The organism is Dyadobacter jejuensis (genome assembly GCF_003149085.1).
Classification (GTDB): Bacteria; Bacteroidota; Bacteroidia; order Cytophagales; family Spirosomataceae; genus Dyadobacter; species Dyadobacter jejuensis.
The window spans coordinates 1-113,019 of sequence record NZ_QGDT01000015.1 but is presented as its reverse complement, the minus strand read 5'-3'; the positions used below and the strand labels follow the sequence as shown (position 1 = coordinate 113,019).

The 113,019-nt window shown below is 45.1% G+C and carries 89 protein-coding genes and 2 riboswitches; of the genes, 29 read left to right on the top strand and 60 right to left on the bottom strand.

Features of this window, described 5'->3' with window-relative positions; genetic code table 11:
• From CLV98_RS20460 to CLV98_RS20450, 4 genes are all read right to left on the bottom strand, one after another.
• Positions 1-199 (bottom strand): hypothetical protein (locus CLV98_RS20460; protein ID WP_146202316.1); only part of this gene is annotated, 199 nt, incomplete at its 3' end.
• 91 nt (positions 200-290) lie between these two features.
• Entirely contained in the window at positions 291-458 is a 168-nt protein-coding gene (locus tag CLV98_RS23505; RefSeq protein WP_158281302.1) for a hypothetical protein, read from the bottom strand.
• 11 nt (positions 459-469) lie between these two features.
• On the bottom strand, positions 470-784 hold the full coding sequence (locus CLV98_RS20455) for a helix-turn-helix domain-containing protein (RefSeq protein WP_109677490.1): 315 nt from the start codon (positions 782-784) through the stop codon (positions 470-472).
• On the bottom strand, positions 781-1,122 hold the full coding sequence (locus CLV98_RS20450) for a hypothetical protein (RefSeq protein ID WP_229203496.1): 342 nt from the start codon (positions 1,120-1,122) through the stop codon (positions 781-783). The genes CLV98_RS20455 and CLV98_RS20450 overlap by 4 nt, the downstream gene beginning before the upstream one ends.
• 46 nt (positions 1,123-1,168) lie before the next feature.
• Here CLV98_RS20450 and CLV98_RS20445 point away from each other — a divergent pair, with 46 nt between their 5' ends.
• From CLV98_RS20445 to CLV98_RS20435, 3 genes are all read left to right on the top strand, one after another.
• Complete coding sequence (locus tag CLV98_RS20445) at positions 1,169-1,528, top strand: helix-turn-helix domain-containing protein (protein ID WP_109677486.1); 360 nt, start codon at positions 1,169-1,171, stop codon at positions 1,526-1,528.
• A gap of 290 nt (positions 1,529-1,818) precedes the next feature.
• On the top strand, positions 1,819-2,661 hold the full coding sequence (locus CLV98_RS20440) for a BRCT domain-containing protein (RefSeq protein WP_109677484.1): 843 nt from the start codon (positions 1,819-1,821) through the stop codon (positions 2,659-2,661).
• Positions 2,662-3,459: 798 nt separating this feature from the next.
• A complete protein-coding gene (locus CLV98_RS20435) occupies positions 3,460-4,824 on the top strand; it encodes an SNIPE associated domain-containing protein (RefSeq protein WP_109677481.1) in 1,365 nt (454 codons plus the stop codon).
• Positions 4,825-5,157: 333 nt separating this feature from the next.
• Here the strand turns inward: CLV98_RS20435 and istB are convergent, their stop codons facing one another.
• On the bottom strand, positions 5,158-5,895 hold the full coding sequence (gene istB, locus CLV98_RS20430) for an IS21-like element helper ATPase IstB (protein ID WP_109677479.1): 738 nt from the start codon (positions 5,893-5,895) through the stop codon (positions 5,158-5,160).
• Positions 5,896-5,916: 21 nt separating this feature from the next.
• Positions 5,917-7,449, bottom strand: coding sequence for an IS21 family transposase (gene istA / locus CLV98_RS20425; RefSeq protein WP_229203498.1), 1,533 nt, complete (start codon positions 7,447-7,449; stop codon positions 5,917-5,919).
• A 382-nt stretch (positions 7,450-7,831) separates the two neighbouring features.
• Between istA and CLV98_RS20420 the strand changes: the two genes are divergently transcribed.
• Together CLV98_RS20420 and CLV98_RS20415 are read left to right on the top strand one after the other, a co-directional pair.
• On the top strand, positions 7,832-8,116 hold the full coding sequence (locus tag CLV98_RS20420; protein WP_211320082.1) for a hypothetical protein: 285 nt from the start codon (positions 7,832-7,834) through the stop codon (positions 8,114-8,116).
• Positions 8,113-8,322, top strand: coding sequence for a type II toxin-antitoxin system HicB family antitoxin (locus tag CLV98_RS20415; protein ID WP_109677475.1), 210 nt, complete (start codon positions 8,113-8,115; stop codon positions 8,320-8,322). The genes CLV98_RS20420 and CLV98_RS20415 overlap by 4 nt, the downstream gene beginning before the upstream one ends.
• Before the next feature lie 217 nt (positions 8,323-8,539).
• Here the strand turns inward: CLV98_RS20415 and CLV98_RS20410 are convergent, their stop codons facing one another.
• From CLV98_RS20410 to CLV98_RS20395, 4 genes are all read right to left on the bottom strand, one after another.
• Positions 8,540-9,307, bottom strand: coding sequence for a putative nucleotide-diphospho-sugar transferase (locus CLV98_RS20410; protein WP_109677473.1), 768 nt, complete (start codon positions 9,305-9,307; stop codon positions 8,540-8,542).
• Positions 9,308-9,799: 492 nt separating this feature from the next.
• Positions 9,800-10,501, bottom strand: a complete 702-nt coding sequence (locus CLV98_RS20405) for a low molecular weight phosphatase family protein (protein ID WP_109677471.1) — start codon at positions 10,499-10,501, stop codon at positions 9,800-9,802.
• A gap of 155 nt (positions 10,502-10,656) precedes the next feature.
• Positions 10,657-11,733 carry a cytochrome d ubiquinol oxidase subunit II gene (gene cydB, locus CLV98_RS20400; RefSeq protein WP_109677469.1) on the bottom strand — a complete coding sequence of 359 codons (1,077 nt, stop codon included), beginning with the start codon at positions 11,731-11,733 and terminating at the stop codon, positions 10,657-10,659.
• Between the two features lie 11 nt (positions 11,734-11,744).
• Positions 11,745-13,076, bottom strand: a complete 1,332-nt coding sequence (locus tag CLV98_RS20395) for a cytochrome ubiquinol oxidase subunit I (protein ID WP_109677467.1) — start codon at positions 13,074-13,076, stop codon at positions 11,745-11,747.
• A 555-nt stretch (positions 13,077-13,631) separates the two neighbouring features.
• On the opposite strand from CLV98_RS20395, the gene CLV98_RS20390 reads away from it, so the two are divergent.
• Entirely contained in the window at positions 13,632-13,835 is a 204-nt protein-coding gene (locus CLV98_RS20390; protein ID WP_109677465.1) for a DUF6132 family protein, read from the top strand.
• Positions 13,836-13,874: 39 nt separating this feature from the next.
• On the opposite strand, the gene CLV98_RS20385 is transcribed toward CLV98_RS20390, so the two are convergent.
• From CLV98_RS20385 to CLV98_RS20375, 3 genes are all read right to left on the bottom strand, one after another.
• Positions 13,875-14,426, bottom strand: coding sequence for a DUF1572 family protein (locus CLV98_RS20385; protein WP_109677463.1), 552 nt, complete (start codon positions 14,424-14,426; stop codon positions 13,875-13,877).
• Between the two features lie 295 nt (positions 14,427-14,721).
• On the bottom strand, positions 14,722-15,141 hold the full coding sequence (locus tag CLV98_RS20380; protein WP_109677461.1) for a VOC family protein: 420 nt from the start codon (positions 15,139-15,141) through the stop codon (positions 14,722-14,724).
• Positions 15,142-15,235: 94 nt separating this feature from the next.
• On the bottom strand, positions 15,236-15,649 hold the full coding sequence (locus tag CLV98_RS20375) for a cupin domain-containing protein (protein ID WP_109677506.1): 414 nt from the start codon (positions 15,647-15,649) through the stop codon (positions 15,236-15,238).
• A gap of 593 nt (positions 15,650-16,242) precedes the next feature.
• Here CLV98_RS20375 and CLV98_RS20370 point away from each other — a divergent pair.
• Complete coding sequence (locus CLV98_RS20370) at positions 16,243-17,724, top strand: potassium/proton antiporter (protein ID WP_109677459.1); 1,482 nt, start codon at positions 16,243-16,245, stop codon at positions 17,722-17,724.
• 158 nt (positions 17,725-17,882) lie between these two features.
• Here the strand turns inward: CLV98_RS20370 and CLV98_RS20365 are convergent, their stop codons facing one another.
• Entirely contained in the window at positions 17,883-19,655 is a 1,773-nt protein-coding gene (locus CLV98_RS20365; protein WP_229203494.1) for a sulfatase family protein, read from the bottom strand.
• 607 nt (positions 19,656-20,262) lie between these two features.
• On the opposite strand from CLV98_RS20365, the gene CLV98_RS20360 reads away from it, so the two are divergent.
• Positions 20,263-20,811 (top strand): outer membrane beta-barrel protein, encoded by a 549-nt coding sequence (locus CLV98_RS20360; RefSeq protein ID WP_109677457.1) that lies wholly within the window; start codon positions 20,263-20,265, stop codon positions 20,809-20,811.
• Between the two features lie 139 nt (positions 20,812-20,950).
• On the opposite strand, the gene CLV98_RS20355 is transcribed toward CLV98_RS20360, so the two are convergent.
• On the bottom strand, positions 20,951-21,709 hold the full coding sequence (locus CLV98_RS20355) for a rhamnogalacturonan acetylesterase (protein ID WP_229203492.1): 759 nt from the start codon (positions 21,707-21,709) through the stop codon (positions 20,951-20,953).
• A gap of 390 nt (positions 21,710-22,099) precedes the next feature.
• Between CLV98_RS20355 and CLV98_RS20350 the strand changes: the two genes are divergently transcribed.
• Positions 22,100-22,546: a RidA family protein gene (locus tag CLV98_RS20350; protein ID WP_109677455.1), complete on the top strand. Its 447-nt coding sequence runs from the start codon at positions 22,100-22,102 to the stop codon at positions 22,544-22,546.
• A gap of 1,258 nt (positions 22,547-23,804) precedes the next feature.
• Here the strand turns inward: CLV98_RS20350 and CLV98_RS20340 are convergent.
• The 5 genes from CLV98_RS20340 to CLV98_RS20320 form a co-directional block, all read right to left on the bottom strand.
• Entirely contained in the window at positions 23,805-25,367 is a 1,563-nt protein-coding gene (locus CLV98_RS20340; RefSeq protein ID WP_109677452.1) for an arylsulfatase, read from the bottom strand.
• Positions 25,368-25,456: 89 nt separating this feature from the next.
• Positions 25,457-27,097: a RagB/SusD family nutrient uptake outer membrane protein gene (locus CLV98_RS20335; protein WP_109677450.1), complete on the bottom strand. Its 1,641-nt coding sequence runs from the start codon at positions 27,095-27,097 to the stop codon at positions 25,457-25,459.
• Positions 27,098-27,111: 14 nt separating this feature from the next.
• Positions 27,112-30,450: a TonB-dependent receptor gene (locus CLV98_RS20330; RefSeq protein ID WP_109677448.1), complete on the bottom strand. Its 3,339-nt coding sequence runs from the start codon at positions 30,448-30,450 to the stop codon at positions 27,112-27,114.
• Between the two features lie 177 nt (positions 30,451-30,627).
• A complete protein-coding gene (locus CLV98_RS20325; protein ID WP_109677446.1) occupies positions 30,628-31,719 on the bottom strand; it encodes a FecR family protein in 1,092 nt (363 codons plus the stop codon).
• A gap of 74 nt (positions 31,720-31,793) precedes the next feature.
• On the bottom strand, positions 31,794-32,387 hold the full coding sequence (locus tag CLV98_RS20320) for an RNA polymerase sigma factor (RefSeq protein ID WP_109677444.1): 594 nt from the start codon (positions 32,385-32,387) through the stop codon (positions 31,794-31,796).
• Positions 32,388-33,944: 1,557 nt separating this feature from the next.
• On the opposite strand from CLV98_RS20320, the gene CLV98_RS20315 reads away from it, so the two are divergent.
• Positions 33,945-34,925: an alpha/beta hydrolase gene (locus tag CLV98_RS20315; RefSeq protein ID WP_109677442.1), complete on the top strand. Its 981-nt coding sequence runs from the start codon at positions 33,945-33,947 to the stop codon at positions 34,923-34,925.
• A 208-nt stretch (positions 34,926-35,133) separates the two neighbouring features.
• Here the strand turns inward: CLV98_RS20315 and CLV98_RS23500 are convergent, their stop codons facing one another.
• From CLV98_RS23500 to CLV98_RS20240, 16 genes are all read right to left on the bottom strand, one after another.
• A complete protein-coding gene (locus CLV98_RS23500; RefSeq protein ID WP_158281301.1) occupies positions 35,134-35,277 on the bottom strand; it encodes a hypothetical protein in 144 nt (47 codons plus the stop codon).
• 88 nt (positions 35,278-35,365) lie between these two features.
• Positions 35,366-35,689 (bottom strand): HigA family addiction module antitoxin, encoded by a 324-nt coding sequence (locus CLV98_RS20310; RefSeq protein WP_109677440.1) that lies wholly within the window; start codon positions 35,687-35,689, stop codon positions 35,366-35,368.
• Between the two features lie 15 nt (positions 35,690-35,704).
• Positions 35,705-35,839: a type II toxin-antitoxin system RelE/ParE family toxin gene (locus CLV98_RS23965; RefSeq protein WP_229203490.1), complete on the bottom strand. Its 135-nt coding sequence runs from the start codon at positions 35,837-35,839 to the stop codon at positions 35,705-35,707.
• Between the two features lie 1,159 nt (positions 35,840-36,998).
• Entirely contained in the window at positions 36,999-37,538 is a 540-nt protein-coding gene (cobC, locus tag CLV98_RS20300) for an alpha-ribazole phosphatase (protein ID WP_109677438.1), read from the bottom strand.
• Entirely contained in the window at positions 37,523-38,317 is a 795-nt protein-coding gene (locus tag CLV98_RS20295) for an adenosylcobinamide-GDP ribazoletransferase (protein ID WP_109677436.1), read from the bottom strand. The genes cobC and CLV98_RS20295 overlap by 16 nt, the downstream gene beginning before the upstream one ends.
• Positions 38,314-39,333 (bottom strand): nicotinate-nucleotide--dimethylbenzimidazole phosphoribosyltransferase, encoded by a 1,020-nt coding sequence (gene cobT / locus CLV98_RS20290; protein ID WP_109677434.1) that lies wholly within the window; start codon positions 39,331-39,333, stop codon positions 38,314-38,316. Before cobT ends, CLV98_RS20295 begins: the two co-directional genes overlap by 4 nt.
• A gap of 15 nt (positions 39,334-39,348) precedes the next feature.
• A complete protein-coding gene (locus CLV98_RS20285; RefSeq protein WP_109677432.1) occupies positions 39,349-39,891 on the bottom strand; it encodes a bifunctional adenosylcobinamide kinase/adenosylcobinamide-phosphate guanylyltransferase in 543 nt (180 codons plus the stop codon).
• Positions 39,892-40,470, bottom strand: coding sequence for a cob(I)yrinic acid a,c-diamide adenosyltransferase (locus CLV98_RS20280; protein ID WP_109677430.1), 579 nt, complete (start codon positions 40,468-40,470; stop codon positions 39,892-39,894). It abuts the gene before it with no gap.
• 51 nt (positions 40,471-40,521) lie between these two features.
• A complete protein-coding gene (locus CLV98_RS20275) occupies positions 40,522-41,748 on the bottom strand; it encodes an ABC transporter substrate-binding protein (RefSeq protein ID WP_109677428.1) in 1,227 nt (408 codons plus the stop codon).
• A 44-nt stretch (positions 41,749-41,792) separates the two neighbouring features.
• The gene (locus CLV98_RS20270; protein ID WP_109677426.1) at positions 41,793-42,425 is read right to left on the bottom strand and encodes an AAA family ATPase; all 633 of its coding nucleotides are present in this window, start codon (positions 42,423-42,425) and stop codon (positions 41,793-41,795) included.
• Positions 42,426-42,436: 11 nt separating this feature from the next.
• A complete protein-coding gene (cbiB, locus tag CLV98_RS20265) occupies positions 42,437-43,372 on the bottom strand; it encodes an adenosylcobinamide-phosphate synthase CbiB (protein ID WP_109677424.1) in 936 nt (311 codons plus the stop codon).
• Positions 43,351-44,373 (bottom strand): pyridoxal phosphate-dependent aminotransferase, encoded by a 1,023-nt coding sequence (locus CLV98_RS20260; RefSeq protein WP_109677422.1) that lies wholly within the window; start codon positions 44,371-44,373, stop codon positions 43,351-43,353. The genes cbiB and CLV98_RS20260 overlap by 22 nt, the downstream gene beginning before the upstream one ends.
• A gap of 2 nt (positions 44,374-44,375) precedes the next feature.
• Positions 44,376-45,893: a cobyric acid synthase gene (locus tag CLV98_RS20255; RefSeq protein ID WP_229203489.1), complete on the bottom strand. Its 1,518-nt coding sequence runs from the start codon at positions 45,891-45,893 to the stop codon at positions 44,376-44,378.
• Positions 45,862-47,832 carry a magnesium chelatase subunit D family protein gene (locus CLV98_RS20250; protein ID WP_109677420.1) on the bottom strand — a complete coding sequence of 657 codons (1,971 nt, stop codon included), beginning with the start codon at positions 47,830-47,832 and terminating at the stop codon, positions 45,862-45,864. The genes CLV98_RS20255 and CLV98_RS20250 overlap by 32 nt, the downstream gene beginning before the upstream one ends.
• Before the next feature lie 50 nt (positions 47,833-47,882).
• Positions 47,883-52,148, bottom strand: a complete 4,266-nt coding sequence (cobN, locus tag CLV98_RS20245; RefSeq protein WP_109677418.1) for a cobaltochelatase subunit CobN — start codon at positions 52,146-52,148, stop codon at positions 47,883-47,885.
• Complete coding sequence (locus CLV98_RS20240; RefSeq protein WP_229203488.1) at positions 52,145-53,605, bottom strand: cobyrinic acid a,c-diamide synthase CobB; 1,461 nt, start codon at positions 53,603-53,605, stop codon at positions 52,145-52,147. Before CLV98_RS20240 ends, cobN begins: the two co-directional genes overlap by 4 nt.
• 160 nt (positions 53,606-53,765) lie before the next feature.
• Positions 53,766-53,953, bottom strand: a riboswitch (cobalamin riboswitch).
• A gap of 125 nt (positions 53,954-54,078) precedes the next feature.
• Positions 54,079-54,260: riboswitch (cobalamin riboswitch) on the top strand.
• A gap of 177 nt (positions 54,261-54,437) precedes the next feature.
• Between CLV98_RS20240 and CLV98_RS20235 the strand changes: the two genes are divergently transcribed.
• Together CLV98_RS20235 and CLV98_RS20230 are read left to right on the top strand one after the other, a co-directional pair.
• A complete protein-coding gene (locus CLV98_RS20235) occupies positions 54,438-55,058 on the top strand; it encodes a hypothetical protein (protein ID WP_109677416.1) in 621 nt (206 codons plus the stop codon).
• A 50-nt stretch (positions 55,059-55,108) separates the two neighbouring features.
• Positions 55,109-57,286: a TonB-dependent receptor plug domain-containing protein gene (locus CLV98_RS20230; protein ID WP_109677414.1), complete on the top strand. Its 2,178-nt coding sequence runs from the start codon at positions 55,109-55,111 to the stop codon at positions 57,284-57,286.
• Positions 57,287-57,343: 57 nt separating this feature from the next.
• On the opposite strand, the gene CLV98_RS20225 is transcribed toward CLV98_RS20230, so the two are convergent.
• Entirely contained in the window at positions 57,344-57,895 is a 552-nt protein-coding gene (locus CLV98_RS20225) for a hypothetical protein (RefSeq protein ID WP_109677412.1), read from the bottom strand.
• Positions 57,896-58,165: 270 nt separating this feature from the next.
• On the opposite strand from CLV98_RS20225, the gene CLV98_RS20220 reads away from it, so the two are divergent.
• From CLV98_RS20220 to CLV98_RS20195, 6 genes are read left to right on the top strand one after another with little or no spacing between them, the layout of a single operon-like run.
• Positions 58,166-58,495: an ArsR/SmtB family transcription factor gene (locus tag CLV98_RS20220; RefSeq protein ID WP_109677410.1), complete on the top strand. Its 330-nt coding sequence runs from the start codon at positions 58,166-58,168 to the stop codon at positions 58,493-58,495.
• A gap of 45 nt (positions 58,496-58,540) precedes the next feature.
• The gene (locus tag CLV98_RS20215; protein ID WP_109677408.1) at positions 58,541-59,068 is read left to right on the top strand and encodes a DUF6428 family protein; all 528 of its coding nucleotides are present in this window, start codon (positions 58,541-58,543) and stop codon (positions 59,066-59,068) included.
• Positions 59,069-59,081: 13 nt separating this feature from the next.
• Entirely contained in the window at positions 59,082-59,579 is a 498-nt protein-coding gene (locus CLV98_RS20210; protein WP_109677406.1) for a GNAT family N-acetyltransferase, read from the top strand.
• A 7-nt stretch (positions 59,580-59,586) separates the two neighbouring features.
• The gene (locus CLV98_RS20205; RefSeq protein ID WP_109677404.1) at positions 59,587-60,000 is read left to right on the top strand and encodes an arsenate reductase ArsC; all 414 of its coding nucleotides are present in this window, start codon (positions 59,587-59,589) and stop codon (positions 59,998-60,000) included.
• Positions 60,001-60,009: 9 nt separating this feature from the next.
• The gene (gene arsB / locus CLV98_RS20200; protein WP_109677402.1) at positions 60,010-61,089 is read left to right on the top strand and encodes an ACR3 family arsenite efflux transporter; all 1,080 of its coding nucleotides are present in this window, start codon (positions 60,010-60,012) and stop codon (positions 61,087-61,089) included.
• Entirely contained in the window at positions 61,086-61,823 is a 738-nt protein-coding gene (locus tag CLV98_RS20195; protein ID WP_109677400.1) for a metallophosphoesterase family protein, read from the top strand. Before arsB ends, CLV98_RS20195 begins: the two co-directional genes overlap by 4 nt.
• A gap of 113 nt (positions 61,824-61,936) precedes the next feature.
• Here CLV98_RS20195 and CLV98_RS20190 read toward each other — a convergent pair whose 3' ends face one another.
• From CLV98_RS20190 to CLV98_RS20175, 4 genes are all read right to left on the bottom strand, one after another.
• Entirely contained in the window at positions 61,937-63,661 is a 1,725-nt protein-coding gene (locus CLV98_RS20190) for a RagB/SusD family nutrient uptake outer membrane protein (protein WP_109677398.1), read from the bottom strand.
• A 12-nt stretch (positions 63,662-63,673) separates the two neighbouring features.
• Entirely contained in the window at positions 63,674-67,084 is a 3,411-nt protein-coding gene (locus CLV98_RS20185; RefSeq protein ID WP_109677396.1) for a TonB-dependent receptor, read from the bottom strand.
• 182 nt (positions 67,085-67,266) lie between these two features.
• Positions 67,267-68,316: a FecR family protein gene (locus CLV98_RS20180; RefSeq protein ID WP_109677394.1), complete on the bottom strand. Its 1,050-nt coding sequence runs from the start codon at positions 68,314-68,316 to the stop codon at positions 67,267-67,269.
• 151 nt (positions 68,317-68,467) lie between these two features.
• Positions 68,468-69,049, bottom strand: coding sequence for an RNA polymerase sigma-70 factor (locus CLV98_RS20175; RefSeq protein WP_109677392.1), 582 nt, complete (start codon positions 69,047-69,049; stop codon positions 68,468-68,470).
• 495 nt (positions 69,050-69,544) lie between these two features.
• Between CLV98_RS20175 and CLV98_RS20170 the strand changes: the two genes are divergently transcribed.
• The 5 genes from CLV98_RS20170 (at position 69,545) to CLV98_RS20150 (ending at position 73,640) form a co-directional block, all read left to right on the top strand.
• The gene (locus tag CLV98_RS20170) at positions 69,545-70,117 is read left to right on the top strand and encodes a TetR/AcrR family transcriptional regulator (RefSeq protein WP_109677389.1); all 573 of its coding nucleotides are present in this window, start codon (positions 69,545-69,547) and stop codon (positions 70,115-70,117) included.
• Between the two features lie 57 nt (positions 70,118-70,174).
• Positions 70,175-70,591, top strand: coding sequence for an organic hydroperoxide resistance protein (locus CLV98_RS20165; RefSeq protein ID WP_109677387.1), 417 nt, complete (start codon positions 70,175-70,177; stop codon positions 70,589-70,591).
• A 6-nt stretch (positions 70,592-70,597) separates the two neighbouring features.
• On the top strand, positions 70,598-71,602 hold the full coding sequence (locus CLV98_RS20160) for an NADP-dependent oxidoreductase (protein ID WP_109677385.1): 1,005 nt from the start codon (positions 70,598-70,600) through the stop codon (positions 71,600-71,602).
• Between the two features lie 122 nt (positions 71,603-71,724).
• Positions 71,725-72,885 (top strand): iron-containing alcohol dehydrogenase, encoded by a 1,161-nt coding sequence (locus CLV98_RS20155; protein WP_109677382.1) that lies wholly within the window; start codon positions 71,725-71,727, stop codon positions 72,883-72,885.
• Between the two features lie 77 nt (positions 72,886-72,962).
• Positions 72,963-73,640 carry a type 1 glutamine amidotransferase domain-containing protein gene (locus CLV98_RS20150; RefSeq protein ID WP_109677380.1) on the top strand — a complete coding sequence of 226 codons (678 nt, stop codon included), beginning with the start codon at positions 72,963-72,965 and terminating at the stop codon, positions 73,638-73,640.
• Between the two features lie 112 nt (positions 73,641-73,752).
• Here CLV98_RS20150 and CLV98_RS20145 read toward each other — a convergent pair whose 3' ends face one another.
• The 3 genes from CLV98_RS20145 to CLV98_RS20135 all read right to left on the bottom strand — a co-directional run bounded on the left by CLV98_RS20145 (position 73,753) and on the right by CLV98_RS20135 (position 79,451).
• Positions 73,753-74,577 (bottom strand): alpha/beta hydrolase, encoded by an 825-nt coding sequence (locus CLV98_RS20145; protein WP_310588742.1) that lies wholly within the window; start codon positions 74,575-74,577, stop codon positions 73,753-73,755.
• A gap of 90 nt (positions 74,578-74,667) precedes the next feature.
• Complete coding sequence (locus CLV98_RS20140) at positions 74,668-76,191, bottom strand: DUF1501 domain-containing protein (RefSeq protein WP_109677376.1); 1,524 nt, start codon at positions 76,189-76,191, stop codon at positions 74,668-74,670.
• On the bottom strand, positions 76,191-79,451 hold the full coding sequence (locus CLV98_RS20135) for a DUF1553 domain-containing protein (RefSeq protein WP_109677374.1): 3,261 nt from the start codon (positions 79,449-79,451) through the stop codon (positions 76,191-76,193). The genes CLV98_RS20140 and CLV98_RS20135 overlap by 1 nt, the downstream gene beginning before the upstream one ends.
• Positions 79,452-79,709: 258 nt before the next feature.
• Between CLV98_RS20135 and CLV98_RS20130 the strand changes: the two genes are divergently transcribed.
• Positions 79,710-80,744: an LLM class flavin-dependent oxidoreductase gene (locus CLV98_RS20130; RefSeq protein ID WP_229203487.1), complete on the top strand. Its 1,035-nt coding sequence runs from the start codon at positions 79,710-79,712 to the stop codon at positions 80,742-80,744.
• A 158-nt stretch (positions 80,745-80,902) separates the two neighbouring features.
• Here the strand turns inward: CLV98_RS20130 and CLV98_RS20125 are convergent, their stop codons facing one another.
• From CLV98_RS20125 to CLV98_RS20085, 9 genes are all read right to left on the bottom strand, one after another.
• Complete coding sequence (locus CLV98_RS20125; RefSeq protein ID WP_211320080.1) at positions 80,903-82,402, bottom strand: alpha-L-fucosidase; 1,500 nt, start codon at positions 82,400-82,402, stop codon at positions 80,903-80,905.
• A 100-nt stretch (positions 82,403-82,502) separates the two neighbouring features.
• Positions 82,503-83,744, bottom strand: a complete 1,242-nt coding sequence (locus tag CLV98_RS20120) for a glycoside hydrolase family 27 protein (protein WP_109677369.1) — start codon at positions 83,742-83,744, stop codon at positions 82,503-82,505.
• Positions 83,745-84,173: 429 nt separating this feature from the next.
• Positions 84,174-84,938, bottom strand: coding sequence for a hypothetical protein (locus tag CLV98_RS20115; RefSeq protein WP_109677368.1), 765 nt, complete (start codon positions 84,936-84,938; stop codon positions 84,174-84,176).
• Between the two features lie 38 nt (positions 84,939-84,976).
• A complete protein-coding gene (locus CLV98_RS20110; protein ID WP_109677494.1) occupies positions 84,977-86,734 on the bottom strand; it encodes a RagB/SusD family nutrient uptake outer membrane protein in 1,758 nt (585 codons plus the stop codon).
• A 19-nt stretch (positions 86,735-86,753) separates the two neighbouring features.
• Positions 86,754-89,873 (bottom strand): SusC/RagA family TonB-linked outer membrane protein, encoded by a 3,120-nt coding sequence (locus CLV98_RS20105; protein WP_109677366.1) that lies wholly within the window; start codon positions 89,871-89,873, stop codon positions 86,754-86,756.
• Between the two features lie 438 nt (positions 89,874-90,311).
• Positions 90,312-92,012, bottom strand: a complete 1,701-nt coding sequence (locus CLV98_RS20100; RefSeq protein WP_146202315.1) for an alpha-amylase family protein — start codon at positions 92,010-92,012, stop codon at positions 90,312-90,314.
• Positions 92,013-92,296: 284 nt separating this feature from the next.
• Positions 92,297-92,677: a YidH family protein gene (locus tag CLV98_RS20095; protein WP_109677362.1), complete on the bottom strand. Its 381-nt coding sequence runs from the start codon at positions 92,675-92,677 to the stop codon at positions 92,297-92,299.
• A gap of 382 nt (positions 92,678-93,059) precedes the next feature.
• Complete coding sequence (locus CLV98_RS20090) at positions 93,060-94,214, bottom strand: imelysin family protein (RefSeq protein WP_109677360.1); 1,155 nt, start codon at positions 94,212-94,214, stop codon at positions 93,060-93,062.
• Positions 94,215-94,330: 116 nt separating this feature from the next.
• Complete coding sequence (locus CLV98_RS20085) at positions 94,331-96,031, bottom strand: GMC oxidoreductase (protein ID WP_109677357.1); 1,701 nt, start codon at positions 96,029-96,031, stop codon at positions 94,331-94,333.
• A gap of 356 nt (positions 96,032-96,387) precedes the next feature.
• Here CLV98_RS20085 and CLV98_RS20080 point away from each other — a divergent pair, with 356 nt between their 5' ends.
• Together CLV98_RS20080 and CLV98_RS20075 are read left to right on the top strand one after the other, a co-directional pair.
• Complete coding sequence (locus tag CLV98_RS20080) at positions 96,388-97,170, top strand: NYN domain-containing protein (RefSeq protein ID WP_229203486.1); 783 nt, start codon at positions 96,388-96,390, stop codon at positions 97,168-97,170.
• A gap of 397 nt (positions 97,171-97,567) precedes the next feature.
• Positions 97,568-97,984 carry a thioesterase family protein gene (locus CLV98_RS20075; protein ID WP_109677353.1) on the top strand — a complete coding sequence of 139 codons (417 nt, stop codon included), beginning with the start codon at positions 97,568-97,570 and terminating at the stop codon, positions 97,982-97,984.
• Between the two features lie 85 nt (positions 97,985-98,069).
• On the opposite strand, the gene CLV98_RS20070 is transcribed toward CLV98_RS20075, so the two are convergent.
• Together CLV98_RS20070 and CLV98_RS20065 are read right to left on the bottom strand one after the other, a co-directional pair.
• Positions 98,070-99,335, bottom strand: coding sequence for a PQQ-dependent sugar dehydrogenase (locus tag CLV98_RS20070; RefSeq protein WP_109677351.1), 1,266 nt, complete (start codon positions 99,333-99,335; stop codon positions 98,070-98,072).
• A gap of 184 nt (positions 99,336-99,519) precedes the next feature.
• A complete protein-coding gene (locus CLV98_RS20065; RefSeq protein ID WP_109677492.1) occupies positions 99,520-102,288 on the bottom strand; it encodes a DUF6797 domain-containing protein in 2,769 nt (922 codons plus the stop codon).
• A gap of 344 nt (positions 102,289-102,632) precedes the next feature.
• Between CLV98_RS20065 and CLV98_RS20060 the strand changes: the two genes are divergently transcribed.
• The 3 genes from CLV98_RS20060 (at position 102,633) to CLV98_RS20050 (ending at position 106,751) form a co-directional block, all read left to right on the top strand.
• Positions 102,633-103,307 (top strand): response regulator transcription factor, encoded by a 675-nt coding sequence (locus CLV98_RS20060; protein ID WP_109677348.1) that lies wholly within the window; start codon positions 102,633-102,635, stop codon positions 103,305-103,307.
• Positions 103,304-104,611, top strand: a complete 1,308-nt coding sequence (locus CLV98_RS20055; protein ID WP_158281300.1) for a sensor histidine kinase — start codon at positions 103,304-103,306, stop codon at positions 104,609-104,611. The genes CLV98_RS20060 and CLV98_RS20055 overlap by 4 nt, the downstream gene beginning before the upstream one ends.
• 112 nt (positions 104,612-104,723) lie before the next feature.
• The gene (locus CLV98_RS20050) at positions 104,724-106,751 is read left to right on the top strand and encodes a sialate O-acetylesterase (protein WP_109677344.1); all 2,028 of its coding nucleotides are present in this window, start codon (positions 104,724-104,726) and stop codon (positions 106,749-106,751) included.
• A gap of 80 nt (positions 106,752-106,831) precedes the next feature.
• On the opposite strand, the gene CLV98_RS24090 is transcribed toward CLV98_RS20050, so the two are convergent.
• The 5 genes from CLV98_RS24090 to CLV98_RS20025 all read right to left on the bottom strand — a co-directional run bounded on the left by CLV98_RS24090 (position 106,832) and on the right by CLV98_RS20025 (position 112,951).
• Entirely contained in the window at positions 106,832-107,638 is an 807-nt protein-coding gene (locus tag CLV98_RS24090) for a hypothetical protein (protein ID WP_310588741.1), read from the bottom strand.
• A gap of 297 nt (positions 107,639-107,935) precedes the next feature.
• Entirely contained in the window at positions 107,936-108,550 is a 615-nt protein-coding gene (locus tag CLV98_RS24085) for a hypothetical protein (protein WP_310588740.1), read from the bottom strand.
• 716 nt (positions 108,551-109,266) lie between these two features.
• A complete protein-coding gene (locus tag CLV98_RS20035; RefSeq protein WP_109677340.1) occupies positions 109,267-110,739 on the bottom strand; it encodes a TlpA family protein disulfide reductase in 1,473 nt (490 codons plus the stop codon).
• A 510-nt stretch (positions 110,740-111,249) separates the two neighbouring features.
• Positions 111,250-111,447, bottom strand: coding sequence for a hypothetical protein (locus CLV98_RS20030; RefSeq protein WP_109677338.1), 198 nt, complete (start codon positions 111,445-111,447; stop codon positions 111,250-111,252).
• 391 nt (positions 111,448-111,838) lie between these two features.
• Positions 111,839-112,951 (bottom strand): TlpA family protein disulfide reductase, encoded by a 1,113-nt coding sequence (locus CLV98_RS20025; protein WP_109677336.1) that lies wholly within the window; start codon positions 112,949-112,951, stop codon positions 111,839-111,841.
• Between the last annotated feature and the right edge of the window lie 68 nt (positions 112,952-113,019).

Below are 113,019 nucleotides of genomic sequence, written 5' to 3'. Positions count from 1 at the left end.
CTTCCATTTGATAATCATAGTCCCATTCGTTAGCCCGGAGCACCTTGCAGAAAAACCGGAACTGGGTGATTCCAGGAAAGGAATTGACCTCGATCACCGGTTGTCCTGCGTCCACCTTGGGGGCAACGTATCGGTATTGGGTATCGACCGTACCCAAGATGAAAGGCTTGCCCGCCACAAATAGCTCTTTATTGCTCATATTTTCGGGCTTTTTGAGGTAACGCCATGGCTGATACGTCGACCAAGAGCAAGAAGAAGGAAAAAGAATAAAAGATATAAAAGGATGAAAATCATGGCTTCTTTGAGTTTGCCTTGAATACAGATACAATAAACAGGATAGAGAATGCCATAATGGCCAAGACCAAGAGCAAGTTGGAATGATTTGCCATAAACTCAGCAATGGCTTCTCCGGTGATGAGCAATGTTATCACCGTAAATAGAGTTTGTATAGGGGACATAAGCTAAAGTGTTAATAGTTGCTTCTGAGTTGCTTTTTAATAATGGGGGCCATCGTGGCATTAACTAAAGATCTTGCTTCAAAGTCAGCGTCTAAATAATCCGCTCTATATCGAATATTAGCTCCTTCGGCGAAATAGCGTAACCAACCATCTTTGCGCCATTGCCTAATCGTTGTCAATGAGACCTTCAGCCTTTCGCATGCTTCAGGCTCAGTTAGATACGTTGATTGATTTTGATAGGCCAAAATGCGTTCGTTTTGAGTACGAACAATCTCCAGCAATTCAACTTGCTCCGGAGGAAGGCTTAGAGCTATAGTCGTATTCATACCGTAGGTGTATTTTGAATGTTAGCAAGTTTCTCTAAAGCAATAGTTACCATTTCAATTCTATCGACGTGCCCCCTCTTGGGGTTTGAGTGAGCCTGAGAGACAGACCTCATAACCGCTTCCCCTTGACGGGTATTAAAGTATTCATAGGAGGCGGCCAATTGATCCTTCCAGCCCGGACCAACTTGACCTTTAGCATGTGCAAAACGTTCTAACAACCGCTCTTTTATTGTACTTACCGTTGAATCAAATGACATGGTTTGCATTTTCTTATTTTGTAATTTGCGTATCCCGTATTGGGCGATACAAATATATATAATATGATGCGATAAAGTCAACCTATAGTTGATTTTATTTTAATTGTATGATACAAAAACAATTTATATGAGCAATTCAACAATTGGTGATAGGGTTAGATCATTAAGGAATCGGAAAACCATGGCCGAATTTGGAACAGAATTAGGTGTAAGTGCTCAGCAGATTTCCAAAATCGAAACTGATCAATCGAAGCCATCTTTTGAGCTAGCGGATAAGATTTGCGAAAAATATGGCGTTACGCTAGACTGGCTAATGCGAGGAATAGAAACACCAAAAACCGAAACTTCTAAGCCAACAAATGACAGTGGGGATTTCATAACGGTCTCAAAGGATGAATTTATTGAGCTCCAAAGGATGGCATTAAAACGTCAACAAGAAGAGAAGAAAGAGCTAGAAAAAAGGCTAGCAGAGACGAAAAATGGCTAGCATTAATCTGCTTTTCCAATAATTAGGGCGCGAATATAGTATTTTCCATTCTCAGGGATCATTCAAAATGTTACTAGTGGACCCTAAAATAGATTGAGGTATGGACTACTAAAAATGTTCAAAATTAAAAATATGAAGAGAGGAAGTTTTGATTTCCAACCAATTGTACATATAAAACTGGATCTAACTTATTACTTCAAAAGTGGGATCTTGAAAAAAAGCACTATACCAAAAAGAAAATAAATAAAGCCAGACCATAAACCTTAGAAGTAATTCCATCCAAGTTCCATATGATCCATCCAAGAAAAATAGAAGATTTCATTGCAGTGTGCATCCATTCAAGATCACTTGGACTTGTACATGTTAAAGAGGGTAAAATCTTTCATAAAGAGTTACTGTACTCTGAAAAAAGTGATCTACAAAAGCTGTTATTACTTTTTGATCAGGTGACATACGTAGTAGCTTTCGGACTGGGTAGTCATCGGAGAAATTTAAGGATTATGTTTGAAGATATTGATTCCAGTTTACCCGATAAAAAATATGTTTGTGCTTATAACTGGGCCAAACAAAATATTGGAACTACAACTTTTCTGTCTGTCCGCGAATATTTTGGTATCTCACTAGACCAAAACGAGCTAGAGTTCGATCGAAGTGGCTGGCATCATAGAGACTATGTCTTTAATGCCGAAATGCTTGCACAAGCAGTTATGCTAATGCAAGAAAGTTGTGGAATGAATTTAGTCAATGCAGTTTCTGGAAAACGGACGCCAGGAACCTATAGACGACAATCTTATTTCAATTACAAGAACATCTCAGTCAAGCCAACCAAAAATGAAACTATTGTAGAATTACCAGAAATTAAATACTATAATGGTGTTCTTGACTTACAAACACTAGAAGGTAAAAATGTTTCCATTTCAGGTTCCTTTTTATTTACAAGCACTCAACACATGAAAACATTAATAGAGGAACTAGGGGGAACGTTCCAACCTAGATTTAATGAAGAAACGCATGTTTTAATCGTAGGAGATCAACCGGAATTGCATGATATTCTTACGCTGAATGAAAGAATTTATAGAGGCTCTGAAGTAATGGTAATTAATTCAAGTCTTTTGAAGAAGATTTTTCGTTAAAAATTCTATTGGAAAATAACCTCAGGCATTTACAAAAAATGTGCACCCCTATTATAACCGAGACCATAAATGCTTGAAGATTAATTATTTTTTGTTTCAGGGACGTTTCAGGGAGACATTTTATAAAACCTTCTATTCTATTATAAATAAGCACAATAGTGAATATATATTCAACACCCTTCGGGTGCACAAAAAAATCCGCTAGTCGTTCCGATTAGCGGATTTTTTCTTTTTAGCTACTGGGATTTAAAGATCTCAGCCAGCCTGATTTTAGGCCCATCCTCTCCCATTTATTTCTGCTTCAGTCATAATTTTAAGGCCAATAGCGCGCTGCTATATTTTAAAATAAGAAGTAGGTCTAGGCCGCCCCTTATCCTGTCTTTAACACGAGGCATTATTTCGTCCTCCTTTCGATGTACGGGAAAGGCCATGGACCTGCCCTAGGAACTGCTAGGCCTGGGTCTTTTTATAGTCCTACTCGTTATAGTCCTTGGTCAGTTCCTAAACCAGTGAAAACATTTTACTGGCCCAGCTACAGGCCTTCTGCATTTTCATGAAATACTGCCGATCCGTGATCGGCCCTTTATGACCTAGTCAGCCTAAAATAAGGTGATTTTGTAGAGGACGTTTTTTGGATATAGACATGGTTTAAACTCTGAAATAGAGTTATCCCATTTTTCTTCAATAATATAATTTCAATATGATAATTAATAGGATGAAATCAATCTAATATCAAGAAAACGTATAAGTTTGTGAGTCTAAAAGTTACATTTTCATATACCCTCCAAACTTTGTAATATGGGATTATTTGATTTAATAAAAAAGAAAGAATTAAAGGAAATTGAGCGTTTAAGTGGCCTTCTTGAAAAGTATCAGCCTATTTCGAATATTGAGGATGAAGTTAGAAAAACTCAAATCGAATTAGATAGAATTGATAATGAAAAGAAAAAACTGTCTGTCGAATATGAAAGTGGTTTGGCAACTTATTACCGATTAAAACAGCAACTAGCTCTATTTGAATCCAATTTAGAATTTATTGAATTCGGTGTATACGAGCCTCATTATAATTTTGAACGTTCCGACCAATATCGAGAAGAACAAAAAACAATTATTGAAAAGCAGAAATTACTTATTAAGAATAAAGACGCAGTAGTTTGTACTACAGCATGGACAATAGGGGGAGATGCTAAATTGGGCAGAAAAACAATGGATTCTATTCAGAAGTTAATCTTAAGAGCCTTTAATGGAGAGTGTTCCGCAATGATATCTAATGTAAAATGGAATAATATTGTCCAAATGGAAAGTCGGTTGGAAAAGGCTTATAATGATCTAAATAAACTGGCAGAAGGTTTTCACATTTCCATAAACCTAGATTATTTAAAATTGAAACTAGAGGAGATGTATCTGGAGCACGAATTCTTATTAAAAAAACAAATCGAAAAGGATGCTGCGAGGGAAATTCAAGCAGAATTGAAGGAGGAAGAGAAAGCAAGACGTGAATTTGAAATTGCGCGTAGAAAGGCGGAAAAAGAAGAAGAAATTTATGAAAATGCCTTGCTTAAGGCACGAAAGGAAATCTCCACAGCCACCGGCCTTGAATATGAAAAACTAATAAGTAAAATACATTCCTTGGAAAGCGATCTGGCAATAGTCCTAGAGAAGAAAGATAGAGCAATTTCTATGGCACAACAAACAAAACGTGGTCATGTTTATATTATTTCCAATATCGGGTCTTTTGGGGAGGATGTTTACAAGATTGGTATGACACGAAGACTAGACCCTTATGATAGAGTAAGAGAATTGGGTGACGCATCGGTACCCTTCAAATTTGACGTTCATGCTTTAATTTACTCAGACAATGCGAGAACCTTAGAATTTGAACTTCATCAAGCTTTTGCTGCGAATAAAGTAAATATGCTAAATAATCGACGAGAGTTTTTTAGAATCAGTTTGGACGAAATCAAGCAAAAAATATATCAATTAGGGTTCGATGCTGAATTTGTACAAATGGCTGAAGCAATGGAATATCGAGAAACATTAATGTTAAGAAGAGATACCAAACTATTTAATTGTAATGAGTTATCACAAACCAATTTTACGTCCTATTTATTCAATGATGACAATAACTCAAATACCATAGATTTAAAACAGGCGGGTGTGTAAAATAAACTCCGTCTGGTATTATTTTTTCATTTATTTCCGATTTTTAACTGCTATTTAAAAATACGATTGGGTTGGTCAAGGGGGACCGAGGCACGAGGTCGTTGATATCCCCTTGAGGAATTCAATCGTTTTTAGCTTTGCAGTTGATTTATTACTCATCCGGCGCTTTTCCTAGCTCAAGGGCGCACGAAGCTCGGCATCTGCTTATTCTGGTCCAAACTGACCCCTCAATTACTCTACCTTCATTATGGATATTACGGAGGGACCATGCCAGTGATTTCGGTCAAACCGTGCCACTTTAAAAGATCGTACAATGATATGAAAAAGTTGTTGTTATTCTTGTTTGAGGATTCCTTTTCTAAGTGATTCCCCCTTAAGATCGATTCTGTGGGATGAGTTGACGATTCGATCAAGTATGGCATCTGCAATGGTACCCTGACCTCCAATGATTTCGTACCAGGCAGATACAGGTATCTGCGAGGATATAATCGTTGACTTTTTGCCATGCCGGTCATCGATTATATCCATCATGGTTTCCCTGTCTTGATTGTCAAACGCCTGTAGTCCGAAGTCGTCAAGAATCAATAGCTGGGTGCTGGTCAGTTTTTCTAGTTCTTTGAGGTAAGTTCCGTCAACCTTGCTGAGCTTAAGCTTTTTAAAGAGTCTTGCAGTTACAGTATATAGTGTTTTTATTCCTGATAGACAGGCCTGGTGGCCCAGCGCCTGAGAGAGGTAACTTTTTCCTGTACCAGAGGCTCCGCAGATAATGACGTTCTCTTTTCTGGCTGCGAAATCAAGTGTGCCCAGACGTGCAAACATATTTTTGTCCAAGTTCCTGTCTGCCATGTAATTGATATCAGCCATAGTGGCACCTTGCCTAAAGGCGGCCTGTTTCAATAATCTTTCCACCTTACTGTTTTCGCGCTGCTCCCACTGGTGTTCTGTCAGAAGAGCCAGGTATTCATCGCATGTCATCGAGGCAAGCCTGTTTTGCTCGACGTAAGTAAGATGTAATTGCGCCATGGCCCCCAGGCGCATATTCCTTAATTTTTCAATTGTCTGATTGTTCATTGTCCTGTTTTTTGGTTGTGATTATTCATATGCGGAAGCACCCCGTATGTTGCTATGGAATGGTATATGATCATTTGCATTTTGCAGATCACCTTCATATAAGGGCACTTTGTCCATATTATTCTTGAGTATGTTTTTGATGCGTATATATGAGCACGCATCTGTATCTAAAGCTCTTTTACAGGCCTGGTCGAGCCTTTGAGAGCCATATGCGCGATAGAGTTGGATAACACCCAGAGCCCGTTTGTAGCCTATCTCCGGGTAATCCTGGGCTATGAGTATCTTTTCCACGCACTGCAGCACATGCTGACCATGTGGTGCCGCTTTCTGTCTGAAGAACTCTGGATTCCAGTCTGAGTAAAACTTATGTGTACTGCTCAAGTGGTCCGTGTTGGTGATATATGCCCCCTTGGCCAGGTTACGCTGGTGCATGGCTATTCTTTGGTGATTATGAAAGACTTCAATCCTGCTTTGCGTGTAATGGATCTGGGTTTCTTTCCCGATAAAACGGTAAGGGACACTATAATAGCTTTTGTCGGGCGAGAAGTATACATATCCCATCTTCTGTACTTTAGCTCTTTTATAATCTTTCAGCTCATAGGGTCTATCGGGCAACGCTTTCAGATACTGACGCTCAACAGTCTGAAAGAGCTCGATTCGACTGGACTCTTTGCGTTTAAAGATCAGGCTATTATAACTTTGCAGGAGCTTGCTGATTTCTCTGTTGAGATCTTCCAGCGAGAAGAAGGTCATCTCTCTGATCGGGTAATAAATCCGTTGGTAAGCCAGATGTACGGCATTCTCAACCAGCGCCTTATCCTGAGGCGAGTATCCCCTTGTAGGGTTGATCGCACAGTTGTAGTGAAAGGCAAAGTCCTTGAAGCTCCGGTTGATATCGGGCTCATATTTACTTGCCCGATTGACTGCTGACTTAAGATTGTCTGAAATGATAGCTTTAGGCACTCCGCCATAATATCGTAGCGCACCAACACAACTGTCAATCAGATCGCCTCGTTTTTGGCTCATGCAGGCTTGGACGTAGGTGTACTGGCTACAGGGAAGGATGGCCACGAACACTTCAACGGGAATAATTTCTCCGGTCTGTTTATCGACTATGTGGAGCTTCTTGCCCGCAAAGTCGATAAACATTTCTTCTCCGGCGAGATGATCGAGTTTCATCGAGCCTTTCTCCTTGGGATATTTACGCCGATAATGTTCAAGGAACTGGGTATAACTGTAAGCATCCTGAGCATGCCCGACATATTGCTGGTAATGATGCAAAAAGGTAAAACCAGGGTGATTCCGCGCCTTATTGATCCTTTCAAAATAAAGCATCAGTTCATTATGGCGTGCTGTATCAACAGTGGTATGACAGGAGAATAGTTCGGATAATGCAGCGGAATCAAAATTTAAAAGCTGCTGAAAAGAATATTGGCAAGCCGTAAACAACTGCATGTAGGTGTTTATTGTATTACGAGAGATACCAAGGATAGAGCCTATCCTGCGATTGCTGGCACCATCAAGGTGTAAGGTTATTATCTGTTTTAAGTCCATCGGATCAAGTAAGTTGGCCATGTCGCTTAGTTATGTTTAAGGCGACAAGGTAATTTCTTGATCTTCTAAAGTGGCACAAAACGAACCGTAATTCTGTGCTGATTTCTAAGCCAACAGACGCCCAATGATTTTGGCACCAATCGAACCGTAATAGTCCGGGTCAAAATCAATCTAAATTGGCATCATTTAAACCGTAATCACTGGCACTATTCGACCGAAATACCTGGCACAAATCGAACCGTAATATCCACATTAACTGCTCGAGTATTTTGTCGCGCAGCTCTTTATTTTTTGGATTTACTCTAGGAAAAGTAATTGAGGTATAAAATATTTAGAATAAGGCCATTACTATATTATTGTAAAATCAAAAATGATTATTTTTATGCACCAACTCTTTACAGGATCACATATGGCCAGAGTTGAAAAGCTCTTACTAAAATTACTATCTGGGAACTCAGATAATAATTTTTCAATTGATGAGCTAAAAATCATATTGCTACAGTTGGGGTTCTACGAAATAAAAGGTGCTGGCAGCCATACACTCTATAAAATGGATGGTATTGATGATTTAATCAATATTCAAAGTGTTAAAGGTGGACAAGCGAAAGCTTATCAGATAAGGCAAATCAGAAATATCATAATCAAACATAAACTTGTAAAGCTATGAGCAAGTACGAGGTAAGAATTTATTGGAGTAACGAGGATGATTGTTTCATTGCAGAAGTTCCTGAATTGAAGTCAATTATGACGCATGGTGATACCCAAAATGAGGCTCTTCAGAACGCTCAAGAGGTAATCCAGCTTTGGCTAGAGGTGGCCAAAGAAGAGGGCCAGGAAATCCCTGAACCAAAAGGTAAATTGATATATGCATAATATCAAAAACTCATTACTAAATTTAATGGACTTGTAAAAAGGTATTTCGCTATACTGCTTATTCTGGTCCAAACTGACCCCTCAATGACGCTCCCTGCATGAACTGCTATAGCTCTTTGTCGCGTAGCTCTTTATTTTTTGGATTTACCGTACCAGGACTTAAAGTAAAAAGAACTTAAAGACATCGTTTATTGAACCGTCTCTTTTCGCAAAACGTTTAGTGCAAAATACGTTTCACTGCGTTTTTACACTTTATTAGGAGTATAGTTTTGAGCATATGTATAGCGATCGGTATGGACGAAGCTTCTTTATGTTTTAATATTTTCCAAGATTTTTCATGGCCAATTACCCAATTGAAATGAATTAGATAGGGCTCTATATTAGAATGATTCGTGTAAAAGTATTTTCCATTTGGAAATAACGAAAGAGGAAGTTTTTTGTAAGCTATTTCATCCTTATATTGATTAACATAAATTTGATCGTCCCATCTTTCATTGATGTTTGATCTTTCTTTTACTTTTTTCGGATTGAAAAAATCCAATGTTTTTTCATTAGATTTTATAAAGATGAAACCACTACATAAGTTATCATTCGAGATATCTTCTTGAGCATCATTTTGAATCAATAAGTCGTCGTATCCAATATGATCTATACAATAATCAAGGAACTCCTTCTTCTTAAAAACAATATCGCCATCAGTAAAACAGACATAATCATTTTCTTTTAAATTTTCATGAATAATCTCGAATTTTTTAAAAGTAACATGACTCCAATTACCGCTTCTAAATCGCTGAAATCCAGCACTTAATTCATCTTCAATGATTGTTGCTTGATACCCCGCATCCCTGATAGCATGAAATGCTTTTTTTCCTATGGAGTATGTTTTAATATCATTTACACCTATTTTTTTTAAGGATAGCAAACAGTTAAGTGTGTATTTTAAATAACCCTCATTGGTTAAAGTTATTAGTGCGACTTTCTTCATTTACATGGGTATAGGTGAAACTATAGAAATTAATTGGATATAATTAACAGATTATCCCTGCCAAGGTTACATACCAACTCTAATGCGCCAATGCCGCCTAAGCGCTCCTTAAAACAAAACTTAAACAGCTTATAGTTAATAGGGTAACTCTATATTTACAATAGCAGAGTTTTTTCGTTGGCTGTTGATTGAAGACATTTGCTAGCGGACATTCTTAGTTCCACGTTAAATTTTCTCTAAAAATACCTCAAAATTTCCAATCCTCCAGCAATTTTGGCTAGATGTTACTGAACGGTATCAAAACAAATTTTTATTAAACAAAAATGCTCCAAATTATAAGACTACTTGACTTTATAAAAGAATTGACTTTGTACCATTTCCTAAAATTCGTTTGCTCCGCCTCGGAGTCTCGGTATAGGGCAAGCCATACGACAAAAAGGGCCCAAATTGGGCCCTTTTCGTGGAAATCGAGATAAGAGAATACTTACGATACTATACTTTCACTTTCGAAAACACATAGAAGGTTTCCGTGGCAATTTGTTTACAGCGCTCGTCATACTTCGCCGTTTCCTGTGCGGTGCCGTCAAAGGCTTTTGGATCTATATACGGGACGGCCACGCGTGTGGCAGCGCCCTTCACCACTGGGCAAGCCTTGTCGGCCTCACTACAGGTCATGATGGCGCAAAAATTGCTTTGCGGATTGCTGGCATCGTTATACTTCTTAGAAAAAGCCTTTATGGGTAGTTTGTCTGTAGCATAGGTTACCGTATACACGGGATTTTCCCCTTCTGTTGTTTTGGCAATTTCAAACCCCGCCCTTTCGCATGCTGCTACTGCCCTTTCATTAAAGGCGCTGATCTCGGTGCCTCCTGAAAATGTTTTGACATTAGGAACATTATAATAGGCAGCGGCAGTAGCGGCCCAAATTTGGCCAAAATGACTACGCCTTGAATTGTGGGTACAGATATAGGTTAATTGTACCGGCTGGTCCGCCTTCACCTGCTGTTGAATATATAGGGCTATCTTGTCCAGCTCTTCCATCCTATCCTGAGGAATTTTCGAAAAATCTTCAGTGATCTGGCTAATGTAAGCATTCAGCCCTGGGTTAAGCGCTTTCTTATCATCGGGTTTAAGCGTCGACATCGACGTTGATGTCGTCAATAGGGCCATTATCAATATAGTAACTAGTTGCATATTAAAATTGAAGCGGTTAAGTGATAGTTCAATCGCAAAGATACGATAGATTTCAAGAGGTGAAAATCAAATCGCAATATTGCATTCAAACAATATGTTATAATGGATAAAAAAAGCCATCTTCAATTCAAAAGAATCCCCCCCCATCACCCTTATCAATGCTCTCCATAACCCACGTCATCCATTTTGCCCCTAAATACCCTAAACTGGATTATAAAATAACTTACCACCAAGATGGCGGCTATCACAAACCAATAAACCCCTACCGACAAGCCGTATTCATCGGCAGCCACACCCTCAATAGTTAAGGAGGGGTTGACGCCGTTGGTGGAGGGTAACAGGGTCGGGAATAATGAGGCTACCGTCGTGGAAAAGCTCCCCAGAATAAACAGGGTAGAAAAAAAGAAGCCCGTTCCGTCCTTCTTGAATTGCTTAATCCGAAACTGCCCCAGCAGCCCCACCAAACCAATAAGCGGGAAAATCCAAAGCCAATAATGTGTCCGTAGGTTGGTCAGTGGAAAAGGCTTAACATAATGCCATAAGCCGGCTGAAATGATTACTAAAATCAAGAGCGCAAAGTTCAATCGGAAAATAATGACCTTCAGCCTCTCATTTAAGGAGCTGGACGTTTTTAAGATGATCCAGTTGGCCCCATGGATGGTGAGGGTAACCACCGCCACAATGCCTAGCAGCAAGGTAAACCAGTCGATCACCCCTTGATGCGCTGCCAGGGGGTCGAAGGTTGGATTCCATAATGCCAAAAAGAAATAATGGGGTTCTTGAGTAGAGATGCCATTCTCCACCATCCCTAGATTTACACCCCTCACCACATTGCCCAAGGCGGCTCCGAAGAATAGGGCCAGTAGCAAACTGGCCACGCCAAAAGCCCTATCCCAAAGCCGTTCCCATAGCCTATTATGCACCTGACCTCTCAATTCTAACCCTACCGCTCTAAAAATCAACAACCATAAGACCAGCATTAGGGGCAGGTAGAATCCGCTAAATGCCGAGGCATATAAAGTGGGAAAAGCAAAAAACAATACCCCTCCAGAGGCGATCAGCCAAACTTCATTGGCATCCCAAAAGGGGCCAATGGCATTGGTGACCGCCTTTCTCTCTTCTTCCGACTTTGTAAATAACAAGTGAACGATCCCTGCTCCAAAGTCGTAACCATCCAGAATTACATAGATCCCCAACATGGTCATTAAGACCATAAACCAAAATATTTCCATAATCGATTTTGTTAGACAGTTTTAGTTTCGGGCCCAGTTCTAATAATTTTTAGGACGAGCATCAGAAAGAGTAAACCAAGCAAGATATAAAGTCCTACGAATCCCAATAAGGTGAACAAGGTATTCCCCGAAGACACGGTAGGAGAAACCCCATCGACCATGCGCATCAAATTATACACCAACCATGGCTGACGGCCCAGTTCGGCAGTGTACCAACCAGCCGTATTGGCTATATATGGAAATGGAATCATAAACATTAGAATCCACAACAGCCATTTGGTCTGATACAACTTTTGCTTGTAGAGTAAGATAGTTGCCAGTCCCATAATACCAATAAAAATGGTACCCAGACCCACCATGATATGATAGGCATAGTATAGGCCAGGAACGTTGGTGGGATGAGTTGATTCATCAAAGGCGTCTAATCCTTTAATTTCTGCGTCCCAGCGCTGGTAGGTAAGGAAACTCAGGACATTGGGTACGGCGATCTTATTGTCGAGTTTTTTGTTTTCCATATCGGGCTGTCCGATTAGCACAATTTCAGATCCCCCTTTCTCCGATTCGAAAATCCCCTCCATGGCAGCAAAAGTTACTGGCTGGTACTTCACCACATTTTTAGCCGCCAAATCGCCCGTTGGAAAAGCCAGGGCCAAGGAGGCTACTGCCCCGAAAATCACACCACTTTTAACGAAGATTTTTCCATATGCGCTATGCCTGTTACTGAGCAAGTAAAAGGCGCCGATGGCGGCAACAAAAAAGGAACTGGTGGCTAAGGAGCCTGCCTGATTATGAAGGAAGGAAGGCCATAGCCATGGATTAGTGAATAAAGCGCCAAAATTATTGAGGACGAAACGGCCATTTTCCAAAATTTCGTAGCCGACGGGATGTTGCATCCAGGAATGAGTGGCAATAATCAGATAACCACTGGCCCAGGACCCAATAAAAACCATTAATCCGGAAAGGAAATGAAGTTTATGGCCTAAAAGCTTCTCACCAAAAATAAACATCCCCAAGAATGAGGACTCCAAAAAGAAAGAGAACATTCCCTCCATCGCCAGCGTCTGCCCAATAATACCTCCTGTAAGTTCGGAGAATTTGGCCCAGTTCGTGCCAAATTGAAACTCCATAGGTATGCCCGTAACCACGCCCATCGCAAAATTCAAGGCGAATATCTTCATCCAAAATTTTGAGGCCTGATTATAATATTCCTGGTTTGTAAACAGGAACCTCCCTTTAAAATAAACGATCATCAAAGAAAGCCCCATGGTAAGCTGGGGAAACAAATAATGAAACGTGATGGTAAAAGCGAATTGAAGCCGGTTGTAAAGAATCATGTCTTCCATATCATTCAATTTTGTGTGAGTCAAATCCTAAAATGTGGTGTTTTCGTAGCCATCGTAACCAAAAATAATGCTTCCTTGTCAATAGTTATGTAACACTTGATACACAATTTTCAAATTGATTTTAGAACCGACTCATCGGAAAAAATTATACGCCCAAAACCCATATAAAAAGTACCCTAAAATATTGGACCGTACCAGAAATAACGCAATAGGCGTATTTTTACGCTCGGCAATAATCCGCTAGCGCGAGGACAGACCATCATATGGAGGACCAGGCGCACTGCCGGCAACATCTTATAACTACCTATCGTGATAATATCTATTAAAGTAGAAAGGCTATGCACACCGAATGTAGGAGAACCGGATAAGGAGGCACAAAAATAAAAAGCATGTAACTTTTATCACCGACAAACGGGTCTTCGGGGCTTACCTTTGTTAGGGTACCAGGAAGGGTTAAAAAAATGGATGGATACGCCTTGTTCTACGGGACCCACGGGTCTATTCAAGGTTGGGTTCCAACCGCATAGATATTCATAAAACTATAAATCCGGAAAAATGAAAACCTTATTAAAGAATCATATAATGACTATCATCGGAATTGGGGCGGGTGCCTTGGCCGGATACTTGTATTGGTATATGGTGGGCTGCGATAGCGGCACTTGTGCTATTACCTCCAAGCCCTTCAATAGTACCTTATACGGGGCCGTTATGGGAGGGCTATTATTGTCCAGCACGAGTAAAAGGAAGGATGAATGCTGATTTAAACATGGTGAAGGGCACCTTGATAAATAGATAATATTACAAATCGTCGGTATAATGCCTTTTATCTTTAAGCTGCGAAAACTTACGCTGGTTGTAGGTCTCCGATTTATTTCGGGCTATCGATAACGTCTGCCAGTCCTCATTTTTTAACATTTTGGCTATAAAAACCATTTGACCAATATGGTAAGGATAATGCGCTAACTGCCTATTAATCGCTTCGGTGACCGTATGCCCATCGTTACGGATATAGATGACGCGCTCCAAATCGGTATCCGTCAAGTGGTCGATCGCATTCATCAAGCATTCCCAGCCTTTATTCCATTGCTCCATTAACTCCGCTCTGCTTTGAATGAGGCTTGCAAATTCTTGGTCGCGGTTTCTCCAAGGCTTTTCGCCATCGGTGGTCAGGAAATCGGCAAACCTGGACAACATGTTTCCTGCAAGGTGATTCACTAAGATGGCAATACTATTGCTTTCCGCATTGTATTGCCAAAATAATTGCTTTTCCTCGAGCTGCTCCATGGCTTTTTCGCCCAACATCTTGTAGTACAGGAACTGTTTCTTGACACTTTCTAGATAACTATTCATTTTATACTTCAGTTTTATGAGATGAAACCAAACGCTATGGCGTGACTGACATTCACGATGGCTAAAGGGACAAAGGAAATCCTACCTACCCTATTCTTTTACCAGTAGCCCTGCTGAAAATTCGTAAATGACAACCAAGTACATGGCCCCCAATTCTTGGAATCTACAGCTATATATCCTAAGACTCGGATCGCAGAAAAAATCAACTGATCTGGCAATCAGGTCGGATTTTGGAACATCAGAACACGAAGGATATTGGCATTCCCTCCCGAATATCTCATAAGTAATTATTGAATTATGGGGCCGTTGGTTCCGATGGAAATTTGGCCATATCCATATAGAAAATCTCCCAGGTATGTCCGTCATGATCCTCAATCGTTCTTTGTTGCATAAAACCATAGTCCTTCATCTCGGTAGGCTCTTTCCCTCCCGCTTGAAGTCCCTTATCCATTAGGACATGTACCTGCTCAAGGTCCTCCATCGCCAAGGAGAATAGTCCGGCGGTATGCGACCGGGTATCGGCAATAGGCTTGGTGGCAAAGCTGGCAAACTTCTCATGCGACAAAAGCATGACATAGATGCTTTCGCTCCAGGCCATACATTTCCCTGAGTCGTCAGAAAATTGAGGATTATTGGTGAATCCTAGGGCGGAATAAAAGTCCATCGATTTTTGAAGGTCTCGTACCGCTAAATTGATGAAAATTTGTTTTGCCATTTCTCAAAAATTAAGAGTTTTACATGAAACAATCTTCAGATGGAGCTGTCGCCCTCATTTCAACGCTAGTAATTTCTCCAGGTAACCTGAGCCTCTAAGTTTGCGGGTTATCGGTAAACCATTTTACGATGGAAGGCATATCCCTTTCAAAGCCTCCCGGTATAAAAAAATTAAGTAAGCCTGCTTTTTGATTGGTTCGGTTTTGAAAATCATGCATGGTCTGGGCAGGAATTCTTAAAAATGCACCTTTCTCTACCTCCACCCAATTATCGCCAACCAGTATGGAAACGGTACCTTCAAGCCCATAAAACACCTCATCGTTATGTTCGTGCTGATGGGCTCCTACGCCGCCAAAGTTGGGCTCCAACCACCACTCAGAAATACTGTATCGGTTGGAGGTTTCATTTTCATCGGCCTTAAAAACGGCGGTCAATTCCCCACAATCGTATTTTCGGCCATCGCCCGGTTGGAGAAAAATAAGATCTGTATCCTCATGACGGTGTTTCATAGATTTTATAATAATGGTTATCGAATCAGATTCTTTAGAGTCTTGCCTATTAAAATCCGCTACGAATGGGGCGGGATAAGCATCCCCACTTCGCCCTTTCCTTAGCTCCCTAAAAGTAATAATAAAAATAGCCAATATTAGACTAACTATTTATAATTCATACCCTTATTTCACAGTCTTCCTTCGTTGCCTGGACACTATTTCGCAGGATATCAACTTTTAATCGATGGGCAGGTCATGGGCCTGTTCAATATTTAGGAGGAATGAGGGGTGAGGGAGAGGGTCGTATTTTCACCGGATAAAAACCCTTAGTCCCGATTTATGCCAATTAAAGACTTTACTCGTCCTACTCTTTAACTACTTGTTCCCTCCCAAATATTATGGTATATTTGGTGACATGTGCCTATCAGGTACAGGTTGGACATCTCTAATATTTTCCCACTAAACTGGCACGAGGGGCAGATTCTAGTATAGGTTATTTTTAAACCGAACGGTTACCATATGGATTATGGGGCGTTTGCAGATAAAATAAATGGACCAACCATACCGATGCCATTGGGAAGTTCTCAGGTGATACAAATAGAAATTAAAGAATGAATTTAACCATAGAAAATATATTATTAGTTGGCTCCTTATTATTGTTGATCAGTGTACTTGCGGGTAAGACGTCCTACAAATTTGGAGTACCAACCCTATTGCTCTTCCTGGCCATAGGCATGCTGGCAGGTTCTGACGGCATTGGCCACATTCACTTCGACAACCCCCAGCTTGCACAATTCATCGGCATTGTCTCGCTCAATTTTATTTTGTTTTCAGGTGGGCTGGACACCAACTGGACTTCCGTAAAACCGATCCTGAAAGAAGGGCTTATTTTATCGACCTTAGGCGTCTTACTAACGGCCCTCACACTGGGCACCTTCGTATGGTACGTAACTGACTTTACCATCTACGAGAGTTTACTATTGGGCTCCATTGTATCTTCTACGGATGCCGCAGCTGTTTTTTCGATATTACGATCTAAGAGTCTAGCGCTAAAGACCAATTTGCGTCCCACATTGGAGCTCGAAAGTGGGAGTAATGATCCCATGGCCTATGTGTTGACGATTGCATTCCTGACCTTGGTGATCAACCAGGACCAAAGCGTGATGTCGATCATCCCTTTGTTTTTCCAGCAAATGATTCTGGCTTGCATATCGGGCTTCGCTTTTGGGAAACTCAGTAAATACATCATCAACAAAATCAAACTAGACTTTGAAGGACTTTACCCTGTACTGGTGATCGCCCTGATGTTTATGACTTTTTCGGCCACCGACTTTGTGGGAGGAAACGGATTCCTTGCCATTTATATCTGCGCCGTTTATTTAGGGAACCAGGAACTGATCCACAAAAAAACCATTTTGAAAATGTACGATGGTTTGGCTTGGCTGATGCAGATTGTACTTTTCCTTACACTTGGGCTATTGGTATTCCCTTCTCAGGTTATTCCATATGTAGGGATAGGGATACTCATCTCCTTATTCTTGATCCTTGTTGCCCGGCCCGTGAGCGTCTTTCTTAGCCTGATGTTCTTTAAAATGAAAACACGCCGAAGACTCTATATTTCTTGGGTCGGCTTGCGTGGTGGGGTCCCTATTGTGTTTGCGACGTACCCTTTATTGGCTGGCATCGATAAGGCCCATATGATATTCAATATCGTATTCTTTATTTCAATTACTTCGGTGCTGATACAAGGGACCACCCTATCGTTGGCGGCCAAATGGCTCCATGTTGCTCTGCCCGAAAAGGCAAAAAAAATAACGGAGATCGACAAGTTTATTCTAGAACTACCCAAATCGTCTTTACAGGAAATCACCCTCTTACCAGACTATTATGCCGTAAATAAGAGAATTATTGACTTAAATTTCCCTCAATCTGCGTTTATAGTCATGATAAAACGAAAAGGAGAATATATCCGTCCCGGGGGGGCTACCACGCTCGAAGCCAAAGATGTGCTAATGGTGCTGGCCGACGAGCAGTCCGACTTCACCAAAGTACATGACTGCCTTAACAAGCCAGACAAAAGGGTAAGCTCTTAAGCGATCCTAAGTAGGCGCTAACTTTACCAACTCTTAGTGAGGCATGCACCTCGGAGACCTTGCTTTCTGTATATGGTATATTTCCTTCAACGATAGTCGCCCCGAGAGTACCGAGGACGAATATCGTAAAGGCTTGATCAGGAAAGACTAATTGCGATTTATGGATTGAGCTTTACAACCTTGCTTGGCACATACCCGATCCGATGGGCTTGCACCCATATGCTCCCTCCTGTCGGAACCTTAATGGGGTTTCGATAAATGTTCCATGCCTTAGGATTCACTCCGTCGACGCCGTGGATCTGATAGCCCAAAGAGGAACCTGGTGTAGAGCAACTCACCCGAACGACTCCGTCCTCCTGGCGCACCTCAGGTTCCGCTGTTTTAGGCTGGGACTTCTCTCCATTCCATAAGTCACTAATGAGCTCCTTCTCCGGTGTATTGGGCACGTCTCCTATTTCGTGCAGCCACTCGTCCATTTTCTTGCTCAGGGTCGACAGCCTCGATTGATAACTGGCCTCACCCGCCAAATTATGGAGCTCATGAGGATCCATGACGCAGTCGTACAACTCCTCTGCCGGCTTCGATTCCCTAAACCACTGGGCCTGAACCGCATTTAATCCCCCTTCCTTTTTTAGCCGCAACAGCTCCTGCATGGTGGGGATATTCTCCCGATAAGCTACCGGGAGATAATACCCTTGGCTGGGCCTATAGTTCCTAATATACTTATAGCGCTTATCTCTTACGGCACGAATGACATCGGTCACGTCAGCGAATCGGTCGGCGGCTCCGAATATATAGGCCCTCTCCTGTTTAGGTTTTGCAGCCCCTAAAAATGCCTGCCCCTGTAAATAATCGGGGAGTTTCTGGCCCGTAAGGGAAAGCAGTGTCGGTGCAAAATCGACAAAGCTAATCAGCTGATGATCGGTCGTCCCCGCCTTCCATCCCTTGGGAAAACGGATAATCATGGGGGTGTTCAATCCAGAGTCGTAAATCAGACGCTTTTGACGGGGCAAAGGCCCGCCATGGTCTCCGTAGAAAAATATGATGGTGTTTTCTAATAATCCATCCTCTTCCAATTGTTTTAAAACGGCCCCAAGTTGCCTATCCATTTCTGATATATTATTGTACATCTTCCACATATCACGGCGAACTACAGGCGTGTTGGGAAGATAGGGCGGTATGGCGAAGGCAATATCCTTGGCAAGATGCTTGGGGGTCTGAGCCTCCGTCATCCGCCCCTTCTCCCAGGTATAGGTCCTATCGCCCGAATGATAATGCCTCGTTTCAGTAAAAGCAAAGCCATAAGGATCAAAAAGCCCCGATTCATGGGTTACGTTAAAGTTAAACACAGAAAAAAACGGCTGACCTTCCGCTCTATTTCGCCAGTGGGCATAGGGACTACTCTCATCCCAAGCCGTCACGGGAGCCCTAAACTGGTAATCTTCCTTATTATTATTGGTGCAATAGTAGCCTCCCAAGCGAAGCAATTCGCTCACCATCCTGACCTCCGGACCAGGCACGGCCTCATAGGCGGGAAGGCCCGTCTCCGTGGTATTGGAATTGGTACGCATATTATTGGCCCCTATACTAGTAGGGTACATCCCAGTGGCTAACGCCGCCCTACTGGGAGCACATACGCCTGAGGTGGAATAGACCTGGGGGTATTTCACTCCTTCCCTAGCCAGTCGATTCAGATTGGGGGTAATGGCCGTAGAGTCGCCAAAGGGAGGAATATAGGGCCCCATGTCCTCGGTGACCAACCAAAGAATATTAGGTCGCTTTGTACTATGATTGACCAGCGCCGTGGAGTCGGACTTGCGCATTCCTGGCCGGCAACTCATAGACCCAAACAAAAGCACACCAAATACAAAGGTTTGTACTAAAATCTTCGAGGGCAAAAACTTCATACTTCTACTTTTTATAATGAACATATAAACTAGACGATTAGCTTCTTTTGGATTTCATACTTAAACGAGGCCTTAATATTGAACCGACCTGGATACTTGACGGCAGCCCACTAATTATTGGTGTCGGAATGCTTTGGCAACAACTCCCTATCGTCGTCAACGGTCCGCAGTTCGACTTTTCCGGAGGAAGCACCCATTAGCCTGTACCTACTCATGTGCTTCGCGTTTTTATTTTCCAATATCCTAACCTGTAAAATCCAAAATTTTAATACAATATAACTAAAACTAGCCATTCCGAAGTGCAGGAGTTTTTTTTACTGGAGCTTACAAAGGGGGGGTAGACACTTTTTTTAATGATCCATTTTATTAATCTCTTGATAACGAACGCCCTGAATAAAGTAAACCAGGAATGAAAGTTAATTTTACAAATTACTCGTTACTATTTTCAAAAATGCCGTATAATCTTAAACTTTGGTTCTTTAATGAAGCAAATAATTTAAACACAAGAATAACGATTATACTATGGTTAAATAGAAAGGAATTAACAAAAACTAATTTTCATCACACACTAAAAGTACGTTTTGCTATTCCGGAGCAATCCCCCTCCCTCTAGCCGAACGTCAACAATCACATGAGAAAAATAGCCGTCATTTTATTAATCATGGGCTCCATCAGCGCTAGCATGGCTCAGAAGAACTCCGTCCTACTGTATGGTGCGCTCGATGCCCATTCCATTGAACTTGCTGGCGGAGAGAAATACAATGCCTTTAGTATTTCTCCGGGTTTGGGCTATCAATTTACCGACCATTGGACTGCCGGAGTCAATTTAGCCTTTTCATCGAACAAATACGACTATAACAACGACAAAGAGACTTCCTTCGGCGCGGGCCCCTTCGTTCGTTATGCGTATCCCCTCTCCGATATATTTGCCGTATATGGACAGTTCAATGCTACCGTGGGGAGTGTCGATCATAATGGCGTTAAGGCCACCCACTATTCGGGAGTCCTCTTTCCGGCCATAGGAGTGAACATGAAAAATGGCTTCGCCCTGAATTTCAACTTTGGCCAATTGGGTTATTCTAACGACAAGACCAAAGGAGAAAATGGCACCAAAAACTTTGTATTATCTTTTGGAAACGGAATAGGCTTCGGGATGTCCAAGAACTTTGGTGGCAAATAATGCGACCCCGATCTTAAAAGTAATATAAACCCTCCCCGACGTCGTCCTTATTGTAAGGGCGACGTCAATCTTTTTTATGGCAAGCACAATGGAAACCCTATTGAATTACCATATAGATCAAGTGCTTTGCAGGGGTAGGTTATTCCCGCCTCACTACATAATCCACCAACCCAGACTTGTGTCTGCGTAAATCGCCCAGGACGATTTGAGCCATGATGCGGGCTCCATATTCATTAAAATGGGTATTATCGACCTTGCCCTGCAGATAGTTGGGGTGCTCACCAGGAAGTAAATGTACAAATAGGTCTTTGGAGCGCTCTGGCCCGAGTACCCGCAACCTTTGTTGGTTGAGCCGGTCCAGGTCTACCAAAGTCACCAGCTCCTCTGCGGCTAGCTTACGGACCAGCTCCGAATATACGGCATGGGTATCCTGCAGCGTTCCTTCTGCATCGAAATCCCGCCTGGCCACCGGAGTTAGCAATATAGGAATTGCTTTCTTAGCCCGCGTTTCGGCGACGAATCGACGTAAATTGGCCCTATATTCCACTTCATTGGTGTAGCTTTTTTTAGTAGATACCTCGTCATTATGCCCAAATTGTATGAGGACATAATCCCCTTCCTGCAGACCTTCCTGTACCGGCTGCCACCTATTTTCTTCCAAAAATGTACGGGTACTGCGTCCATTCATGGCCCGGTTGTCGACGGAGGCATGGCCTTCAAAAAAATAGACGAAAGGCATACCCCATCCCGTTTCAGGATAATACCGTTCCGACTTTACCGACATGGTCGAGTCGCCAATGAGATAAATGGTGATTTTCTTCTCGGGCACCATGGCCAACAATAAGGGTAAGGCCAAAGCCCACAGCAGGCGGTGTAGGTAAGTGTAAGTCAGTTTCAAGGAATGGATATATTAAGGGTGATACTCACTTAAGGACGACAAAAGGGGCTGGTGGGCCCTATAATTACACTAAAAGAGGACCATAATGGCGACCTGAGCGACCCTTAGGATTAAACCGAGGACTGGCAATGAATGTAGAAGGCTTTAAGCCGTAGGCGTTAGGCATTAAGCCTGCGTTATTGCCGATAGCCGATTGCCGATTGCCGACGGCCACAAGCATTATGCCAGCGCTATTTCTGTCGGCCGATGCCTGACCGCCGTTAACCCCAAAGGGATACAAAACCTATTTTTTAGATGGCAACTGGTCAGCTCCTTGCATTTCTTTACCTATGTAAATGTTTAACGAGCGATAAGCTTCTTCCTTTGTGATTCATTCAAATCAATAACAACATGGATCACGTCAAGAACAGTTTTATAAACCCGAAAGAAATATTTAACCCCCAATTTTTTGGATTCTCCCATATAGCCAAAATTCCGGAGGGGAAAACCCTCTACTACTTTTCAGGCCAATGGGCATCGGATGTAAATGGCAAATTGGTTTCAACAGACTTTGAACAACAGGTACGGCAGACGGTTTCTAATATTAAAAAGGCTTTGGCAGCGGCACAACTCACCCTAGATGAGGTGGTGAAGCAAACTGTCTATATTGTAGACTTCACCATGGAGAAAAAACAAATCCTAATAGATGTTGCCGCTCAAGAATGGCAATCCGAAAGCTATCCAGCAAGCTCGATTATCCCTTTACCCGTATTAGCAACAGCACCGAATTGTCTGATAGAAATAGAAATCATTGCAGCTTCCGGCTTGCAGCCGTTGGCAATAAGCGGTAAGCAGTAGGCCGTAAGCGGTAAGCGGTAAGCAGTAGGCAGTAGGCGGTAAGCATTAAGCTTTAAGCCAGCGCCAGTGCCGATAGCCGATAGCCACAAGCTGAAAGCCGATAGCATTAAGCCTACGCTATTGCCGATTGCTTATAGCCAAAAGCCGATAGCCATATGCAGTAAGCCGTAAGCAGTAGGCCGTATGCAATAAGCCCGCGCTATTGCCGATTGCCAAAAGCCGACAGCCGATCGCCGTTTATTCCGCCACTCCGGTGCTGGCGATAGATTTTTTTAATGCGGTATGCGATAAGCCGTAAGCATTAAGCCAGTGCCGATTGCCTAAAGCCGATAGCCGATAGCCATTTATGTCGCACCTACGGCGCTTCGAGGGTCGTTTTGGGTTGCGGGTTTCTATTAATATCCCGCACCTCCGGTGCTGGCGATAGAATTTTTTTTAATGCCGTAAGCGATAGGCCGTAAGCATTAAGCCAGCGCTATTGCCGATTGCTGAAGGCCGATCGCCGATCGCCGATAACATTAAGCCAGCGCCAATGCCGACAGCCGATAGCCACAAGCTGTAAGCCGTAAGCATTAAGCCTGCGCTATTGCCGATTGCCGACAGCCGATAGCTGAAAGCCGATAACATTAAGCCCGCGCTATTGCCGATTCCCGACAGCCAGCAGCCGATAGCCATTTATTCCGCACCTACGGCGCTTCGAGGGTCGTTTTGGGTTGCGGGTTTCTATTAATATCCCGCACCTCCGGTGCTGGCGATAGAATTTTTTTTAATGCCGTATGCGATAGGCCGTAAGCATTAAGCCAGCGCTATTGCCGATTGCCGAAAGCCGATAGCATTAAGCCTGCGCTATTGCCGATTCCCGACAGCCGACAGCCGATAGCCATTTATGTCGCACCTACGGCGCTTCGAGGGTCGTTTTGGGTTGCGGGTTTCTATTAATATCCCGCACCTCCGGTGCTGGCGATAGATTTTTTTTAATGCGGTATGCGATAAGCCATAAGCATTAAGCCAGCGCTATTGCCGACAGCCGATAGCCACAAGCTGTAAGCTTTAAGCATTAAGCATTAAGCCCGCGCTATTGCCGATTCCCGACAGCCAGCAGCCGATTGCCGATTGCTGAAAGCCGACAGCCGCCGCCGCATTTAACTTTTAACATTTTACATTTTAACATTTATCCGCACAACGAACCACCTTTAACACCTAACCCCTAACACCTAAAAACCTAATCCCTAACACCTAATACCTAAAAACCTAACCCCTAATTACCATTCACCCCCACCCGGTCACTCCAGTTTTGATAGATCTGCGACAACTCCTTTACTTTGCCGGTATGGGTCGACGATAGATCCTTCATTTCAGACCTATCCTTCAACAGGTCGTATAATTCCCATTTTTTATTTTCCCGCGACCATACCAATTTCCATTGATCCTTCCGTACCGCCCGGCTATCGAAATGCTCCCAGGCAATATAATCATGGTTCTTGCGGGTAGTTCCTCGTATAATGGGCAACAGGCTCTTTCCTTCTACAGGCTTGATGGACCGGTCATTATATTCCTTCGGATAAGTAGCGCCGGCCAACTCCAAACAGGTGGGCATAATATCCATGATATGTCCCACCTGGTCGGTTTGAAAGGCCTTCTTTACCATCTTAGGGTAATGCACAATAAGCGGGGTAGATATCCCTCCCTCATGGGTAAAGCTTTTGTACTGCCTAAAGGGAACATTGCCTAAGTTGGCCCATTCCTTACCATATGCATCATAGGAACCCTTCGCTCCAGAAGGTGTCTTAAGACTGATTTCATAGGCTGGGTCTCCCAGATCCCTCTGGGCACGGTTGACGAGCTCTTCGGAACAGGCCCCGTTATCCGACAAAAACATGATCAGCGTATTTTCCAGTTGTCCATTGGCTTTCAGTTTTGCCACGATTTGACCAATCCCCTTGTCCATGCGGGTAACCATAGCGGCATATGCCGCCATTTTCTGATCCCAATCTTCCTTATCAGGAGCATTTTCCCAAGCAGAAATGGTTGCATCACGGTCCGACAGCTTTTGGGTAACTGGTAACAGCCCCATTTTCTGTTGTTTCTGGAAGCGCTCTTGTCTCAAATGATCCCATCCTTTCATATACTTCCCTTTATATGGGGCTATTTCCTCGTCGGGAGCATGCAAGGGCCAGTGAGGCGCCGTATAGGCCACATACATAAAAAATGGATTATTACGGGCTTCATCCAGGTATTCCACGGCTTTTGCCGAGATGGCATCGGTCATATAGAAGTTGTCCGGGATGGTATAAGGTTGGTTGTCTTCCAGCATGAGGCGACGTGGCAACAGGCGATAATAGCTGTTGGCTCCACTAATTAGGCCAAAGTATTTATCGAATCCACGCTGCATTGGCCAGTCGGGGCGCTGCTCTCCTACGTGCCACTTACCCGACATATAGGTCTGGTATCCCGCTTGTTTCAAAACCTCTGCAATCGTAACCGTATTCCTACTCAACCAACCTTGATTGGGTGTTTCCGCATCCCGATTGGTGATATCAGAAGTCACCACCATCTTACCCATTCCGGCCTGATGCGGATACACACCGGTTAGCAAGGAGGCCCTACTCGGACAGCAGCGGGCAGCATTATAAAATTGGGTAAATTTGACGCCGTTGCGGGCAAGGGCATCCAAATTCGGGGTTTTTATTTCGGAGCCATAACAACCTATATCGCTGTACCCCAGGTCATCGGCCATAATAACGATTATGTTTGGCTTCTGGGCCAAGGCCACCTGCGACAGTCCCAAAATAAAACAGGTAATGAGTGCTCTGATATTCATAGGGTATAGGTTGAATTTAAAAGGTAGGTTTAGAATTAAAATACTGGTAAAAATACATCAAATAATACTAATTACAGAAGAAATCCCCGCTAATAACCAGGATTTTGGAGAAAATCGCTCGGATTAGTCACCCGATCGATCTGGGCTTGAGGAATAGGCCTTACCAAGTGCATTTCCTTGACATTCACAGCCGCATCGAGATTATATTTCCTGAGTCGATCCAAAAATGCTCCGGATCTTTTCAGGTCGTACCAGCGGTGCATTTCACCTGCCAATTCACGCCCACGCTCGTCCATGATAAAGTCCAGGCTCAAGTCCGCCTCCGTAACCTGCATTTCTGCCGACTTACCGGGTAAAGCCGCTCGAGTACGAACCACATTGATGTACTCGGCCGCCTGAGCCAACTTACCTTGCCGAAAAGCCGCCTCACTGGCAATAAGATATAACTCGGCGAGGCGTAGTACTATAAAGTCCCTTCGACCATCTACAGCATTAACACTGGTACGTAAAGGGTCGAGGTATTTCTTCAAACTAGGGAACTGACGACGATTGGAACCCCCTATTTCAAGTGGATCTGTTACACTGGCCACCCATTTATTATTATAATCTATCAGCCAATACGGCACCTTCTTTTGTTCGGCATCGGGTACCGGGTGTATCACAATCTTAATGGCCGTATCACCAGGAGCCACGGCGGCACCATTAATTACGGCTGGGGTATTAGCAATCCAGGTCGTTTGAAAGGATCCATCAAAACGACTATCCTTTGTAAGATCAAAAAGATTGAGCGTGTAGTTTGTCGGCATAAATCGTTGATAGGCACGCCCATATTCCACATCGCGGGTCAAAGCTGGATTCAGCGTATAGTCGAAGATAAAGAACAAATGTCCTTGATTCCCGGTACTATTTGTAAGTGGATCATCGGTGTACTGAACCGACCAGATTACCTCAGGATTCAGCTCCTTGTCGATTTCCCATAAGTCCCCAAAATTGGCCACCAAGGAATAGACGTTACTACTAATGACGGCCTGAGCGTACTTTTCGGCTTCCGACCAATTTCCAATGGTAAGTTGCACCCTAGCCATCAGGCTTTGGGCAGCAGGCTTGGTCACCTGGCCATACGCTGCTGCTGTAGCGGGTAGACTAGCAATAGCAAATTCTAAATCTGGAAGAATGCCCTGTTCATAAACCGTAGCTACAGGAGTACGCTTGGCCTCCGTTTCAACTCCTTGAGTTTCTTCTAATGTGAAATGGACATCGCCAAATTGTTGTACTAGATGAAAATAATAGAGGGCCCTAAGAAAACTGGCCTCCCCTATGATCCGTTTTCGCTCCGTTTCGCTGATCCCTTCAACCTGAGGTGCCCTACCAATTACCGCATTGGCCTGGTTGATTCCCACATAAAAATTATCCCAAATGTTTTTCACATAGCCGCTAGTGCCTAAGAAATTCTGTGAATAATTATTATAATCGGGATTATTGGTAGCCCCTCCAAAACCATTGGTATACATATCTGTACCCGTTACCGTTAAGAAAAAACCGGCCTCCTTACCATAGAAGTTCCTCAAAGGACTATAGGTGGCTTTTAACCCATCTTCAATACCTTTGGGAGTGGCATAATAACTCTCAGCAGTGGCCAGTCCTAAGGGGTTCTCTTCCAATAGACCATTACATGAAGTAAAGATCCCAGTAATAGTAAATACGCTGATGATATATAATATTTTTTTCATATCGTTATTTCATTTCAGAATTTTAGGTTCAAACCAAAAACATAAGTAGCCGAAGTCATAGGATTGCCACCACCGACGGTCCCATTAGAATTCTCAGGGTCGACGAGTTTATAGGGGGAGAATATCAGCGCATTATCGGCGGTAGCGTAGAAGCGCAGACTGCTAATTTTCATTTTTTCCGTCAGCGATTTGGGTATCGAATATCCCAATGTAATATTTCGGATTTTCAGAAAAGACCCATCATAATACCGTAACGCGTCGGAGTATAAGGGAGCAGCCGCCGAAGTAGGCATCGGAATTTTGTTTACCGGATTCTCGGGAGTCCAGTAGTCAAAATTGATGGCGTTATACCGGCCTTGCCAGTTGTTGCCTCCTAGGTTGTGGAAACCGCTATTGATATACTGCCCCTGCCGAGCATATACCAGGAAAGAGAAATCGACCCCCTTATAGCTTATCCGGTTGGTGAGCCCTCCGCTCCATTTAGGCACTGTGGAGCCTAATACGGTTCTGTCGTCCGCGTTGATCTGCCCGTCCGGACTATTGGTAAGATTCCCTTCTTCATCTCGGCCATTTACATCGGCAATTTTTATATCTCCAGGTTTCTGATTCCCATTAGTGGCCTCCACCGCCTCATTAGTCTGCCAGATCCCCTCTTGTTTATAACTGTAGAATACATTGATCGGCTGCCCAATAAACCATTGATTTCCGATATCATCCTTACCGTTAAAAAGCTGTACAATTTTCTCCTTATTACTAAATATATTCAGATTGGCATCCCATTTAAAACCATTTGAAGTATTCAGAATATTTCCATTTAATGAAAGTTCCCAGCCCTGATTACTCGTAGCGCCAATATTTTGGAGTACCGATTCATATCCTGAAGTGATGGGAATTAATCGATTCAACAACAGGTCGGTGGTATTGGTCTTGTATAGCTCCAGCGAACCGGTAATACGGTCATTGAGCACCCCAAAGTCTAAGCCGATATTAACGGTACTCGAAATCTCCCAACGTAAATCAGGATTGGGAATGACGTTGAGGGCATATCCGAAGGCCGGATCGTTCCCATAAGCATAAATGGAGCGCTCCAATCCACCCAGGGTCTGATAGGGAGAGATAGAGGTATTGCCCACGGCACCGTATCCAGCTCTTATTTTTAAGAAAGATAATACCTTAGTATTGGACATAAATGCCTCATCCGACAGTACCCAGCCGGCAGAAACCGAAGGGAAAAAGGCCCATTTATTCTTTTGAGACAATCTGGAGGAGCCATCCGCCCGGCCCGTAAGGGTGAGTAAATATCGATTTTTAAAACTATAATTGATCCGGGCCATATACGAGACCAGCCCCCATTGAGTAAGCGCACTGTTGATTCCGGTGACCGTCTCCGCACTTCCTAGGTTGTAGAATAGCGAAGACTCAACAGGGATATTCCTGGCCGAGGCACCCGAAGATTCAAAACGGTTGGTCTGGGTACTAAATAGGCCTACCACGTTTAAGGAATGGTCTTGTATATTACGATTGTAGCTAAGTATATTTTCGAGGGTATAAGCAAAATTCTGTTCATTACCCACCGTTGCCATGTTGGCGCTTCCTGCCAAGGTTCCCGTATATTGTCCCATACGAGATGTATTAAAATCGGGTCCAAAGTTCAGCCGATAGGTCAGTCCTTCCATAAATTTGTACTCTGCAAATATATTGGCGAATACCCTATACTTCCTTTTCTCATTGGTGAATTGGCCAGGTTGATATTGGAGTAAAGGGCTGGTTAACAACCCCTCCCTAGGATTGGGATAAGCTATAAAACTCCCCTGTTCATCGTAAGGCTGTACTAAAGGGGAAAACTGCAAAGCATTGGAATAAGGCTCATTGGTCATTATATTCTGTAAATCGGTAGCCACGGTAGCGCTAACCCCTACACGAAGCCGCTTAGTAAGCTCCGACTCTATATTGACCCTAAACGAGTAACGCTGGTAGTCGCTCAATTGCATAATACCTTTTTCATCATAAAAAGCACCCGACAAATAGTAAGTCGTATTTTTATTACCTCCGCTAGCAGAAATCTGGTGTTGCTGCTGTTGCCCATCTCTTAATATTAGATCTAACCAGTCGGTTTCGACGCCATTTTGTAGATTATCAATTTCAAGAGTACTAAAGAAAGAAGGATCCTTGCTTGAGTCGTTAACGTCTATTCCTCTGGCCACTCTCGAATAGCGGACAAACTCCTCACCATTCATCAAATTCAAATTTTTCTTTGCTTTCTTAATCCCGTAATAACCATCGTAGCTAATCACGGCCTTCCCTTCTTTACCTTTTTTGGTAGTGATCAAAATAACCCCGTTGGCACCACGTGATCCATAAATGGCCACCGAACTGGCATCCTTTAATACCTCCATCGACTCTATGTCATTGGGATTAAAATCGTTGATGCTAACATCGGTTGGAATTCCGTCTATTACATAAAGAGGGTTATTGCTGGCATTGATAGATCGGTTACCACGTATTCGTATGGTAGGTGCCGAACCGGGATTCCCATTGGACCTTACGATATCGACGCCCGCCAGTCGACCTTGCGCATTGGAAAGGAAATTGGAAGATGGCGTTTCGGCAATATCCCTACTGTTGATACTTGAAATAGCACCGGTCAAATCTCGTTTTTTCTGAGAACCATAGCCTACCACGATGATCTCCTCAAGTGCTTTGGTGTCGACGGCCAAGCTAATATCTATTTGACTACGCTTGTCAATCCCAACCTCCTGTGATACGTAACCCACATACGAGTAAACCAAAGTAGCACCCGCATCCGGAGCTACTATCGAGTATGCTCCCTCAACATCGGTGGTGGTGCCTTGGGAAGTCCCTTTCACCACGATACTAACTCCTGGCAATCCTAAACCTCCCTCATCCGTAACCCTACCTTTTACAGTATAGTCCAGACTCTCTGAAGTTCTATTCATTAGATTATGGGATGCTCCATTTGTGCTCACTGCTGTTTTGTTACGCAATACAATCCGATTGCTCACTTCCAAATAATGAATATGGTGGGGAGCCAACAGAGATTCCAATACTGCGGTGAGCGGCTGCTGGTCTACCGAAATCGATACGATATGACTGAGATCTACCAATCGGGAGTTATAAGAAAATTTGACCTTTGCACTCTTTTCTATGGTCTCTAGGGCCGCACTTATCGGTTTCGATTTGACATGTACCGTCACTTTTCTTTGCAACATATCTTGACCGTTCACTGCAGTGGCCAGACTGATACCTGAAAAAAGCAAAGATAAGGTCAGATGTAAAATAGAAAGTCTCACGATTTCGTAGGTTAATCGTTTTATAGTCAGTGTTATTTTCATACTTTTGAGTGTATTGTTAATTATTTATTGAACGTAATGACAATTACACGCCCGTCCTTTTCGAGGAACATGTTTTACAGAACATACTACAGGGCTATCTTAGCGTCGATTATGTTACAGCATATCGACGCTAGTTTTTTATTCCTTTCTTTTATCCATAGGCAAGAAGATTCATGATTAATGGCAACCAACCGAATATATGGTTATATGGCTATTGACTATTTTATACGTAGTTCCTTCGCCAAGACTTTCACAGATAATTTTCAGTTTTTCGGCGAGCGGCTGGTCGCTCAAAGAGGTCGTTAGATAGCAGTTATCCAACTTTTTGACGGGATAATCGATTTCCACGGCATAAGCTTGTTCAATGGTTTTGAGTATTTGTAAAACGGGCACATCCGTAAATTCAAAGCTCAGTCGCTCAATATTGCTTAATTCCTCGCTGAGATCCCTTTCCTGGGTCAGGTCATCTATTTTCTCTAATTGCAGATTGTTACGCTGCAACCGAGCTCCTTCATTGGGAAGCAATTCGATCTCCTCCCCTTCCATATGTTGTGTAGTTACTTTCACCTTTCCAGTACGCACCACCACCTCTACGTTTTTGTTATTAGGATAAGCCTTTACCCTAAAACTCGTCCCCACTACTTCCGTAACCAACTCATTGGCAAATACATAGAAGGGGTGTTTTTTATTCTTACTGATTTCAAAAAAGGCATCCCCAGATAAATATACTTTACGGGCATCAGAGCTAAATTTCTCAGGAAATGTCAATTTACTTTTAGGCTGTAAAAGAACCGAGCTACCGTCCGATAGCATCACTAGTAATGGTCGATCCGTGGTATTGGCCTTAGTTATAGATACGGATCGTCCTCCATCTGCCTCTCCTTTTACCGATTCAAATGCCTGTGGTCTATCAAATGACCTGGCTAATCGAGTCAGGTAATAGGTTCCTATGATGGTGACAAGTGCAATACTTGCGGCGGCAAGCTTTAGCCAAAACCCTTGATGTAGTTTAGCTGTCCGTCTTTTATTTTCAATTTTATCCTTCGTAAGTAGAAACTGGGCTGAAATTTCGGACGTTGAAACTTGCTCTTTCGGTATACGCATCGCCAATATCCATAACCTGGCTTCATCCACCAACTTGGCCCGTTGGGCATTCTCGAGCGTCCATGCCTCCCATTCGTCCGAGTCCACATCTTCGTGAATCCATCGTTTGAAAGATGCGTCGCCTAGAAATTCCTCTACGGATATGTATCTGTCTCGCTGTTGCATGATATTATTACTTTACAATTGTAGAGAGGAAAGGTATTTTGTATGATACTCAGTAAATGCAATTTTATTTGCATTTAATTACATCCAACAACCAATAACATGAATAGACTCGGGTTATCTTTCAGGTCTCTGCGCAGCTGTATCAGGGCCCTATGTAGGAGATTATTGGCCGATTGATAGTTAATATTTAGAATTTCAGCAATTTGCTCTGTTTTCAGTTCTTGGTGGTATCTCAAATACAAGGCTTCCTTTTGTCGAGGAGATAAAGCATTAATATGTTTATTGAGACAGTTAACCTTGTACGCCACTTCCTCATTTGCTATCAGATGATCTTCCACGGTGAAGTCTATAGAAAACGTGACCTCTTCTAATGAAGTCGTTTGACGAAAAAATAGATCTACTTTTTTGGAACGTCCTATACGTTTCCTCAAACATGAAAGTAAATAAGCTTTTACAGATACCGTACGGCAGAGAGAAGCCCTGTAATACCAAATATCCACAAACACATCTTGAATGCAGTCGTGGATCTTATCGGTATCCGACAAAAAGGATTTACCATAGCGAAGCAAATTGGGATAAAAGCGCTCAAATAATTTGGTAAAAGAGGCCTCTTCCCCTTCAATTAATCTACACCATAGAACTTCATCGGAAAATATAAAATTATTCACTTGCCTAGAATGGTTAACTCCCACGATCTAATAGAGAAGAGCGACTCGACTATTAGGAGAACTTGGAAAAAGAAACTAAAAAACATATCGATCCCCCATTCACAACGGTGAATCGATAGAATAGAAGCAATTATTAAATAATTGCGCATCGAACATCGGTCATCAAGCCTAAAGATGTTCCTGACCTTGACAATCTATTACAAATCCATAGAGAAGGATTTTTATATTAGATACTCAGTAAATTTAATTTTTTATTTAAAAATTAATAAAATAGATCATTTGTAACTGCTATACGATGGTATTTTGTCGGATTAAGAGCTAATGGTTTACGCTGTAAGCAATAGGCGATAGGCCTAAGGCCTAAGGCCGTAGGCAATAAGCTGTAAGCAATATGCTATAAGCCTGCGCTATTGCCGATTGCCGACTGCCATTTATCCCGCACCTCCGGTGCTGGCGATAGCTTTTTTTAATGCGGTAAGCGAAAGGCTGTAAGCGTTATGCCTTAAGCCAGAGCTATTTCCGATTGCCGACGACCCTTTAACCCCCAAAATCTAATCCCTATTACCTAAAGAAATGCTGTAAGCCAACGCTATTTCCGAAAGCCGAAAGCCCTATAACCGCAGCGGACCACCTTTTACACCCTGTTAATGCCACGCCCTAAATCCTAAATTCTAACCCCTAATACCTTAAAATAAATGCTGTAAGCAATAGATTCTGTGTAGGACACCTATAAATATTTTTTTTTAATACCGTTGTTTGGAAGGCGGCTCCGAGCCAGCCAGTATAGCTTCTTTATGACTTTTGTCCCTACATGCTATTTTTTTGCTCTGCCCTTTTTTTTCGTAAGTAAATGGTTAAAAAGCCCTATTGAAACAGTTCATACTTTATAAGGAAAACTGCTGAGGGTGTAATGTTATACCTCGGTCTAGTCGAAAAGGCCATAGGAGCCGCAAATTGCGGCTTCGCAAAAACTTAATCTATTAGATATTGCTATTACCAGGGCTAATGAATTTTGGCAACACCAGCCTTCTTCAATCAACTGACTGCCTTAAATAAAGACTAACAAATATACCACGATGTACAAAGAGTAGAAGCAAACCGTCTTTATCGCCGATTTCACCATGGAGAAGTAGCAAACCTTGATCGATGTTGCCTCTCAATAATGGCAAGCTAAAAACTTTCCTACAAGCGCTATTATTCCTTTACCCTTATTGGCAAAGGATTGTCTGTAAACATTTATTGATGAATACACTTATCGATGCACTCGTCACGAAATAAAGGAGGGAATATTTAGAATAAATAGTAAAAGGTTGAGTATTTGCAAAACCACCTCCCGATAAAAAAATAATTCCCTAAAAGCCTGGTTCAAATAATTCTTTCGCCACCCACTCCTCCCTTCATTTGAAAACCCAACAGGAATACGTTAACTTTAGTTCTGCGGTAACATGGGTCCATTTTTGAGCAACAACGGTTTTTTTCGCTTAAATAATGGATGTAAAAATTGCATCAGTGGAATAGCCGCCATCGAATGACTGAAAGATCAAAACACAAAAGATAATGTCGCCTAAAATTGTAAAAAGGATTGTACGATCAATCCTGATAAGCCTTGTCGTTTACTTATCCATAGCCTTAGTTCTTATTTCTTGGCCTATCACTATTGAAAAAAACGTCCAAAACTACGATTATAGTTCAGTCAAAGAAAATTCCGAAACTTCTTTGGGAAATGAACAATGGATTAAATCAAGAGACAATTACGAGCTTTTCAATAGAGTGTATAGGAGTGAAAATAAAGATGTTTTAATACTCATTCATGGTTCGGGGTCAGAAAGCCGATATCTGGCCAAATTAGCAAATTCCATCGCCCAGGCGAATATTGCTACGGTCCTTACGCCCGACATGAGAGGTCATGGTAAAAACAGCGGAGAAAGGGGTAATATTGACTTCATCGGACAACTCGAAAACGATATTGAGGATTTGATTCAATTCAGTAAAAAAAATCTTGGAGCCAAAAGGATAATTTTAGCAGGACATTCATCTGGAGGAGGATTCGTTTTAAGATTTATTGGTAATCCGAAAAACACCCAGGTAGATAAGGCCATTTTGCTCGCACCCTATCTAGGATATGATTCACCGACCGTCAAACACAATAGCGGAGGGTGGGTTCAGGTGGCCTTGAAGAGAATCATTGGGCTCTCCATGTTAAACAACATAGGTGTAAAATTCTTAAATCACATAGCCGTTTTGTTTTTTAACCGCCCAGAAAATTTAAATGATAAGCTTCAAGTCCCTTCCTATTCCTACAATATGACAATAAATTTCAACCCTAAGGATTATAAAGCCGAAATTGAAAATATTAAAATTCCATGTCTCGTTTTAGTTGGTGATCAAGATGAGAGTTTTTATACGGAACAATTCTCAATTGCCTTTGACACAGCCAAAAAATATACTCGTTTAGAAATCTTAGAAAATGTCAAGCATTTAGACATTGTTAAGAATCCACATGCATTTGAAATAATCAAAGACTGGAGTAATAATTAGGAAAAAGAGCCCCCCCTCCCCCCTCAACACTAGCACATACCCCACAGGAATGGGCCATAAGCTGAAAGCTGTAGGCCGTAGGCAATATGCTGTAAGCAATATGCTATAAGCCTGCGCTATGCCGACGGCCGATTGCTGAAAGCCGACTGCCGATTGCCGACAGCCGATTGCCTTATATTCCTCACCTCCTGTGCTGGCGATAGATTTCTTAAATGCGGTAAGCGATAGGCAGTAAGCCATAAGCCTGCCCTATGCCGACTGCCGATTGCTGAAAGCCGATAGCCTTATATTCCGCACCTCCTGTGCTGACGATAGATTTCTTAAATGCGGTAAGCGATAGGCAGTAAGCCATAAGCCTGCGCTATGCCGATTGCTGAAAGCCGACCGCCGACCGCCGTTCGCTGCACTGCTTATCACTATTTCGTTTTGCTATACCTTATTTAGGCTGGCTGTAAAGCTTTGGGTGACCCGATGGCCCGTATTTTAGATATATCCACTTTCTTTCTCGCCTTTGCCAAATCAAAATTTTTCTGTACGCCTAGCCAAAAATCAGCATCCGTATTGGGAAATAATGCCCCTAAACGGATAGCCATTTCAGGCGAGACGGCAGACTTTCCGTTTATGATCGCAGAAAGGGTTTTTCTTGTTGTTCCTAAATTGTGCGCCACTTCTTCAACCGTGAATTTGTGGCCCGTTTCCTCGCGTAAACCTTCCAAGGTTTCGCGGATAAGCTCGCCCGGATGGGCTGGATCAAATAAAGCCATTCTAAAACATGTTGTTTAATGATAATCTACATCTGCGGCGTTCTCTCCCACGAAACGGAAGATAATACGCCAATTCCCCGACACTCTTACCGAATAAAACCCCTGTAAATTGCCTTTCAAGGCGTGAAAGTAATACCCTGCCTGGTTCATCTGTTCAGCCGACTTTACCGTATCAAGACGGGTTAAATCAGCCGTATTTTACTAACATGGCTTTGTTGGAGCTTTGAACGGTCGCCTTTTGTGGCATAAAGCTCTAAGCCCTTATGTCGGTAACCTATAATCATAACATAAATGTAACGAGAAACGTGCCACGTGTCAAGTTGAATATTTTTCACTCTTCGTTTTCCAAAAATAGGGATGACGCATAGATAGTCCACACCTTACTTGCATTCACCAGTTCCTGAAATTTTGCGGCTTGGTGTAACTAGTAAGAAGGTGCTCTTCCAGTTTCAAAACTGGATTAGTTATGCAGAGTTTATAAAGAATAATGCATTAATATCATACAAGTAAGTTAGGAGTATACCCCGAGGACTCGGCCGGGGGCGAAGCCCATTTATCCCGTCGTTACGGTCAAAAACCTTCGTATGGGAAAACATATTCAGATTGTTTCATAATTTCAATACATAGTGTGGTGAAATATACGGTTTTAATGGCCAATCGAAAAAAGGGGCCCTGGCCCCGAAATCTTAATAGAAAAGTAGCAGCACCAAGAAATAAGCCGGCGCCATTTCCGAAAGCCGATAGCTTTAGAAAGGCTGTAAGCTATAAGCCGTAAGCATTATGCCGTAAGCATTATGCCGTAAGCCAGCGCTATTGCCGATTGCCGGCAGCCGATTGCCCTATATTCCGCACCTACGGCGCTGGCGATAGATTTCTTAAATGCTTTATGCAGTAAGCCGTAAGCGGTAGGCCGAAAGCAATAAGCCGTAAGCCAAAAGCTGAAAGCTGAAAGCTGAAAGCCGACAGCCGACAGCCATTTACCCCCTAAAACAAATGCTGTAAGCTGTAGGCCGTAAGCTGTAAGCCAAAAGCTGAAAGCTGACAGCCGACAGCCGACAGCCATTTACCCCCTAAAACAAATGCTGTAAGCTAAAGGCCGTAAGCAATAAGCCTGCGCAATTGCCGACTGCCGATTGTTGACAGCCCTTTAACCGCAGCGGACCGCCTTTTACCCGCGCGGCGGCCGCCTTTAACTTTTAACCTTTGACCTTTAACAGCACAGCGACCACCTAAACCCTATAACCTTAAAGCAAATGCCGATAGCCGACAACCGATTGCCGATTGCCATTTAACCATTAACCTTCAACTTTTAACAGCGCAGCGAACCCCTAACAACCTCCCCATACTCCACTTTTATAGAAAACGAATCCTCTAACGCTACTTGTCGGTGCATGGCCAGTAACAGTCGTATCACTCCGGCGTGAGTTACTATTGCGATGCGGCCATCTGCTTCGTGCTGTAGCCCCTCCCAGAAGCGCATGACCCTATTCTGCAGATCCAACATACTCTCGCCTCCCGGCACTCGTTCGTTGACGAAGTCGTCCATCCATAGCTTTAAATCGGCCTGATCGACGCTGTCCCAGGTCTGGCCTTCCCAGTCGCCGAAATGCAGTTCGCGTAGCCGCTCGTCTGGTATACAAGGTGCGTTAAATTCGTTGGACAGGAGCTCGGCCAGTCGAAAGCAGCGTAAAGAAGGGCTGGAATAGATCCTGTCCAAGGCAGGGGGGAGCTGTGGTATAATTTCGGGCCATTCCACTGAAAAACTATCGGCGAGGGGCACCTCCAGATGCCCATAGATAAGCCCGGATGTCAAGAGGGGCTTGGTATGCCTGATCAAATAAACTTCCATACAATACTTATAAAAAGGTAAAACACCACTTCGGTAACTTGCTGTACGGCCCCCAGGCAATCGCCGGTATAGCCTCCTATCCATTTTTTATAATACCGGCCCATCCCGTAGGTGACTAAACCTAGTCCCGAAAGTACGGCCATCCCCCAGAGTGTCCCACTAAAATAACATAAACCAAGGAGGGGTAGCAGGGCCAAAAGCAGCGCTATCGATATGGTGCTAAAGCCTGCCGCCGTAGCCACAGGCTTGGATTTGCTATCGTCGGTTTCCCGAGCATAAGGCAGGGTAAAAATCAGCAAGGCGGCCATCAGGCGGCTCAGCGAGTGGGCGGCGAGGAGGTTGAAAACGATCAGGACAGAATCTCCACCCATTTTTTCTGACAATAGTTGCAAAGAGGCAAACTTCAACGCTAAAAGCAGCAGCAGCCCTATGCTCCCATAGGTACCGATACGGCTATCCTTCATGATCAGCAGAATCTTGTCGCGGGTCCATCCGCCACCGAAGCCATCGCAAGCATCGGCAAAACCGTCCTCATGAAATGCACCAGTCAAGAGCACCGACGCCGACATGGCTAAGAGCAGGGCCACATGGCCGTTGGTAAGTGGCTCTAAAACCAGCCATACACCAGCCGTGACTATGCCCACCAGCCAGCCTACCAGTGGTAAGAACCGCGTAGCCTTGCTGAGGTCCTCGGGGTGGTAGGGCACCCATGCCGGTACCGGAATGCGGGTATAAAACTGCAGGGCGACCAGGAAAAGCGTATATTGCTGGTGGATCATATTTCCTTTTGGTTTACCCCAGCGCTATCGAAACTGGCCATTTCATTGATGATGGCAACGGCACTTCGGAGAATCGGAAAAGCGAGGGCGCAGCCCGTCCCCTCCCCCAGCCGCATGCCCAGTTGTAGGACCGGCTGCGCCTGGAGATATTGTAATAAGATCCGATGACCTTTTTCTTCGGATTCATGACAAAAAATAGCATTGTCGGCTATCTCAGGAGCTATACCCACCGCGCAGAGATAGGCTACCGTGGCTATGAATCCATCGACCAGAATCACCATCCCACGCTCTCCGGCCGCTACCATGGCCCCGGCCATCATGGCCATTTCGTAGCCTCCGAAGGTTTGGAGCACTTCCAGGGGGCTATTCCCCACTGCCGCATGGCGGTCCATGGCTTGTTCGAGAATCGCCAGCTTATGGGCGAGCTGTACATCCGAAAGCCCCGTACCCATCCCAACGCAATCGGCGAGAGGCCTCTGCAGGCGCTTGCTCATCATCACCGAAGCCGCCGAGGTGTTGCCAATGCCCATTTCGCCAAAGCCGATGACATTACAGCCGGTACCCGCCACCTGCTGAACCAAAGTTCGGGCTCTTTCTATACAAAGAGAACATTCCTGGGTGGTCATGGCTGGCTCCTCCAAAAAATTACGTGTCCCCCTCCTGACCTTCATATTAACCAGGCCTTTCGCAGCCCCAAAATCGAAATCTACGCCGGCATCGACCACCTGAAGGGCCATTCCAGCCTGTCGGGTTAGTACATTGATGGCAGCACCTCCCTGCAAGAAATTCAGGACCATTTGGGCCGTTACGGCGGGTGGATAGGCGCTCACCCCGCTGTTGGCTATGCCATGGCTGCCAGCGAAAACCAGAATCTGAGGATTATTGAGGGCTGGGGTGAGCGTCTGCTGTATACCCGATATCTGAACGGCTAGGCGTTCGAGCATTCCCAAAGAGCCCAGAGGTTTGGTCTTTTGATCTATCTTGGCTTGTATTTGCCCTTTTAAAAGTGTATCCATTTCAAGTAGTATATTTTATGGAATCAAGGTATTCATAGAAGGCGATGCTCCAGAGGGTTTCAGCTGTAGGGGCAGGCCCGACACCATGAGTATAGCCCTGTCGGCCCGCTGCGCCACATATTGATTGGCCCAGCCTTGAAGATCCACAAACCTGCGCCCCAAGGTAGTGTCGGCATGTAAGCCCATACCCAACTCGTTAGATATCACTATCAAAGTAGCAGACTGTGCCAATAAGCCATCCACTTCCCGTTTAAACTGCGCCAGGGTTTTATCTGGATCTTCATTGGCCGACATAAAAATATTGGTCAACCAAAGGGTGACACAGTCTACCACCACTACCCGGTTGCTCAAAGGCAGCTGGTCGAGGCCTTGCTCCCGTTCCATCAGGGACCATTCCGGCCCCCGTTCCTCGCGATGTCGCTGCACCCTAAGGGCGAAGTCCTCGTCCCAGATATGGGCCGTCGCCACATATACGGGATTAGGACTCAGCATCAGGGCCAGTTGCTGGGCATAGGCACTCTTTCCGCTGCGAGCACCTCCTGAGATATAAGTTAACATCTACTCGGCCTTTTTGAAACGCTTATACAAAAACAACTGCCATTTCTCTTCAGCCACCCCTGCCCGATCCATTTCGGCCCTGGCCAGCGTAAAGAACAAGTCGGAAAGGCGGTTGATATAGGCTGGAATCGCCTCATGAACGGTGTCGGTTTTCATTAGGGCCACCAACCGCCGTTCCCCACGGCGCATTTGGGTGCGGGCCATATGGCACAGTGCCGATACCTGGTTGCCTCCTGGCAGCAAAAAGTAATCGGAAGGTGCCGTCATCGCAGTTTCCAAGGCATCTATCCAGGTTTCGCAGAATTCGGCTCCGTCGACGGGCATAGGGTTCTTATTTTCCTTTTTGGCATCGGAGGGCCTCGCCAAGTGCGACATCATGTCCATCAGATCCTTTTGGATTTTATGCAAACTCCCCTGCCATTGGTGATCGCTACCCAGCTGGACCCGAAGTAGACCTATGGTTGAATTCGCCTCGTCGAGGGTTCCTATGCACTCGATGCGCACGTCGTCCTTGCCAACCCGACTCCCGCCAAACAGTCCTGTGGTGCCTTTGTCTCCTTTTTTTGTGTAAATTTTCATGGTTAGAAAAAAATGTTATGATTCAGAAAATCCCAGTCAGGGTGCTTTTTCTTATTGAATCGGTTTGTAATAAAATAATTCGTGATCGGGAAGCACTTCCGGATGAAGGATTTTTATCAAATCGGCCAAGATCACTTGAGGGTTAACGGCTCCAGATTCCCAGTAGTCGTTTGCGCCACGGTCATTGACCCTTTTGGTAAAAGCGTAGACCCGATCCCTCTGAAAGGCCTTAAAGTCCGCATATCTCCCATCTTTGGCCAATAAATCGGACCGGTTTTCGATATTGCCAGAACCCACGTTGATCCAGAAATCTGCCTTGAGGCCTACCGGGTATACCTGCTCGAAGCTCAGAGGTAGGCTTCCGGTCGCCTTGATATGGGCCCAATGGTAACTTCCACCCGCGTCACGGATGTATTGGTACATGTAGCTATCTCCATCTGGAACATACCAAGTATCCCTGGAATGGAGGCCACAGAGCACACTGGGGCGGTCAATAGGCCCTTTGGCTAGCGCCGAAAGTCGATGATATTCTTTAGCTACCGCACCAAACCGGGTGTTGACTTCAGCCTCCTTGTTGAGTAAGGCGGCCATCAGCTTCACCCATTCGGCACGGGCCAAAGGACTCGTCTCGAGCCATTCGGAATTGACCATTACCGGTATACCGGCCTCCCGAAGGCCATGATACTGACCGATTTTAGAAACCGGGCTGCCCATGGCCATAATCAGACCTGGGTGCATGGCCACTAGTAATTCTTCATTTAACATCTGGTCTCTTCCAACTGCAACTATTTTCTCCTCTTTTATCCTGTTAAGTATCTTTGGTGAGGAGACATATTTCAGATCCCCCATTCCTATCAAAATGTCCTCAGCCTGCAAAAAGCCCAATAGCCCCAAGTGCATGGACGACATAGTGACCAGTCGCTGTATTGGAATTTCGATGATTTGGCCGTCGGTGTATCCTGGGGGTTTGGCTTGGCCCCTTGGCAGTAGTACATAAGTCGCCGTATCCGAGGAGGTCTCAAATGGGCTGTAGATTTGGATCAATTTATACGTATCATGATAGGTCAGAGAAAAGCCTTGGGCATAGTCGATCGAGGATTTCACTGGGAATAAATCGTCCACTTCGGCAGTATTCGCTGGCTTATCCGTTCTGTCGGCGTCTGATCCGCAGGAGACCAACTGCACGATGATCAATACAAAAAGAGTCGGCCGGAAGAACGTCTGGCAAATAGTGGCTAACCGATTAGCCAACCTGTTGGTAGGTGATGCTGTGATCATTTGAAATTAATAAATTATTTTTTAAATACGGTGCTACTCCGACATTAGGATCGACACATAACTCCTTCATTACTATTTACTTGCCCAGACGTAAAGCATACTGCGGATTCAGGAATAGGTGGAGCCTGCTCATGGCTCACCCGCTCTAAAACAAACGCCCTTCTTTCCTCTACAGTCCCTAGGGGAAGTGTTACCAGCTCATAGCCCAATGCTGCATACACCCGACGAATCTCGCGGTCGAGTCGTTGGGCCTGTCTAAAAGTCTGCCAGCGTTCTGCATCCTGACAATAGATAGCCTCCCAAGCTGGGGCCACAAACACCAGTGGTGCATAGGTATGCTGACGAGCCAGGGACCATATTCGAGCAGAGTCCGACGCACCTGCCTCTGCCATATAGCCCAATACATCGGGAATGCCCCGATCATAAAAGGTAAGCCCTTTGGCAGCGAAATAATCGGCCTTCATTTGTTGGAGGCACAGCTCGGCAAAGGCCGGGAAATCTTGCCAGGGCAGTCGCCCCGTCCCTAGCCTGACCTCCCGCTGAATAAGCTGCCGGGAAGCTTCAGGGATACAGGTATAGCCCGACGCCGCTAGGCTGTCGATTAGGCTAGTCTTGCCCGCCCCCGGCCCCCCCGTGATCACGTATCTTCGCAAGGAAGTTGATCTTTCGTTTCTCATCGTGCTTTAGTTCAAACTGTACATAATAAAATGAGGCTACAGACAAGGACCATCAGCCCACAGACCCTATGATTGATGGTAATGACCCGAGCCACCTCACCTGCTTGGATGGCTCGCTCCTGTCGGCCTATATAGGGCTTGTCTTTCAATTGCCCATGGTATACATTCGGACCACCAAAACGGCAATCGAGGATTCCGGCCAGGGCCGCCTCTGGATAGCCCGCATTAGGACTCGTATGATGACGCGCATACAACCTCACAAACCGCCAGGCTCGAAATTCGGCGGTTACGATTACCATACCTATGGCCGTTAACCGGGCTGGAATAAAGTTGGCTATATCGTCTACCCTTGCGGCAACTTTCCCAAAATATTCATACTTCTCGTTACGGTACCCTATCATGGAATCGAGGGTATTGATCGCCTTATAGGCCATCATAGCAGGTACGCCTCCCAACAAATAAAAAAATAGAGGGGCCACCACTCCATCACTCAGGTTCTCGGACATGGTCTCGAGCACGGCAATGCGAATCTGCTGGGGCGAAAGATTTCGCGTATCCCTTCCTACGATGCGAGACAGCTGTCTGCGACCATCTACCAGCCCTCTTTTTTCTAACACTGTAAAAACTTTACGCCCCTCATCGATTAGCCCCCTATTAGCCAACCCGAAGTAAACCATCAGGGCATTAAAAGAAATATAGAGCCAAGGGGACTCCCTTAGGGCTCGAGCGAGCACAAAGAAGAAAAGATAAGTAACGAACACCAGTCCGAGGGCTAAAACGGCCCCTTTGAGTACCCTAAAGGAACCCTGATTCCAGCGCCTGTCGGCCCAGGCAATGACCTGACCAAACACACGAACGGGATGGGGCCAGCCGTCGGGGTCGCCCAAGAGCAGATCCAGCAAATATCCTAATATCAACGGCAGTATTAACAGTAGCGCCTTTTCCATTCTTTTAATGCAGTGATGAGTAATCCATTTTGATCGGGCATCAAGGTGGCCACTCGAAAATGTTGGGGAGTAAGGCCACGAAAATTATGAGCATCGCGAATCAGGATGCCATATTCATCAAGTAGAAATGTTTTGAGTACTCGGGCATCTGGCCCGTGGGTTTTACAAAGAAAAAAATGAGTACAACTCTCCAGAACATCTAGGCAACCCAGGGCTTTGAGCTGATGGACAAACTGTTCCTTATGCCCCAACAACTCGGCTATTGGCGGCTGCACCGAATCGTAATTCTCGAAAATAAAGGTCCCGGCCTCCAGGGCCAGCGCATTGATAGTCCAGGGTTGTTTGATCTGACATAGGGCCTGTATCAACGACGGCTGCCCCAGCAAATAGCCCAGTCGCAATCCGGGAATCGCGTACGCCTTGGTCATCGAGCGCATTACCAGCAGATTGGGATAACGACTCATCCACGCCACTGCCGACTCGTTGAAGAGGGTAAATTCGGTAAAAGCCTCATCGATAGCGAACAGACATCGTGGATTGTTCCGGATAGACACCTCGAGTTGAGACAGGGTGCGACCGGTAGGGTTATTGGGATTACAGATAAAAACAAGGTCCGAATCCAACTGGAGTGGATCTTGGCCTTCTGGCCAGGGCAAAAAAGTAAGCTGGTGGTCAAAAGCCCGGCAAGCGTCTTCATATTCCGAGAAGGAAGGAGTCAAAATACACGTTTTCTTGCGGGTATAAAGCTGTGCAAGCAGATAGATACTTTCGGTGGTACCATTAGCCACCAGTACCTGGCTTGGAACTAATTGATGGTGTTGGGCAATTTTAACCCCCAAAGACTCTCCGAGCACTTCGGGGTAGGCGTTCACCGTTTTCCATCGCTCGCAAAGATGTTCCTTCAAGCCTTTGGGCTCGCCACCTACCCATACATTGGTACTGAAGTCAGCCCAAATTTCCCGGTCATAGCGGTAGCCATCGTTACCATGTCCATGCAGCATGATTATTTATATTTTAAAGTGTCGTAAATCGATTCCATGTCCAAATTGGCCCTCATAAGATCGGCCAGGCGGTCGAACTGCTGTGATTTGTATTCGGCATACGATAGGACATTCGCCAAAACCCGCTGATCGTAAGGAGCTAACAACTGATCGATCACCGTGTCGTTATCTAAGATTCCATGGATATAGCTTCCCCAGGTACGGTCGTTGAGCCAATAGCCATCGCTGCTGCCATCATCTAAAAGGGCCACAGGCCGTGGGTCGGAAGGCACGGACGTAACGCCCATATGAATTTCATATCCAGAACAGGCTTCGGGCCCACCCCTAAAACGGAAATGGCATTGCCGAGTGGTTTTATTCCGCTCTAGCACCGTATGAACCGGCAATAGGCCCAGGCCCGGCATATGTTCTATTTCCCCTTCTACCTGGTGGGGGTCCGCTAACGTCTCGCCCAACATCTGATAGCCTCCACAAATTCCTACAATCGTTTTCCCCTCCTTATGGGCCTTTACAATGGCTTGAGCGACTCCGCTATTATGCAGTACCAGCAGATCAGACAGGGTATTTTTACTTCCTGGTAGTATGATGATGGCCGCTTCAGCTATCTCGGAGGGATCGTTGGAATAATAGAGATTTACCCTCGGGTCGTTTTCGAGTCGGTCAAAATCAGTGAAATTTGAAAGACGTCTCAATAGGATCACGGCCACGTTGATCTTACCCTCCACAGCCCGACGGTATTTTTTATCGAGGACTACGCTATCTTCTTGTTCTATGAAAATATCATTATAATGAGGAATAATGCCCACCACGGGCAATCCCGTGAGCTTCTCCATCAAGCCTTTCCCTTCTTCAAACAGTCGGGGATCCCCCCTGAATTTGTTGATGATGATCCCTTGCATACAGGCTCTTTCTTCGGGCGTAAGCAAGGCGATGGTTCCATACACACTGCCAAACACGCCACCTTTGTCGATATCGGCGACCAAATAGGTGGCTGCACCCGCATGTTGAGCCATACGCATGTTGGTAATATCCCGATGTTTCAGGTTCAGTTCCGAAATACTGCCAGCTCCCTCCAAAACCACCGGAGCATATTGGGCTTGTAGACGATCGAAAGCCCCTTTTACCGTTTCAAAAAGTGCACTTCTATCATTTTCCTTGAAATAAGCATGGGCCGATTGGTTGCCGATTGGCTTACCGAGGACGATCACTTGGGAAGATCGGTCGGAGGTCGGCTTGAGCAGCACGGGGTTCATGTCTACCTGGCACGGAACCTGCGCGGCCTCGGCCTGTACCACTTGGGCCCTTCCCATCTCTAGTCCATCGGCCGTCACATAACTATTCAAGGACATATTCTGACCTTTAAATGGCGCAGGATGATAGCCATCTTGTTTAAATATCCTACAGAATCCAGCTGCCAGAACACTTTTTCCTACATCCGATCCGGTTCCCACCAACATCAGCGGCTTTAACCGGGGCAAGGCTAACTCTTTAGGATTGTCCATATTTTTGTATGATTTCATGTATACTGAACTCGGCCTCCGATTGGCAGAGGCTATCTAGCCCCACACATGGGGCCTGTAAGGCACTCGCTAATAGGGTAGCGCGACCCATGCGCGAATAACCCTGCTCGGTATCTATGACCAGCGCCGAGATGGCTCGGTGGGCAAATTCTCTGGCCAAGGCGAGGGACTGCTGCCAGGGGTCCCCTCCCCCCGGCAGGGGAACATTGGCTTTTCCATCACTGAGGCATATGAGCAAAGGACGGTCCTGCTGGCTAGGCCTTCCGAGGACTTCCAGGGCCAACTTTAGCGCTGCCGCCAATGGGGTACGCCCTCCAGTGGGCAACTCCCCTAAGGCTGTTTCCGCTCGTTGTAAGTCGGCAGTAGGTTCTAAAACTGTAAAGGCCTCAACCCCTCTGAAAGCGATGACTGCTACCCTGTCGCGTTGCTCGTAAGCCTGCTGGAGTAAAGCCAAAACACTCCCCTTCACAAACTCCATATTACGCTGTGCAGCCATGGAGCCTGAAGCGTCCACCACGAATAGTATCAGCTTTCCTGCCTTTCCGGCTCTGATATTAAATCTTAAATCGGAGCGGTGGACCTTTAGACCTTCGGGATTGCGTACGAGAGCCTCTTGCAAGGTTGGCACCAAGGCAAGGTCGGCATTTCCTCCCCTCGACTCCCATCCAACCTGACTTCCTCGATGACTCCTATCGACCCTATGGCTCCGTCCCGACTCCTTATTACGAAACGGCATGGAATCGACGGAAGGCAATGGGGGCCGGGAAACGTTTTTCATTATCGCGAAAACACTTTCCTGCTCCGACTCAGATTCCTTTACAGGCTTATTCCCCAAGTTCTGTTTTTCTTGTGGAGCCGGTGCTTGTAACTGCTCCTTATTTTTTGGTGAAGCATCCATTTTATTTGACCCCGCCAACGTAGGCCTTTTCTGTTCCCGATCGTTTCCTGAAGCCTGATCTGGGTTTGTCTGAGGAGTAGGTGATGTTCCTGGCGATTTATTGACGCTTCCTCGGCGATGCACCAGCACCAATTCCGCAGCCTCTCGCACCTCTTGGGCCGTCACCGACTGCTTCCCATTCCAAGCCGCCAGTGTTAGGGCGGTTTTGTACAAGACGATATCGGCCCTAAGGCTCGCCACCGACCATTCTATACAAAGCTCGCTGATCAGCGTGAGCAGCCCCTCGGGCATCGAAACAGTAGGAAGCGAGGCCCGAGCCTCCCTAATACGAATGGCCAAACGGTTTTGCTCCGCTTGCCATCGATTGATAAACCCTTCGGGATCCGCTTCAAAAGCCATTCGCCGCCTCACTACCTCGGTGCGCTCCGTCACCTCCATCTGGGCCTGTACCTCGACCATCATACCAAAACGGTCCAGAAATTGTGGACGCAGGTTCCCCTCCTCCGGATTCATGGTTCCTATCAAAACGAATTGGGCAGGGTGCGTTTCCGACAGGCCCTCCTTCTGTACCCTGTTGACACCCGAGGCGGCGACGTCCAATAGCACATCTACCAGGTGATCGGCCAACAGGTTCACCTCGTCGATATACAAAAGACCCCTATGAGCCTCAGCCAGCAGCCCTGGTAAAAGCTGCTTTTTCTTTTCAGATAAAATCGTCTCCAAATCCAGACTCCCCAGTAGCCTATCCTCAGCGACCCCTAAGGGTACATTGACCAGGGGGAGCGGGCATTGTTCGAGGGCATAGCCTTCTGCTACTCCTCCACCCTGTATATATTCGGCCTCCGACAAGTTGAAGGGCGACCCAGCAATACGGCGTATGGGGGGCATCACCGCCGACAGCCCTCTTACTGCGGTACTTTTTGCGGTTCCTTTTTCCCCCTTTATGAGCACCCCTCCTATGCTTGGGTTGATCGCACAGAGTATAAGGGCTTGCTTTAATTGATGCTGACCTACTATGGCCGAAAACGGATATTGATACATTTTTCTTGTCAGTTGAACGGTCGTCTATTCATGATGCCTGCTGAAGGCCCCTATTCCACGCGTTGTTCCAATTGTTCCTCATTGTGCATATATAGCTCCTTTAAGCCATCAAGGGTTTCTGGAGAAGGCTCGGCCCACATCCCCCTTTGGGCGGCTTCGAGTAGCCTTTCGGTAATGGCCTGCATAGCCCAAGGATTTCGATCCTTAAAAAACGCTTGCATGCTAGGGTCCAGGGCGTAGGTATGCGCAACGCTTTCGTACATCCAGTCGTCGACTATCCCCGCTGTGGCATCGTAGCCAAACAGATAGTCTACCGTGGCTGTAAGTTCCAGCCCCCCTTTATAGCCATGCTTTTTGATACTCTCTAACCATTTGGGATTCATGACCCTGGACCGAAAAACCCGGAGCGCTTCTTCTTTTAAGTCACGGACAACAGGATGGGCCGGGTCCTGGGAGTCTCCAAAATAATGCTTGGGTTGTTGTCCCGTTAAGTTGCGAATGGTGGCGATCATCCCCCCATGAAATTGTAAGTAGTCGTCACTATCAAAAATATCATGCTCCCGATTATCCTGGTTATGCAAGGCTATTTCGACCCCCGAAAGCCTGTGTTCAAACTCCTTACGGGCATCCACCCCCTGGGCATTTTGAGAGTAGGCATAGCCTCCCCAATTCACATAGGCCCTTGCGAAATCGGCATCGGTTTCCCAATTCTTCTCGTCAATCAGGGGCAGTATTCCGGCTCCATACGTCCCTGGGGCAGCCCCAAATATTCGGTAAGAGGCCCGTTCTTCCGCTTGTTCTAAGGACACATCAGGGTCGCTTTGTAGCTGAGCTAGGTCTTTTAGATAATATTTACGCACAAAATTTTGCTCCAATGGCTCATCCAGTGCCACCACCAATTGCACAGCCTCATCGATCATGGATATGAGGTGGGGAAAGGCGTCCCTAAAAAAACCGCTGATCCTGGTAGTGACGTCGATCCTGGGCCTCCCTAAAATTTCTAAAGGGATCACTTCTACCCCTACGATCCTCCGGCTTTCTGCTTGCCAAAGGGGGCGCACCCCCATTAGCGCTAATACCTCCGCTACGTCGTCGCCATGGGTCCTCGTCGCACTGGTACCCCATATGCTGATACCCACCTGCTCCGGATACCGGCCCGTCTCTTTCAGGTGTCGCTCCAATACCTCTTTGGCCAGGTGCTCCCCCACCTCCCAGGCGGCTTGTGAAGGAAGTGCCCGAGGGTCGACGGAATAGAAATTCCTACCTGTAGGTAATATATGCGCCATGCCTCGCGTAGGTGATCCGCTTGGCCCAGCCGGGATATAGCCTCCACTGAGCCCATGCAACAAATGGCTGATCTCCTCGTCGGTCCGGCATAGGTTGGGCACGAGTTGGGTACACACAAAAGTCAGTATCTCTTTGATAGCCCTTAGCGCTGGCCGATCGGGGGTAGTATGGAATACCGCGCACAACACAGCGTCGATATGATCGAAGCTAAAATACTCCTGCTCCAGGAGCTGAAACAATTGCTTTCCGATAGCCTCCAGCGCTTCCAGCACATCGGCCCCGGTCACCAAACTCTTTTCTGACATTACCACAAGGGACTTAGAAACATCAGCAAGCCGCTGACCCTTAGCATCCTTCAGTTCCTGCAGCTCATAACCAAACCATTGGGCTAAAGCCTCTTGAAGACTAGAAATTCCCGTATTGGAGAGCCGGGTTAAGGCCGAAAGCATGTCCACTAAAGACTCCCCTGTCGGCATTTCTCCTAAGATATGTAGACCATTGCGGATTTGTGCGGCGCCTAGTTCGCAGAGGTAACCGTCAATATCCTCTATCAAATGCGCCATATCTTTGCCATCCATTTCGGTAAGACTCACCGGCACCCCTTCGGGAGTCATTTCGTCGTCCCAGTCGTGCTTGTGGTCGCCATGATCGCGGCTAAGCATCGCCCCCAGATCTTTATCGAGATTTGTCTGTTGGATAAGTTCCCATATCTGTCGTTGTAACAAAGGCAGTTTGGATGGATCCAGACTCTCTACCCGATAGTATTCGTCGACCAATAGGGTCAACTGGGCAAGTTCGCCATAGCTGTCGGCCGAGGTCATGGGGGGCGTCAGGTGATCGACTACCACAGCATGTGCCCGGCGCTTGGCTTGTGACCCTTCGCCGGGATCGTTAATGATAAAAGGATAAAATAAGGGTAGATCGCCCAAAAGTGCATCCGGAAAACAATTTTCCGAAAGGCCAATTCCTTTGCCCGGCAACCATTCGAGCGTACCATGCTTACCCACATGAACGAGGGCATCGGCCCCCCAGCCATCCCTTAGCCATCGATAAAAGGCATAATAATGATGGGTGGGGGGCAGGTCGGGCTGGTGATAAATGGCGTCGGGATCCATGCCATAGCCTCGTGGAGGTTGTAAGGCTACAAACACATTACCAAATGCAAGCCCAGCCAGGGCGATCTGTCCCTGATGTAGGTAGGTCGTTCCTGGGGCTGCGCCCCATTGCTTCTCCATTTTGTGCTTTAAAACATCAGGGAGTTCGTCAAACCATTCTTGATACTGGCCTGCCTCTACCTTTCCGGCTGCTTGTTGCAGCTGCTGTGGAGTGAGGAAATTAAGGTCATAAGAACACCTGTCGATAAGCTGATGAATGAGGGCGTCCCCATCGGTGGGTAGGTCCTCTATGGTATATCCCTCAGCCTTCATGGCATGCAACATTTTCATTAAAGAAGCTGGGGAGTCCAGCCCCACTGCATTCCCAATTTGTGCCGCCTTGCTGTTGGAATTGGTGAGTATAAAGGCTACTTTTTTATCCCTATTACTGAGTCGTCGCAGTCGAGAAAATCGGTGTGCGAGCCCTGCCACACGCGCTACCCGATCGCTAAGGGGGCGATACCCTTTGGCTTCTTTGCCTCGCTCCTTAAAAGAAATAGGCACGGTAATAATGCGTCCATCTAGCTCAGGAATAGCCACGTTCATGGCTGTATCCAAGGGGTTAAGCCCCCGAGAGGAATTCTCCCAAGGCCCTTGTCCCATGCCGCTGGTGATAGCCTGAAGGATGGGGACATCGAGCCCCCTCATCGCACCTCCCGAATGGCCGTTGGAGGCTCGTATATCGGTGATGGCAAAGGAAATGGTGTTTATCAGCACATCTATACCCACCTCCTCCAGGTAATCGAAGGCAAAGGGACGCTCTGTCACTTCGTTAAACGCCTTTAAGGAAGCAGTAAAGATGGGTAGAACATTCAGATTTTTGACCTCTAACGCCTCGATGAGCCTATCGACAAAATTGGTATTACCACTGATCCAATGTGCCCGGTAAAAGCAGATGCCAACGGTAGGCTTCTCGGGATGATGGTGCTGGCGCCAGTCGTCCAGATCGGCCCGCTCTGGTAGGTCGGGATGGTATATTCCATGCTCGGGGAGCTCCTGAGGAGGTTCGGCTCCATATCCGCTGTAAAGCAGCCGATCGGAGAGATACAACATCAGCGCATGTAAGTTGGTATACCCTCCCGCCTGAAGATAATGGAGCGTGTCTTCCAGTATCCCTGGCGACACGGTGGATACGGCAGCGAAGTCGGGGTTCATCTCCCCGGTTCCGCTCACGACGATCAGATGTTGCCCCCGTAATTTACATTTCTGTACCAGCTCCCCATAGCCAGGAATACTACTTAGCCTACCATGAATACGCACCACGATAATTTTGGCCTCCGCCAATTCCCTGTCCAGCAGCTGTTGCATCTGGGCTTCACTCTTAATGGCTAACAGGCTTATACCCAAAGTCTTTGGAAAGTCGTCTGGTAATAGCTCCATGGCCCTATGCAAAGCCAAAAGGTCGGTATCGGCATGCGTCAAAAATACCAGTCCCTCAGTAGGTATGGGGGCCGTGCCTGCCAGCCCAACACTTTCGCCCCCCTTCCAACTGTAAAACTGAAAGATATATTCGGCCAGCTCAGCCGGAGGCACGAGATATCCATCGGCCTCGATCATGCTCTCTATATAATCGTAAATAGCTACAATCTGCCAGTCGCTATTGACGGAGTGAAACCAAATAGAATGCCCGTCAAAGAGTAAGGTAACCACGTTGGCTAGGGTACAGGGGCCGAGGCAGCCTCCTTTGGTGAGGTGTACCTTATTCCTTAGCTTCCTTTTGAGCCATTCCTCCTTGTACAGGTCCACTGGGACGGGGGCATAGCCCCTGTCCACCCGTCCACAGCAGCAGGCATTATAGCAATATGACAAATGCCCCCGCCGCTGTACCAGATTGATAGACTTCCCGTCGGCCCGGGTAATTCTTTGTCTTTTCATAACGTTTCGGGATCTTTAGTGACGTACTCCATGTCATGGCTTTGCTCAAATAAATATTTGATAAAATGGTCGGATTCACCCCAGTACAAATGTAAATAGGTAGCAAAACAGTTTCGGAATCGGTAGATTGGCGTGGTCACCTCCTTACCCCGGGCTGTGGTGATCACGAAGTGGTCCAACGCCTGAGCCGTCGCCACATCCCCAGGGGCCAACTCCCCAGGCGGATTGCTGTTCAATCTGGAGTAGTGAAATTCATGTCCCCGAACCTGCCAATCCGCACCCGACAAATGCCTATAACCCAAGGCCACCCTGGAGTTCTCCATGCTGGTGCTAAAATCAAAAACCCCGGCCATGGATTTAGACGGTCCTAAAGCCAAATGGATCGATTGCCCGAGGTACATCATACCTCCACACTCGGCGTAGGTAAGGCCGCCTGCCTGGCAATAGGCCCTAATACTCCTACGCATCGAATGGTTTTCTTCCAATTCAGCGGCATATAGTTCTGGGTACCCCCCAGGGAGATATAAGAAATCGCAACGGGGGATTTCGGCATCCTCCAAAGGGCTAAAGCATTGGATGCGACCGTACTCGGCAAGCCGTTCGATATTTTCGGCATAGGTAAAGCTAAAGGCTGCATCCTTTGCAACGGCAATGATGCGGTCGGCTGCTACCACCTGGGCCCTGCGAGCAGGCGGCAACGGGGAAGGCCTCTGGCTACTTTCCAATAGACCATTAAGATCTATCGTTTTTTCTATTTGTTGCGCCAGGACATCCAGACTATTCGTAAAATCATTTTCCTGGGGAAGATGTAAACCCAAATGACGGGATGGAATATTGAAAGATTCATTTTTAGGAAGATACCCCAATGACCTTAGGCCTATATCGGCACAGGCATCCTTCAAAAACTGATAATGTGAATCGGTATTTACGAAATTAAAAATCACCCCGGCTAAGGTAATCCCCTTGTAAAAGTTTTTGAATCCATAGAGTAAGGGAGCCGCAGAATAGGCCATAGATCGGGCATCGACGACCATGACCACCGGCACCTTCAACAGTTCAGCGATTGAGGCCGTACTGCCTTCCATCTTGACAGACCCATCGAAAAGCCCCATCACCCCTTCGATGACCGTCACCTGGGCCTCAGCAGCATACTTGGCGTATACCGCCTGAACATGACTGGCCGACGAGAGAAAAGTATCGAGATTGACACTCTGCCTCCCGCAGGCCTTCTGGTGATGCAAAGGGTCGATATAGTCGGGACCACACTTAAACGGCTGTACCCCTAGCCCCCGACGTTGCAAAGCACGCAATATCCCCAAGGTAAGGGTAGTCTTACCCGAGCTGCTCGAAGGTGCCGAGAGAACAAATTGAGGAGCGTAGCCTGGCTGCTCCCCTCCTATAGGAAAGTGGTGCTCCCAGTCGAATCGCGGACTGTGGACCTGGTGATTATGATTCACTTTTAACTGATTTTTAATGAGTTAAAAGTTCAGAACCTCATTTTCAGTGCAGCAAAAAGGAATATAGAAAGGCAGGATAAAACCAAAGATTTTTGGCTAACCAAAAGGTCTCACCAGAGTATCGACGACCAAACCTGACAATGCTCTATTCCGCGAGAGCACGGTCAACATAGAAAAGGCAGGTCTCCTGACTCGTAACATTTACATCCTCCTTCCCATCCCTTATGGAACAGTGGACTACACTCGATGTAAACTTTGGTGTTACTTACAGTTGCGCGACAGCTCGTGATTCTCACACGATTCCCTATTCATTCACTTGGTAGTAAAACCCTTTCTTGTTGGAAAATTTAGAAAAGAACGTTTTCAGTCGCAAAGGTAAGCGATAATTCTTTAGTAAAACAAGGAGAACTTGGTTCAGGAATCAAAGCCTGCTTTTCTACAATTATTTTTTGTCTATTTAAAAATAAAAAACATAGCTTTGCAGCCTCATTGGTTTGCGCCTCAAACGCAATTAAAAGGGAATCCGGTGTAAATCCGGAGCAGTCCCCGCTGCTGTAAGTTCAAAAAAGGGTTTTGGCCTTAAGCCACTGGAAATTTTCCGGGAAGGCGCCAAAACTGAACGAGCCAGAAGACCTGCCAGTACAGATATCCTCCGTTTGCTTTCGGGAAGAAAGGCATCAGGACAGTGGCAGGGCGCAGTGTGTCCTGGCTAGCTTCCCTGTAACTCCCCCCAAAAGCGTATCGGAAAATTCACTGAAGTCAGCAATGTGCCGGCTCATCATGTTTTCTTGTGCCTTTCTGAAAGGAAAGGCAATACCTTAATGCGGCTTTTATGATTAACGTTTTACTATTGGATTCCCTGTTATTAGGCATTCAGCATTCTTTTGAACCCGACCATATGGCCGCCGTGTCGGTCCTAGCCAGCGACAAAGACCGACGGCCGACTGAAAGGTGGAAACTGATATGGCGGGCTTCCCACTGGGCACTAGGCCATTCTGCTTCCCTCATCATTTTCGCCGTATTGGTACTGCTACTTAAATCGACCCTTTCCCTAGAGATTTCCGAAAAAGTCGAACTCCTGGTGGGTCCTTTAATGATCTGGCTAGGAATAATGGCCATCCGCCGGAACTTTCAGCACCCTTCTACCCACTTCGTAGGTTCCAGGAAAATGAGCAAATCGTTTTGGGTGGGTATGATTCACGGCCTGGCGGGTACGGGAGGAGCCTGTGCTGTAGCCCTTACCTTGGCGGCCAGCGACGCTACCACGGCCCTGTGGATCATCATCATCCAAAGCCTGGGCATTATAGTATCTATGTCGGCCTATGGCTATTTCTTCACCTCTTCGTTACAGCGATTTGCTTCAAAAAAAGTAACCATCATCCGAATGATTAATTACCTGGTAGGGGCATTTTCAATCCTGATCGGCATCATTACCCTGCTACAGGCTCAATAATATTTCAAAACAGATTATTCAACCCCAATTTCTTAGTTAAAAAAGCTAAAATGAAATTTCAATTTTATCCATTAACAGCCATATTATTCATGGCTGTCCTAGCCGGAGGTACGTCTTATGCCACTCCCTTTCCTGCAGATACCCTATCGCCCCATCAGCTTGACCCAGTGGTTGTAACCGCTACTCGCTCGGCCCATTCTAGGGATAGAATCGCACAAAAAATTGAAGTACTTACTCCCAACGACCTACAGATGACGCCTTCTAATGACCTGACCGACCTTGTTAGGAAGCTTGCCGCCGTGGACGTGATCCAGTATCCTACCCTCTCGTCGGGAGTGGGAATACGAGGATTTCGACCCCAGTTTTCGGGGCTGAACCAGCGTACCCTGCTGCTTATCGACGGCTGTCCAGCAGGAGCCACCAATTTGTCGTTGATCAATCTCAATGGAATTCAACAAATTGAAGTTCTGAAAGGGCCAGCTTCGGCATTATATGGCTCTCAAGCCATGGGGGGAGTTATTAATGTGATATCGGCTCACTCTAAAGGAACTCCCCGTGGCAAAGCCTGGGCCGAGTATGGTAGTTTCCAAACTAGCCAATTAGGGCTGCAGGTGGGTGGCAACCTGACGAAAAAATTGGACTTTGACCTTTCTGGCAGCACTTTTGAAAGAGGAGCAGATTATACCATCGGCAAAAACAACTTGCTTCGTAAAGCATTTCATTTCGACAATGCCCTCAAGTACTATTCTGCTCAACCACAAGCTTCGGTATCGGAGACCCTTGCCGATGGCCAACAACGACCTAACACCCAGTTTCATCAGTATGCAGGGATGCTCAGAGTAGGTTATCAAATAGATGAAAAGTGGCGAATAGATCTCCGTGGTGAGAAATTCCAGGCCAAAGATGTAGAATCGCCAGGGGACATCTCCTCGGGAAGTACCGAAGCTAGTAAAAAAGATGTCGATCGTTCGGCCCTAGACTTTACCCTTACCGGCGACCACGGCACACACCAAGCCTCCCTGAAGGTATACGGTTCCGAAGAAAATACCACTAACTACGTCCTGAACGAATATGGCAAACCCATTGCCCCCTATCGGTCCGCTCAGAGCCAAAACCAATGGAAAGGATTGCAACTTAAAGATATCTGGAGCCTGGGTCCACATAGCCTTACCATAGGATACGACTATTTGAAGGCCTCCAATAACAGCCGCCGCTGGTACAATGATAGTACGGCTCGTGCCCCTTATCAGCCCGACTACGCCCTTATCACTTCGGCATTATATGTTCAGGCCTTTTTGGACTTTGGTCGACTTAGCCTGCAACCAGGCCTTCGAAACGAACGCATCACCTATGAAGTAAAAACAACTGACTTACTCCCTTCCTACCAGGCAGGCAAAAAGAACCTTCCCTTCGTCAGTCCTAGTTTAGGCCTTACCTACCGGCTCCTGCCTGGGCTTAAGGTCAAGGCCAATATGGGTAGAGGTTTCGTGACCGCCGACGCCTACTCGGTGGCAGGCTATAACGAAGTGAGGGACTCCCAGGGACGAATCTCCATCACTCAGGGCAATCCGGATTTAAAAAATGAAAGCAGCCTAAGTTGGGATCTAGGCCTGAGTTTCCTGCGACCCAATACCGGCTGGTCGGCTACATTGACTTATTTTAATACTTCGGTAACAAACCGGATTGCGAAGGTGACCACCAAGGTAGACGAGCCCCAGCCCAATGGCGATAAAATTGTGTCGAGGGCCCAATACGTCAATGCCACTGAGGCCCATATTCAAGGTATAGAAACAGAAATTCAATATGACTTCGGCTTCCTGGCAGACCATCGCTATTCCCTAAGGGCATTTCTGAACGGTACCAGTTTCCTAAAAGCCCAAGAAGGTATACGCCAAGCCGATGCCTCTATCCTGAGCCGAGATATCCATAACGTGGCCAAAAATACATTTAACTATGGGTTAGAATATGACAACCTCGCCTGGATGCGCCTCCGACTAACCGCCCGTAATATTGGTCATAGACAGGACATCGACTACACCGATGTGCTCAATCCGCTGATTCGCTACCCTCAGTATATGGTGGCCGACTTGGCCGCCACTTTCTCCATCGAAAACAGGCATCAGCTAACCCTTAAGGTCAGTAATATGACGGATGAGAATTATTACGAAAAACGAGGCTACAACCTACCGGGTCGCGCTATAAGCCTGCGCTATCAAATACTATTTTAAAAACCTGATCCTGGTAACCTTAGGGTATGCCAGGATCCTACTTCTAAAAAGTACAATTTAAAGGGGTCGAAAGGTATAGTCCATCATTTGGGCATCGACCCCCACCAATTCATGGTGTTTGTTCCATGATACCTCTAGGTATAGGTATTCTCCATCGGCATTTCGTACCCAACCTTTTCCAAATTTCCCTTTCACCTCCACCTTAGCACTAACTTTATTTCCTGAAAGATCGGTCCCCGATAAGTCGAAGTGATAGGTATACTGCCCGGCTTCCCCTTCCCGTGACTGGTACGGAAAACCTAAATAGGTAGTCGTGTCCGCATTCGAATCGTAATCGTAGGCCTCGAAATCCTTGTCTTCAAATCTTTTAACAGCCTGCCACGCACTCATTTTAAGTCGGGTCTCTTCATTATTTGCCATTAAAAATCCCATGCTATCGTTAATGGCGACCCATATACTGTCGGGTTCCTCCAGTAAAGTATCGGAAGAAAACCTATCCACTGCCTCTGACAGTCTCGTCGCCTCGGTTTGCCGCTGTCCACAGCTCTGACACCATAGTAGGATGGTCAAATATCCTAACTTCCGAATGATTCCTCTCGATTGGGCCATATAATTATTTATTAACTATTGATAGGTAGATGACGATCTTGCGTATCACTCATGATGAATCCCAGTCGATGCGCAGAAATGAATCGTAGAATCACGAATATACGATGGATTTTCAAATCTTAAGAAACAACCAATCTACCGGTACATCAATCATATACGCACCAGGCCGTTTATGGACACTTTACTCCCGGCAAGACCTAAAAGCGGCAGTGGTTAAAAAATTATCTATCGTATTATTGCAATGAATAATAAATATAGTATCTTTGAGGCATGGGAGTTACAAAGACACAAGTTTTCACAGAACAACAGAACCGCATCGCCGACTTGGCTAAGGCCTTGGCACATCCGGCACGCATCGCGATCATTCAGCACCTATTGAGGGAAAAATCCTGTGTCTGTGGTGATTTGGTAGAAGTACTTCCTCTGGCTCAAGCCACCGTTTCTCAACACCTGAAAGAGCTGAAGCAAATAGGAATCCTCACTGGGGAAATAAACCCTCCTCGGGTATGTTACTGCATTAACGAGACGGTTTGGCAAGAAGCCAAAGCTATTTTTGGCGAAATATTCAATACAGAAGTTTCCCTTAAATGCTGTGAATAAATGCATTCATATTTTTTTTAAATTTAACTTAATCGTAATATAGCAATGAATAATTTAGATCCAATGAACTGGGAAGCCTTTAAAAACACACTATTGGCACACCCCGACAAGGCCCTTCAGTTTCAATATGCCGAAGGTCAATTGGTAGAACCCTCCTATCATATTACCGAAATCAAGCAGGCACCTATCGTGTCGGTCGACTGTGGAGGTGTAATGAACCAATGGACAGAAGTTATAATACAGTTATGGGAACCCAATGTGGCAGAAGCCGGCCGGGCCATGAAGGTAAGCAAAGCCCTCTCTATTGTGGAGTTGGTGGAGAAATCCCTTCCCCTCGAGCCTACCGCCATCGTGAAAATTGAATTTGGCAATTCCAAATTCGATACCCGCCAAATGTATCCATCCGAATTCGTTGCGGAAGGCGACACATTTACCGTACAGCTGACGGCCGACTTCACTCAGTGCAAGGCCATTGGCCGTGGACAAACCTGTGGTACCCCGGCACCAAAAACAGAACTTGAACTCGTAGGTTCCGCCAGCCAAAGCTGTACGCCTGGAGGAGGATGCTGTTAAATTCTGCTGACACATGGCTACGATCCGCATCATGGAGCCAGAAGACTGGCCCCAAGTCCGCCAGATTTACGAACAAGGCATAGCCACAGGACTTGCCACTTTGGAAACCACTCCCCCGGAATGGCCAGCTTGGGACGCTACCCATGTACCTGACCTGCGCTATGTGGCCGTTTCGGAGCAGGGGGCTATTACTGGCTGGTCCGCCCTTACCCCCGTTTCCGGACGCTGCGTATATGCCGGTGTAGCGGAAGTGAGCGTCTATATTGGCACCGATTTCCGGGGTCAAAACTTAGGCGATTCCCTCCTAAAACACCTTATCCAAGAAAGCGAAAATGCCGGCTACTGGACTCTCCAAGCCAGTATTTTCCCCGAAAATATCCCAAGTATACAGTTGCATCTCAAAAATGGTTTCCGCCTCATAGGCTATCGTGAAAACATAGGCCAACTACATGGAGTTTGGCGAACCGTACACCTCTTAGAAAGACGAAGTAGAACGATTGGAATAAACTAAACGAACAATGAAAAAAGTATTAGTGCTTTGTACCGGCAACAGCTGCCGCAGCCAATTGGCCGAAGGTTATATCAGACATTTTGCCGACGAAAAAGCCAGCGTGTACAGTGCTGGTGTTGAAACCCATGGGGTGAATCCTAAGGCCATTGCCGTTATGGCCGAAGATGGAATCGATATTTCGGGGCATACCTCTAATAATATAGATGAGTATACCCAAATCGAATTCGACTTCGTGATCACCGTTTGCGATAACGCCAAAGAACGCTGTCCTTACTTCCCTACCAAGGCCCAGAAATTCCATCATAACTTCCCCGACCCGGCTAAGGCTACGGGTACTGAGCAACAAATCATGGAGTCGTTCAGGTCGGTACGTGAAATGATCAAAAAATATTCGGAAGAATTTGTTAACCAGAACCTTTAATGCCTCATCATGTCTGCTAACTCTTGTGCACCCGTTGCCAATCGTAAAAAGCTTGGCTTTTTGGATCGTTATCTTACCTTATGGATATTCTTGGCCATGGCCGTTGGGGTGGGACTCGGAAACTTTTACCCCGCCTTACCCGAATATATCAACGGTTTCTCGAGCGGAACCACCAATATTCCCTTGGCCATAGGCCTCATCCTGATGATGTACCCTCCCTTGGCCAAAGTCAAATACAACAAGATGGGGGAAGTGTTCAGAAATACCAAGGTCATGACGGCCTCCCTGGTACTCAACTGGGTGGTAGGTCCCGTGCTCATGTTCGTTTTGGCCATTATTTTCCTACCCAATCACCCTGAATATATGATAGGACTAATCCTGATCGGACTAGCCCGCTGTATTGCCATGGTATTGGTTTGGAACGAACTCGCTGAAGGCAGCCGTGAATACGCCGCCGGTCTTGTGGCGCTTAATAGCGTATTTCAAGTGTTGCTCTATAGCTTTTATGCCTACTTTTTTATTACGGTACTTCCTCCCTTGCTAGGCCTCAAAGGTTTGGAAGTAAATATTACGATATCGGAAATTGCCAAGAGTGTGGGCATTTATTTAGGCATTCCCTTTGCCGCCGGAATGCTTAGTAGACTCGGCCTGACGGCCCTAAAGGGAGAAGAATGGTACGAAAAGAAATATATTCCGCGCATATCCCCTATCACCCTCATCGCCCTATTGGCCACCATCATGCTGATGTTCAGCCTTAAAGGAGAATTGATCGTACAGCTTCCTGGGGACGTCCTACTAATAGCCATCCCCTTGGTAATCTACTTTGCCATCATGTTTTTACTCAGCTTTTTTATGGCCAAATCCTTCGGTGCCGATTACAGTCAGAATGCTTCCATCGCCTTTACCGCCGCGGGCAACAATTTTGAACTCGCCATTGCCGTAGCCATCGGAGTATTTGGTATCAACTCTGGCCAGGCCTTTGTTGGGGTAATAGGTCCTCTGGTAGAGGTTCCGGCCTTAATCGCCCTGGTGAATGTGGCCTTTTGGCTAAGAGATAAGTATTACCCATCCAAAACATTAGCATCGTGAGAATCGCCTTACTTTCAGATATCCATGCCAACTTACCGGCTTTAGAAGCGGTGCTCGACGACCTGGAAAAGCAACAACCGGATGCCGTTTATTGTTTGGGTGACCTCATAGGCTATCAGGTATGGCCCAACCAGGTGGTTGAACTGGTTCGGAAAAGAGGAATCCCAACCATCGCTGGCAATCACGATATCAAATTGACCACCCTGCGACCTAAGCTGGATCCCTGTAGTCAAGAACCCAGTAAGGAGTATGCCTACCAATTGGTAGGCCCTAAAGAAAGGGACTATCTGCTCACCTTGCCTAGACAGATTCGTCTTGAGTTTCAGATCAATAATACCCCGCTTACCTTGTTGATGGTACACGGCAGCCCGCGCAGCATTAACGAATATCTGCTGGAAGACCTGCCGGAAGCGTATATGATAGAAATGGCCCAGGAGTTTAAGGCAGACATTCTATGTTTCGGCCATACCCACAAGCCCTACCATCGGGTCGTCCATACGACCGACGGGGAGCTGAATCCAACTTATCATTTTATCAATACAGGTTCTGTTGGTAAGCCCAAGGATGGGGACCCTCGAGCCGGCTATGTGATGCTCACCATCGACGGCCAAGAACGAGCCACCATTAGTACCGAATTTATCAGACTACCCTATGATGTCGAAAAAGCAGCTAAAGCCATTGAGCTAAGTCTGCTTCCCAACGAACTAGCCGGTATGCTTCGGGAAGGGAAATAGGTAACCTCAAGTTGCGTCAAACAAGCAATACTCCATCAATAAGTATGATGGGTTAATAAAATAGTTGCCCGAAAAGGAATTCGGGCAACTATCGTTACTCAGAGAATTATATTTTATCGATTCCAGCCAGGATTTTGCTCCAAGACCACGTCTTTGTTGGTATCAATAATGGTTTGAGGAATAGGCCATAAGTTATAATTAAAAGTTAGTGTAGCCTGGGCCTCGGGCCAATAAGCGTGCTTTTTAATACGATCTACTGCAATAGTGCCTCCCATACGGAGTAAGGTATTCCATCGTGCCTCTTCATAAACCAACTCCCTTGCACGTTCATCCAGAATGACATTAAAGCTATCATCCATATCGGCCGCCGAAACAAGGTATTCGCACTGGGCCCGTTCACGAAGCAGATTTACATCGGCTGCAGCACCCGATTTGTCTCCATTCCTTTGCTTGGCCTCGGCCCTTAAAAGTATCGTTTCAGATAATCTTATAAAATAATCGTCTCTGAACAAATTACTTCTATTTTCCCCATCAGATAGTCCTGTATACTGATCAGTTGCAATTTTGCAGGAAATAGGATAGCACAAACTACTATTGTTTTTGTTGGTAGTAGCATCTGGGCTTCCATTATATATGACCTCCCAAGGGACAGGTTTACCAAAATAAGGCGAAGAGGCTACATTTCCGATAATCTCTCGCTGAAAAACGATATTAGAATTCCGCATATCTTTGCCCCATTTGTCGGCATAAATATCATCGCGTGTATAAAAAGTAGGGATAATTTGCGAGATTCCACGGCCACCCACATCTTCAAGAGTCCCTGTCAAATGATCCTTGGCACCATCTCTAAAAACGGGTCCATAGGTACGAGAATAGGGTAACTTAGATTTACTATCTTCGGCACGATAGGCTGCATAATCAACCTGCAATGTCCAAATACTCTCCTTATTGCCATCTTGATAGTTTACGTTATTCTCTTGAAAAAGATCCCAATACACGTTACCTTTTTCTTCATTTTTTCTTGCCCCATACCTGGTCTTCATTAAGGAGTATACGCCACCATCTATTACCTTGCTAGCATAAGTGATGGATTTGGCAAAGGCAGCCTGAGCCTCTCCCCCTTTGCCATCGGCGGCTAGCTGGGTCCCCATCGCCAAATATAATTCGGCTAAGTTGTGTTGAGCGGCTCCGCGTACGATTCTCCCCCCCGAAACGGAAGTTTCAGGAAGATCGTTTTCTATTGAAAGCAAATCATCTATAGCAAACTGATACGTTTCAACTCGAGTGGACCTCCCAAAATCATACTGAGGTGTTTTAGAAACTTCTGTTACCAAGGGAACCCCGCCAAACAGTTCACCTAGGTTGCGATAAGCATAGGCCCTGAAAAATTTTGCTTGGGCGATGGTATAAGCTTTTTCTTGATCCGAAGCCCAGGATATTTGGGGCAAGTTGGCCGCTTCCATGGCAAAATTTGCCTTAGCGATGATTTGATAATAGGTGCTAAAAATATTATAGAAGGTCCCATTATCGATATTAATCACCCCGTAATTATTGAATGTTGCACTTTTACGAATACTGGCCACATCGTACATATCGGTTCCATTCCCCCTGAGAACGAATATCCACGCTGATTCTGCTGGGTTAGCCCATAAATCACGAACCTGGGAATAAATAGAAACCAACACTTGATCCACTTGTGCTGAAGTAGAAAAAGCATTGTCCACCGTATAAAATGTCGTGGGATTTTCTTTTAAAAAATCATCGCTAGATTCACATCCACACAAATTGACCAAAAGGACCAAGGCCCAAAAAGATTTTATATTTAGTATATTTTTCATTATTAAATTGGTTTAGAAACTAAAATTGGCACCAAAGGAGTAAGTAGAGGCCACCGGAAAAGTATTGGAACGAACGGGAGTACCCGTTTCAGGATCTCCACCAAACCAGTTCGTAAAGGTTCCAAGATTACGGCCACTAACAAACAATTTGGCGGACTTCATACGAACTGCCGACAACCAGCTTGACTCCAATTTATAAGACAGGGTTATATCTTGAATTCTTACGAACGTTCGAGACTGCAAGCCAGTGAAGCGCCCATCTCCGGCAAAATATGCGGACGGATATTCATTACTTCTATTCTCTGGCGTCCAATAGGCTTTGGAGGTCATATTATCATTGAAACGTCCCGTTCCAGCCGTCAAATAGGCCTCGGTATTTTCTTGCATATATCGATTGTTTCCTCCAAAAATTCCAGATACAAGTACGTATAAATCGAAATTTTTATATGAAAAATTATTACGAAGGTTCAACCTAAAATTCTCATTTCTATAGCCAATAATTTTCCTATCGTTGGCCGATATCCCTTCTACTCCATCGAGGTCCTTGTACATGGGCGAACCAGCCGCCGCCCCTGTTAAGGCCATATATTCCGTATCATCTTCCTGTACGATGCCTATTTGCTCGTAACCATAAATAACATTAAGAGGTTCACCTATAAATAAACTACTGGAAATATCGTCGTCCTCCCGACCATCTCCATCGTTATCCTCCCCATATAACTTCACTAATTTGTTATTGTTTTTCCAAAAAGTCAGAGAAGTATTCCAGTTCAGCTTTTTCCCCCGAATATTATCTGAGCTGATCGAAAGCTCTACCCCAGAGTTATTCACCTGACCCATCGATGTTTTAATGGTCTTGAAACCAGTCATTACTGGAATGTTTCTGGTAAAAATTTGGTCTACTGTTTTACCAAAATAAAGGTCCAAGTTAACCGAGAGTCGATTTTGCAACCAAGAGGACTCAAACCCACCATTCCACGAAGTGGTTGTCTCCCAGCCTAAGTCGGCATTACCAAGGGCACTCTGATAGAGACCGTAATTGACAGTACCCGGCTTGTCCGAAAATTCATAACGTACCCCACCGCTGGCGGCATTAGAAACCGTCGAAAGGGTCCCGTATGGACTTATCCCCTGATTACCATTCTGTCCCATCGAGAACTTTAGCTTCATACTATTAAGCACCTCGAATTGTTTTAGAAAATTTTCATTGGTAATCTTCCATGCAACCCCAGCAGCATAAAAATTAGCCCATTTGTTGTTTTGACCAAAAACCGAGGCTCCGTCCCGGCGAAAGGATCCAGTGAAAAAATATTTGTCAGAAAAGGAATAACTTAGTCGAGCCAAATATCCTATATTCGACCTTTCATAAGCATCTAAATCTACCCTTTGTACAGTGGCCTTGTGTAACCCATACATCCCTAAAGTGGTGTTGCCATTGGCAGAAAAGTCAGACCCGGTTGTATTCATATAATTGTATTTCTGATTATCCCGAGTTGCTACCAAAGTGAGGTCGATACCATGATTTCCAAAATCGTTTTTATAATTGACGATATTGTCGAATACATAACTATTAATGCCATTTCTATTTAGATTTCCGTTGGCATTGGTAAGAAACCCTTGTATAACCGACGGGTCATATCGTTGTATGCCCTCCCCCTCTTGAACATAATAGTCTTCATAAGTAAAGTTACCAGTTTCGTTCTTGGTAACGTTATTCAATAAATTAACACGATAAGTTAGGCCCTGAATCCAAGGAATAGAGATCAATGCATTGGTATTTAGTCTATAGCTATTCAAGATATTTATATTATCTCTAGTCCCGTCATCTACTCCCCATAAGGGATTGATTCCTGATTGCGTGTACGGATATTTCTCTAGATTCCCCAGATCGTCTCGGTACATCACCCCATAAGGCGACATGGTTTGGGCCTGTCCTATATTGGCGGTTACTCCTGAATAGTCCCGTTTAGAATAGCTACCATCAACCCCTATTTCCAGCCAGTCCGTGATATTGGTTTTTAGTTTTCCAAGTATTGAAATACGATTGAATTGATCACCTTTAACAATGGCCTGGTTGTCGTCGTAAGAGGTTGAAAGATAATAGTTTACATTTTCTTGAGCACCGGACACCGCCGCTTGATAGGACTGAATAACACCGGTTCTGGTGGTCTCATCGAGCCAATTCGTCTCGTTACCAGCCTCCCGGTTGGCCAGCTCCCCAGCCTTTAACCAATTGGTCGAGCCCTCGGTGTACTTATTTCTTGCATTGACCACCGAAATCCATTCCTCGCCTTTCATCATCACAGGGCGGTTCTGCCAAGTTTGAAAACCAGTAGAAGTATTAAAGGTAATTACGGGTTTACCTATCTTCCCACGTTTGGTGGTAATGGCGATTACCCCATTGGCCGACCGTGACCCATAGGCTGCTGCAGATGTAGCATCTTTCAAAACGTCTATATTGGCAATATCACTGGGGTTAATGTCCGACAGACTCCCCAAAAAAATCACGCCGTCAAGGACTATTAATGGGTCGTTAGAACCATTAATTGAGTTTTGACCTCGAACCAAAACACTGGGCTGACCTCCAGCTGTGTTCGTAGCGCCAATATTTAGACCAGGCAAATTCCCCTTTAAAGCTTCCAATGCATTGAGATTAGGCATTTGAGCCATGGCCGAGCCCTCTAGTTTCATGGAACTAACAGCCCCCGTAAAATCCTGGCGCTTGGTCGTTCCATATCCAATCACTACTACCTCCTCTAAGGCTTTGATGTCTGGCACTAGATTAACATCAATTGACGATTTCACCCCTACTCTTACTTCTTGAGGCAAATAACCCACAAAAGAATAAACGAGTATTGCATCTTCTGTAGGAACCTCAATGGTATACTTACCATTTACATCGGTATTGGTGCCCAGGTTAGAACCCTTTATGGCAATATTGACACCCGGCAAGGGCTCCTTGCCATTATCCCGTACTATTCCAGTAATCACTCTATCGGCTACCTTATTGTAGCTAATGGGAGTAGATATGCTGTTTAACGGTAGCAGTGCCGATTTCTTGGGGGCCAGTTTCAGCACAATTTTGTTCCGAACGATTTCATAGGATATGCGGTCAGGTCCAAACACCGATTCCAAAGCTTCTGCTATGGTCTCGTTATGGATATCAACCGTAATCTTTCGGTCAACTGGAAGTAACTGTACACTATAAACGAACCTTACATTCGCCTCTTTTTCGATTTTCGACAAGACCTGTTTAATCTCCAACTGCTCAGCGTGAATACTTACCTTTTTCATCAAAAGCTCCTGCGCACTTGAATTATTGGCATAGCCTAGAGCGCCCGTAATGGCCATTAGTAAAAACTGTATCGTTGAAACCTTCATAATTGCCCATATGGGTTCTATGATTTTAATTCTTTTTTTCATTTTTTTGTAAAAGTTAAATCTCTTTCAAGGTTGATTTACAGATTCCTTCGTGCTTATTTTCCAGATAAGCATTCGGATTTCGATTCGGTAGGAACAAAGGCCTAAGTATGTTTCCAGCATCTTAGGTCTTTATTTAATAAGAGTACGCTTTATGTCATATTTCTAAGTTTAGGTTTAATTTTTTATTTTCTATTGCAACCAATACCTTTAATCAATATCGTATCATCATTAACTTCATAAGTCGCATTTATTGCCGCACATAATACATCTAATTGAGCAAACAACGTAGTGTCCTCGGATAGGTCGGCCGTTACAATGCAGTTCTCTATGGCCTGAGTAGTCAATTCAATATTTACCCCATAGGCCTTCTCCAATGCTGGCAATATTTGCCTAAATGACATCTCTTTATAAATGAAGCTAACCGGTTCTTCTTTCGCACCGTTGTCTGCAATGACAAGTGGTTTTTCTATAAGTCCTTTCACCAATTGATTATCTCGTTCATAATAGGTAGCCTTCTTGTTTTGGGTTAGAACTACCTTATTTTTGCTCGAATTGGATTTCCTACCATTAACGTTTTCTTGGACTTCAACCACACCAGTCAATACAGATACCTCAATACTCTTGTTACCTGTATTTTCTTTAATCGTAAAACTAGTACCCACCACTCGGGTCGAAATGTTATTGGCATGTACAAAAAACGGTTTGGATTTGTTTGGTGCGATTTCGAAATAACCATCCCCACGTAAAAACACGATTCTTTGGTTAGTATCGAATTGTTGAGGAAAGTACAAGGTCGAACCTGGGGTCAACTCCACTAGGCTACCATCAGACAATAAAATTCGCTTATTTGAAGTGCCGTTATTGGTGTTCGAAATGAGCGTTTCGATCACCTCGTTATTCACTCCAGCAATAATAGGAGCCTTTCCTACCTTATTTTTGAAGGTGGCGACAGCAATTAACAGCAGGATACATGCTGCAGCTAAACGAAAATAAATCCCTTTCCACCAAGGAGTAAGCAGCCCAACCTTACCCGATACTAGTTCGTTATCACGGCCAGACTCTATACCAGTCCATATTTCTTGTCCAATATTGGAAAGTTCCTCTTCATGACTAGTCGGTTCTCTCGAAATTGAATCATACCAAACATCCATTATTTTCACCTCTTCAGATGATAACGTTCCCTTCTGATACCTTTCCAAAAGTTTAACGAACTCTTTCCACTTAATTGACATGATATTCTTTCTACTTGTTAGCTACGATATACAGCTAATAAGTAGATCAAATGCCCTTACACCGCAAATGATTTTAGATAATCTTTAAATATTTATACAAATCGATACTTTTCGATACAAGATTATTTAAAATATTTAATTTCAACTTTCGCTAGTATAAATTACAGAAATAAAAAAAAGAAATTACGATATAATCTTTCAAATAAATACGTAGAAGTCTGAGTCCTTGTGTAATATGATACTCCACCGTGCGCGTGGAGATATTCAAAACGTTGGAGATTTCTTCGGCTGACTTAAACTGCATCCGACTCATTTCAAAAATAATTTTCGTCTTCTCTGGAAGCTGATTTATTCCTGTAGCGATTTCGGTACTTAATTCTTTAAAGGCAATTTTTTGCTCGGAATCACAATCGATATCTGAATCATTTGTCACAACAAAATCGATATATCTTTTCCGGAGTATCTCTTGCTTGATATAATCTAAGACCTTATACTTAACGGAAGTAAATAAGTACCTTTCAATTTCCCTAATTTCTACCTCCTTACGACGTTGCCAAAGATCCAGAAATATTTCTTGCACTATTTCCTTAGCGTTCTCTGAATGGCCCACCTTAGTCTGAGCAAGTCTATACATTTTTTGCCAATAGCGGTCATAGATGTCTTTAAAAACATGCTCCTCCGTCAAGGTCAAATGCTGAATAAAATCTGTATCGTTATCCTCTTGGCTATACATCTACTGAATCGAAGGATTAAAACTATTATTGCATTTAAAATACTAAACCGACTGGTAATAACCATCCACAAAGCCCGAATCTATTACCGGAAACAGGTGGCGTGGAGCTACAAGAACCTCTTGCTACCCATAAAATTCGGCAATTTTCTTTAAAAACGAAATAAATATATAAATAAAGTAAAATTTCCAGCCTGTTAAAAATAAATTTTCTTAAAAATTATAGATTATAAAGACAGCATACCACCCCGCCAATATTTCCTTGTTCCTGCTTCTTAGTAATTGGATTATTCACATATCACAATCCAAGCCCAAAAGACTTCATTTAACTGTAGCCAAACCTTAAAAGCCCATAAAATGAACGAATATTCATTAATTTTCATTATATTTGGTATAATCCCCTAGCAAAGAGATACTTTTCGACAGACCCTCCTGCTCAGTCGGCCGCTTATGGGCAGATAAAACCCATGGATAAAGGAGAAACACAACAACCTCATCATGAAAGAAAAAATCACAGACAAAAAATCAGCATTACTGGAAGCCACCCTCTATTTGGTCAATAACAAGGGCTTTCATGATGCCCCCATGGCCAAAATAGCCAAATTGGCCAAGGTCGCCCCTGCGACGATCTACCTCTATTTCGAAAACAAACAGGACTTGATCAATCAGCTTTACCTGACTGTCAAGGCCAATTTCAGCCAGCACGCCTTCGCCGATTATGACCCACAAAAACCCGTAAAAAAGGGATTTGAAGCGATATGGCATAATATTGCCAGCTACAAGCTGAATCATCTCGACGAAGCCATGTTTTTGTCTCAATGCGATATCACCCCCATGATCGACCAAAAAAGTAAACAACAAGGCTTGCTGCACCTGCAACCCCTACTGGACCTGTGGACGCGCGGACAGCAGGAAGGGGTTATTAAGGATATATCCCCCTATCTGCTCTATGCCTATACCGTACACCCGCTTTCCTTTCTGATTAGCGTCCACCAAAAAGGCGACTTCGAAATCACCTCCACCCAACTCGAAGAAGCATTTAATTTGACCTGGGATGGAATTAAAAAATAATATCTGTGTTATATAAATGAATGAATGTTCATTTATTATTTAATTTTAATTAATTCTATGAAAACCCTATATACGGCGCAAGCCACAGCCACAGGAGGCAGAGAAGGAAAAGTAAGCACCACCGACGGAGTACTGGATCTTCGCACCGAGATCCCTAAGGAGATGGGAGGAAAGGGCGGAGCCTATACCAATCCCGAACAGTTGTTCGCCGCAGGATATGCGGCCTGCTTCGACAGCGCCTTAAACCATGTAGCCCGCTCTCAGAAGGTAAAGTTACAAGATACGGAGGTAACGGCGAGGGTGAGTATAGGCCCAAACGATGCCGGCGGATTTATGTTGGGCGTGACGCTGCAAGTCTCTATCCCGAACATAGATAGGGAGCTGGCCCAAAAATTGCTGGAAACAGCACATCAGGTATGCCCCTACTCCAACGCTACACGGGGCAATATTGAAGTACAAATTACCTTAATTTAACGAACTATGAATAATAATCGAGTAATCGTTTTAGATAGCCGTCCCGAAGGGACCCCTACCAACGCCAATTTCAAATTTGAAAATCAAGCACAGCCAGAACCCAAAGAGGGAGAGGTACTACTGAAGGCCAAATACGTATCTGTGGACCCCTATCTACGGGGGAGGATGACAACAGCCAAGTCCTATATCCCTCCATTTGAGGTAGGACAGCCCTTGGCTTCTGGGATTATTGCCGAGGTAGTAGCCTCTCATAACGATAAGTTTCCAGTAGGCCAGTACGTCAACGGTATGCTCCAATGGGCCGAATACCAAGTATCGGACGGCAAAGGTCTAACCAAAGTGGACGCCACAATAGCTTCACCCTCGGCTTACTTAGGCGTGTTAGGACTCACCGGACTCACCGCCCATTTGGGACTGATGGAGATTGGAAAGCCTAAGGCCGGAGAAACGGTGGTCGTATCGGGAGCGGCAGGAGCCGTAGGTAGCATCGTAGGGCAGGTCGCCAAGATCATAGGCTGTAGGGTGGTCGGTATTGCCGGTTCCGACGAAAAAGTACAATACCTAAAGGAAAAACTCGGCTTCGACGAGGTACTGAACTATAACAGCACCTCCGACATCACCGAGGCCATCGGAAAGGCCTGTCCCGATGGTGTGGATGTATATTTCGATAATGTAGGGGGCTCCATTTCGGATGCGGTATATGCGCATATCAACCGCCTCGCACGAATCGTCCTTTGCGGATCCATTTCGGTGTACAACGAAACCTCCGTACCGATGGGACCTAGGGTAGAAACCAACCTTATCAAGAGAAGTGCCCTGATGCAAGGGTTTATTCTCAGCGATTTTGCAGAAAAATTCCCCAGTTCCGTCCAACAGATCGCCCAATGGCTCCAGGAAGGAAAAATAAAACAAACCGAAACCATAAAAGAAGGATTTGAAAATATCCCACAGGCATTTATCGATTTGTTTTCGGGAGGCAATAAGGGTAAGATGGTCGTTAAGGTAGACTAACCTAAGCCATTCACTGCATTTCATCAACAAACATCACTTCATCAACCACCTACACTTCATCAACAAACGTCACTTAAGTGTACCCGGTATTCTAATTCGAATACCCTCAATAAATAGCAGTTATGAACAACTTCCTATATAAGAATCCCACAAAAATCATCTTTGGTAAGAATCAAATCGCTTCTTTGGCGAAAGAACTTCCCAATAACGCCAAAATACTGATGCTTTATGGAGGCGGGAGCATCAAATCGAACGGAATATACGATCAGGTTAAAAAGGGCTTAGCCGACTATGAAGTGGTAGAATTTGGAGGCATCCCTGCCAATCCGGAATATGCCATCCTGATGGAAGCGTTAGAGATTATAAAAAAAGAGAAAATCACCTTTTTATTGGCCGTTGGGGGCGGATCGGTGATAGATGGCACCAAATTTCTTTCGGCAGCGGCCTCCTATGCCGGAGAGCCGTGGAGCCTGCTTACCGACAGAAAGCCAGTCCTAGCAGGCCTTCCCTTCGGCACGGTGCTTACCCTTCCGGCTACCGGTTCTGAAATGAACTCTGGCTCGGTAATCACCCGTGCGGAAACCAAGGAGAAGCTGGCTATGGGAGGCCCAGGACTTTTTCCAGTATTCTCGATACTAGACCCCGAGGTGGTGCGCTCCATTCCCCAACGTCAACTGGCCAATGGCATTGCCGACGCTTTTACCCATGTACTGGAGCAATATATGACTTACCCCATTGGGGCCCTTCTACAGGATCGGTTTGCCGAAAGTATTCTTCAAACCTTGATTGACGTAGCCCCCGCCATCCTAAAAGACCCTAGCGATTATCAGGCCGCATCCAACTTTATGTGGAGCTGTACCATGGCCCTCAACGGGCTCATTCAGCAAGGAGTCCCTTCGGACTGGGCCGTTCATGCGATGGGTCATGAGCTGACGGCCATGTATGGGATCGATCATGCCAGAACCCTGGCCATCATCGCCCCAAGCCATTACCGCTATAATCTGGAGTCCAAAAAGGAAAAATTAGCCCAATTTGCCGAGCGTATATGGAACATCACGGAAGGCAGTGTTGAAGAGCGGGCAGCAGCGGGAATCGAAAAGATGGTAGCCTTCTTTCAATCCTTAGGCATTGACACCACTTTGGCCGCCTATACAGATTCCTACGGCGGAACGGCTCAAGCCATTGCCAAGCGTTTCACACTTCGCGGATGGACCGGCCTTGGAGAGCGAGGAGCGTTAAGTCCGGCCGATATAGAAAAAATTGTTGAAATGAGCTACGCTTAATTTCAATTAAGAACCAGGCCTTTCAAAGTGAAACCAGGACCTAGAACATTTTCATCAGATATCAATAGGAAACCGTTATGAAAGTATTATTTGTATTAACCTCCCACGATCAACTGGGGGATACAGGAAAGAAAACCGGATTTTGGGTCGAAGAATTCGCTAGCCCTTACTACACCTTACTAGACGAAGGCGTGGACATCACCTTGGCGACCCCTAAAGGTGGTGCTGCCCCCATCGACCCAAGCAGCGACACCCCATCGGCCAGCACAGCGGCTACGGAACGCTTCAAGGCCGATACCGATGCCCAGGAGAAAATCAAGAATACCAAGCTACTGACCAATATCAACGCCAGCGATTATGACGCCGTATTTTACCCTGGAGGCCATGGACCCTTATGGGACTTAGCTCAAGACTCAGATTCTATCCGGCTCATCGAATCTTTTAACGAACAGGGCAAACCCATCGCCTTCGTATGCCACGCTCCTGCGGCCTTGAAAGCGGTGAAAGCTAGTGATGGCTCAGCCCTGGTAAACGGAAAGAAGGTGACCGGCTTCAGCAACAGCGAAGAGAAAGCAGTACAGCTCACTACTGTGGTGCCTTTCCTGGTAGAGGACATGCTCCAGAGCCATGGAGGCATTTACAGCAAGGGAACCGACTGGCAGGCTTATGCCCTTCAAGATGGCAACCTGATTACCGGTCAAAACCCGGCATCGTCGGAGTTGGTAGCGCATAAATTGCTAGCATTATTAAAATAACAAGGTAACTCCCCCATTCTTTTAGGGATTACAAAGCTAAAGGAGGCTAGAGCAATCATCTCAAGCCTCCTTTCTTATATATAGCCCTTATTGGATGATTAACAACCCCGTCCTACGAATTGACGATCCTCATATTTTCCCTAAAAAACAGGAAGCTGTCTCGAATATATTTTTCCCAATAACTCCATTCATGTTTTCCAGGATTTTCCTGATAGCTATGGATAATCCCATATTCATCCAATGCCCGATGCAGCTCCCTATTGGCTGCTATCAATGGGTCGGTGAGCCCGCAGTCGAAATGAAACGGTCCAATATGGTGGCGGTTTCGTAATAGCACCTCCAACACACTCTCCTGGCGCACTACCGCTTGCTGTAGGCTTTGAAATCGGCCAGGCTCATAAAAGGATTCTATTTCCTCGAATCGGGTGATAGAAGATAGGCCGGAAAAGGCCTTATATTGGGTAGGGTACTTGGCCCCTAAGCGCAGCGCTCCATAACCACCCATCGAGAGCCCCGAAATAAACTGTACCGAAGACCCCGAAACTTGGGGGATCAGCTGTATGAGGGCGGCCGGTACATCCTCCACAATCCATGCTTCATAATTGGCGTTATGATGGGGCAAATAACCGCTTCCGTCCTCAAATAAAGCATCGGAAGGCATCGCCAAAACCATAGGCTGCACCTCGCCGGCCTCAATCATGGCCTGCAAGGTGAGATGCACTCCAGCCTTCATAGACCAGGCCCAATGGCTCCCATATACCCCATGCAGGAGGGTTACAATGGGCAAATTTCGCTCGGCTTCCATCCCTTTCGGAACATAAACGGAGACATCTCCCCTACCGGGAAGATTTTTAGATTTTACTGTAATGTGGCGAATCCCCTGACTTTCGAAGCGAGGATCCGATATTTCGGTAGTAAAGAATGCGTGGTTCATCATGTTTTCGTCAATGGATAGGGCCCGGCCTACCCGATCAGACGTCGGTTTATGGGCCCCAATATAAAGATCGCCATCGGAATTTTACTACCATCAAGAAAGAATATCCTTCACTACATGGCCATGAACATCGGTAAGCCGGAACCTCCGCCCTTGAAACTTATAGGTAAGCCGCTCGTGGTCAATACCCATCAGGTGCATCATCGTAGCCTGAAAGTCATGAACATGGACCGGGTTTTGAGTAATATTATAGCTAAAATCGTCGGTCTCTCCAAAGGAAATTCCTGGCTTAACACCGGCACCGGCCATCCACATCGTAAAACAACGCGGGTGATGGTCGCGGCCATAGTTGGTGGGCGTCAGCTGGCCCTGAGAATACACGGTTCGGCCAAATTCCCCTCCCCATATTACCAAAGTATCCTCCAACAAGCCCGTACGCTTTAGGTCCATGATCAGTGCTGCAGTACCTTGGTCGGTGTTCTTGCATTGATTTTTAATTCCCCCTGGCAGTCCACCATGCTGGTCCCATCCTTGATGGTAGAGCTGAACGAACTTCACATCCTTCTGCAGCAGTTTTCTGGCAAGCAGACAATTGGCGGCATAAGTTCCAGGATTGCGGCTATCGGGCCCATAGAGCTCAAAAACTTCTTCGGATTCCTTGCTGACATCCATCACCTCGGGCACAGATGTTTGCATTCGGTAGGCCATTTCATATTGGGCCATGCGGCTCTCAATTTCCGGGTCGGCATAGGCACTTTGCTGTACGTCGTTGAGTTCTTTAAGATATTGTAGCATCTGCTGGCGGTCGGCACCATCATAGCCTTCAGGGTTATTCAAAAACAGGACAGGATCCTTTCCTCCTCGAAATTGCACCCCTTCGTATTTACTGGGCAAAAATCCACTGCCCCATAGCCTGGAGTATAGGGGCTGCCCATTTCCATTTTTAGATATCAGGGATATAAAAGTCGGCAGGTTATGGTTATCACTACCAAGGCCATAGCTTATCCAAGAGCCAATGCAAGGGCGGCCTGGAAGCTGATTTCCCGTTTGAAAAAAGGTGATAGCGGGATCATGGTTGATGGCGTCGGTATAGAGCGACTTGATAATGCATAGTTCGTCGACCACCTTAGCCGTATAAGGCATCAATTCACTTACGGGGGTGTTGGATTTGCCATATCGGCCAAATTTGTAAATGGAAGGTGCTATAGGCAAGCTACTCTGATTGGCACTCATGCCGGTAAGGCGTTGCCCTTGCCGTACCGAGTCGGGTAGGTCTTGTCCAAACATATCGGCTAACTTCGGTTTATAATCGAAGGTTTCAAACTGAGACGGCCCCCCACTCATAAACAGGAAGACCACACGCTTTGCTTTAGGAGCGAAATGTGGCAAGGCACGCAAAATCTCCTCTTGCATGTCGGCATCCGAAGTCATCCCTGCGGCCTTAACTGGCCCTTGCTGGGAGGCTCCGAAGAGTTTGTTGGCACCATATAAAGAGCCTAAGGCCATGGCTCCTAAGCCCAAAGTAGTTTTTGTAAGGAATTGCCTTCTATCCAACTTCTTGTTCAGCTCCCGAAACTCCGGAGTATGCAGTCTAAAATCGTCGTGATGATGTCCCATTATCTTTTCGTTATGGTAGCGTCTGAATTCAATATAGTACTGGCCACTACGGCATTGGATGCCACTATGGCGGGGTCCAAACGGGTATCGACCCGGTATTGCCCGGTGTTAAGCCACCCCTTGGTCTTTTCGGGCTTGGCCTTCATTTTCTCTAGCTCGGCGGCCCTCAGCTTTAGTAATATGGCAAGTTCCTGTTGGTTAGGCCTACGGCCTGTCAATTTCCGATAGGTATCCACGATGGCACCTTTGGCATCGTCAGTTTGTGCCATTTTCTCACCCAATACCTTCGCTGCCTCTACGAAGGTGGGGTCGTTGAGGGTCACTAAGGCCTGCAAGGGCGTATTGGTTTTTTGGCGGCGTACCGTACAAGCATTGCGCGCGGAGGCGTCGAAAGTGGCCAGGGTAGGATTGGGCACCGAACGCTTCACTATCACATACAGGCTCCTCTTATAGATTACCGCACCCGTATCGGGCACATAGGTAGCGCCATTGATACGCCAGAGGCCATCGGGCTGGTAGGGCTTAATACTCTTTCCTCCTATTTCTGGATTGAGCAACCCACTTGCCGCCAAGGCATTGTCGCGCATCATTTCGGCCGTGAGCCGCACTCCAGGGCCACGAGCTAAATAGCGATTCTGAAAGTCTTTTTCCAGCTGCTGCTTAGTAGGCCTAGAGTCCTGCTGATAAGTAGCTGAGAGCACCATTAGTTTAAGGAGTCGCTTGACGTCCCAGCCGGTCCTTTGGAACTCCAAGGCCAACCAGTCCAACAGGGCCGGATGCGAAGGGAGTTCTCCTTGGTTACCAAAATCCTCGGAAGTCTTTACAATCCCTGTACCAAAAAACATCTGCCAATATCGGTTGACGGCCACGCGGGCGGTAAGGGGATTGTCGGGATGAGTCATCCATTTGGCTAACCCTAGCCGATTTTTGGGCAAATTTTCAGGAAATCTAAAAATCCGCTCGGGCGTATTGGGGTACACTTTCTCTCCAATGGCGTCGTACACCCCTCTATCGCGAACATAGGCCTGCTTCGGCTGCTTGGATTCCTGAAAGACCATCAGCTCCTGAACCTCCTCTACTCTGCTGGCCAGGGCCATTCTCTTTTGCTTGAGTAGCTCCTGGGTCTCTATGATCGGCCTGTAGATATTACTAAAATAATAGGCTTTTAATGAGGCTTTCTCCGTATCGGATAGCGACGTGGCTGGCTTTGAGGCAAGTTCTTTCCAGCTCGCCTTCTGAGCCAATATCCTTATCTCATAAGGGGTTAGCCTCCGGTTATAAACCAAAAGCTGGTCTACCTTGCCATTCTTAAAACCATTACCTCTCCACCATCCACCAATTTGAAGACCGGGCTGTTGGGTCACTTTGTCAGCATCAAAAAGTATATCTTTGGTTAGTTGGTCCATCTTGGTTTCCATGTCCAACTCGGCACCATTGAGGTAAAGTTTTAACCCATCGGCCCTGGACGATCCGTCATAGGTCATCGTTAGTTGAATCCACTGATCGCTCGGCAATGGTTTTTTACTGAGTTTGGTAATGGCATTGGAGGGATAAACATGCCCCAGGTTCATCTCCAATAGGCCATCCCGTATAAATAAGTGATACCCTCTAAAGTTGTATAACCTTTCGGCCAAACTTTTATGTAAAATCACTCCATCTTTCAGGTCTTTAGGGATATTGACCCAAACCCCAATAGTAAATGGTTCTGATTTATTAAAAATCCCCACCTTCCCCATATTGATCCAGGTATCGCCATTGAGCAAAGCTCCTTTACCAAACTTTCCTTCGGTAAGGGCGACCTCTTCTTTCTTCCCAGTTTCCCGAGTTAGAAAGGCTGTTTCCTTTTGATTTTTTTTGTTTCTCAGCTCTTGATCGTCAAAATCAAAATGAGCCTGGAGCCCAGCCTGTGGCATAGCCTCTGCGGCGAGCTTTCGGTAGGCCTGGGAGGATATCCATTTTTCAAAATCGGGCTGCCCCTGCGATTCCAGCACACGGATACTCTTCTCCAAATTGCTGATGACCTTTGCGATGGAGTCCATAAATCTCTCCTGCTCCGTAGTAGGCAACAGCATGGTAGGTGAAGGCATGGCGTCGTCCCAGGAGATCTGCCCGGCTTCTTCTATATTATTAAAGAAAGCGCTCAATTGATAATAGTTCTTTTGCGACACCGGGTCGTATTTATGGTCATGGCAGCGGGCACAGCCCACCGACAGTGCCAAGATCCCATCCCCTACGGTATTGGCTCTGTCGAGAACATATTCGGTTTGGAATTCAGACTCCACAATCCCCCCTTCCAAATTTTGAGGATGATTGCGGTTAAATGCCGTGGCTATTCTCATTTCTTTGGTCGGAGGCCCCTCGTTAGGCCCTTTCATAAGGTCTCCGGCTAGCTGCCACTCTAAAAATGTATCGTAAGACATGTTTTTATTGAATGCCTTTATCACCCAGTCCCGGTACGGCGACATATCACGAATCCTGTCTACGGTATACCCATGTGAGTCGGCAAAGCGGGCGACATCCAACCAATTGGTAGCCATTTGCTCTCCATAATGCGTGGAGTTCAGCAGCCTTACCACCAATTTTTCATAGGCATTTTCACTCTTATCGTTTAAAAAAGCATCAATTTCGGATAGGGTTGGTGGAAGACCGGTAAGGTCTAAAGTGACCCTTCGTATTAAGGTTTCCTTATCGGCCTGTTTAGACGGCTGAAGCTCTTTCTCCTCTAACGTGCTGAGAATAAATTGGTCTATCGGGTTTTTCACCAAATCACCATAGCGCTTTGGCTCCGGCACCTGAGGCATTTCAGGATTTACAAAGGCCCAATGGGGCTTATATTCGGCACCTTCCCGTACCCATTTCACCAAAACGGCTTTTTCATAGTCCGACAGGGTTAGGTGGGAACCTGGCGTGGGCATTACCTCATCAGGGTCCTGCGAAAGGATGCGCCTAATAACCTCGCTATTACGAAGGCTACCCGGATCAATAGCTCGTTTCCCTGGGTTTTTGGGCAATTCGCCATAAGCCCCCTCGGCTACGTCAAGGCGTAGTCCGGCCTTTTGCTTCTTTTCGTCGGGTCCATGGCAAGCAAAACACTTGTCCGACAAGATGGGCTTGACGTCCATATTATAATCCAATGCCCGTTCGGGCAAAGTTTCCATGGCAACTTCCACTTCAGCAGGGAGCGACGGCTGACAAGCATTTAACACCACAAAAAGCACGCCGATACCCGGCCATGCTGAAATTCTCCAATTATATTTCATAGCACTTCAAAGGTATTAATCTAATAGGAAGGATAATTATTCAAAGTTGTCAAATTTGTATACATATCCGACCTTTACCTCGTATTATACCCCACCTGTGGCCGCTATTACAGACTAAAGCCTATAACATGGCTTCTGTTGAAGATTGATTAAACTTTGTTTAACATTTTGATGTTAAGATAGACAAAATTCTAATTACTATTACTTTGTACTACTTCTTCGGGGTCCTTAGGACTTACACACTAATGAGCTAATCAGATGATGAATCAAACCACAGTACAACCCATAGGTTTTTCAGTTTTAGACTTGGCCTCCGTATGTGAAGGCGGCACCCCCGCCGACGCATTTAAGGAAAGCGTACGATTGGCCAAAACCGTAGAACAACTCGGTTTTAAGCGCTATTGGCTCGCCGAACACCATAATATGGAAAGTGTGGCCAGCTCGGCAACCTCGGTCCTGATTGGCCATATTGCCGGCCACACTTCCAGTATCCGAGTAGGATCGGGTGGTATTATGCTGCCCAATCATGCGCCCCTTATCGTGGCCGAACAATTCGGCACCTTAGCGTCATTATATCCGGGCCGCATCGACCTTGGACTGGGCAGGGCTCCCGGTACCGACCAGCTCACCGCAAAAGCCATTCGGGGAGAAAATATGCATGCGGTCAACAACTTTGCCTCCGATATACAAACATTACAAACCCTGTTTTCGGAAAAAAACAAAAATAGTAAGGTGCGGGCTATTCCGGGAGAAGGGCTAAACGTCCCGATCTGGATTCTGGGCTCGAGCCCCGACAGCGCCCGACTGGCCGCCAGCATGGGGCTTCCATATGCCTTTGCCAGTCATTTTGCGCCTACACATTTCAGGGATGCTATTCGCTATTACCGACAGCACTTTAAGCCATCACAGTACTTAGACAAACCCTATGTATTGGCTTGTGTCAACGTAATAGCGGCCGATAACGATGCCGAAGCCTACCGGTTGTCGACTTCCCTATTACAATTATTTTTGGGCATGGTGACCGGCAAACGACGCTTACTCCAGCCTCCCGTCGAAGATATGGACCAGCTTTGGGATATTCAACAAGAGTACGCCGTGAACCAAATGCTTACTTATTCGTTTGTAGGAGGACCACAAAAACTTAAAAAGAAGTTCCAAGAATTTCTGTCTACCTATCAGGTCGACGAAGTGATGGCTACCGGCCCCATTTACGATACAGAGGCTAGGCTAGCCTCTTACGCTCATTTTTCGAGGGTCATTCAGGAGTTAAACGTCAGCTATTCGGCCGTATAGTGGTAGGGCATCATTCGCTTTCCTGATGCAACAGTCCTCTATAAATAAAAAAGCGCAACTGCAAAAATGCAACAGTTGCGCTTTTTTATTATCGACCCATCCATACAGGTATTCGGTACCAGGTCTGACCACTGGCAACCAAGGTGCTGCTGGCCCTATTAATCCTTAAATGTGATGCGAAAGGCGTAAGCGGCTGGGCCCGGCTTTTGTCCTTTAGTATCGATTTCGAGGCCAAGAGCGGTTTGTTTCCAATGTATCTTGTTTTTACCACTGATAAATTCCACCTTGGCAATCTTACGAGATTCGTTTGGATTACCTTGTGCCAAAGATTTGATGATAAAACTCCCGTCCTCGGGCCATCCCAGGGCAGTGGCATATAATACACCATTTTTGGTTGTAAATCGGATATCCTCGGCACCTGCATCCTTATTATTCTTTTCCGAATGATTGCCTTGACTTACCTTGGTGGGACCTTCACCAAATATTTTCCATGGGCGGGTGTCATAGACCACCTCTCCGTTCACCTCGAGCCAGGCCCCCATTTCAGTGAGAATCTGCCGGGCTTCTTCCGCAATGGTGCCATCGGCTTTAGGACCTACGTTGAGCAGCAGACAGCCATTTTTACTGACAATATCCACCAGCTCATCCAGCAGATAGTCGGACGTTTTGTAGTCCTCATCTTTAATATACCCCCACGACCTTTTACCAATAGAAGTATCGGTTTGCCAAGGATACTTAAATATGGCATCCATGCGTCCCCGCTCCAAATCCAAGACGATCAGATCCTCCGGAAAGGAAGGATATTTCATGTTTTTGTCCTGAAAGACGACTTCCTTATTCCATTCCAGGCCTTTGTTATAATAATAGGCTAAAATCTTTTTATGCATAGGCACAAACCCCGCTCTATCTAAACCGTAATCGAACCATATAAGGTCGGGCTGGTATTGATCAATGATGTCGGTGGTTCGGTTCCACCACAGCTTCAGAAATTCTGGGGTGGGTTCTCCCTCCTTTTCGTAAGGTAGGCCATAAAGGTCGGCGTACTGAGGATCGGCGGTATCCCATGAGGGGTCGGTTTTTTTGTAATAAAACTGATTGAATGCAAAATGGGAAGAAACGCCAAATTTAACTCCCTGGACCTTACAGGCATTCGCCAAGTCGCGCATGATATCCTTTTTAGGCCCGGTATTAACTACATTCCAACGGGTAAATTTAGAGTCATACATGGCATAGCCATCGTGGTGCTCGGCCACAGGAACCACATAGCGTGCGCCCGCATCCTTAAATAAAGTCACCCACTCGTTGGCGTCGAACTTCTCAGCCTTAAATTGAGGAACGAAATCTTTGTAGCCGAACTTAGAAGGTTCTCCATACACACGGCGTTGATAATTGTATGGATTATTCTCTCCTTCATATTTTCTCCAGTTACTATCATACATCCCCAAAGGATATTTTTCACTACTGGTTTCTGGAACGGCATATACGCCCCAGTGCAAGAATATCCCGAACTTGGCATCACGAAACCAAGCCGGAATTTCATACTGGCTGCGTATGGACTCCCAATCCTCGGTGTAATGCTTCTTTTCCTGTCCCAAGGCCACGCTCCCAGCAGTTACCAAGAGAGAGAGCAGTAGAAATTTGAACTTGTAATACATCATTTTTACTTTTAGTTAATGGAATTTAGCTTTACCTCCTAGCATAGCCCACTTTTTGAGCTCATCTGGATGAATTCTGGAGAAAGCATTGGGCTACTCATTCCTACTCTTGGTTCGTAACAAGCATTACCTTACTCTGATGTATATTGACTTTCATCGTTATTTTATCCTTAAACACCCCCAATTCTTGATGACCGATCACATCTTTTACTTTCACAGCCTTATTAAGGCCTAGGGATTTCAGATCGATAGAGATTTCTTGCTGGCAAGTCGGGTCTAAATTAAGAAACAACAATGCTCGGGTACCGTCCTTCATTTTTTTAACCCAAACCTGGGTATTACCCGCTCTTTTGATAATTCGCCCTTGTTCGGTAGGTTCTTGATTGATGGCAATCAGGTCCTTATTCAGTATCAGCTCTTTTTCTAGCTGATCCATAAATCGTGGATCATTGCCCAAAAACAAGGGAGCGCTCATCATGCACCACAAAGCAAAATGTGACTCTTGTTCGTCGTCGGACAGCCCTTGAACCCCGGTGACCATCATATCGGGGTCGTTCCAATAACCATTTCCAGCATGTTCGGCTGCTTTATTATTTTCCTCCACGATGTCCATCACACTCAAATGCGGTTTTTTAATCTTAAGGGGATTCACAAAGTCGACTCCTCCTTTGTGTATCCTTGAACGTATATCGTAAGTCGTCCGTGCCATGTTGCAGGTAGCCGGATACCAGTCTCTATACTCGTAGGCTGAGATGCTATAGAGTATGTCACGGCCACTGTTTTTGAGCAGGCGCCCCCATTTCTCATAGACCTCCTTGATATTTTGCTCGTTCCATCCATCATTCTTGGAACAAGTGCCACAGCCCTCTACCTCATATTGGCAGCGGTCGATTTTAATAAAATCGAGTCCCCATTCCACAAATTGCTTTAAATGAACTTCTTCGCGTCCGAGGCCTCCTACCGCATCCCCTGCACAGTCGTGTGTTCCTGGCACTACATGGACTCCTAGCTTCATTCCCTTCGAATGAGCATAGTCGGCCAAGGGTTTTATACCATGCGGAAACTTGACCGGATGGGCTAGCAGCTCGCCATTGGGGCCCAATTTGGTGTCTCTCCAGCCCCCATCGATAATCACATAATTGTAGCCCGCATCACGGAGCCCCTCCTTCACCATGGTGTCAATTATCTTTTTAATCAACTTTTCATTGATATCATTCTTACCAAACCAGTTCCAGCTATTCCAGCCCATTGGCGGGGTTGGAGCCAACGCCGCATTCTTTTGGCCAAAAGCAGTAAGACTGACAAACAATACTAAAACAGCACACCAATACTTTGTCTTTAACATGTTCTTAATTATTATCGATTTATTAAAATGATGGTTTAAATATTAATGTATAGCGATCGACATACCACCTGGTACCCCAGCGTAATAAGATTAATGAACTTCCGTTTCGGGCAATAATCCTGCCGCCCCTAAAAAAAGGAATGAATCAAGAACGGAAATAGGCGAATGAAATGGCCGTTACTGTATTTCGACGTCCAATAGTTGTCTGCTGTAGTACATTTGGTCCTTAACAAGCTATAAATCATCTCCCCTAATATCTCTTAAAACTGCCTTACCCATTGGCCGTAGAAATTAGTAAGGCTCCACCCCGATCCCTTTCCATACCTTAATAACCACGGTTGACCAACCCCAATAAAACTAGGGTTGGCCAACGGGAATCCTACACGCCTATTATTCCAATTAGAACTGTCGGTAGTGATCGATGAATCCCTATGGGGCTACGACTTTTATAGGATTAGGTATTACCAATTTGGCATAGCCAGGAGGAAAATTAAAAATCGTTCGGCTCGACACGAAGGTAGCCGTAAACAAACCCGGTGCTTTCCAAACGAATTTGGCGACGGAGTCGGCGCTGGTCTGCCCTCCCGAAATATTCCAGGCCCGGGTGTCCGGACGACCTACCACCGTCCGATCGACCATCTGGAGTGTATCTCCCACATTCACAAAAATAGTATCGGAGGACAAGGGGATATTTATGCCCTGGAGAGAAATACTAATTGCTGGAACAATATCCTCGAATACGTCGACCATAAAGGTTTTTTGGACCACCCAATGATCACCCTCCCTAACTGCATAAACAGTATCCATACCTAAAAAAGCCACTGAGTCCTTAAAGGTATTGACCAATTGGACGGTTTGGATTCCCGCCTTTTTGAATAACACATGTACTGTTTCCTCGGTAGACTCCAGCCCTAAACTTTCGTCTATAAAGCCATCCAGTATGGTGTCGGATTTAGATACTTTTCCTTTTAGGAAGTAGTTCCCATCACTGATCTTCCATGTATGAGTAAGGGCATTTTGAGATAAATCAGAAAAAGTACTCTGGGTGTTCAGGCCTACCCTAAAGGTCTGGTTTCTAAGGTTACTGGTAAACCAGGCCACAGCCGAAAAAGGCTCAGGCTCTACGTATCTGCTCGAACAAGCCCCTAGGCAGGCGAGCAATACCACGGTGATGATGCGTTTTAAATGGATCATATTATCAATATATATCGATTAAAAATTTTGAAAATTGTCTATTTTAGTACCACCGGATTGGTTAATATCTCATTATTTGGGAGTGGCCAATAGGCATGCTCGGAGGCTATATAGTTCTTGGCCGCTTGTACATTATCCTGAAGCGTGGTATAGGAAGGATTGGTACCTTCCTTGAGTATACTAGTCCACTGAAAGGCTTTTTTCCCTGCCACGTTGGTATACCAATAAATATCTCCAAAATATTGCTTTTTGGACACCTCCTCGAAACGTTGCTTGGTAATTCCCCACCTACGTAAGTCGAGGTGACGGATGGCGTGGCCTTCTAGGGACAGTTCCAAAGGGCGTTCGACGTACATCAAATGCTCCATGATAGCGCTAGCAGTATATACCTTGTTGTCGTGCTCTGCTGCCGGGAACTCACTATCACTTGCTTGGCCAAGCAATTTCAATGCCGAGCGATGCCTCACCTTATTAATATATTGTAGGGCACCATTTACGCCCGACTCATCGGTTCCTCCCTTTATAAGACACTCGGCATACATCAGATACACGTCGGCAAGGCGAATCACCCGCACATTGATACCCGAACGCTGATTCGGTACGATATCCTTTTCACTTCTTAAGGTCTCCCAGTTCGTGTATTTTCTAAAATAGCCCGTGGCCCCTCCATTAAAATTGGCGGCCTGGGCGGGTAGTAACTGGTAATAGGGCATGTCGATATCATCGGGCACTACGATTGAATAGGAAGTGCGGAGAGAGTATGTTCTCAGGCGTTTGGTCCCAGAGGGATCGACTACATAATTTCGGGCATCATTTTTGTCCATCTCCTCCTTCTTATAGGCCATAATCAACCAACAGCTAGGATATATGGCGCGGTTGCCCCCAACCGGACTGATAAAAACATTATAATTACTAGCTACCTGCTCTTCGGCCCAAGGTCCCACCTGAGCCTTATAGTCGATCGAGTAGCCAATTTCCAGAATCGATTCTTCGTTAAATTCGGCCTTCGTCGAAAAGTTGTCCCCAATGCTAGGAGTTAGTTTATACCCATAGGAAGGGTTTTCGATGACGTCTTTGAAATAGGATGCAGCCTTGTCATAATTTTTCTCGTACAAATAGCTCATTCCCAATACGGCCGTAGCAGCACCGGAGGTTACCCGACCAAGATCCATGGCATTCGTCCATTTTGCAGGGAGGTTGGCCTTCGCATATTCCAGGTCCTTTCTGTAAAAATCTAGAACTATATCGGAAGGCTGAAGATCTTGGTAAAACTGCGATTCACCTTGAGGAACGAAATCGAAGATGGGCACGCTTCCCTGATTAAAAGAATTGTGCAAATACGAATAAAACAACCCTCTAAAAAAATGGGCTTGGGCCTTGATAGCCCTCCCTCTTTTGATGCTTACCGAGTCGCTATAAGTTGGCAGCAGCTTGTCCAAGGACTCCAATACCTGGTTGGCCCTGAATATTCCGGTATATAGAGTCGTCCATTTATTATTGGGAGCCGGTGAGCCATTATTAAAAGTTTGTAAATAATAGACATCGGTATTGGTCGGCCGACCGTACCCCGGATAGGTCATGTCCGATCGGTTATACTCCTCCTGAAAGGCCAATATTTGGGGGTTTTTAAATGAATTGTACACCGCTGTCAATCCTGAATTGGCATCATCCAGGTTTTTCCAAAAGCTTCCGGTGGACATCTCATTGGGATTTACTTCGGTAAGATACTGATTGCATCCACTCAACTGTACCAATACCAGCGCCAGTCCTATGTATATTTTTAACTTCATTTTCATATTTTCAGAATCTTTAGCATTAAAAATTAAGTTCAAAACCCACTCTATATTGAGAACTCATGGGGTAATTGCCCCTATCGATCCCTCTCGACTGAAGGCCATCCCCTCCAACTTCCGGATCGAACCCGGTATATTTGGTGATGGTCAACGGGTTTTGAGCCGCTAGGTATACCCTCAGACTCTTGGTTTTTATTTTATTAGCCAAAGCCTTTGGAAGCGTATAACCCAAACTCACGTTCCTGAGTCTTATAAAAGAGCCATCTTCTATCCAATAATCCGACCAGCCCCGATAGTTAAGATATTTGGAGCCCCGGTTGGTAGGAATATCAGAATTGGGGTTATCGGGTGTATTTTGATACAATAAGTCTTTAGCTGTACCATTCTGGTAGGCCGCTATCCTGGAGCCATTGATCACTTTGCCCCCGTAGGCGCTATACCATTGCATCGAAACATCAAAATTTTTGTAGCTGGCATTCACGTTATAGCCGATTTCAAATTTGGGAGTACCACTCCCGGCAAACACCCGGTCGTCGTCATTCAAAATTCCATCACCCTTGTCAGGAACCCCGTCACCGTCGGTATCGATGGTCTTTTTATCGAGATAAATCAGATCGCCCATCTGAGCTGTAGGCACCAGGTTTCGATACGCCTCCAGCTGTGCCTCGGTCTTGACGACCCCGTCGGTGGGCATCACCATAAAGGCCCCCGCTACTAGGCCCTCCTGAATCACCGTCACCCGGTCCACTCCATCCACACTTCCACCGGTCAAATAATTGGTTTTGTTGTTACCCGACATCTTCACGATCTTGTTGATGTTCTTGGTAAAAGTAGCGTTGGTCGACCAGCTAAAGGCTCCGCTTTGGCGGTACCCGGCGGCCAATTCTACTCCTTTGTTGTTCATGTCGCCCACATTAAGAATGACCGTGGAATTATTACCTCCACCCGTCGACGGGGGCACCAACAAAGGAAAGAGCATGTCGCGTTTATTGGTATTGTACAGGTCAGCCGTAAAGGTGAACTTATTATTAAAAAAGGCCATATCGATCCCTAAGTTGGTCTGTACGCTGGTTTCCCATTTCACATTGGCATTTGCAAAGCTAGTCTGGGTATAGCCCAACACCAGGTTATCGGATCCATTCCGACCGAAAACATAATCTTTTCCTAAACTAATGGTAGCGGCGTTGCTATAATCAAGGAAATTCTGATTGCCCGTCGTACCATGCGTGGCTCGTATCCTTAGGACGTCGATCTTCCCCAGCAAAGGCTTAAAGAAGGCTTCGTCGGACACGTTCCATCCCGCCGAAAAAGAAGGGAAGATCCCCCAACGATACTCATCAGAAAACCGAGAAGACCCATCCCTTCGGGCACTCACGCTGAATAGGTACTTTCCTTTAAAGTTATATTGAAGGCGCCCTAAAGTCCCCATCAACTTATTGACCATATTCTGGTTATAACCCGTCCCTGATCCCACATTAGGATCGAGGGTCGCCCCATTCAAGACCGTGATCGAATTGTCGACCAAGTCGTACTTTTGGGCAAAAAACGACGTCCTCGTGTAGGATTCCATCGTAAAACCGGCAAAAGCATTGATATGATGCTCCCCAAAGTTTTTAGTATAATTCAGCGTATTCTCCCAAATAAAGCTGGTTGCTCTGCTACTTGAATTGTATACACTGGAGCGAGAAGCCGAGGTTTGCAGTACGCCTAGGTCGTCGTAGGTCTGTAGCAGCGGGGATATAATCACCTGGTTTCCAAATGTATTGCTACCCCCTACCCGGGTCATCAGTTTTAGGTCTTTGGACAATTGATATTCGATTTGCAAATTACCGTTGTATTGCCCCCCTTTGTCATTATTCTTTTGTTGTAATGAGCGGATGATGGTACCTAAGTTAAAAATATCGGAACTTCCGGGTCCACCACCATTCGACAGTACATCTTTGCTGGGATCTACCGCCTGCATATATGGCTTGTAACTATAAGCCTGTGTCAATAGTCCGTAAGCGGCATTGGATCGGTCCTCATCACGGAGACCAATGCTCGTGCGTATGGTCCACTTGTTCTTGGTAAAACCGGTATTGGCTCTGATATTTAACCGGTTATAATCCGAATTAATAATCATCCCCTTTTGCCCGAAATAATTGGCATTTACGCTGTAACTCAAATCCTTGGTCCCCCCTCGTACATTCAGACTGTAATTCTGTATGGGGGCTAGGTTTTGTTCAACGACTGTACTGACATCCGTATCGTTATAAAATTGATATGGATTGGTCTCTAAAGGGGTATAGGCACTTCCCATATTGGTGCCGTTCATGGTTCGGGAATTCAGGAAAAATGCATACATATATTGCTCAAAGTTCATTCTAGGAACGCCAGAAGTGATATTTTGAACTCCATAATAACCATCCAAACTTACTTGCATGGTCCCTGCCTTCCCTTGTTTGGTAGTGATAAGAATTACGCCCCCAGAACCCCGGGTTCCATAAATGGAGGCGGAGGCCGCATCTTTTAGCACATCTATACTGGCTATCTCGCTAATACTTAACTTCGGATCGCCGTTGTAGGGGATACCATCCACCACATAAAGTGGCTGATTTTGCCCCGTGATAGAGTTTACGCCTCTAATCTGGATATTGGCCTCCGACCCAGGTGCTCCTGAGCTGGACTGAACGGAAACACCCGCAATCTGCCCTTGAAGGGCCGTCCCCAAATCGGACGTAGACGACTTATTGAGCGTTTCATTATCTACCTGAACTACCGCCCCAGTCACCTCTTTCTTCTTTTGGGTACCATACCCTACCGCCACCACTTCCTGCAACTCCACGGCATCTTCTAGCAGTGTTACTTCTAATATCGCTTTACCTTCAATATTTACCGCCTGCGATACAAATCCTACGAACGAAACGATTAATACGCCCTTCGCTGGTGCCTTCAATTGAAAATCACCGTTCACATCGGTCGTGGTGCCATTTTGTGTCCCTCTCACTATAATGGAGGCTCCAGGGATCCCTTCTCCGTCGGCAGACTTCACCTTTCCTTTTACCAGATGGCCTTGCCCTAGTACACTACCTGCCAAACAACATAAAAAGACTATGAAAAGTCCTATTGTTTTTGGCGCATAATCAGTAATCGTTATTCTCATAGATTATAAAATTTGGTTGATGTAATTTTTGGATTAAACGCGTGTGGAATCTCTAATAAATAAGGCTTATGTACTTGGCCAGCCTCCTGGTAGGGATGCCGCAACCTAAAGCCCAGCCTGGGCCATTAGTAAGTCAATTTTTTTTCGAGTAAGCACCCTTAGTATCCTACTCGCTAACTCTATCTTATGATCTTATAGCTTTATATTGTTTTATTTTGATACAAAGTAAAAGGATAGCAAGACGAAGTAATAGTTGGATGTTACCCCAGCATTACACGATTTTATCTTTTTTATAGAATATTTTAAACTTTACCCACTCTCGCTTCAACGAACTGGTGAGGACCCATTCCTTATAGTACTGAATTCCAGCACCTCTTCCAATCGCTTCTGCTTGACACCTACTCATTGCCCTTCTTTATTTTTAACAAAAAGCAAGAACTAGTCCAATTGAACAAATAGAACCTGAAATGGCTGCAACTGCTGGGTTACGGCCATCGGTTTGCCATTAAGTAAGTTGGTACAGCTCTTGATAGCACTTCCTTCCAGAGTAATTGTAGATGCCGACTTCCCCAGATTAATAATGGAAACGGCTTGCCCTCCACCGGGCATTCCCACGACTTTCCAGGTACAGGTCTTAACCCCTAACGGGTTGACTTCCCGCACAGATACAGGCGGTAGTTGACGCTTTTCCTTCAAAAGCTCCATGGCTATTTCTTTCATCCTCACCAAAGAATTGACCCGACGTAGGCCCGAAAACCAAGCCAGATCCTGAATTTTGCGTCCGTATTCATCATAGCGAAGGCTCTCTTGATCGGCCAATACTACACCGCCCTTCTCGATATATTTTTGAAGCGCCTTAAGCTCCAATTGGGTAACCCGCTCCATTTTATAGATTAACACGACATCCCAACCTTCCGCTTTCTGCCCATTCAGTATATTCTGTGTAACAAAGCCTAACGGAATTCCCTCAAAATTGAGTGACTCATAAGCATCGAATAGGTCATCCATATAGCCACTTCTCTGCGCAGCACTAGTACCGTAGTAGAATATACGCAAAGGCTTTCGTTGCTGCTGCATATCGGTAATAATTTCACTATAGGTATTCAGATCCATCATAGTCGCTTGTACTTCATGGGTCACTGCCGGCTGCTGATTATTAGAGCCGGCATAGCCGTTGGAGTCATAGTGTTTTTTGATGGACCCATCCTCTCTTCGAGGCCAATACCAGATCTGGGAAGCATTGAGTCCTAGCGTATGTGCGGCCCAGAATACCGCCCTGGCATATGCCGGGTTCATGTACAAATCTCTAGAATGTGCTGAACTCAAAAGATGACTTTCCGTATTGAAAATAATGTGATCGGGGCTTACGGATTTCATAAAATCGTAAGACATAAATAATTCTCTCCAATCGAAAGCATACCGCTTTTCCCAACTCGAGCCTTTCCCCCGAAGGTCGCTGTACATGGCAGCAACGTCGTTACCGCTGATATCACTCATTTCGGTTAGGGCCTCTAGGTCTATTCCTGAAATGGGTGTATTGTCCGTAAAAAATGACGGCATAATCTTCAGATGAACCTTCGCTTTTGGGTCCTTATTTTTTATTTCGGTTTTCATAAAAGCGAACCAATCGACGACCCGTTCTTGATTGAAAATACGCCAGTCGTACCATTGCGGCTGGCCTTGCTGTGCTATATCGATCGGATTGTCGATGGATACTTCCTTGAAGTCCTCAAACTGCGTCCCCCATACCCGATTTAGCACTTGAATGGTACCATGTTTTTTGGCCAGCCAACCTCGAAACTTATCAAGCGTATAATGGGATACCGAATCGCTGTACCAGACCTTCCTATTCCCATCCTTGTAGTTGATCCATCGAGGCTCATTGGATAGCATATAACCAAGCTGACTATAATTTTTATTTTTCATGAGCGGCACCGTCTGTGCCAAAAGCAGATGCATCAACTTTCGAGCGGCCGGATGATCAATATCATATAAGGTAAAGGGCTTTCCTTGGAACTTCCCCAGTTCGGGTCCATATTTTTGTAGGGCCCAATCGGGTAGTTGTGTATTATTGATAAAAACAAAACCAGCAGTGCCGCTCGGCTTAGACTTGATTTGTTGTAAAATTTTTGAATTCAAGACCCCTCGTTCGTTTTCCAGATAAGATAGAGACAGGAACTGTCCGTCCAATTGACCGAAATAGTCCTCTTATTCAGATAATTCTACTAATCATCCTTTTAATTGGAAATTTCTAATAATATCCCAAAGGAAGTAATAGTAACCAACTTTCACTCTACAAGATTTATCCTAAACTAGCACATAATTACCCGATTGCCTGGTACCCAGGTATTGGGTGATCCCTTTTTGTAACCTATGACGGGGTATACAAAATAGCTTACTATTAGGTATAGAGCCCCCCCTCCTTACATTCCTCTAAGTAAATAGGCGATGAGAAGGATACTGATTAGAATCAGAACGGCGGTAAGCAGGTTGGTCAATAAATTAGTAGGCACATACTTCCCTGTCCTGAGTTGCCGGTCGGTTTTCCTAAACTGTATATAGGATAAAACCATGCAAAATAGGCCCATAGTTACCAGTAATACGCCAATATACCGCGAGTACCCTGGGGCTGGTGTCTTAACAGAGGTCCCTAAGACCAGTCCGATCTGTTTTACAAAAAGAGAGAATTTTACCACTACGAATCCAAATGCCATGATCCCTATGCTGGTACGCACCCAGGCTAAAAAGGTCCTTTCATTGGCTAGGTGATCGGTGGGTTTATAAGATTGTGGTTTCTGTTCCATGAATTAGGCTTACTTCTTAAATCATTAGGGTGTTAAGGTAATAAAACAAATGCTATAAGCAATAAGCAATAGGCAGTAGGCCGTATGCAGTAAGCCATATGCCGTAAGCATTAAGCGGTAAGCATTAAGCCAACGCTTCATATATAATGTCACGCCCTAAAACCTAACCTCTAAGACCTAACAGCTTAAATGGCTGTAAGCAATAAGCAGTATGCAGTAAGCAGTAGGCCGTAAGCAACAAGCCCGCGCTATAGCCGAAAGTTGATAGCTGAAAGCCGACAGCCGATTGCCGATAGCCGAAAGCTGATAGCTGAAAGCCGATTGCCGAAAGCCGACAGCCGATTGCCATTAAACCTAATTCCTAACCTCTAATCCCTAACCCCTACCCATTACTTTCCGGCAGCACGATTTTTATTCCTATAGAATTGGCCATAATGACCAACTGATCGGCTTGTCCACGCAGGGCCAATGAGGCTAGGATATAAGCATCTTTATTTTTGACCAGGCCCTGATCAAAAGGCACCGGAATGTTGGCTAAGGTCTGCTTGCTGCTATCGAACTTGAGTATAACCCCTTTATTAATCCCTCCTAGATTGATAGCAAGGATATCGTCGAAGCCCTCCCCTTCCAATATGCTTCCATCTAGCCTTTGATAACGACCGAAATACACATTCTCAATTCCCTTTTGAGCATTTAAAATATCCTGTAAACTGTTATCGGAGAAGGCAGAAATTTCGGCTTCCCCGTCTTCGGTGGCAACAAATTGCTGCAACCGCCGCGAAGAGAGCTCTCCTTGGGACAGTTTCCCTAAGCCGATGAGTATGTTTTTTAAGGACTCCTCTACCTGAGTAGGATTGGTAAAATTGTTTCTATAAGCACCATCCGGCTGCCACTGATTCAAAACACTCCTCAACTGTAAAGCCAGCAGCCGCACCGAAGCCAACAAATATTGGCCCCTTCTCTCTGGATTATACGCCTGTCCTTCCTTAAGATAATCGGTAAAAGGCCTTTCGCCGGCACCTTGTGCCGACCAATCTTCACCCCATAACAAAAATTCAATGACATGAAAGCCGGTAAAAATAGCATCCTTTTGGCTTAATTGGATCAACAGGCTGTCGGTGATCCCAGGGTACTGTGCAGGGGTATTGATCACCCCCGCCTGAGCGTTACCCGCCACATAGTCGATTTGTGCGGCTGGGATGGGCCAGCCATCGAGGGGGCCTCCCAAGCTTTTGGCGTACTGATCGATAGGACCACCATAAAACCGGAAGGCCTCTGTCTGGGAATAAACCGCCCGACTCATTAGCCATGCTTGTTTACAACTGTCGAGACCAGCAGCACTAGGCACACTCACAAATCTATCTACCAAGTTTTCTAGGTTTTCTACTGTTCCTACCAAGTCCTGATAATTGGCTTGAACCAGGTCGGCATAGTGATCCACCACCTTTTGTTTTAGGGGAGCCAAAGCAGTATCCTCAGGCGGCTTACATGAAAAAACTAAAACAGAAAGGAATATGGCAGAAAACCTAAGTATCATAACTATACGGACTGTAAAATTTCAGCCACAAATATAGCTTAAATCTTATAAACCATTTCTACTTTATTAAGGCAATAACCAAGGGCATTTTTGTTCATTTTTATCCTTGAATATTCCTATAGATTCCCATTTTTCAACTCCTTCACCACATGATCGACGGCCCTAGCCGCAAGCGCCATATAGGTCAACGAAGGGTTCTGCGTGGCGGTTGAGGTCATACAGGATCCATCGGTCACGATTACATTCGGACAAGCATGTAGTTGGTTCCAGGCATTAAGCAGGGATGTCTGCGGATCCCTTCCCATCCGTACTCCACCCATTTCATGATTTTCACTGCCTGGATTGCGATGCGTATGACTAGTTTTAATATTGGTAAAACCGGCTACCGCTAGCATTTCGGATAATTGCTCATAGAAGTCCTGTAGCATTTTCTGATCATTCTCGTCGAAATCTACCGACATTTTCAACAAGGGTATGCCCCAGTCATCGGTCCTATTTTCATCGAGGCGCACCCAATTATGCTCTTTAGGTATGGTTTCACCCATCATTTGCATTCCTATAGCCCACCCTTCTCGGCTGGTACCCAAGAGGTTATTTTTAAGGTCCACGCCCCAGTCGTTCTTGGGCTTGTCCTTTTTTTGGCTCCCAAACGAGACGGAATATCCTCGAAGGAAGTCGGTTTCTTGCTGGTCGACATTCCTAAACCTAGGGATATACCCTCCGGTAGGTCTACGACCATCGGCATAAAAGTCGTGCAGGCCGTCGTAGTCGGCGGTGACACGACCGCTGTAATTATGAAAACCGATGTATTTGCCCAAGGTACCGGAATCATTCCCTAAGCCATTAGGGAATATCTTGGATTTTGAGTTCAGCAAAATCAAATTGGTGTTCAGTGCCGACGCATTCAGGAAGATCAGCTTCGCAAAGTATTCTGTCGTTTGCTTGGTGATCGCATCGACTACACGAACGCCAACGGCCTTTTTCTTATTTTCGTCATAGATCACCGAATGCACTACCGAATGGGGCCGCAGGGTCATATTACCCGTTCGTTCGGCCCAGGGTAAGGTTGAAGAGTTAGAGCTAAAATACCCCCCAAAAGGGCAGCCCCTCTGGCACATAGCCCTATGTTGACACTTGGCCCGCCCCTGCTCCAAATGTATCGGCTGGGCTTCGGTGATATGAGCGGCACGGGCCGTAATAACATGCCTTTTTCCCTTATAATGCTCTTTTACGCGGTCACTAAAATGGCGTTCGAGACAGGACATTTCAAAAGCAGGTAAGAATTCCCCATCCGGCAAATGCGGTATTTGGTCTTTATGGCCCGTAATCCCCACAAATTTCTCTACATAGCTATACCAGGGCGCCAGGTCTTTGTAGCGTATAGGCCAATCCACAGCGAAACCATCGCGAAGGGGGCCTTCAAAATCGTAATCGGACCATCGCTGGGTTTGCCTCGCCCATAATAACGAACGCCCCCCTACTTGATAGCCCCGCATCCAATCGAAAGGCTTTTCTTGTACATAGGGATGCTCATCGTCCTTGACGACGAAATGCATGGCATCTTCCTTAAATATATAATGCTTGCTCGCGATAGGATTGGCCTGCCGAATGGCCAAACTAGGCGTGCCCCGATGTTCAAATTCCCATGGCATCATATGGGTAGTGGGGTAGTCGACGATATGGCGTACATCGCGCCCCCGCTCCAACACTAAGGTTTTTAACCCACGTTCCGTTAACTCTTTCACGGCCCAGCCACCACTCATCCCCGAGCCCACCACAATGGCGTCGAACGTATTGGAATTTTTTAAATTTTTCATTTTATTTTTTAGCTCACAGGGCTAATTTTTTCTCCGAATAACCATAATTAAATTTACATTTTGGACGATAAAATCCTAGGGCTACCCTGATGGATATTGGTCAGAAACCGCCCGGAGAAGAAAGGCATAAAGAGTCAGAATATAGAAAAAATTGGGTTTTGCTATTCAAATGACCTTGATAAAGCCGACTTAAACCTCCCAAGTATGGATTACGATTTAAAACAATTTTTTAATTAATCTGAATTAAATACCTTCATACGATTTTTTAGGCGATAAACCTTTCGTGGGTCAAGACTAACCGTTAAAAAAATGATTGTTTCTGGTCAAAGAAGAAACATCCTCAACTAAACACCAAAATGATGGAAAGAAATAAAGAGTTACGACTGGCGGTACTCATAGATGCCGACAATGTACCTTATGCCAATATCAAGGATATGTTAGAAGAAATAACAAAATATGGCACTCCTACCTTTAAAAGAATCTACGGGGACTGGACCAAGCCCAACCTGTCGGGGTGGAAAAATGTGCTGCTGGAGAATGCAATCTCCCCCATACAACAATATAGCTATACCCAGGGAAAAAACTCTTCGGATTCGGCCCTCATTATCGATGCCATGGACATCCTTTACACCGGCAACGTTGATGGGTTTTGTATCGTTTCGTCCGATAGTGACTTTACGCGCCTCGCCACCAGGCTACGGGAAGCCGGCATGCAAGTTTATGGCATTGGAGAGCGCAAGACCCCCGGAGCGTTTATTGCTTCCTGCAACAAGTTTATATATATAGAAATACTTAAAAAGGAAAATAAGCACGAGTCGAGCACGGCCAGAAAGCCCAAAAAAGAATATAACAAAGCCGATCCAGAACCTGCAAAGGAGGAGAGTACATCCGTAGCTAAGGTCGATAAAAACTTGGCAAAACTCATCACCGATAGCATCAATGACAATTCTGAAGAAGATGGATGGATATTCTTGGGACTACTGGGATCGATGATATTGAAAAAGAAACCCGATTTTGATTCAAGGAATTATGGTTATAAAAAGCTCATTGACCTCATACGCCATATCCCCGATATTGAGATAGACTCCCGGCCAACCAGTAAAGGGAATGTCACCCACTTTTACGTCAGAACTCAGTGATGCAGCTGATGGGTCCGTACATCCACCGACAATCGTGGTAGTAATTTGTTTACAATGGCTACACAAGTGTGCTAGTTACAAAACGATCCAGTATACTTAGCGCTCACACAGACGAAGCTAATCTGATTTTAATTTACTTTTATTCAAGTAGTTCGATAAGTACATGACAAGGTCATCTTGTAGCCCTAGAATCGAAAAATAAGGCCAAATGATTCGGGATAATAGAGGCTCAAACAACAAATTGTAACCGTTAAATCATTTTTTCCTGCGGTTGCTAAACAAAGTTCAGCTAAAATAATTACTTTTGAGGGTAGACAAAATAAGACAAGTCTTTGCAAATTCTTTCTTAGTTTGCTCTGTAAACAATATTTATCACACTCAAATAAAAACAATATACATGCTTAGTTTCGTTAAGGAGAAGGACCGATTTGATTTTAGTATGCCACTGGATATTAATTGGAGTCTACTATTTTCCCTCAACTATGCCAAAGAAGAAGCCTTTGGAAGGTTAATGAAACAGGGCCGACTGTTTTATCTGATCAGGAAGTTTAAAGGGAAGTGGAAACAAATGGCTTTTTTTGAACAAGAGACCCGGCTAGAGGTGCATCATCCCTTACAATTCCCAGAGCCAGCGCGGATATTTGTGCGCATTACAGAGGTCGAAGAAAAAGGATTCACCATGGAATGTATGATTCTAAGCCTTATCAATAATGTAGAGACGGTACTGTCTATTGCTAAAACAAAAATGTTGCTCTGCGACTATGAAGGCAATCGGGTTGAGTCCCTTCAAGAAGAACTTCAGCTGTGCCATTAAGCCCACCATCGAAAGCCTAAGACATTAAAAGGGCTCGACAAGCCCTTTTTTGGGAAGGTTTGTCGAGCCCTTTATCCAATTAAATCTATTTGGAATAGGTAATTTTAAATAAGGATCCGTTCAAATCGTCGCATACATACAGGGCCCCATCGGGACCTTGTGCCAGGCCACAAGGCCTATGCTGTACGGGACCTTCAGGACTTTCAAGATTCACGCCCGCAAAGTTATCGGCAAATATCTCCCAAGCTCCTGCCTTTCCATTCACAAAGGGCACAAAAGCTACGAAGTACCCTTTTTTAAGTTCGGGAGACTGGTTATGAAAGGCAATAAAGGCGCCATTCTTGTAGCGATCGGGGAACATATTGCCCGTATAAAACAACAGGTCATTGGGGGCTAAATGCGCTGGAAAGGCTGCTATAGGGTCTATGGCCTGCTCTCCAGCGGTTTTCTTACCATCACCACCGTATTCGGGAGCTAACATTTTTTTACTTTGAAATTGATCGTAATAGATGGTAGGCCAACCGGCATCATCCCCGTCTTTTAATTTGTACAAAGTTTCGGCTGGGAGCTCAGCGCTTTGTTTGGCGGTATAATATTGAGGGAATTTATCGTCGAACCTTCCTCGGCCATGACTGGTGGCGTATAAAGATTTGGTTTTAAAATTCCAGTCTAAGCCCACCGCATTTTTTATTCCGGTGATATACCGTTTCCCATCTCCGAAGGTCTGATTGGCCTTGTCGGCACGAAACTTCCAGATACCACCTGCCGAATCCAAGACGGTACATGGCGACATCCCCATGGCCTGTCCTTCCCCTCTGCAGTTGTCGTTATAAGAGCCCACCGTAACATACAGATTCCCCTTATGATCGAGCGTCAGCGGCTTGGCATTGTCGCGACCATGGTCGGCTAGGCCCGTCACGAGCGTTTCGGCGACAGTACCCGGAGCGAGTTCCTCCTGGGCGTTGAGCTTATACCGAAACACGGCCGAATTTGACGAGGTATACAGATATCCCTTATGGATGGCAACACCGGTGCCAGCATAATCCCCTAACAAGGTTTTGTCTTCTAACACGCCATCCCCATTTCTATCTTTCAACACATACATCCCATGGCCATCTTTCAACTTGGAGAGTCTCACATAAATATCCCCTACTTTGTTGACAGCCAGGTGGCGTGCCGCACCCAGTCCCGTCGCTAATTCCTGGGCTTGAAAGCCAGCGGGCAACTTAATTTCTTTCGCCTCATTGGGCAGTTCTTTACCAGGGCCAGGTACACTTTTATAGGCACTTAGGCCCGAAATTCCACCCATTACAAGCAGGGCTAACAGGGGTTTCGAATACAATTTTTGCATGAAGGTTAAGTTAAAAACAACGATAAAGGAAGGTGTACTTCCCTTCCCTAAAGGAACCTTACCGCTGTAAGCTACTCGAATTTGGTCTATTATTTAAACCAAAAGATTCCCGGCACCGCCGTTCCTTTTAGCGGAAGGCAGGCTCGGGAATCTCTAGATAAAGGGAAGTAAACGAGAATTAGCCTTATTGTTTTTCTCCCAATGACTGAATATACAGACTCACGGAAGCGATATCGGTATCCGACAATATCCCTTCGAAGGAAGGCATCTCTGGGCTATAGCCCTTCACAATTTTTTTGGCAGGCTCTAAGATCGATTCACGTAAATAGGCATCGTCGACCTTGGTGCTGGATCCGTCTTCAAACTGGCGGATGGTACCATACAATCCCTGAAACGGCGGGCCATACATGCCCTTGGTACGGGTACCTTCGGAGTGACACCCTGCACAGGCCATCGTCTGAAACACCTTTTTGCCTCGGGCCACCGTGGCTTGTTCCTGCTTCACCCCTTCGGCCTGCTCCATGGGTTTGGTTAGCAAGGCCAGGTCCACATTTTCAAACCCAAAGGTCTTCAAATTCAAAGGATCTACACTGTTGATCGTAAAATAAAAGCCATCTTGCATGGCATGCCCGTCTTTGGCCCTTATATCGTAAGCCAGTTCCATCTGCTCCACCTCTACCATGTTGGGGATCAGCAATAACACATGCTTTTTGTCGGCCGAAAGATAGGCACCACGTACAGCCATGGGTTCCTCTCCCGTGCTCCCATCGAGCTTAAAATGCCCCGATCCGTAGGCGTCGGTGCGCTTATAATTGTACCTTTTGACTGTGAAATTAGCGGCTTTCAGGACCGACTCAGCGTCTAGCTCACTGTCGAACCCTAACACGACCCCCTCTTTTCCTGCCCGGAAATGATTGGGCATATAACTATCCTTACCCGTATAGCGTAAGCGAAGGAGTGCACTCAGCCCTTTGGACTTAGAGCCCCACAAGTTAAAACCTGCAACGTACAACTGGCCGTCGGCCGGGCTAACGGCCCCTTTGGACGTGGGAGCTGGATAGTCCGCATTGATAGCCACTACCCCTCCTTGAAGCACCCGTGAACTACTATCGATGAGTACTCTAAACAAACCGGGACGGCCATAGGAAAAATGGATCAGATCGCCATTCAATGGCCCCATCTTCCCTCCGGTGATCCATGCCTGGCCAATGGCCGATTGGTCGATATGATGCGGAATCCAAGTAAGTGGCGGGGCAATGGGCGGATTGTCGTCCCGATGAACCGTAGGAGATACCCCATAATAATCTCCTTTTTTGACTACAAATAATGGGGTGGAAGGGACAAAATTCCCTTGTTGGTCGGAGGCCGTCAAGATATCCTTTTCGGGATGGTAGCCCAGATAGGGCCCTCTTAATCCGGTGGCGATTACACCCACCCGCTTACCATCGGAGGACAGCTGAATGATCGTCCCGTTGAGTGCTGCCCCTTTTCGGAATCCCTTGGCTACCTGCTCAGTAACGCCGGGACCATTGCTTAAGCTTCCCCCCATAGCCAAGTAATAGCTTCCATCTTTGGCATGTACCAGATCACCCGCCCATTCGCGGCCCTCAGCCGACTGGGACATGGCATTCGAAAAATTCTCATAATAATCGGCCTCGCCATCGGCATTCAAATCGTGCAACTTGGCGATACCTCCCCTACTAAATACGAGGACGGATTCGTCGACTACCTCAATACTCAAGGTTTCATTAAGGCCCGAGGCGAAGCGTTTCCATTGTAAATTACTCAATCCTTTGTCGAGTCCATTCACGATCCAGACATCCCCCTCAAAGGTGATGACTGCCGCACGTCCATCCTTAAAAAAGGCGATATCGGACACCCTGACATTCCTTTTCCATGGGTTAGGAAGTGGCAAGGTCAGTTTGTCGGTAACATAGGCGGCCGTATCGGGCGACAATACACCTTGAGTGGTTATGGTTTTTTTCCAATAACCCGGACCTCCTGGCGCATAGGCAGGAAAATCTATCTTAGCCTTCTTACATGCTTTTTCGAAGTCGCCGACGAGGCCTATTGGCCCCTTCCATATCGCTATGGAACCATCCCAAGTCGCCGCACCAGAAAACTGTACCGCCAAAAGGCTGTCTCCTTGTACCCGTAGTTGGGCATTTTTTACTTTTTTACCTATAAAACTGATCGCCGTTACCGTATCTTGGCGCGCTCCCTGATAGATATAGATCATATTTCTTTTTTGCTCCACCTTTTTCCCATTGGCAATATGTGCCGCTACCAGCCATAGGTCCTCATTCATCTGATCTATTTTCAGGCTTCTGGTGAAGGCGATTTGATCGTCGAACTTAAGGTGACTCGGGTACTCTTTTACTTTTGCGCTAGCCACCGAATAATCCAACACAATTTTGGGCCCTAAGGTATACACCCCGTTCCAACGGCCTTCGGCTTCGGGAAGGGCTCCCCACCGCTCGGCAATGGCCTCACCTAGCCGGGCCGAGGACCCGGCCTTCCAACCGGCGTAATGCCCTGTGGCCAATTTGGGGTCACCGGCTATGGTGGCCAGCTGATTGCTCTTATTAAAAAAATCGCTGTAAGATACTTGAGCCATTAATGCCATAGGAACGAACTCCTTGGTCCAAGCTATCGACCACCGCAACAGATCGGTATCGAAGGTAAAAAACGCCTCATCGCCTAGCTTGACCGCCAGGGTACGCGCCGCCAAATTATTGGTCGGAAATCCCGCTCCCAGCGAACGCCCATCCATAGGGGTTGATATAAAAGGAAAATCCTTTTCGACAAAAGATCCAATTTTAAGACTATCGGCTTCCGTACTAAACCCCTGTTGCTGATGGCGATAGGCGGTTAATAGCACGGTAGCTCCAAGCAGGATTCCCCAGGCAAACTTTCCTTTATGACTGGACAAAAATGAAATAACTTGAAACATGGTAAGAAAATACATTAAAAAGGTTAATTATGATATATGGTCCGCTAGGCATATATCCAGTTTCGGACCTACTAAAGAGCCGAACAGACCTGGATTACTTAATAAAGACTGGAAAATGCGAACTATACCACTAACACATCGTCCATAAAATACAATTTTTCCGAGGATCTATTCTATCGTCAAATAGAAAGACTCAAAATAGGACAAAATCTACTCTAGCGTCGCAAGTTAAAAAGTGGTTCCGACGTTTATTCCTCGCCGAGGTAAGCCTAATAAGGGTATCATTAGGCTCCATTATCCCATAGCCAAGATGCCTTACCTACCCTACCCCCATAAAACCGATCATGAAAATACTAATTATTGAAGACGAATTGGAGCTATTGAAAAGCATGGAGGAGTACCTATCCGCTCAGGAGTACCAATGTACCAAGGCGCCTAGCTTCGAGGCCGCCATGGCAAATATCGAAGAATGCCAGTTCGACTGTATCATTCTGGATATCATGCTTCCAGATGGAAACGGGTTGCATATATTGAAACATATCAGGCTATATCACCCAGATGAGGGCGTCATCATCATTTCGGCAAAAAATGCCATAGACGATAAAATCACAGGCCTACAACTCGGGGCCGACGACTATCTGGCCAAACCCTTTCATTTGTCCGAATTATCGGCTCGGATACAGTCCATCCTTAGACGACGGAGCCTGAATCAGAAACAATCCATACATCAAAACGATTTGGAAATAGATGTGCTAGCCAAAAAAGTGACCATTCGCGACGGAGAGTTGGTGCTTACCAAAAAGGAATATGAGCTATTATTGTATATGATTCAAAACAAAAATAGGGTAATTTCGAAAAGTGCCTTGGCCGAGCACCTCTCAGGAGACTTTGCCGATATGCTCGACAACCACGACTTCGTGTATGCCCACATCAAAAACCTCAAAAAGAAACTGAATCTCTACGATTATGGACAATACTTAAAAACCATATATGGTACAGGTTATAAATGGGAACTATGAAAAAGCTACTCGACAGAAGCCTTAACCCCCTGATCATCTATTCGTTGGTGGTACTCGCAGGGAGCATCCCTGCCTATTACCTCATCATCGACTATACCTGGACCAACGAGCTCGACAAGCACCACAGCGCTATAAAAACCAAAATCACCAATCGACTCAACGGACTCGATGCCAGCCAAGTGGACATGGCCGAAAATATTAGGATGCTCAACCACTTGGAGCCAGGGTTCCATCTAAAGAGAGTGGCCGAGGCCGAGATCGCCCCCGATCGGCGATATTCCGAAATCCGCTTCGACGACTTCATGCAGGATAGGGAACAATTTCGAGGGCTCGTCACTTTTATCACCATCCATGGACAAAGCTACCGGCTTACCATAGAGACCAATATGGAGGAGGTCGACGAGACCATCGGTATCATAGCGGCTGTGGCCATCTTTTTTTTAGTCTTATTGCTAGGAGGATTTATTTACCTCAATAGAAGGACATCGTTAAAACTGTGGAATCCGTTTTATCAAACCATCGACCAACTTCAACGGTTTCAGCTCAACAATCAAGCCCAAATCGACTTTCCACCTACCCAGATAAAAGAGTTTGACACCCTTCAAAAATCATTACAAGCACTTATCGACAGGAATATTAAATCCTTTCAGCTCCAAAAAAGATTCACCGAAAATGCCTCTCATGAATTACAGACTCCACTGGCCATTATTAAAAGTAAGCTCGACTTACTGCTTCAACAGAAGGAGCTGACGGCCACTCAGGCCCAGCTGATTACCTCGGCTACCGAATCGCTAAACCGGGTCGCTAAAATCAATAAAAACTTGCTCCTACTGGCCAAAATTGAAAACCATCAATTCCAAAATCCAGTACCGGTCGACTTGGAAGAGGAGATACATGCAGCGGTAGAGCGGTTTGAAGAACTTTATGAATATAAACACCCCGAATTCCTGCTGGCCGTCGAGCCCGCAGCACCCTTAATGGCCGACCCGACGCTCGTTCAAATCCTGCTGAATAACCTCATTCAAAATGCCTGTAAATACAGTCCTCCAAAATCTGTCATCGGCCTCCAACTCAATAATAACGACCTTTTTATAAAAAATCCTGGCCAGGCGCCCCTTATCGAGAAGGAGCTTTATAGCCGATTCGGCCAGGCTACCCGGCCCGACAGTGGCAATGGATTAGGATTGGCCATAGCACATGAAATATGTCGGTACTATGGCTGGCCTATCACCTATGCCTACACCCAGGGAAGCCATGTATTCCATATCGACTTCACCTCAGGTGATACAGCGGGCTTAGAGTAATCTTTAGGACCTTTCCTTGGACAAGGAATTAGGGCACCGGTATGCCATTCCTCCTAAGTGATTCGGCAATTCTATGTAACTTCCCACGGCGAAACACACCAAACAACCGCATATGAAGTACCGTATACTATATATCTTCCTGGGCCTAGTGGCAAATGGATGGGCCTCAAAGCACTCCTTTGGACAGATCGTCCTGACGAGCCCCATTCCACAGCAAGTCGTACAACGGAACCTGGGCGACTCGGCCACTTGTGCCATCAGTGGCTATGCCCTATACCCCTATCAGCGCATTTCCCTATCCTTGGCGCCCCTCTCCCCCGCCGGTCGACGTACCGTCCAGATAACAGTCCCCCAGGAACAATTGACGCAAGGACTTATACGTACCACTTTGAAACAACAAAGTGGCTGGTACCGCCTGATAGCTATCGGTACACGACCCGACGGGACGGAAGATACCACCACCGTAGAAAGGGTAGGAATCGGCGAAGTATTTCTGATTGCCGGCAACTCCAATGCCATGGGGGTACAAGACTTAGGGGCTAAGTCGGCCAGTGATAACGTCATTAGCTTCGATTCGGTCAATAAGCATTTGGACGCCTATAATATCACCGTGGCCAAGGACCAACCCATGCATGCACCAAAGTTCAGTCCCTTGCATAGCGACCATTATGCCTATCCTGCCGGAGAAACCTCCTGGCTATGGGGTGAGCTGGGCGACCATATTTACCAGCGCTATGGCACCCCCGTATTGTTTGTGAATGCCGGCTGGGCGGCGGCCAACTCTATGAACTATAAGGAGGCTGCTTCGGGCCAGGATACCTACAACCATTATGTGGGGCGTAACTGGCCCTACAGGCAGCCCTACACCAATATTGTTAATTCATTGCGGTATTTCCATTCCTGGCTGGGCATCCGAGCGGTACTCTGGTCGCATGGCGAAAACGATGCGTACGATCTGGGAATAGATCAAAATAGCTATTTCGATAATATCAAATTCCTGATCGACCAATCGAGAACGGACTATCCCCAGCCCATCCCGTGGGTAATAGGCCAGTCGACGGTCACTTTTAACGAAAACGAACCATACCCCCCAGTAATATCCGCTCAAAAGGCATTAGGCACCCTAGTGGGGTTCAATACCTGGCCAGGACCCAACTCGGACACCATCCAGGTTCCGCGGCCCGGTCATGGTCATTTTGAAAATGTCCCCAATGGCGTTCAAGGCTTAACACTGGCGGCTCAGGCCTGGAACAGGAGTCTATCGGATCGGTTTTTCTCTGACATGGCCCCCTTTCAGCCGCAGGCCTATCTTTATGGAGGCCTGGTACCGAGTCAAACCTACCCAGGCGCCCTATTCGCAATGCCCTTTTCGATCACCATTGATTCCCTGAATCAGCTCCCAATTGTGGCCGAACTGCTTTCAGCTCAGGGAGCCTTTGTGGGATATGTGGGCGAGGATGCTACGAGCCCCATCACTATTGGCCTACCCAAAACCCTAGGCCCCGGCAGCTACCGCATACGATTAGTCACCAAAGACCAACGGCTAATTGGTGGAACTTCGGCTCCATTTGACGTGGTGACCAACGGCAGCAGCAATTTACTCACCAGAGGCCTGAAAACGAACAAAAAAACCAACGGTACCGAAATTTCCTGGCTCTTGTCGGCAGATCCTGGACTCGACAAAGTGATATTAAGAAAAAGTGTGGATCGAATTCACTACTCCGACCTTCATATTTTTGGAGCCATTGAAAACAGAAATAATTCTTTTGTTTATAGTTATATAGACACAGAAACCACCCATCAAACCGTCTATTACGAAATTGTATACCAATATCAGGACGGCAGCTACGCCTCTGGAGGACAGGTCGTAGCCTTTGGAACCCCAGGCACCGACCAGTATACGGCCTTCCCTAACCCTGTAGTAGACCAACATTTCTATATCCGTCCCCGCCAGGAAGGAAACCAACCCCTATTCCAGCTCTATGATTTGCAGGGGCGCGTGCATCCTATTCATATCGATACCAACGCTATAATCGGTTTAATCAAAATACGGCCTTTGCACCCCCTATCGACCGGAAAATATATACTACAAATAGCCGACAAGCATGGGAAAAGCCACCAATCCATCGTTTTTTATTGACCAAATTTATAATTCAAAGCCTAACTGGAAAGACATTTTTAACGGAAAATGTAGGTCTACAAAAGGCAGATCCTTCCTCTTTATGATAATTTCAATGTATGTTTAAAGGGAGTAAAGCCGGTCAGATAAACGGTAGGTGCATCCATTTTGGGTAATGCTCCTCGAAGTTCAAAAGCCCTGTGTTTTGACAAGCCAGGACCAAATTGTATGCTGTCCGATCCCTTAGTAAAGGTCCCCATGGCCCCATCTTCCAGCAAAAAAGATTTTTTCTCTTGATTAACGGAGGTAACGTTTTTCAATTCACCCCCTTCGCGGAAAACGAATTCTACACTTACTGGCACCCCGTCTGTACCCGAAATATCAATGTCCACTTCAATACCCTCGGCGACTTCCCTGATGGTTGCTTGAGCCTTGTACTGCTGGATTTCACTTTGTTTTCTATCTGCACGACTTAGTTTTTTCCAATCCCCATCTCCCGGGATTTTTTCTTTTGGATAAGGCTGATAATAAGGACCTTCCAAAGTTTGACTTAATTGCCAATCTTTTCCATCAGCTACGATCTCCGTGGTTTGAAACTGACCTTTACCAAAAAAAGATGCGGCAAAACGAACCCCCTGTAATACCGCATTTCCCTTATAAAAAGTTAGAAACACTGGATTTCGAGAGATGATAGTAGCATCCCAATGGGTCTTACGTACACGAACCAGTCCCGATATCGGAAAAACTTTCACATAGTTGCTGGGCAAAGTTGCTGGGGTTGGCAATTCTTTCCATAAATTTTCGTCTTCTAAGAAATAGGCGATTTGGGCACCTATTTTGTCGATTACAGAATCTTCAATCATTTTGGCCATTGCAGCAAAAGTTGGATTTTTATCCTTTAAAGCCATATATCGGTAAGGATAGTAGTAACCTTCCATGGTGCCTACGACAGATTTATCCTGCCTATCCGAGGCTTCCGTTACCACTTCCCCATTATTGTGTACGTAAAATACATTCATCTCTAAATTTTTTCGTACTGCGTCAAAAATTTCGGGTTTGTTCAATCCCTCCGCAATGGTAATCAGCACCCGGTTTGTTAATGGGGAATACACAAAGGTACTGCGCTCGGTAAACTGCCCATCCTGATCGATATCTATTTTTTCTGCTAGCCATTCTTCAGCCCGACCGACATACTTCTTGTTAGGTCATGTCTTATTTAATTCTGTTAATGCCGCAGAAACGACCCATCGATGGTTAGGCGTGTGAATGCCTCCATGGGTCAATGCCTCCCCGCATCGCAGTAAAAACGTTTCCAATACAGTTAATGAAGCCTGGTGTAGCGGCTCTTTTGCTTTTTTTAGCATACGATAAAATGGCGTCAACCACGTCACCATAAAACCCACATCGGGAGTAGAGTGGAAATTGGTAGACAGCAAATCGAGGGTACCATCGCTATGCTGGATTTTGATCAAATAGTTCAATGCCTCTGTTAGCTCATCCGCGACGGCTTTGGACTTATAATATTTACTCTCCGGCGAAAGCAAAGCCACGGAAGCGAATATGATATAACTGATTGTCGAATGAGCGTTTGGTATTTCATTACCATCTTTATATCCGCCATAAGCAAATTCACTCCTGTTGCTAACCTTACTTTTCTTATATCGGTCATAATTGCTATCATTTAATCGAATCAAGGAGACTAGCCATCCCGGTTTTTGGACCGTCGGTGCCCCAACAATTGGTTGAAGGGTAAGCGCCCCAAGAGCAGGCATAGCGCAGATAGTTTTAGCCGTATAGGTTACAAAGGTTCTTCTTTTCATAGCTTGTAAACAGTCGTGATGGTTTATTTGGCATAATTACCATCATTTATTGTTCTAAAAAAAGAAAGAATATTAAATTGTTGGCATTTAGGTTTTCAAAATATATCCCTAGCAAGTCGTCTATTGCAAGCGCCGAAAGAAAAAGGGGGGCATAAGGAAGCGTTTTAACAAGTACCATCCAGCGAACAATATCCTTATGAAGAAAATACTCATAGTTTAGTGAAAACAGTTCAGATTTGTACAGATTTTTTTATAACTATTACAATACTGAAGTTTTAGAAAGGAGGTGTAAACAAGTTCAATGTTTCTACTCTCACTCATTTTCATTTCATTTAAAAAGAATAGCAGTCTGTTATTAGAAGTACTCAGATCGTAAAATGCTTCGAGGTTGGAAATACAGATGTATTTTACCAACCACTCAGAACAAAATCGACGATAAAGCATAAGGTGAGGTGAATCCTTCAATTGATCAATGATATGTTCATAATTTTTGAGTAAACTATCCCTATTGGCAATAGATCCAGTTTGATTCCTGCTTAAGCCTGTCCAAGGTATTCCCATTTTGGTCAAGAATTTTTTTTCTTCCCTTTGAATTATATTGGTAGCAGCCGTATCGTTTTTGATGGAACTAAATTTATAGGACATAAAAAAGTCTGATGCGTCAATACGTTCCACTAAAATTGTATTACACCCATATATGGATGGTTTTGCTCGTATTACTTTTCTTGTGCTTCTATAAAATTGTAAATAGAACTCATTGAGTTATTTGACGCTAATAATTTGCCATATTGATCAAATAAAAGATATCTAGGAATTTCCTTAATTGCGTAGAATTTTACAAATTTACTATCCCTGGGGTTTTGTAATAATAGACTGATACCATGGTAATTTAGATTGTGCCGTAATGACGCATTTTTCCATTTTATTTGATCATGATCCAATGATATGTAAATAACATTGATATCACTATTTGTTTTAAAGCTTAACCGTTTATTGATTTCAGGTATCGACTCTATACAGGGCAGGCACCAAGAAGCCCATATGTCGACAAGGCAATATTTCTTTTTATTACTGAATATCAAAGAATCTAGATTTTTGGACAATGAATTTTCATCATAAAAGATATCGCGACCAACTGCATAATTTTTAGGCTTAATTCTTGTTTCTAGATACTTTTTAAATAGTTGGTCCCGTGATGATTGTATTAGCTTTAATAGATAGGTTTGGTATATGCTAGTCAGGTTTTGTTCCTCTATTTGTTGAGTACAAAAATACCTTAGATAGTCTAGCTCCTTCCCATTCAAATGATTTTGTGCCGAATCAAAAAGTATGGAGAAGTCGAACTGGTTAGCTCCAGTATTGTCTTGTTTACTATACCTTTTCTGAAGAACTTCTATTCCATAACTCTTTATACATTCTTTATAAATGCCTGGATCATATTTCATTAGATCAGGATCTGTGTTCCTAAAAAAAATGTCCAGTTCTGTGAGGAATTGTAGGTTATCGCTATTACTGCTGCATAATATGAGATCGTTTAAATATTGAGATGTCGCAATAGTTTTATACAAGCCATAAAGCTCATATTGAATACTATCCTGATGGATTAGATGCTCTAGATAGTTGACTTTTAAACTGTATATACGGTAACTAGTCTCCTTAAATTGAGTTAAAAATTTCACATTAGATTTTATACTTTCTCTGACTGATTGAACTCCTACTGGGCTCCTTCTAGAGCTACCAAAAATGGAATCTCTCTTTACTGAATATAATTCTAAAAGGCTAGGATGCTTTTGTTGAAATAGTTTTAAAAATGTGGTATCTGCTTTCTTGAAAGTGTGCTTAAAAGAGGTCCATTTAAAACCTGGTTTTTGAAGATCTATTTCAATGCTATCTCCTGGAAACAATGGAATGGTAATTTGGCTAGTGCTATTTTTAATAAACCCTGTTCGAAAATTGGAATTTTCGAACAGGGTTGCAGCATTATCTACTAATGAATATTCTACAGGGTCGCCATATTCATTAATGAAAGATATAATCAGCCTAGAATCAGTCGGAGCCTTATAAATGATACATGTAGAGTCGGTAGATACGGAGTTCTTTAATACAGTAGGAACCGTAACCTGATGATTACTTTCGTCCACCCCACAGGAAGTCAACAGCCAAGCTGAAATTATTAACCGAATTATCATTATAACCGGTGGTTATTATAAAATAACTTTAATATTTTCTTCTTTCTATGTATTAGCAATATTTATTATTCCAATAACAACTACTACATCACCAATTAGTTACGGTTCCTTCCAAACTTCCCGAAGTATACCCAGTAAATCCATCAGGAGAATACACGTATCCAGGATGATTATCATACGTCCCTTTAACATATTTGCCCAAAAAAGCCTTAATGGAAGCTAATCCTGTACTAGAAGGATACCAAACCCCATTAAGCTTCCGACCACACCCGCCCCCCCAACAACATTCTTCATTTCCCCCCTTGTTAATGCAAAGGGACTAAAGCTAGAAAAACTCATGGTTGCTAAGGTTTTAAGGTTTAAAAAATATATTACTCACTTTCGAAAATCCTTAGGTGATGGATACGATTGCATTTTTTTGGTTTAAAACGCTTACAATACTGCCCAGATCTTATATTTGAAAGGCCTTGGGTAACAGAATACCATTGATAAAAACGGTTGCCGTGGCATTTACACTAGCGAGCTCACACCAGCGGGCGTAAAGTTGGAACCTGGTGATCTAAAACCAGAATAATCTTTAACCAAGCCCATTCCGAAATGGGTACTATATATGATGACAAAGTCCTCCCTCAGCAACCCAGCCACAAAAAGCGAAGACAGGACGTGGCTGTGAATGGCGGCCGGTAAGAATAAAATGGTTTTTTGCATGAGACAACTCATTTGAGCTGCAAGTATAATTAAATTATATAAAAGAATAGTTCAGAAAATTCGTTCAATTCGCCTCGATAATTGGTTCAATTGTAATTTTTGACCAAATAATATTTTTTTTGTAACAATTGGTAGATTTTCTAGATAAGGGATTTGTATAGTATACACTCAGTTATAAGAAAAATGCTAAATACAGCTAGAATAAATATAGGGTATTCTTGATTGATTCATGTGTCTATGTTTAAGCTACAAACTGGCCTAAGGATTCAAGCAGTTAAGAACAATTTTCGTATTAATTATTGATTCGAATCATTAATTGTCGAATAATCTTAACGGGTTAATAAATTAGGTTCCATTTTGCTGAAAAGATCCAGCTTAAATTTCTCCCCAATCAGAGTAATAAGAGAGAATCTAAATAATTATTAGATAACAATTCAGAGGGCCGTTTGGCGTTAGCAGTTACAATTTTTCCATCTTTATCAATCAGAATGTATCTGGGAATTCCATTGATTTTATATAATTTAGTGACATGATTGGAATCCGCTAAAAACTCGGAATTTTGAATGCCATGAAATCCTTTGATTTGTGAATTTTTTTCTAAAAACTTCTTCCATTTATCTGTGTCCTCATCTACCGATACATAAAGGAATTTTAAATCGGGTTGGTTTGAATATCTTTTCGTGAGCTTTACAGAGTAGGGGAATTCACCTACACAAGGTCCACACCAAGTTGCCCAGACATCTATATAGACAAGATTTCCCTTGAGATCGGAAAGTTTAAATGCCTTTCCATTGATATCTCGCATCTCTAAGTCCTTCATAGGCATCCCAGTTTTCAATTCGTTGTAATCCTTAAGGATATCATTTAACCCCTTTAAGTATTTTGATTGAGGATAATCCTTTTGAAACAAATTTATAAGTTTCACCTCCAAATCATAATCCATACGGCTATCCTGCGACATATGAGCTACAAAAAAAGCCATTAGCAATTCTTGATAATCATTCAATTTTGTGTCTTTGACAATGGCTCCTTTAATGTATTCATATTCGCCAATTTTTACTCCATACTCAAAACGGTAATTTAGAATTTCATCGAAAATTGGTATCAATCTATAACTCAAATACCATGTATAGGATGGATTATCAATATAATTGGGATGCAGGCTCAAATCGCTAAAAGTATTGGATAATGTTGAGTCTATAACGATACTCTTTCCATTGTTGAGTCTATCGATATCGACTTGAGTGTCAAACCACATGCGTTGCGTAATTTCAAAAAGGGAAAAATAGTTGATTAGTATTTGGCGATAGTGATCCGAAATAGAGTTGTCCCCCCTTATCTGGTTTTTCAATGCTGTACCAAACTGCATTAAGCTATCTAGATACGCCTGTTTTTTTAAAGAAGATGCCGATATGCTTTTCGATAAATTCTCGTTTACATATTTCTGTCTTTCTCTTTCAATAAGGTTAATGTTGTGTATAATACTCCCCAGAATTAGGGCCACTGTTAAAATTTAATTTTTAATCTTAAATTAGTGGAACTATGAGAGCAAAAAGGAGAAAATTCAGTTCA

Coding starts and splice junctions, on each gene's coding strand:
- CLV98_RS20090 (WP_109677360.1), bottom strand. CDS start 94,214: ATGATACTTAGGTTTTCTGCCATATTCCTTTCTGTTTTAGTTTTTTCA.
- CLV98_RS20235 (WP_109677416.1), top strand. CDS start 54,438: ATGATTAACGTTTTACTATTGGATTCCCTGTTATTAGGCATTCAGCAT.
- CLV98_RS20190 (WP_109677398.1), bottom strand. CDS start 63,661: ATGAAAAATATACTAAATATAAAATCTTTTTGGGCCTTGGTCCTTTTG.
- CLV98_RS20220 (WP_109677410.1), top strand. CDS start 58,166: ATGGGAGTTACAAAGACACAAGTTTTCACAGAACAACAGAACCGCATC.
- CLV98_RS20135 (WP_109677374.1), bottom strand. CDS start 79,451: ATGAAATATAATTGGAGAATTTCAGCATGGCCGGGTATCGGCGTGCTT.
- CLV98_RS20330 (WP_109677448.1), bottom strand. CDS start 30,450: ATGAAAATAACACTGACTATAAAACGATTAACCTACGAAATCGTGAGA.
- CLV98_RS20150 (WP_109677380.1), top strand. CDS start 72,963: ATGAAAGTATTATTTGTATTAACCTCCCACGATCAACTGGGGGATACA.
- CLV98_RS20060 (WP_109677348.1), top strand. CDS start 102,633: ATGAAAATACTAATTATTGAAGACGAATTGGAGCTATTGAAAAGCATG.
- CLV98_RS20395 (WP_109677467.1), bottom strand. CDS start 13,076: ATGGAAGACATGATTCTTTACAACCGGCTTCAATTCGCTTTTACCATC.
- istB (WP_109677479.1), bottom strand. CDS start 5,895: ATGAACAATCAGACAATTGAAAAATTAAGGAATATGCGCCTGGGGGCC.
- CLV98_RS20260 (WP_109677422.1), bottom strand. CDS start 44,373: ATGCTGCATGGACATGGTAACGATGGCTACCGCTATGACCGGGAAATT.
- CLV98_RS20255 (WP_229203489.1), bottom strand. CDS start 45,893: ATGAAATCATACAAAAATATGGACAATCCTAAAGAGTTAGCCTTGCCC.
- CLV98_RS20145 (WP_310588742.1), bottom strand. CDS start 74,577: ATGATGAACCACGCATTCTTTACTACCGAAATATCGGATCCTCGCTTC.
- CLV98_RS20230 (WP_109677414.1), top strand. CDS start 55,109: ATGAAATTTCAATTTTATCCATTAACAGCCATATTATTCATGGCTGTC.
- CLV98_RS20080 (WP_229203486.1), top strand. CDS start 96,388: ATGATGGAAAGAAATAAAGAGTTACGACTGGCGGTACTCATAGATGCC.
- CLV98_RS20325 (WP_109677446.1), bottom strand. CDS start 31,719: ATGCAACAGCGAGACAGATACATATCCGTAGAGGAATTTCTAGGCGAC.
- CLV98_RS20375 (WP_109677506.1), bottom strand. CDS start 15,649: ATGAAACACCGTCATGAGGATACAGATCTTATTTTTCTCCAACCGGGC.
- CLV98_RS20365 (WP_229203494.1), bottom strand. CDS start 19,655: ATGTTCATTATAAAAAGTAGAAGTATGAAGTTTTTGCCCTCGAAGATT.
- CLV98_RS23965 (WP_229203490.1), bottom strand. CDS start 35,839: ATGAACCAGGCAGGGTATTACTTTCACGCCTTGAAAGGCAATTTACAG.
- CLV98_RS23505 (WP_158281302.1), bottom strand. CDS start 458: ATGTCCCCTATACAAACTCTATTTACGGTGATAACATTGCTCATCACC.
- CLV98_RS24090 (WP_310588741.1), bottom strand. CDS start 107,638: ATGGCTTTAAAGGATAAAAATCCAACTTTTGCTGCAATGGCCAAAATG.
- CLV98_RS20175 (WP_109677392.1), bottom strand. CDS start 69,049: ATGTATAGCCAAGAGGATAACGATACAGATTTTATTCAGCATTTGACC.
- CLV98_RS20070 (WP_109677351.1), bottom strand. CDS start 99,335: ATGCAAAAATTGTATTCGAAACCCCTGTTAGCCCTGCTTGTAATGGGT.
- CLV98_RS20340 (WP_109677452.1), bottom strand. CDS start 25,367: ATGAATATCAGAGCACTCATTACCTGTTTTATTTTGGGACTGTCGCAG.
- CLV98_RS20415 (WP_109677475.1), top strand. CDS start 8,113: ATGAGCAAGTACGAGGTAAGAATTTATTGGAGTAACGAGGATGATTGT.
- CLV98_RS20120 (WP_109677369.1), bottom strand. CDS start 83,744: ATGTTAAAGACAAAGTATTGGTGTGCTGTTTTAGTATTGTTTGTCAGT.
- CLV98_RS20225 (WP_109677412.1), bottom strand. CDS start 57,895: ATGGCCCAATCGAGAGGAATCATTCGGAAGTTAGGATATTTGACCATC.
- CLV98_RS20360 (WP_109677457.1), top strand. CDS start 20,263: ATGAGAAAAATAGCCGTCATTTTATTAATCATGGGCTCCATCAGCGCT.
- CLV98_RS20455 (WP_109677490.1), bottom strand. CDS start 784: ATGAATACGACTATAGCTCTAAGCCTTCCTCCGGAGCAAGTTGAATTG.
- CLV98_RS24085 (WP_310588740.1), bottom strand. CDS start 108,550: ATGAAAAGAAGAACCTTTGTAACCTATACGGCTAAAACTATCTGCGCT.
- CLV98_RS20420 (WP_211320082.1), top strand. CDS start 7,832: ATGCACCAACTCTTTACAGGATCACATATGGCCAGAGTTGAAAAGCTC.
- CLV98_RS20105 (WP_109677366.1), bottom strand. CDS start 89,873: ATGAGAATAACGATTACTGATTATGCGCCAAAAACAATAGGACTTTTC.
- CLV98_RS20205 (WP_109677404.1), top strand. CDS start 59,587: ATGAAAAAAGTATTAGTGCTTTGTACCGGCAACAGCTGCCGCAGCCAA.
- CLV98_RS20335 (WP_109677450.1), bottom strand. CDS start 27,097: ATGAAAAAAATATTATATATCATCAGCGTATTTACTATTACTGGGATC.
- CLV98_RS20030 (WP_109677338.1), bottom strand. CDS start 111,447: ATGCAAAAAACCATTTTATTCTTACCGGCCGCCATTCACAGCCACGTC.
- cbiB (WP_109677424.1), bottom strand. CDS start 43,372: ATGGAAAAGGCGCTACTGTTAATACTGCCGTTGATATTAGGATATTTG.
- CLV98_RS20445 (WP_109677486.1), top strand. CDS start 1,169: ATGAGCAATTCAACAATTGGTGATAGGGTTAGATCATTAAGGAATCGG.
- CLV98_RS20180 (WP_109677394.1), bottom strand. CDS start 68,316: ATGTCAATTAAGTGGAAAGAGTTCGTTAAACTTTTGGAAAGGTATCAG.
- CLV98_RS20435 (WP_109677481.1), top strand. CDS start 3,460: ATGGGATTATTTGATTTAATAAAAAAGAAAGAATTAAAGGAAATTGAG.
- CLV98_RS20035 (WP_109677340.1), bottom strand. CDS start 110,739: ATGATAATTCGGTTAATAATTTCAGCTTGGCTGTTGACTTCCTGTGGG.
- CLV98_RS20280 (WP_109677430.1), bottom strand. CDS start 40,470: ATGAAAATTTACACAAAAAAAGGAGACAAAGGCACCACAGGACTGTTT.
- CLV98_RS20140 (WP_109677376.1), bottom strand. CDS start 76,191: ATGGGACATCATCACGACGATTTTAGACTGCATACTCCGGAGTTTCGG.
- CLV98_RS20270 (WP_109677426.1), bottom strand. CDS start 42,425: ATGAGAAACGAAAGATCAACTTCCTTGCGAAGATACGTGATCACGGGG.
- CLV98_RS20405 (WP_109677471.1), bottom strand. CDS start 10,501: ATGCAACTAGTTACTATATTGATAATGGCCCTATTGACGACATCAACG.
- CLV98_RS20095 (WP_109677362.1), bottom strand. CDS start 92,677: ATGGAACAGAAACCACAATCTTATAAACCCACCGATCACCTAGCCAAT.
- CLV98_RS20085 (WP_109677357.1), bottom strand. CDS start 96,031: ATGAAAAATTTAAAAAATTCCAATACGTTCGACGCCATTGTGGTGGGC.
- CLV98_RS20055 (WP_158281300.1), top strand. CDS start 103,304: ATGAAAAAGCTACTCGACAGAAGCCTTAACCCCCTGATCATCTATTCG.
- cobC (WP_109677438.1), bottom strand. CDS start 37,538: ATGGAAGTTTATTTGATCAGGCATACCAAGCCCCTCTTGACATCCGGG.
- CLV98_RS20370 (WP_109677459.1), top strand. CDS start 16,243: ATGAATTTAACCATAGAAAATATATTATTAGTTGGCTCCTTATTATTG.
- CLV98_RS20115 (WP_109677368.1), bottom strand. CDS start 84,938: ATGATCCATTTAAAACGCATCATCACCGTGGTATTGCTCGCCTGCCTA.
- CLV98_RS20285 (WP_109677432.1), bottom strand. CDS start 39,891: ATGTTAACTTATATCTCAGGAGGTGCTCGCAGCGGAAAGAGTGCCTAT.
- CLV98_RS20385 (WP_109677463.1), bottom strand. CDS start 14,426: ATGAATAGTTATCTAGAAAGTGTCAAGAAACAGTTCCTGTACTACAAG.
- CLV98_RS20440 (WP_109677484.1), top strand. CDS start 1,819: ATGATCCATCCAAGAAAAATAGAAGATTTCATTGCAGTGTGCATCCAT.
- CLV98_RS20410 (WP_109677473.1), bottom strand. CDS start 9,307: ATGAAGAAAGTCGCACTAATAACTTTAACCAATGAGGGTTATTTAAAA.
- CLV98_RS23500 (WP_158281301.1), bottom strand. CDS start 35,277: ATGGCTTACTGCCTATCGCTTACCGCATTTAAGAAATCTATCGTCAGC.
- CLV98_RS20160 (WP_109677385.1), top strand. CDS start 70,598: ATGAATAATAATCGAGTAATCGTTTTAGATAGCCGTCCCGAAGGGACC.
- CLV98_RS20380 (WP_109677461.1), bottom strand. CDS start 15,141: ATGGCAAAACAAATTTTCATCAATTTAGCGGTACGAGACCTTCAAAAA.
- arsB (WP_109677402.1), top strand. CDS start 60,010: ATGTCTGCTAACTCTTGTGCACCCGTTGCCAATCGTAAAAAGCTTGGC.
- cobN (WP_109677418.1), bottom strand. CDS start 52,148: ATGAAAAGACAAAGAATTACCCGGGCCGACGGGAAGTCTATCAATCTG.
- CLV98_RS20165 (WP_109677387.1), top strand. CDS start 70,175: ATGAAAACCCTATATACGGCGCAAGCCACAGCCACAGGAGGCAGAGAA.
- istA (WP_229203498.1), bottom strand. CDS start 7,449: ATGGACTTAAAACAGATAATAACCTTACACCTTGATGGTGCCAGCAAT.
- CLV98_RS20130 (WP_229203487.1), top strand. CDS start 79,710: ATGATGAATCAAACCACAGTACAACCCATAGGTTTTTCAGTTTTAGAC.
- CLV98_RS20125 (WP_211320080.1), bottom strand. CDS start 82,402: ATGATGTATTACAAGTTCAAATTTCTACTGCTCTCTCTCTTGGTAACT.
- CLV98_RS20065 (WP_109677492.1), bottom strand. CDS start 102,288: ATGTTTCAAGTTATTTCATTTTTGTCCAGTCATAAAGGAAAGTTTGCC.
- CLV98_RS20275 (WP_109677428.1), bottom strand. CDS start 41,748: ATGATCACAGCATCACCTACCAACAGGTTGGCTAATCGGTTAGCCACT.
- CLV98_RS20390 (WP_109677465.1), top strand. CDS start 13,632: ATGAAAACCTTATTAAAGAATCATATAATGACTATCATCGGAATTGGG.
- CLV98_RS20210 (WP_109677406.1), top strand. CDS start 59,082: ATGGCTACGATCCGCATCATGGAGCCAGAAGACTGGCCCCAAGTCCGC.
- CLV98_RS20075 (WP_109677353.1), top strand. CDS start 97,568: ATGCTTAGTTTCGTTAAGGAGAAGGACCGATTTGATTTTAGTATGCCA.
- CLV98_RS20170 (WP_109677389.1), top strand. CDS start 69,545: ATGAAAGAAAAAATCACAGACAAAAAATCAGCATTACTGGAAGCCACC.
- CLV98_RS20315 (WP_109677442.1), top strand. CDS start 33,945: ATGTCGCCTAAAATTGTAAAAAGGATTGTACGATCAATCCTGATAAGC.
- cydB (WP_109677469.1), bottom strand. CDS start 11,733: ATGGAAATATTTTGGTTTATGGTCTTAATGACCATGTTGGGGATCTAT.
- CLV98_RS20215 (WP_109677408.1), top strand. CDS start 58,541: ATGAATAATTTAGATCCAATGAACTGGGAAGCCTTTAAAAACACACTA.
- CLV98_RS20250 (WP_109677420.1), bottom strand. CDS start 47,832: ATGTATCAATATCCGTTTTCGGCCATAGTAGGTCAGCATCAATTAAAG.
- CLV98_RS20295 (WP_109677436.1), bottom strand. CDS start 38,317: ATGATCCACCAGCAATATACGCTTTTCCTGGTCGCCCTGCAGTTTTAT.
- CLV98_RS20110 (WP_109677494.1), bottom strand. CDS start 86,734: ATGAAAATGAAGTTAAAAATATACATAGGACTGGCGCTGGTATTGGTA.
- CLV98_RS20310 (WP_109677440.1), bottom strand. CDS start 35,689: ATGGCTTTATTTGATCCAGCCCATCCGGGCGAGCTTATCCGCGAAACC.
- CLV98_RS20350 (WP_109677455.1), top strand. CDS start 22,100: ATGGATCACGTCAAGAACAGTTTTATAAACCCGAAAGAAATATTTAAC.
- CLV98_RS20155 (WP_109677382.1), top strand. CDS start 71,725: ATGAACAACTTCCTATATAAGAATCCCACAAAAATCATCTTTGGTAAG.
- cobT (WP_109677434.1), bottom strand. CDS start 39,333: ATGGATACACTTTTAAAAGGGCAAATACAAGCCAAGATAGATCAAAAG.
- CLV98_RS20050 (WP_109677344.1), top strand. CDS start 104,724: ATGAAGTACCGTATACTATATATCTTCCTGGGCCTAGTGGCAAATGGA.
- CLV98_RS20185 (WP_109677396.1), bottom strand. CDS start 67,084: ATGAAAAAAAGAATTAAAATCATAGAACCCATATGGGCAATTATGAAG.